Raw genomic sequence first — 113,917 nt, 5'->3', positions numbered from 1 at the left:
TCGGGGTTGCGGTCGGCGACGGTCTCCCAGTTGATCTGGGGCCATTCCTCGTGGGTGTCGTCGAAGACGTTCTCCGCGCCGAGTTCCTCGGTGATGATGCCGGGGGCTCCGCAGCAGCCCGCCAGGTACGGGGCCTCGGCGTCGGCGAACCAGTAGAGCATCGTGGTACCGGAGGCGTCGATGCCCTCGGTCGCCTTGTCGACGCGGTCCCGGAGGCTGGTGACCAGCTCCTCACCCCGCTCCGGGACGCCGAACACCTCGGCCAGGTCGCGTACTTCGCCGTACACGCGGTCCATGGTCAGAGGCTCGGTACGGGAGCCGTCGCTGCTGCCTGTGTGGTCCTTGCCCGCGCAGTCGGTGGGCGAGAGGTACGTCGGTACGCCCAGTTCCTCGAACTGGTCGCGGGATGCCACACCGCCCTTGCCGAGAGTGGATTCGAACGAGGCGCTGACGAAGTCGGGTTCCTCGGCGAGGACCTTCTCGGAGGAGGGCTGGTTCTCGGCGATACGCGGCACGGTGGCTTCGTCCTTCTCCAGCCCCTTCATCACCGGGTCCGTCCACGTCGCGGTGGCGGCGAGCCGGCCGGCGAGGCCCAGGGCGAGCAGGATCTCCGTCGATCCCTGGTTGAGGGAGACGGCGTGACGCGGTGCCGCGTCGACGGTCACCGTGCGACCGCAGTTCTTCAGCGTCACGGGGAAGCCGGCGGCGGCGCCTTCCCGTGCCTCGCCGTCGGACGTGCTCCCGCCCCCGTCGCAGGCGGTCAGCAGGACGAGTCCCGCGACGAGCAGGGCGGTTCGGCGTACGGTGCTGGCTATGGGCGGCACGGAGTCCCTCGGCGTCTCTGGGCTCATGCGCGAAGCCCGCTACGGTGTTCCGCCCCCGGTACGGAAGCGGGTGCCAGCAGGTCTTCGGACTCGGGTTCGTCCGGACGGGACGCCTTCCCGGTGCACCCGAGGGTGTCCCAGTGGCAGTGGCCCCGCCCGTCCCCCTCACCGCTGCGCGTCAGCTCCGGATTCGCACCGGATTCCCTGACTCCACGTGGAGTGTGACTGGCGTCTGCAAGCTATCACGCGGCGCGTCGCGGGTTTCGGGGGCTTGACGGCCGGTACGGCGCGGGCACCCCTCCGTACCGGCCTTCGGGCGGGTCAGCCCTTGGGGTGAACCGATTCGCCGCCTTGCGCCTGCGGCTGTCCGCCCCGGCGGGCGATCATGGACACCGTGCCCCAGTAGGCCAGCAGAACGACGCGCAGGCCCAGGATCTCCAGGCTCTCCCCGAGGCGTCCGCACGCGGCCCGCCCCTTGGCCATGGCGTTCATCGGGCGTTCTCCGGGCCGGCGTTCCAGGGTCCGAGGGGATCGTCGTACGCCTTCGCGTAGCCGGGTCCGGCGATCGGCCAGTCGGCGAGCAGCTTCTCGGGCAGGGCGAAGGATTCGGCCAGTTGCGGGGCGTGCGCGGCGACGGCCGTGATCAGCTGCTCGGCGTTCTCCGCGAGGGCTTCGACCTGACCGGCGCTCAGGAGGCCTGCGGCGAGCAGATCGCCGCTGTTGCGGGCCACCCATTCGACGGCGAACAGCCGTTCCAACTCTCCCAGCCGGTCCCTGGCGCCCCCCTCGGGCAGCGCCGCGCGGGCCTCGGCGTAGGCCGCGGCGGCCTCGCGGTACGCATAGGCCTCGACCCCGCGCAGGGCGGGGCCCGAGGCCGCATTCCACCGCTCGAGGAGGTCGGTGCCGGGCGCCCGCTGCGCGCGGTCTCTCGCCCGGGCGAACCAGATGTCCTGGACCGCGCCGAGGAGTTCGCCGAGAAAACGCGGTTCGGCCAGGTCACCGGGGTGCGGGCCCCGGTCCGGGACGTCCGCCCGGCCGGGCTCGGCGGCGAAGAGCATGTCGGTCGCCGCCTTGGCGTACAAGGCGATGTTGTCGCCCTCCGCGGTGATGGCTCCCTCCACTCCCGTGACGAGCTCGGTCATGCCGTTGTTCTCCAGCAGGGCCTGCGCGCCACAGCGTTCACGGCTCTCGACGATGACGTCACGGGCCCGCCAGGTGATCCATGCCTTGGCGACGTCGACGAGCCTGCCCGCGTCCCTCCGGCCGTCCTTCTCCGTACTGGCTTCCCACCGCTCCTGTGCCCTGCGGTGGAGCAGGCTCATGGCGAAGACCGTGGCCATGGCCGAGGCGAGCGGTCCGTGGTGGGTCCGGTGCGCGTTGACGGGCACCGGGGGCGCGCCCCGGGTCCCGGAGATCAGCCGGTGCCCGCCGTAGCGCACGGCGACGGCGAGGGTCGCGCGGGCCGAGCCCGCCGCGCAGGCGCTCATCGAGATCCGGCCGGGGACGACCCGCCCGATCGAGGTCAGGAAACGCCGCCGCCTGTCGCCCGGTCCGGTCCTGAACTCGCCGGGGGGGTGCCCTTCCTCGTCGGATCCCAGCAGGGCGTCCCGCGCCACGAAGAGCCGGTCGAACGAGGTCAGGCAGTGGTCCACCGGGCTGCCCATCCGGGCGGGGAGGCGCCGCACCCGGATGCCCGGCAGCGGCTGTTCGTCGTCGGTGAGCGGCACCAGGAAGAGGCGTACCCCGTGGTCGGACCCGTCGGCCACCAGGCGTGCGGCGACCAGACCGGACTTGGCTCCGCCCGCCGGGCTGGTGTTGGGCATGAACTTCTGCGCGCCCGCGTTCGGGGTGTGCAGGACGAAGCCGTCCCGCTCACGGTCGTACGTCGCGGTGGTCTCCATGGCCGACGCGTTGTTGCCGTGCGCCACCTCCGTGCAGAGGAAGGTGCCGATGCGCCGCATCGTGAGGTAGTCGGAGAGATCGCGGCGGCCCACGCAGGCGTGGTCGAGGAGGCTGCCGAGGAAGAGGTTGTAGTGAATGCCCGCCACGGTGGTCAGCGCGGGGTCCACCGGGCCGAGCCAGGCGTGCAGGGCGGCCAGTGCGCGCGGGTCGGCGGCGAGGCGTGCTCCGCTGTCGAGGGAGAGGTTGAGGATCCGCAAACGGTCGTAGGCGAGTTCCAGTCGCTCTTCGGACGTTCCGCCGGGGGGACGGCGGAACGGTTCTGTGCTGATCAGCCGCTGCCAGAACCCGTGTTCGCGGCGGAATTCCGGACCGAGGAGGACGCCGGTCAGCTGTTCGGTGGTGGACGGTGGGACGGTGGGGACAAGAGTCATGGTCATAACGAAATCAACGACCGCGGTACGGGCGAGGACACCCTGGACGCTCTAGTGTTCCGGGGCGGGCACGCTGGTCAGAGCCACTGCCAGCTCCTCCTCGTCGGGAGGCAGGGCGCCGGCCCGTGCGACGGTCACGGCGGCCGAGGCCACGGCGTGGCGCAGTACATCGCGCAGTACGGCGGTGTCCAGGGCACGCAGCCGGGCGCGACCCCGCGCTCCGAGCAGGCCGTGGGCGGCGAGGGCGTGCAGGGTGCCGGACATAAAGGCGTCGCCCGCCCCCACCGTGTCCGTGATCGGCACCGGCGGAGCTCCGGTGCTCACCGTCGCGCCCGGCAGGAACGCTGTTGCCCCTCCTGCGCCACGGGTGAGCAGGACGACCGCCGGCCCGGAGCGCAGCCACCGCCCGGCGGCCTCCTCCGGGAGCTCGTCCGGATACAGCCATAGCAGGTCCTCGTCGCTGGCCTTGACGACATCGCTCAGTGCCGCACAGCGCTCCGCCCGGTGTACGGCACGGGCGTGGTCACCCATCAGCGCGGGCCTCACATTGGGGTCGTAACTGATGGTCGCCTCCGTCCGGAGTGACCGGACGAGGTCCAGGACGGTGTCCGCGCCGGGCTCCAAGGCGGTGGCGACGGAGCCGGTGTGAACATGCTGGGGCATCTCCCCGGGCCGCTCCACCGGGCCCAGCGTCCAAGTGATCTCGAAGGTGTACGTGGCCCGGCCCGCGTCGTCGAGGTCGACCGTGGCGGCCGGGGTGGGCGCACCGCTCCCGTCCGTGAGGACCCGCACCCCGGCCGAAGCCAGGTGGTCCCCGATCAGCCGCCCCACCGGGTCCGGGCCGAGCTGGGTGACCAGAGTGGTGCTGCGGCCCAGTCTGGCCAGACCGTACGCGACGTTCGCGGGACTGCCGCCGGGATGGATCCGGTCCGGCACGCCCGGCAGCCGGACGATGTCGGCGACGCATTCTCCAATGACCAGCAGGGCGGGGCTGTCGGGCATGGGGGTGGGTCTCCTGGGAGTACGCGGGCGGGTGCCCCGGGTGGGGCACGGCTGTCACGGGACACGCTGCGCCGATTCTGCCCCGTGTGCGGGGACCCGTGGAGGCCCGGGGCTCAGGGGGCGTCGCCACGCCCTTCGTCGCCGTAGCGCCGCTCGAACTTGGCGACCTGGCCCTCGGTGTCGACCACTCGTGCCTTGCCGGTGAAGAACGGGTGGCTCTCGGCGGAGATCTCCACATCGATGACCGGGTAGCTGTTGCCGTCGTCCCAGTCGATCGTCTGCTCGCTCGACGCGGTGGACCGGGTCAGGAAGGCGTACCCGGCGGAGCGGTCACGGAAGACCACGGGACGGTACGAAGGGTGCTTGTCCTGCTGCATGTCTGCTCCTGGGTGTACGGGATCTCGCGTCCCGGCTCCGGGCCAGCCTCGCCAAGGGCGGGGCCCCGCGCGAACCGGGGCGTCCGTACGGAGCAGAGGGGTGTCAGCCGCCGCCGTTCCCGGTGACGGCGGCGGCCGGCGGGACGGCGGCTTCGCGGCCGGACCACAGCAGGGCTCCCGTCAGCATCACCACGGCGCCGAGCAGCCAGGGGAGGGGCCCGGCCGGCAGCGCGCCGACGGTCAGCCCGCCGGCCGCCCCGACCAGTTGCAGGGAGAGCGACTGCACCGAGAGGGCGGTCGCCCGGCCGGTGGCGTCGACGCGGCGGTGCAGGAGGTCGTTCTCGCTGGGTCCGGCTGCGCCGAGGCCCAGGTAGATCAGGCCGTAACCGGTGGCGGCCACGGTCAGCGCAGGCGCCCCGTCCAAGGACACCGTGGCTCCGAGCGCCAGGAGACCGGCGGTGCTCGCGCCGAGGCTCGTCAGAACCGCGCGTTCGCTGCCTCCGGCGAGCCGGGCGACGAGCGGTGCCAGCCGGCTGCCGAGCGCCGAACAGACGTATCCGGTGGCGGCCAGTCCGGCGAAGAGCACCGCACCGGACTCGGCCGAACCGGTCAGGTCGGCGGCGCGGCCCGGAGTGAGCAGTTCGAGGGCCGCGAACGCCGTGCCCGTTGCTCCGGCGGTCATCAGGATGCGGCGGACCAGCGTGTCCCTGGCGCCGAGCCGCAGCCCCGCGGCGATGGCACCGGGGACGCCCCGCAGGGCGGTTCGCAGGGTGGCCGGGGGGCGGGGTGGTTCGGTCAGGGCGGTCAGGACGTGGAGGACGAAGACGATCTCGACCACCACGCCGAGGAGCACGGGGACGGAGAGCGGAAGGACGAGATCCGAGCTCAGCGTCCGCAGCTCGGCCCCCAGGCCCGGTCCGAGGCCGAGCGTCCAGGGCAGCGCGCCGCCCAGCACCATGCCGAGCGCGAGGGCGGCGGACGACGCGGCACCCGCGCGCGCCAGCCCCGTGCGGATCTCGGCGTCGGGGCCCGCGTGGGCGTGCACGGTGTCGACGTACCAGGCTTCGGCCGGCCCGCTGGACAGGGCACGGCCCGCGCCCATGAGGGCCATCCCGAGGGCGAGCACCCATGGGGTCGTGCCGAGGGCTATGAGCGTGAGGGCGCAGGCGTTGAGCACACCGGCGCAGGCCAGGACGGCGCGGCGGCCGACGACGTCGGAGAGGCCCCCGGTGGGGAGCTCCAGAGCGGCGGCGGTCAGGGCGTGTGCGGCGAAGACCGCGGCGACGGCGGCGAGCGTCAGGCCGCGCTCGGTGAGGAGCAGCACCATGGGCGCGGAGGTCAGGCCCGCGGGCAGCCAGAAGAGGAAGGACACGGTGACGAACCGGCGGCGCGCGGTGCGTTCGTCGGGGCCGGTGACTACGGCGGGGCCGGCCCCGGGCGCTGGGGTCACGAGGAGCTTCCGGCGTCGGGGCCGCCATCGGCGGCGGGTGCGTCGTCCGGTGCCGCGTCGTCGGCGGGTGCGCCCGGCTCGCTCCCGGCCACCGGGAGCCAGGCGGTGAGCAGGACGACCCGCTCGGCCCGGGGGTCGTGCTCGTCGCGTGCGGTCAGCTCCGCGAGCCTGGCCGTGACCGTGTCGCGGAGTTCGCGGAGGGACTCCGGCGTCAGCCGCGGCATCAGGTCGTCGACCCCCGAGGCGTCGTGCCACTCCTCGCCGAGGCGGCCCGCGTCGATGTCCGCCTCGTGCTGCTCCATCGTCTGCTGCAGATGCTCGACCTGGCGGCGCCTGCCCAGCACCAGCATGGCCCGGCCGGCCGGGTCGGCGAGCATGGCCGCGTTGTCCGCAGAGGTGACGGAATGCACGGCCTGCCAGCGGCGCTCACGTCCGTCACGGTGCTCCGCCTCCCCGACGAAGGCGTACTTGGCGAGCACCCGCAGGTGATAACTGGTCGAGGCGGACGACTCCCCCGTCCTGACCGCCAGCTCGCTCGCGGTGGCGGGACCGTGCAGCCGCAGCAGGCCGAGCAGCCTCAGGCGCAGAGGGTGGGTGAGCGCCTTCAGTGCCGCCGGGTCACGCTCGGGATCGAGCACACGGTGCGTCGTGTCGCTGTCCATGGCGGGAGCTTAGAGCGCATCGACACTTTGCCAAATAGTTTTTGCAGAAATATTTTGGGCAACCTGCTCAGTCGCCCGTCACCCCCTCCACCGCGTCCGCGACGAGCCCAAGGAAACGCGCGTGGGCCTGCGGGCTGCACAGGGGTTCCGGATTCCACGGCACGATCCGCGCGCCTCGCCCGGCCGCCTCCCGGGCGGGGGCGGCGATCTCCTCGAACGGGACCGCGTTGGACCGGATGTCCGTCAGGAGGATGCGGGGTTCCAGCGCTGCCACGTCCGCCCAGTCCAGGGTGGCCCAGTTGACGCCGGCCCCCACAGGCGGGGACACGAGGTCGACTCCCAGCTCGGCCAGGACGCGCAGCTCGGGCCACATCTGCGGGCGGCCGGCATACGCCTGCTCCTGGCTCGCGGGGGAGAGCGCCAGCACCCTTGCCCCTTGGAACGCGGCCCTGGCGGCCTCGCGGAGCCGCTCGCGGGCGGCCCGCAGTTCATCCGCGGCAGCCGGGTCCGGAGCGCCGCCGAGCGACCGAGCGAGCTCGGCGAACCGCTCGGCGACCCGGTCGAGGGTGCGCGCCTGGCCGACGTCGATCACGACGACAGGAACACGCTCCTCCAGCTGCTTGGCGATGTCCGGGTCCAGTCCGTAGAGCTGGCCGTGGCCATAGCTGACCGCGACGACCAGCTCGGGCCTGCCGCGTAACAGGGTGTCCACGTCCAGCTGGTCACCCGCGCCCCGGTAGTCCACGGCCTCCAGCGGGAGCGTGCCGGTCTTCGCCCGGTCGGGCTCCGCCCCGTCGTGCCCGGAGCCGAAGATCCCCTCCGGGCGTATCCCGTGGTCCCACAGCGTCGCGCCCGCCTGGACGTACGCGAGTACCCGGGACGGCCTGCGGTCCGCCACCGCCCGTTGGCCGCGGTCGTCCGCGAAACTCCACGTCATGCCTTTCACCCCTTTGAACCTGCGGCCTCGGCCCTCTCCCGGGCTCGCCACCCACTACCTGCCCAGCCCGACGTCTCCACACCCTCCGTGGAACGCCCCAGATAGGTGAGCGGCCCGGGGTCGGGTACGTCGATCACCCGGAACCCGAGCCGGTCGTAGAAAGCCCTGGCCGGGGTGTTCGCCGTCAGCATGGACAGATGCGCGGCCCGGACGCCCTTCCGGTGCAGCGCGTCCAGGAACGCCCCCATCAGCTCCCTGCCGTGGCCCTTGCGCTGCCACGGCGGCAGCAGGTCGATGTGCAGGTGCGCGGGGTGCCCGTCCAGTTCGGGAAGGATCATCCGCTCCGGGCGGTACAGGAGCGCCGTCATCGCCTCGGTGAGCGTCCGGGGTTCACGTTCGGGCTCGGGGAAGCGGCCCGTCACCCGGGGGAGCCAGATCTCGCGGAAGGCGTCCACGAACCGCCGCGTGTCCGAGGTCCCCAGGACGTAGCCGACCGCGCGCCCCGAGCCGTCGTCCAGGACGAAGGTCAGCTCGGGTTCGAGGTGGGCGTACGGCTGGGCGAACAGCGCGGGCATCAGCGCGGGATCGGGATACAGATGCGTGCTGTCACCCCCGTTGTCAGCCGTGCGGATACAGATGTCCGCGAGGGCCTCCTGGTCGGCGGATCGGTAGGGGCGTACGTACGCGGTCCGGGTCATCGCCTCATCCTTCATCCCTGGGAGCGCTCCCACAAGGCCCTGAGGGCGTCAGGGGACCTCGTCCTCCTGAAGGTCTTCCGTGCGGGCCAGTTCGACGTTGAACTGGGCGCCGGTCACGAGTGCCAGGTTGGTGAACCAGATCCAGATCAGGAAGACGACCAGGCCGGCCAGCGAACCGTACAGCCGGCTGTAGCTCCCGATGTGGGTCGCGTAGAGCGCGAAGCCGGCCGAGGCGATCAGCCACAGGAACGCGGCGAGGACTCCGCCCGGCAGCGCCTGCCGCACGCTCCGCGCGGAACGCGGGCCGGTGCTGAAGAGGACCACGATGAGACAGGCGACCAGACAGAGCAGCACAGGCCATTTGAGCCCCTCCCACAGTGTCTCGCCGGCCTGAGCCAGGCCCAGCCGGCGGCCGAGCCAGCGTGCCAGGGGTCCGGTGAGCACGAGGGCGAAGGCACTGGCCATCAGCAGGACGAGCAGCCCGACGGCGGAGGCCACGATGATGTGTGCCTGGCGCAGGGCGGGCCTGGTGTCCTTCACCCGGTGCATGGCGTGCATCGCCCTGCGGAACACGGCCAGATAGCTGGAGGCGGACCACACGGCGCTCACGCTGCCGGTGGCGACGAGCAGCCAGACGGCGGTGCGCTCGTGGGTGGCCGCCTCCAGGGGCCGGCGCAGCGCCGCTCCGGACTCGGCCGGCGCGAAGGCCGTGATGTCGGCGATCAGGGCCGTGGTGGCGCCGGGGTTGGCCAGGCCGATGACGGACACGGTGACGAGGAGTGCGGGGAGCAACGCCAGAATGGCGTAGTAGGTGAGGGCCGCCGCCCAGTCGGAGAGGTCGTCCTTCCACAGCGATACGGGGGTCCTGCGCAGTGCGGTGCGCCAGCGCCTCCGCGCGGTGCGCCCTGCCGGGGGCGTGGTTCGTTCCGCGACGGGGTCGTCGGTCCTGCTGGGCACGCGATTACTCCGGGGGAGGTAGGAAAGGCGGACGGACGGGACGCCGTCACCGGTGTGCCCGGCGTCCCGGCTGTCCCCCTTTCTCTCATGCCTCGGTCCCGCGGGTGTACTCCAGGTGGGTTCAGTCGTTGACGGCGGTGAGCAGCACCACCGCGTCCTCCAGTGCCAGCAGCCCGTGCCGCTCCTGAGGAATGGGGTGCAGCCCGCCCGCCGCGAGGTCCACGTCCCCGGACCCCGCGGTGAGCCGGACCGCGCCGCGCAGCACCTGGAGCGACGCGGCGGGCGGCGCGTTGTGCTCGTCCAGCGCGGATCCGGCGGTGAGCGCGATCACCGTCTGCCGCAGTGGCTCCTGGCGCAGCAGCAGATGTGCGCTGCGCCCGTGCGCGTTGGCGCGGGCCGCGGCCAGGTGCTCGTCGGCGAGAGCGTTGAGATCATCCATACGACCACTGTGCCGCAGCCCCCGCTCCCCCGCTATCGCTTCCCGCGCGGCCAGGCCGCCGTGTCGTCCGGCAGCAGACCGGAGGCGTCCAGCGGTGTGCGCGCAAGAGACAGACTTCTGACTGCAAGACGTTACGCAGGGGCAGGGTGCCTCTGGGGACCGTTCCGGAACCCGGGAAACACCCCGCCGCGCCCCCTTACGGATTCATGTTGATGTCGAAGGTGGACGGGACTGCTGGCTGCCCTCCCAGGCGATTCGTCTGGACCATGATCCCGCTGTACGTCGGGCCGACGATGTCCACGTGCGAGATCCGGATGCCCCTGGAAGACCTTGGAGGCCGAGAGCAGCCGGATGAGCCGCTCGCAAGCGCCTGCTCCACGGCGCGACGACGAGCGGGGCCCGCAGGACGCGGACCCCGCTCCGGTCGGGCTGGCCGGAGGTCAGAGACCGCCGGTGTGGAGGAGCTTGTCGGGAGAGCCGGAGCCCAGACCCGTCAGGACGCCCGGGGTCGCCTCCGCGGCGAGCCAGTCGGAGACCTCCTGCGGCGCCGCGTCGGGGTTCTGCTCCTTGTACAGAGCCGCGGCACCCGCGACGTGCGGACTGGCCATGGACGTGCCGCTCAGCGTCGTGGAACCGCCGCCGAGGTTCGCGGACACGATGTCCACGCCCGGTGCGTACAGCCACACGCAGGTACCCCAGTTGCTGAACGTCGCCTGCCGGTCCTGGTCGTCACTGGCGCCCACGGCGAGCACGCCGTCGGCACGCGCCGGGGACACGTCACAGGCGTCCTGGTTCTCGTTGCCCGCCGCGACCACGGGCAGCGTGCCCTGCGCCGCGAGCGCGTCGAACGCGTCGTCGACGGCCGAGGACGCGGGACCGCCGAGCGAGGCGTTGACCACGGCCGGCTGCTCGGCGTTCTGGGCGATCCAGTCGAGACCGGCGATGATCCCGGCCCAGGTACCCGAGCCCTGGCAGTTGAGCACGCGAACCGGCACGAGAGAGGCGGCGGGGGCCACACCGTACGTCGCACCGGCCACGGTCCCGGCCACGTGCGTGCCGTGGCCGTTGCAGTCCTCACCGTTGCGGCCGTCGCCGATCGCGTCGTACCCGGCGCCCACCCGGCCGCCGAATTCACTGTGCGCGCTTTCGATGCCGGTGTCGAGGATGTACGCGGTCACACCCTGCCCCGTGCCGTCCACGTCGTACGTGCCGTCCAGCGGCAGATTCCGCTGGTCGATGCGGTCCTGCCCCCAACTCCCGGCCACCGCCCGGTTCCCTGCCGCAGTACTGGCGGGCGGGGGCGAGACGGAGGCCTCACTGTTCTCCTCCACGGCCTGGACGCCCACCGCACCGCGCACCTGCTCGAGCTGCGCGGCCGTGAGCGAGGCGGCGAAACCGTGCAGGACCTTGCTGTACGTGAAGAGGGTGGTGACCCCGAGCCGCCCGGCCATGGCGGAAGGCTTCTGCTCGGGGGAGAGAGTGACGATGTACTGACCGGGCACGGCCCGGGCCGACCTCTGCACCGGCACAAGAGTCTCGCCGGTGTCGGCCGTCGCCGTGGTGGTGCCGATCAGGGGCGTGATCAGCAGTAGAGCGGCTGGTGCCCAGCGGGCGCGCAGGCGCATGCGTTCTCCCTTGGGATGGAGGAGCGGTTCGCGGACCCGTCAGGCCCGCGAAGTGTGAACACCTGACCTTTCGTCCATATCCCCGGCGGGCCTGAGCCACGTCAGCCGGACAGCGCAACAATCGGTACCGGGGCAGGCCCATTCGGCCGATCGCGTGAAAGGTTTCAACTTCTCCCGCAAGGGAAGATAGACCCGCCCCGGCGAGAGCGTCAATGCCACATGCAGCAGACTTTCAACCATCAAGCCAGAAATGGCATCATCACGAAAGAATCCTTGACAGGGACTGGTCACAACTCTAGCTTCACACCAACTGAAACGATTCACCCTCTGCATCGTTACGGAGCCGCGTTGTGATCAGCAGAAGACGACTGCTCAGCACCACCGCAGCCACCGCCGCGCTCGCCGCGGTGTCCGCACCCGCCGCCGGTGCGTCCGGTCCGGGGCAGGCGGCCGCCGGCCGGGCCCGGGTCACCGAGCCGACCGTCGAGTACGTACGCCATCCACTGGGCCTGGACACCCCACGTCCACGACTGAGCTGGCCCGTCGCGTCGGACGGTCCGGGCCTGAGCCAGACCGCCTACCAGGTGCGCGTGGCCACCGCCCCCGACCGCCTCGGGAAGCCCGACGTCTGGGACAGCGGCAGGGTCGAGTCCGCGCAGTCCGTACTGGTTCCGTACGCGGGCCCCGAACCGGCGTCCCGCACACGCTACTTCTGGTCCGTACGGGTCTGGGACGCGGACGGCCGGGCGTCCGCGTGGAGCGAACCGTCCTGGTGGGAGACCGGGCTCCTGGAGGCCTCGGACTGGTCCGCCGAGTGGATCGCCGCGTCGGCGGCGCTGACCGGCGCTCCCGCTCTGGACGACGCCTCGTGGATCTGGTTCCCCGAAGGGGACCCCGCTGTCGAGGCACCGGCGGCCACACGGTGGTTCCGCGGCAGGGTGGAGGTTCCGGAAGGTGTCACCCGCGCCCGTCTGGTCATGAGCGCCGATGACGGGTTCACCGCGCGGGTGAACGGCACGGAGGTGGCACACACGGAGGCGGACGGCCCCGCCCAGAACTGGAAGCGTCCCGTCCTCGTGGATGTGACGGCCCGCCTCTCCCCCGGCGTCCAGGTGATCGCCGTGTCGGCGACGAACGCCGCCTCAGGGCCTGCCGGGCTTCTCGGAGCGCTGGAGCTGACCACCGCGGACGGAACGACCACGGTCGCCACCGACGCCGGCTGGCGGGCCACCGACGCGGAGCCGTCCGGAGACTGGCATTCCGTCAGCTACGACGACACCGCCTGGCCGGCCGCCAAGGTCCTCGCCCGCTGGGGCTCCGGCCCCTGGGGACAGGTGCGGGTGGCGTACTCCCCCGCGACCCAGCTGCGCCGGGAGTTCCGGCTGGGCGGCAAACGCGTCGCACGGGCCCGTCTCTACTCGACGGCCCTCGGCCTGTACGAGGTGTCCCTCAACGGCGAGCGCGTCGGTGAGGACCGGCTCGCCCCGGGCTGGACGGACTACAACCAGCGGGTCCAGTACCAGACCTACGACGTGACGGGGCTGCTGGAGCCCGGCGACAACGCGCTCGGAATCACGCTGGCGACGGGGTGGTACGCGGGGAACATCGCCTGGTTCGGGCCGCATCAGTACGGCGAACAGCCCGCCGCCCTGGCCCAGTTGGAGGTGACCTACACCGACGGCTCGACCGACCGCGTGGTGTCCGGGGCCGACTGGCTCACCGCGGCCGGGCCGGTCACCGGGGCGGACCTCGTGGCGGGCGAGGACTACGACGCCCGGCGGGAGACCGAAGGATGGACACGCGCGGGTTTCGACGCGTCCGGCTGGCTCGCGGCCGACCGCGTCGACGGGGTCACGGCTGCGCTCGTGGCGGAAGTGGACGGCGCCTGCCGTGTCGAGCGTGAGCTGACCGTCCGTGAGGTGACCGAGCCGAAGCCCGGTGTGTTCGTGTTCGACCTCGGCCAGAACATGGTGGGCGCCGCACGTCTCACGGTGTCCGGTCCGGCCGGGACGACGGTGCGGCTGCGGCATGCCGAGGTTCTGAACCCGGACGGCACGATCTACACGGCCAACCTGCGCACCGCCCGCGCCACGGACACGTACACGCTCAGGGGGGGTGGCCGGGAGACCTACGAGCCCCGCTTCACGTTCCACGGTTTCCGCTACGTCGAGGTGACGGGATATCCCGGCACGCCGGGACGCGACGCGATCGTGGGCCGTGTCATCCACACCTCGGCACCGTTCACCATGGACTTCACGACCGATGTGCCCATGCTGAACCAGCTCCACAGCAACATCGCCTGGGGGCAGCGCGGGAACTTCCTGTCCATTCCGACGGACACACCGGCACGCGACGAGCGTCTCGGCTGGACCGGTGACATCAATGTCTTCGCGCCCACCGCCACGTACATGATGGAGTCCGCGCGCTTCCTCACCAAATGGCTGCAGGACCTGCGCGACGCGCAGACCCCGGAGGGCGCCTTCACCCATGTCGCCCCTGACCTGCCGGACGTCGGCAACGGCGCGGCGGGCTGGGGTGACGCCGGGGTGACCGTGCCGTGGGCCCTGTACCAGGCGTACGGCGATGTACGGGTCCTGGAGCAGTCCTGGTCCTCGATGCTCGGCTGGCTGAGGTATCTGGAAGCGCACAGCACCGGGCTGCTGCGGCCCGCCGACGGGTTCGGGGACTGGCTGAACGTCGAGGAGGAGACGCCCAAGGACGTCATCGCCACGGCCTACTTCGCGCACAGCGCCGATCTGGTGGCCCGCACCGCCGAGGTCCTGGGCAAGGATCCGGCACCGTACCGGACGCTCTTCGGCCGGGTACGCGACGCGTTCCGCGCCGCGTACGTCACGGCCGGCGGGCGGGTGAAGGGCGATACGCAGACGGCCTACGTGCTGGCCCTGTCCATGGATCTGCTGGCGGAGGGAGACCGCGGGCCGGCGGCGGACCGGCTGGTGGCGCTCATCGAGGCCAAGGGCTGGCATCTGTCGACGGGGTTCCTCGGCACCCCCCGTCTGCTGCCCGTGCTCACGGACACCGGCCACACGGATGTCGCCTACCGGCTGCTCATGCAGAGGACCTTTCCGAGCTGGGGCTACCAGATCGACCGCGGCGCCACCACGATGTGGGAGCGCTGGGACTCGATCCGGCCGGACGGCAGCTTCCAGGACGCCGGGATGAACTCCTTCAACCACTACGCGTACGGCTCGGTCGGCGAGTGGATGTACGCGAACATCGCGGGCATCGCACCCGGCGCCCCCGGCTTCCGGAAGGTCCTCGTGCGGCCGCGGCCGGGGGGCGGGGTGACGCAGGCCGAGGGACGGTTCGACTCACGGTACGGACCGGTCACCACGCGCTGGAAGAAGGACGCGGACGGCTTCGCGCTCCGGGTCGTACTGCCCGCCAACACGACCGCCGAGGTGTGGGTACCGGGCGGCGACAGGCGCAGCGCCGGCCGGGGCTCCGCGTCCTTCCTGCGGCAGGACGACGGGTGCGCGGTCTTCGCCGTACGGTCGGGCACCCATCGGTTCACGGCCTCCGCCTGACGGATCGCCCGCGGGCCCCGGGGGACGTTCCGTCGCCCGGGGCCCGCGGGGTGACAGCCGCTAGCCGACGGCGTGCCCGGGCTGACCGGCGGGGAAGGGCGTGGCCCCGGATGCCAGGCGGAGCACCGCGACTCCCCGCGAAGGAAGGACCAGGCCGCCTTCGGCCGTCGGCGAGGGGCCGGAGAGGATCTCTCCGGCCACCGAGCCGAACGCGACGGGCTCGTCCGTACGGTTGACGAGGAACCAGTACGCGTGGGAGCCGTCGGTCCGTACGGTCAGCTCCACCCGCCCCCGCGCATCGGCGGGCAGTTCGCTCCGCACACCGGCGCCCGACAGCAGGGTCCGCAGCACGTCGGGCAGCCCGTGGGTGCCCAGCCGGGTGGAGACGTAGGAGGCGGAACCGCCGTCCTCCAGGGCGCGCCGGGTGATGGCGGGTCGCCCTGCCAGGTCCCCGGTCCCGTAGCTCGCCAGCACCGTGACCTCGGGATCGGTCAGGTCGATCCGGTCGGTCCACAGGGTGCCGGTCAGGCCGTTGTCGAGTCGTACCTCCACGCCCTCTTCCAGGGGGGCGAACTCCTCGATGCGGATGCCCAGCAGACCGCGCAGCGCACCGGGGTATCCGCCGAGGTGGACGTGGTCGTTCTCGTCGACGACACCTGAGTAGTAGGTGGTCGCGAGGTGGCCGCCACCGCGCACATAAGCGTCCAGCCGGCCGGCGAGCGCCTGGGGCACGACGTGCAGGACGGGGGCCGCGACGAAGTCGTACCCGGTGAGATCGGTGGCCGTGGTGACGACGTCCACCCGGACGCCCAGCGCCAGGAAGGCCGAGTACCAGTCGAGCGCCTCTTGGCGGTAGCGCAGCAGGGAGGACGGCTGGGAGTCGCGTTCGACGGCCCACCAGGATTCCCAGTCGTACACCAGTGCCGCACGAGCCGGCTCCCGTACGGAGCCGGTGACCGGGGTGAGCGTCTCCAGCGTCCGGCCGAGTGCGGTCACCGCGCGGAACACCTCGCTGTCCGGGCCGGCGTGGGGCACCATCGCGGAGTGGTGCTTCTCGGCACCGGCGGCGGACTGGCGCCACTGGAAGAAGCAGACCGCGTCGGCCCCGTGGGCGACGTGGACCAGGGAGTCACGGGCGAGCTCGCCCGGGCTCTTGGCCACGTTGACGGGCTGCCAGTTGACCGCGCTGGTCGAGTGCTCCATCAGGAACCAGGGCCTGCCCTGGGCGATGGAGTGCGTGAGGGCGGCGGAGAACGAGAGTTCGTCCAGGCGCTGTGGGCCGGGGTGGGCGTAGTGATCGTTGGAGACGAAGTCGATCTCCTCCGCCCACTCGGGGTAGTTCATGCCCTTGGTGTCCCCCATCACCATGAAGTTGGTGGTGGCGGGGATCTCGGGGGTGATACGGCGCAGGACGTCGCGTTCGGCCCGGAGGTAGTCCTTCAGCGCGTCGGAGGAGAACCGCTTGAAGTCGAGCTGCTGCGTCGGGTTGGCGTGGCTCGCGGCCAGTCGCGGCGGCTGAATCTGCTCCCAGTCCCCGTAGTACTGCGACCAGAAGGAGGTCGCCCAGGCCCGGTTGAGCTCGTCCAGCGTGACGTAGCGGGCGCGCAGCCAGTCGCGGAAGGCCTGGGCGGCGTCGTCGGAGTAGTCGTAGATGTTGTGGCAGCCGAGCTCGTTGGAGATGTGCCAGGCGACCACGGCGGGATGGTCCGCGTAGCGGGTGGCCATGGCCTCCACCAGCCGCAGGGCATACCTGCGGAAGACGGGTGAGGTGGGCCGCCAGTGCTGCCGCGCTCCTTGGGAGAGGGTCTCACCGGTGCGGGTGACCGGCAGGATCTCCGGGTGCAGGGTGGTGAGCCAGGGCGGCGGCGAGGCGGTGGCGGTGGCGAGGTCCACCGCGATCCCGTTGTCGTGGAGCAGATCGAGAATCTCGTCCAGCCAGGCGAAGTCCCACCGGTCCTCGGCAGGTTGCAGGCGCGCCCAGGAGAAGATGGCGACGGAGACGATGGTGACCCCGGCCTCGCGCATCAGCCGGACGTCTTCCTTCCACACCTCGCGCGGCCACTGCTCCGGGTTGTAGTCGGCGCCGTAGGCGAAGCGTGCCGGGCGGTCGTCGGAGGGGAGGCGCAGCCAGTGGCGCTCGGATGCGGGGGTCATGATGATCCTTTCGGATACGTACGAGGTGCGAGTACGGCACAGGGCGGCCGCCCGTCGGGCGACCGCCCTGTACCTGTTCAGCTGCAGGACGTCACTTGTTGACGTTGAAGCCCTGGTCGTTGCCGTAGGCGACGGAGGCTTTCTGCCATTCCTTCAGCCCGTCGGCGAGCGTGGTGTCGGAGACGTATGCCTTGCCGACGGAGTCGTTGAAGATCGAGTTCGCGTACACCTGGAAGGGCAGGTAGGACCAGTCCTCGGGCACCTGGCTGGCGGACCGGGCGAAGATCTCGTTCGCCTTCTGGCCGCCGAAGTACGGGAAGGTGGTGTCGAGGAACGACGGCGAGGACAGGTCTGCCGTGGTGGCGGGGAAGGCGCCGGCCTCGATGCGGGCCTGGACGCCCTCCGAGTGGTTGGCGTACTCGTTGAACGCGTACGCCAGGTCCTTGTTCTTGCCCGCCTTCATCACCGCGAGGGAGCTGCCGCCGTTCTCGGAGCTGACCTCACCGCCCTTCTCCCACTGCGGGAGCGCGGCCGCGCGCCAGTCGCCCGAGGCCGACTCGACACCGGAGACGAAGTTGGCGGGCATCCAGGCGCCGGTGGCGAGGGTGGCGATGGTGCCGTCCGCCAGGCCCTTGTACCACTCGTCGCTCCAGGAGGTGACGGGCGCCAGGAGCTTCTCGTCGAGGAGCTTCTGCCAGACCTCAGTGAAGGCGACGACGCCCTTGTCGGCGGCGAGGTCGACCGTCACATCGGTGCCGCTGGTCTTGAAGGGGGTTCCGCCGGCCTGCCAGATCATGCTGGTCGCGAACCCGGCGTCACCGGTGTCGTTGGTGATGTAGGCCTTGGGGTCGGCGGCGTGCAGGGCGCGCGCGGCCTCCAGGTACTCGTCCCAGGTGGTGGGCGTGGCGATCTGGTACTTGTCCAGCACCTTCTTGTTGTAGAAGAGCGCCATCGGGCCCGAGTCCATGGGCAGGGCGTACACGGCCTCGTCGACGGCGACCGAGTTCCACGGTCCCGGCGAGTAGTCGTCCTTGAACTCCCCGGCACCGTAACGGCTCAGGTCCTCGAGGGACTCGCCGAGGGCGAACTGGCCGAGGGCGTAGTACTCGACCTGCGCGACGTCCGGCACCCCGGATCCGGCCTGTACGGCGTTCTGCAGGGCGGTGTACTGGTCGTTGCCCGTACCGGCGTTGACCAGCTTCACCTTGACCTTGGGGTACTCCTTCTGGAAGTCGCTGACCACCTGCTTCAGCGTCGGTTCCCACGCCCACACCGTGATGGAGCCGCCCTCCTTGAGGGCTGCGCGGAGGTCACCTCCGGACACGGTCTTGTCCGACGAACCGGCATCCTCGGAAGACCCGCACGCGGTGAGGCTCAGCGCGGCCGCGCACAGCAGGCCGACGCCACGCATCGCGCGTCTGGTCATGGTTCTCATAATTGCTTCACTCCGTTGTGGTCAGGGTGGTGCAGAAACCGTCGAACGTCCGCACGGGGGTGCGGGGCTGGACAGGGGTGGGACGCCGCGCCTGCCGGGGCCCGGGGGGATCCGGTCTCGGAGCACGGAGATTCGGTGGCCGGGGAGGCCGGGGAGCGGGTCACCCCTTGACGCTGCCCGCCGCCAGTCCGGACTGCCAGTAACGCTGGAGCAGCAGGAAGGCGATGATCAGCGGCACGATGGTCAGCAGTGAGCCCGTGATGACCAGGTTGAAGACCGGCTGGCCGCCGGCGGTGGAAGCCTGCTCGTTCCAGGCGTTCAGCCCCAGTGTCAGCGGGTACCAGTCCGGATTCTTGATCATGATGAGGGGCAGGAAGTAGTTGTTCCAGGTCTGCACCATGGTGAACAGCAGAACCGTCACGATGCCCGGGGTGAGCAGCGGGAGGGCGACGCGGAAGAACGTCCGCAGCTCGCCGGAGCCGTCCATCCTGGCGGCTTCCAGCAGCTCGGTGGGGACGGCCTCGGCGGCGAACACCCACATGAGGTAGAGCCCGAACGGTGAGATCAGGGACGGGATGATGACGGCCCACGGCGTATTGGTGAGTCCCATCTTGCTGAACATGAGGAAGGTGGGGACCGCAAGCGCGGTCGCCGGCACCGCCACCGCGCCGATGACGGTGGCGAAGACGGCGCGCTTGCCCGCGAAGTCGAACTTGGCGAGGCCGTAACCGCCGAGGACCGCGAGGAAGGTGGCCCCGCCCGCCCCCACGACGACGTACAGCAGGGTGTTGAGGAACCAGCGGACGAAGATGCCGTCGTTGTAGGTGAGCGTCTGCGAGATGTTGTCCCAGAGCGCGAAGTCGCCGCTGAACCAGAGGCCGAAGGAGCCGAGCAGGCCCCTCTGCGTCTTGGTGGCGTTGATGACGAGCCACGCCAGCGGCATGAGCGCGTAGAGCGCGGTCACGCCCATGAGCACCGTGAGCAGCACGCTGCGGCGCGGCCGGTCGGCCGAATGGGGCCGGCGCGTGGCGTGGCGGATTGCCGGGGCACGGTGGGTGGTTCGCCGGGGCGTCTGCTCGGCGGTGAAGGAAGGGGCGCTCATCGCTCACGCCTCCTTTCGCATGCCGCGCAGCTGGACCGCGTAGGCGATGATCATTGTGACGACGCCCATGACGAGGGAGACCGTGGCCGCGTAGTTCTGCTGCCGGCCCGAGAAGGACAGCGTGAAGGTGTAGAAGTTGGGCGTGAAGTAGGTGGTGATCGCGTTGGGCGCCAGGTCCTGCAGGATACTCGGCTCGTTGAACAGCTGGAAGCTGCCGATCACGGAGAAGATCGTCGCGATCACCAGTGCCCCGCGGATCGCGGGAATCTTGACCGCGGTGATGATCCGCCACTGTCCCGCTCCGTCGATCTCGGCCGCCTCGTAGAGGGACTTGGGGATGACGCGCAGCGCGGAGTAGAAGATCAGCATGTTGTAGCCGATGAACTCCCAGGTGACGATGTTGCCGATGCTGGCCAGTATCAGGGAGGGCGAGAGCGGGTCGGGCAGCGTGACGCCGAAGGCGTCGTTGAAGTTCCCGACCAGTCCGAAGCGGGTGCCGTAGATGAAGCCCCACATCAGCGAGGCGACGACGGCGGGTACGGCGTAGGGCAGGAAGACGGCGATCCGGAAGAAGCTCTTCCCGTAGATCCTGCCGCTGTCGAGCGCCAGGGCTATGAGCAGGGCGAGGCCAAGCATGACGGGCACCTGCACCACGAGGAACAGAGTCACCCGGCCCACTGCCGCCCAGAACTGCTCGTCCTCGAACGCCCGCTGGAAGTTGTCCAGGCCGACGAACGACGTACCGCCCACCAACTGGTCCCGGAAGAAACTCAGATACAGCGAGTAGGCTATGGGGGCGAGGAACACGAGGGTGAACACGGCCATGAACGGCCCTACGAAGAGCCACCCGACCCGTTTCCGACGCGCGCGGGAGCCACCTCCGGCTGGTGGGCGGCGTCCAGTGGTGAGCGGCGTAACGGCCGTCATGGGTACTCCTGTTGGTCCGGCGTTGAGCATGGCCCCGGCCGGATGGAGACACCGGACATCGTGGAGGCGCTGTGCTTGAGGAGGCCGATGCCCACGTGAACACCTGTACTGATGTTTACGTAAACATTTATCGGTGAAGTGATGTCTACACGTCCCACACCTCATGGTCAAGACTCGGTTTCCCCGCTGGGCGGACGAGTTGGTACTCAGTATCCGCACCGCACCTCCGAGCGTCCGCCTCCGTGCGTGCCCGTGTGTCGGCACACCCCGTCCGAAGTGGTAGAAATGCCGGTGGCCCGAGCCCTCGGTCCGCACGCGATACGAGCCACACGCGCAGCAGAGACAGGGTGGGCCCCGATCGGAACACCCTCATAGCGCGCGGTGAGAAGACGGCCCCGCGGCCAGAACGGCGTGCCCTTACGGCGAAAGGCTCACACGACCACGACGGAGGCGGACGAAGTGCACGGACAGGGACAGGCCATGGACCGGCCGCCTCGCAAGGAGGCTTCGATGGCCGACGTCGCGCGCCGGGCGGGAGTCTCCTCCCAGACGGTCTCCCGTGTCTCCAACGGACACACGGTGGTTTCCGAGGAGACACGCGAACGTGTCCTGACGGCCATGAGGGAGCTGAACTATCGCCCCAACAGCGCCGCGCGCGCCCTCAAGAGCGGGAAGTTCCGCACTCTGGGCGTCATCCTGTTCACCCTGGCCACGACGGGCAACGTCCGCACGCTGGAGGCCATTTCCGCCTCCGCGGCGGACGAGGGCTACGCGATCACCCTGCTCCCCGTCGCGACGCCCACCAGCACGGGGGTCAGGGGGGCCGTGACCGTGCTCGGCGAACAGGTCGTGGACGGCATCATCGTGATCATGGAAGTCCGTCTCCTGGACGCCGCCATCTCCCTCCCGCCGCACACGCACGTGGTGGTGGCCGACTCCGACGCCGGCGACCGCTACAGCGTCGTGGACACCGACCAGTCCGGAGGTGCCAGGACGGCGGTGCGGCATCTGCTCGGCCTCGGGCACCACACCGTGGCACATGTGGCTGGTCCGGCGGAGTCGTTCGCCGCCCAGCGTCGCGCTCACGCCTGGCGGCAGACCCTGGAGGAAGCGGGACGCCCCGTCCCGCCGCCGGTGGACGGTGACTGGACGGCTGCCTCAGGGTACGAAGCGGGCCTCGCCCTGGCCGCCGACCCCGCATGCACGGCGGTCTTCGCGGCCAACGACCAGATGGCGCTGGGCGTTCTGCGCGCCCTGCAGGAACGGGGCAGACGCGTGCCGGAGGACGTCAGCGTCGTCGGGTTCGACGACATCGCGGACTCCGCCTCCTTCCTTCCGCCTCTGACCACCGTCCACCAGGACTTCGCCGAGATAGGGCGGCAGTGCGTGGACGGCGTCCTGCGGCAGATCCGCAACGAGACGACCGAGCGGGGGACCACCCTGGTCCCGACCCGGCTGGTCGTCCGGGCCAGTACGGCCCCGCCGCCTCACGGGTGACCGCGCGCCGGTCGGTGCCGCCGACGCCGCGCCGGGTCCGCCGGGTACAGGACAGAACCTGTCCTGTGGACCCCTTAGCGTGGCCGTCAGGACGTCGGCACCGAAGAGGGACGGGCACAGTGATGGCACAGAAACGGGAAGCGAGCGACGGCCGAGCGGATCCGGAGCCGCTGCTCTTCGAACGGGCCGACCTGCTCGAGGCCTGGCTGGAGCGGCGTCACGCGGAGCGGACGGGGCTGTGGCTGAAGATCGCGAAGAAGGGCTCGGGCATCGCCTCGGTCACCGCCGCGGAGGTCATCGACGTCGTCCTCTGCCACGGGTGGATCGACGGCCAGCGCAGGTCCCTGGACGAGGTGTTCTACCTGCAGCGGATTTCGCCCCGCCGCCGTGGCAGCAACTGGTCCCTCGTCAACGTGGGCAAGGTCGAGGCGCTGACCGCAGCCGGCCGGATGCGGGAGTCCGGTCTGGCCGAGGTCCGGGCGGCGCAGGCCGACGGCAGATGGGCGGCGGCGTACCCCTCCCAGAGGGAAGCCACCGTGCCCGACGACCTGGCTGCCGCACTGGCCGCGGACCGCGGAGCCGGCGAGCGCTTCGAGCAGCTCACCCGGGCCAACCGTTACCTCGTACTCCTTCAGCTGATGACGGCGAGGACCCCTGAGGTGAGGGCCGCCCGCCTCGCGCGGATGACGGCGAGACTGGCGGCGGGAGAACCGGTCCGCTGACCGGCCGGGGGTGTCTCCCGGATACCCGGCGGATGTCGGGCAACCGCCCGTCAGCCCGTCCTGACGCCCAGGAGCTCAGGCTTCTCAGCCAGTGACGCGAACCGTCCGGCCGGATCAGCGACCAGCCGGCGGGCCGTCAGGTCGAGGATGCCTCCCACTCCCTGGATCTCCGCGGCCACGGTGCCGTCCTCCTTGAGGATCTGCTGCCGGATCTCGAAGGTCTTCCCCACGCCGAGGAGGAGCTCGCAGCTGACGCGCAGCCTCTCCCCTCCCCGCAGTTCCCGCAGGTACTTCACCGTCACCTCCAGCTGCACCGGCCCGATTCCATGGGCCAGCAGCTTCTCCTGAGCCAGCCCCGCCTCCCGCAGAAGCTCCCACCGGGCGTGTTCCGCGTACTGGAGATAGACGGCCTGGTTGAGGTGGCCCTGGGTGTCGAGCTCGTAGCCGCGCACCGTGACATCGACGAAGTAGGTCATGTGCGCCTGAACACCCCCTCCCGGTCCCGCATTCCTCTCCACGGCCGAGGGCTCACCCTCTTCACGGAGCTGCCGCACCACGGCGCTCATAGCGCCGGGCCAGGGCAACCTGCGGGTGTACGTCCTGCCTGGTGCCGGCACGGGGTGACGACGGTCACCAGAAGCAGTCTGCCGCGCCCGGCGGCAACCGATTAATTCCGCAGGTGTGTGAAGCGCAGTTCGGTGCGGCTGCGCGCGGTGTCGCCGGGGCGAAGCACGGTGCTGGGCAGGTCCGGCCGGTTGGGTGAGTCGGGCAGGTGCTGCGTCTCCAGGCAGACCGAGCCGTGCCGTTCGTGGCGGCGGCCGGTGGCGTCGGTGAAGGAGCCGTCGAGCTGGTTGGCGGTGTAGACCTGGATGCCGGGTTCCGTGGTCCATATTTCCAGGACGCGGGCGGCGCCGGGTGCGGTGAGGCGTCCGGCGCGGCGCAGGCCTCCGCCGGCGTCCCGCAGCACCCAGCAGTGGTCGAACCCGCCCGCGCCACGCAGCTGTTCGTCGTCGTGGCCGAGCCGTTCCCCGAGGACGCGGGAACCGGTGAGGTCGAAGGGGGTGCCCCGGACCTCGGCCGGGGGCCCGAGGGGGATGCCCGCACCGTCCACCGGAAGATAGGTGTCGGCGTCGACCTCCAGGCGGTGGCCGAGGACGTCCTCGTGGCCGGCCAGGTCGAAGTAGGCGTGGTTGGTGAGGTTGACGACTGTGGGCCGGTCGGTGGTACAGGCGTACTCGATGGCCAGCGTGCCGGTGGTGTCGAGGGTGTACGCGACTGTGCTGTCCAGTGCACCGGGGAAGCCCATGTCACCGTCGGGGCTGTGCAGGGTGAGCCGGACGGACGCGCTGTCGTCGGTGCGGTCGGCACTCGCGTCCCACACCTTGGTGTGGAAGCCGTCGGGGCCGCCGTGCAGGGCGTGGCCGCGGTCGTTGGCGGGGATGTGGTGCTCGTCCCCGTCCAGTGTGAAGCGGCCGTGGGCGATGCGGTTGGCGTAACGGCCGACGACGGCGCCGAAGTAGGGATGCTTGGCCGTGTAGTCGTCGAGAGTCGCGAGCGACCGGACGACGGAGGCGGTGGCACCCGTGGTGTCGGGTACGTCGAGGCGGTGCAGGGAGGCCCCGTAGGTGAGTATGTCGGCCTGGACTCCGGTACCGCTGTCGAGGGTCCACCGGTGGACCGGGGTGCCCTGGACGGAGCCGAAGGGGGTGCTGTGCACGGTGGGGCGTGGCATCAGAGGTCCTCTGTGGGGCCGGAGCGGGGCCCGGGCGTGGTGGATTCGCGGACGACGAGGCGGTAGCCGGGGCGTGGCCTGCGCGGTTCGGCGACGGCTTCGCCCGAGAGCCGTTCGACGAGGCTGTCGACGGCGAGGCGGGCGATGGCCTCCTTGTCCGGGGCGATGGTGGTGAGGGTGGTGGAGGTGTAGCGGCACTCCTCGATGTCGTCGAAGCCGACGACGGCGATGTCGTCCGGGACGCGCAGTCCGCGTTCGCCGATGGTCCGCATCGCGCCGATGGCGATGAGGTCGTTGTAGGCGAAGACGGCGTCGGGGCGCTCACCCCGGTCCAGGAGTGCCGCCATTCCGGCGGCGCCGTCCTCGCGGCCGTAGCCGTCGGTGACCACGACGAGGGATTCGTCCGGTGTCAGCCCGGCGGCGGCGAGTTCCTCGCGCCAGCCCCGCAACCGCAGGTGGGCGGGCTGGCGTTCGCGTCCGGTACGCGAGCCGAGGAAGGCGATCCTTCGGTTTCCCTGGCCGATGAGGTGACGGACGGCCGCGCGGGCCGCCGCCACGTTGTCGATGGCGATGTGGTCGTACGGGGCCTCGTACTCGCGTTCTCCCAGCAGGACCAGGGGCGCCGTCTCGGTGCGCGCCATGAGGTCCTCGGTCTCCAGATGGATGGGACTGAGGATGAGACCGTCGATCACATGCGAGCGGAATCCCTGGCTGACCAGGAGTTCCTTCTCCCGGAGGCCGGCGGTGTGATCGACCAGGACGGTGTAGTCGTGCCGGGCGGCGGCGTCGATGACCGCTCCGGCGAGTTCCGCGAAGTACGGGTTGCCGAATTCGGGGACGGCGAGGGCGATGATGCCGGTGCGGCCCTTGCGCAGATGGCGGGCGGTGAGGTTCGGCCGGTAGCCGAGCTCGTCGATCGCCTGTTGCACCTTGGCGCGCATCGCGGGTGTGACGTGCTGATAGTTGTTCACCACGTTCGACACGGTCTTGATGGACACACCCGCCCGTTGCGCAACGTCCTTGAGGCTGACGCCCACGGCACTCCTTGGTTCGGCTCGGCTCGACTTGGTCTGTGGTCCGGCCCTCGACCGGCGGCTTGTCGTCAGGTACGTCTGCGACTGCGCGCCAGATAGCGCTGGGCCACCACCACAACGATAAGGAAGCCGCCGCTGACCACCGACTGGTAGGAGGAGTTGAGCGAGCCGATCTGGTTGATGAGGTTCTGGATGACGGCCAGCAGCAGGACACCCCAGAGGGTGCCGCTGATGGACCCGGCGCCGCCGATGAGCAGGGTGCCGCCGATGACGACGGCGGAGATCGCGTCGAGTTCCATGCCGACCCCGACGATGGTGACGCCGGAGGAGAGCCTGGCGGCGTTGAGGGCGCCGGCGAGTCCGGCGAGCAGGCCGCTGAGTGTGTAGACGAGGATCTTCGTACGAGCGACGGGGAGGCCCATCAGGGTGGCCGCGTCGCTGCTGCCGCCGACGGCGAAGAGCGTCTGCCCGAACGAGGTGCGCTGCAGGACGAGTCCGCCGGCACCGAAGAGCACCAACGCGATGAGGATCGGGTGGCCGAAGCCCCAGACACTGCCCTGGCCGAGCTCGGCGAAGGCGGAGCCCTTGGGCACCAGATAGGTGGTGGCGCCCTCGTCGGTGAGGGCGAGCAGCAGGCCCCGGGCGCCCAGCAGGGTCGCCAGGGTGACGATGAACGGGGCCATGTTGCCCCGGGCGATCAGGAGTCCGTTGAGCAGGCCGATCCCGCCGCACACCACGAGGGGAAGCAGCAGCGCGGCGAGGAATCCGTACTGCGAGGCCCAGGCGGCGAGGACTCCCCCGAGGGCGAAGACGGATCCGACGGACAGGTCGATGCCACCGGTGATGATGACCATCGTCATACCGAGCGCGACCACGGCGAGGAAGGACGCCTGGATGGTCACACCGCGGGCGTTGTCCAGGGACGCGAAGGTCGGGTAGATGAACGAGGCGGCGATCACGACGGCCAGCAGGACCGCGAGGACGCCCTGGCGTTGCAGGAGTTCGGCGGCGCGCTGCCGGCCGGTCTGCTCGGCGCCCGCGGTGGGGCGGGCGGCGGGCGTCTTCGTCGGCACCGGGGCCGGGGAGGCGGTGACGGGCTTGGTTTCGTTCATCGGGACCGACGCTCCCGGGCGACGTAGACGGCGGCGATGATGATGGCCGCCTGGGCGATCTGTGCGGTGGAGTCGGGCAGGTCGTGTTTGACGAGCGTGGCGCGCAGGAGCTGCATGAGCAGGGCGCCCGCCACGGTGCCGAGGACCCGGACGGAGCCTCCGTTGAGGGGGGTGCCGCCGACCACGACCGCCGTGATGGCGGAGAGTTCCATGAGGGTGCCGAGCGAGGACGGGTCGCTCGCGGTGAGCCTGGCCGTGGCGAGGATTCCGGCGAGCGCGGCGAGCACTCCGCAGAGGACGTACACGCCGATGAGGACCCGCTTGACGGGCAGCCCGGCGAGTGCGGCGGCGGAGCGGTTGCCGCCGATGGCGACGACCTGCCGGCCGAAGGTGGTGCGCTGCACCAGGAAGGCGACGGCGACGGCCAGCACCGCGGCGATCAGGACGACCAGCGGAACACCGAGGAAGGAACCGGTGCCCAGCGACAGCAGCTCGGGGTTGACGATCTGCTTGAGCTGTCCGTCGGCCATGACCAGGGCCAGGCCGCGGCCTCCGACGAAGAGGGCGAGCGTGGCCACGATGGGCTGGAGCCCGACGAGGGAGACCAGGGCGCCGTTGACCGCTCCGACGACGGCGCCGGCCAGCAGGGCGACGACCAGTGCGGGGACGAGCCCGTATCCGAGGTAGAGCGGCAGGAACGCGGCGGCGAGCGCCATCGTCGAGCCGACGGACAGGTCGACGCCCTCGGTGCCGATGACCAGGGCCATGCCCAGGGCGACGATGACGATGGGGGCGACCTGGACGAGCTGGGTGCGGAAGTTGTCGGCGGTCATGAAGTGTTCGGTGAACAGGGCGTTGAAGAGCAGTACCACCGCCACGGCCACGTAGACGCCGTATTTCTGGTACCAGGCGGGATCTCGCAGCCTGGCCAGGGGGTTCTCGGACTTCCGGGGGGTGTCGCCCTTCGTGGGCGGGGCGACGGCTGTCTGGGTCATCGGGGGTCCTCCTGGGCGGCCGGGGCCCTGTCCGCCGGCTGTGGCGCGTGGTCGGCGAGTACTTCGAGCAGCCGGTCCTCGGCCACGTCGTCGCCCGACAGTTCACCGGCGACGGCTCCGCCGCGCAGGACGACGATCCGGTCGGCGCCCTCGATGAGCTCCTCGATGTCCGAGGAGATGAGCAGGACGGCGAGGCCCTCGCGGGCGAGGTCGTCGATGAGGCTCTGGACCTCGGCCTTGGCTCCGACGTCGATGCCGCGGGTGGGTTCGTCAAGCAGCAGGACCTTGGGTTCCAGACAGAGCCAGCGGGCCAGCAGGACCTTCTGCTGGTTGCCGCCGGAGAGTTCCCCGACCTTCTGCTCGGGGCTCGACGCCTTGATACGCAGACGCTTCATGAAGATCTCGACGATCCGGTCCTGCTTGGCGCGGGAGACGACACCGGCCCGGGAGAGGCGCGGCATGGCGGCCAGCACGATGTTCTCGCGGACGGAGAGACCGGGCACGATGCCTTCGGCCTTGCGGTCCTCGGGCAGCAGGCTGATGCCGGCCCGGATGGCGGCGGCCGGAGTGAGGCGCTTCAAGACGGTGCCGTCGACGGTGAGTTCGCCCGCGTCCAGGGGCAGCGCACCGGACAGGGCCTTCGCCGTCTCGCTGCGGCCCGAGCCCAGGAGCCCGCCGAGGCCGAGCACTTCGCCCGCGTACAGGGACACGGATATGTCGTGGAGCTGGAGACGGCTGGTGAGCCCGGTCGCGGTGAGGACGGGCGTACGGGCCGCCTCGTGCCCTTCCGCGGCGAAACTGGTGACGCCGGAGCGGCGCACCTCGGACAGGTCGCGGCCGAGCATCATCGACACGAGCTGCATCCGGTCGAGGTCCGCGAGATCGCCGGTGTGGATGTGGCGGCCGTCGCGCAGGACGGTGACACGGTCGCAGATCCGGTAGAGCTCGTCCATGCGGTGGCTGACGTAGAGAACGGCGATGCCCTGGTCCCGCAGGTTCCCGATGACCCGGAAGAGGGTTTCCACCTCACGCGGTTCGAGCGAGGAGGTGGGCTCGTCCATGATGACGACCTGGGCGTTGACGGACACCGCACGGGCGAGGGCGACCATCTGCTGCGTGCCGATGCCGAGGGTGTGCAGGGGACGGCGCGGATCGACGCGTACGCCGAATCCGTCGAGCAGTTCGCTCGTCTCCCGGTGCATGCGGGCGAAATCGATGAGCCCGAAGCGGTTCCTGGGTTCGCGGCCCAGGAAGATGTTGCGCGCCACGCTCATCAGCGGGACGAGGTTGACTTCCTGGTAGATCGTGGAGATTCCGGCTTGCTGGGCTTCGAACGGCCGGGTGAACCTGACCGGTTCACCGGCCATCCGCAGTTCGCCCCCGTCGGGCCGGTACACGCCGGTCAGCACCTTGATGAGGGTGGACTTACCGGCGCCGTTCTCCCCGACGAGCGCGTGGGTCTCCCCCGCGCGCAGGGAGAACGAGACGTCGTCGAGTGCGACGACGCCGGGGAACCGTTTGCTCACCGAGCGGGCTTCGAGCACGGCGGAGGCCGTGGGCGCGGCCGCTTCCGGTGCCTGAGGTAGTGCTTCGGGTGGTGCCATGGGTGTTCTCGGCCTTCCGCTGTCCAAGAGGGAGGGGCCCGGAGGCCGCCGTGGCCCGGTGCGGGCACCACGGCGGCCGGGGCCGCTGGTGTCAGGAGCGGATCAGTACGCCCCGCCGAGCGATTCCTTGGCGTTGGTCTCGTCGTAGGCGCGGTCGGTGATGATGACGTTCTCGGGGATCTCCTCGCCGCCGTAGAACTTCTGGGCGGTCGCGAAGGCCAGCGGCCCGAAGCGCGGGTTGGACTCGATGACGGCGTTGTACTCGCCGTTGACCAGGGCCTGCACGGCGTTGCGGGTGCCGTCGACCGAGACGATCTTGACGTCCTTGCCGGGCTTCTTGCCGGCCGCCTTCAGCGCGGTGACGGCGCCGAGGCCCATCTCGTCGTTCTCCGCGTAGACGGCGGTGATGTCGGGCTTGGACTGGATGAGCTGTTCCATCACCTGCTGGCCCTTGTCACGGGCGAACTCGCCGGTCTGCTGGGCGACGATCTCGATCCCGGGCGCCTCGGCCTTGATCTGGTCGACGAAGCCCTTGGTCCGGTCGGTGGTCACGTTGTTGCCGGAGGCACCGAGGAGGATCGCCACCTTGCCCTTGCCGTCGGTCGCCTTGATCATCGCGTCGGCGGCCCGCTTGCCCTGCTCGACGAAGTCGGAGCCCAGGAAGGCCACATAGTCCTTGCAGGCCGTGGAGTTGACCTTGCGGTCGATGGTGAGGACGGGCACCTTCTTCGCCGCCGCGGCCTTGAGCGCGGGCTCCAGACCGTCGGAGTTCAGCGGCGCGATGATGAGGAACTGCGCGCCCTGGGAGAGCATGTCCTGGATGTCGCTGATCTGCTTGGACAGCTGCGACTGCGCGTTGGTGGTGAGCAGCTTCTTGACGCCGATCTTTGCGGCCTCGTCCTTGATGGACTGGGTCTCGGCGATGCGGAACGGGTTGGCCTCCTTCTCCGACTGGGAGAAGCCGACCACCGCGTCCTTGAGGTCGATCTTGGGCGCGCCGTACCTCTGCAGCGAACAGCCGGGACCAGAAGCGGCCTCCGGGGACTTGGCCGCCTGGGCTCCCTGGCCGCTGTCACCGCCCGCGCTGTCCGAGGTCTCCGACTTGGAGCAGCCGGAAACGGCCAGCGTGGCGGTGGCGGCGATCAGGCAGGCCGCGGCGAGGGTACGGGATCGACGCTGGGTCATCATGCGCGGGACGCTCCTTGGCGAGGTGACGGCACACCCTTCGGCATGCGGTCGGGCATGGCGGGACGGTGCATCGGCCGCTCGGCGGCAGATGACGCGGTATCCCTCACGATCCCGCTGCGAGCTGCGGAAACGGGGGGCGTGAGGGCTTGTTCGGCCTCTCGGCGGCTCGGTTTACAACGTTATATAGGCGAGGCGCCGCAGGCGGCAAGAGAGTTGTCGACGCGTTTCCAAAATGTGTCGCCGTGGGGCACGGTCTTGCTCGTCGTCGCCTTCGGCGGGCTTCCGCACCAGGTGCTGCGCCACCCCTGGACACGCGCTTGATCGCGTGCTGTCATACCGCCGACAGCAATTTTCCGGCGGTGCGGACACGTTGTCGTGCCGCCAGGTCCGGACGCGACGGCCACCTTCGCCATGTGCCGGCCCGGCCCGGGCCGGATGCCCGACGAAGTTGGCCTGGCTCCAGTGGACCGTCTTCTGCCAGGAGTACATATGAGGCTTCTGCCACCGTCGCACGGAGGCCGCGTCCAGCGGGCAGTGGAAAACCGCTCGCCGGATCCATCAGGGGCGGGGCGCCGGCCCGCCCACTCCCCTGACACCGTGGGTTCGAAGGCGGCGTAGAGCGAGAGGGCGGCAGGAGGGGCGCCGCGGCAGCAGCTGGCCGTTCGGGAGGCCCGCGGTCGGTGCCCTGGCGGGCACCTGCCGCAGCCATGTCCACCCATCCGGGATCCCAGCGTTGACCGGGTCGGCTCGGGTCGGGTCGGGTCGGGTCGGCAGACCCCACGCACCTCTCGGGGCGTGCTCACGGGCCTGACCGCCACCCCGGAACTACCGCCCCAGCCCCCGGCCGGCGGAACCACTTACGGACACGCCCGGCGGCGACCGTCTGTTCCGCCACCCCTGGGCCGCGCACATCCCGCCCCGTCAGGCGTCGCCCATGACCAGGCCCTCGATGGTGTGCTTCTGAACGATGGGGGCCAGTTTCTCCACGACCGGGCACTGCAGGTGTGCCCGCACCCGGCCGGGCAGGGACGCCCAGTACTCCCGGGTGACCGTCATGTCGTGCCGCGCGTCGTTGCCCGCGCCCGGGGCGTCGACGCCCAGCACCAGGACGGGGCGTGGGTCGGGCGACCGGTTGGCCGTGCCCCGGTGGATCGTCAGGGCGGAGCGGACCGAGACGTCGCCTCGCCGCGGGTACTTCCGTTCGGCGAGCGTGGCGTAGCGCGGGTGGTCCTCGCGGGGCGGGAACATCCCGTGGCCGAAGCGCGCGTCGTCGTCCCACTGGGTGCCGGGCGCGATCTCGAACGGGCCCATGTCGTCGCGCGTGTCCACGGCCGTGAGGTTGAAGGCGAGAGACGTCAGCCGGCGCCGGTGCCTGGTGGCCTCCGGCATGGGGAAGTCCCGGTGCCAGGGCTGATTCACCGCTCCGGCGAGCGGTATGTCGAACCCCAGCTCGACGATGCGGTAGTCGGGCCCCAGGACGGCCTCGGACACCGCCCGTACCCACGGATGGTCGACCAGGTCCACGAAACCCCGCAGCTGCTCGGGGTGGATCTCCACGTAGAAGCGGTTCGGTCCCCGGCCCACCGCTCCACCCTCCCGGCCGCGCGCCTCGGCGAAGGCCGTCTCGATGTCCTCGCGCATCGCGTCGGCCCACTGCGGGGTGAAGGCGCCCCGGTGCCCGGTGATACCGGCCGTGTACAGGTCCTGGACTGCCGCGTCGGGGTGCGGGTGCGGAGCGGCGGCGGACGTCGCGGACTCTTGCATGGCGGTGGTCCTCTCATCGGTGGAAGGGGGCGCAACAGGCATGTTCCAAGGGGACCCTGGCCTGGATCCACCGTGCGCCGCCCCCATGCTGCAACGTTGCAAATAACGTGGCAAGAGGGTGGGACCCTCGTGTGCGGCGTGACCTGTTACGGTGCACAGCTCAGAGGGCGCGGTCCGCCGCCCCCCGCACGCAGAGGGGCAGGAACACCGGCCGTGGCAGCGAGACTCAAGGACGTCGCCTCGCTCGCGGGCGTGTCCGTCCGGACCGTCTCCAACGTCGTGAGCAATGCGGCGGCCGTCGCCCCGGACACGCGTGCGCGGGTCATGGCGGCGGTGGAGGAACTGGGCTACCGCCCCAACCTCGCCGCCCGTAACCTCCGGCAGGGACGCACCGGGCTCATCGGGGTCGTCGTCCCCGAGATCCACTCCCCTTACTTCGGGGCGCTGACCGGTCATCTCATCGACGCCGCGCAGGCGCGCGGTTGGACGGTGCTCCTGGAGCGGACCGGCGGGCGGGCGGACCTGGAGCGGCGGCTCCTCGACGGATCGGAGGGCCACCAGGTCGACGGAATGATCATCAGTCCGTGGTCGACGCCGCCGGCCGAACTCGCCTCGCTCGCGGGCGGTCTGCCTCTGGTCGTCCTCGGGGAACTGGATCCGCTCGGATCGATCGACCACGTCGCCCTGGACAACGTTGCGGCCGCTCGGGCAGCAGCGGCCCACCTGGCCGCGCTGGGCCGTCGGCGTGTCGCCGCGATCGGCCTGCAGTCCAGGCTGGGCCACGGCACGGCCGAGCTGCGCGCCGAGGGTTTCCGGCAGGGGCTGCGGGAGGCCGGTATGAGTCCGGTGGCCGAGGTGGAGGTGGCCGATCTGCACCGGGCGGAAGGGGCGCGGGCTCTGCGTGAGCTGCTGAGGGCGCCCGGCTCCGTCGACGCCGTCTTCTGCTTCAGCGACGAACTCGCCCTCGGTGCCCTGCGTGCCGCCGCCGAACAGGGCGTGCGGGTGCCGGAGGACCTGGCGCTGATGGGCTTCGACGACATCGAGGACGGCCGGTTCGCCGTCCCTTCTCTCACCACGATCGCCCCGGACCGCGAGCAGATCGCCGAACGCGCGGTGCAGTGTCTGGCCGAGCGCGTCCTCGGCCGGCTGGAGGCGCTGCCCGCCCGCCGGATCGTGGTCCCGCACCGCGTGCTGGCCCGGGAGAGCACGGGAGCCGCGGTCGCCCCGGTGTGAGGCCGGAACTCCTGTGCATCAGGAGCGACGTCCCGGCTGCGCCTGCTCGGGACGCGGCCGTGTCTCACTTCCAGTCGCCTGGCACTAGTGTGTCGTGCTCGCACTGAACGGCCGTCAGCGTCGGCAACCGACAGCGAAGTGGTAGGCGCCATGAGTGATATGTGGGCTGGTGAGAAGGTACGTCTTCGGGGCGTCGAGCCCGAGGACTGGGAGGGCTTTCGCGACCTCGCCCGGAACAGCCTCGATGTCCGCGACGCCGACCTGGTCGACCCTCCGCGCTCCGCGACGAGTTTCCGTTCATGGACGGATGAGCGGGCCGGGCGTACGCCGGGGGGCGAAGCGTTTCGCCTGGTGATCGAGGTGCTGGCCGACCACGCGTTCGCCGGGTCCGTGACGGTCGGAGAGACCGACAGCCGTGCAGGACGGTTCAGGACGGGTGTCGCGATCCACCGCGATCACCGCCGCATGGGATACGCGGCCGAGGCGACCGAACTCGTCCTCACCTACATGTTCGCCGAACAGCGCCACAACAAGTGCGAGGTGGAGGTCTACGCCTTCAACGACGCCTCCCTCGCCCTCTACCGCAGGCTGGGCTTCGTCGAGGAGGGGCGGCTTCGCCAGCATGAGTTCTTCGCCGGCAGCCATCACGACGTCGTGCTGCTCGGCATCACCGCCGCCGAATACTGGGCCACGCACCGGCGCCCGTCGGTGCGGTGATCTTCGCGTCATCACGCGCGGCTCCCGGCGGCGCGGGCTCGTGCGCGCGCCGCCGGGAGCGGTCCTGCGGGTGCGGACCTACGGCTGTTCGCCGTCGTGGAGTGCGGTCACCTCCTGGTCGGTGAGCGCCTTGTCGTACACCTTCACCTGGTCGACGGAGCCGTTCCAGAAGTCGGTGTTACCGCCCGACCACTTGGCGCGGCCCACGGCCAGCGCGCCGGTGCTGACATCGGCGGCCCCCGCCGCCGCGGTGGAGGCGAGCTCGCCGTCGACGTACAGCTTGATCTCGTCACCGCTGCGTACGCCGACGAGGTGGTACCACTGGCCGAGCTCGGGCTCGATCTCCAGCCGGGCCCGGTGGGCGCCCGGGGTGGAGAAGGCGAACCCGCCCTGCCCGTACTGGAGGTAGAACGGGTTCTCCTGGCGGCGGCCGTCCTGGCTGAGGACGGTCGCGTAGTTGCCCGGGAGCGCGTCGAGCGATGCCCAGGCCGACACGGTGTAGTCACCGGTGGTGTCGACGACCGGGCCGACGGTCTGCGCGTACTGGCCCTCGCCGTTGAACTTCAGGGCAGAGCCCTGCACTCCGGAGGTCCAGGACGTGCCCTCGGTGAGGGCGAGGTCCTTGTGGTTCGGGCCGCTGTCGGCCGCCTTGGTGCCCTCGTTCTCGTCGAGCGACCAGGCGCCGCCGCCCTTGACCTCGTCCCGCTCGCCCGCGGCCGCGCCGGCGGCGATGACCTCCTCGTTGATCTTCCGCACCTTGGCGGCGTCGACCTTGATCTCGCGGCGGTCGTACGTCCAGAGCCCGTTGAGCTCGTTCTCCAGGTCGGTCACCTGGGTGTAGATGGAGCCGGAGAGTTCGGCGCCGGCCGCCTCCAGGTAGTACGTGCGGGTGTTGTCGACGTACTTGGCGGTCAGGGCGTCCTTGTCCGCGACACCGCTGTAGATCGCGGTGGGCGCGCCAGGCCACATACGGCCGGGGATCCGCAGGGTGAAGCCACCGTGCTCGCCGTCGATCGCGGCACGCGTCTCGTCGGGGAAGGCCGGGTCGGTGTTGTTGTAGTCGTGGTGGTCGATGATGTCGCCCTTGCCGGAGTCACCCTTGGAGTTGCAGCAGTTGACACCGCTGTGGGCGCTGACGACGCGCGAGGGGTCCGCGGCCTGGACCTTCTCGGTGATCTTTCCGGTCTCGGTGCGGTCCCACTCGCCCCAGCCCTCGTTGAAGACGATCCAGGCTCCGATGGAGGGGTAGTTGTGCAGCTGTTCCATCATCTCGGCGCCCTGGTCGAGGAAGGCCTTCTGGCCCTTCTCGCCGGTGAGGTTGCCGGAGACGAAGTCCTGCCACACCAGGAGACCGAGCTGGTCCGCATGGTAGTACCAGCGGGCGGGCTCGACCTTGATGTGCTTGCGAACGGAGTTGAAGCCGAGGTCCTTCTGCGCCTTCAGGTCGAAGACCAGGGCATCGTCGCTGGGCGCGGTGTTCAGGCCGTCGGGGTAGAAGCCCTGGTCGAGCTGGGCGAGGGAGAAGAACGGCTTCCCGTTGAGCACCAGCTTCTGATAGCCGCCGACCTCGGCGACACCGAAGGAACGCATACCGAAGTAACTGTCGACGGTGTCCTTGGAGCGGCCGTCCTTGAGGGTGACCTCGAGGTCGTACAGGTACGGGTCGTCCGGTGTCCACAGGTGCTGCTTGGCGACGGGCAGGCTGAGCTCGCTGTTGGCGGGGCCGGTGACGGTGCCGACGACCTTGCCCTTCGTGTCGCGGGCGACTGCGGTGACACGGGCGGACTTCGAGGCGTCCTCGGAGTTGACCGTCAGGGCGAGGCGGCCCTTGTCGATGTCGGGCGTCGTCTTCAGGGAGTCGACGGCTGCGGGCGCGACGGGCTCCATCCAGACGGTCTGCCAGATGCCGGAGGAGGCGGTGTAGAAGATGCCGCTGGGGTTGGGGGACTGCTTGCCCGTGGGCTGGTCGGCTCCCGTGGTGTCGGTGACCGCGACCACGATCTCCTGGGGGCCGCTTCCCTTGAGGGCGTCCGTGATGTCGGCGCTGAAGGCGGTGTAGCCGCCGGTGTGCTCGGCGACCTGCTTGCCGTTGACCCAGACCCGCGCCTGGTAGTCGACGGCGCCGAAGTTGAGCTTCAGCCGGTCGTCACTGCTCCGCTTGCCGACCGACCAGCTCTTGGGCACCGTGACGAGCTTGCGGTAGAACATGTGGTCTTCGTGGCGCTCGAGTCCGGAGAGCTGTGACTCGACCGGGTACGGCACCGTGATGCGCTCGTCGAGCTTCTTGCCGAAGACGGGCTGCTCGCCCGCCTCGGCCCCGGCGAACTCCCACGGTCCGTTGAGGTTCTTCCAGTCGTCGCGCACCTGCTGCGGGCGAGGGTACTCGGGCAGCGGGTTCTTGCGGTCGACCTTCTCGCCCCACGGGGTGAGCAGCCGGTGCGTGGAGAGGTTCTTCGCCCTGCGGTTGATCTCCGGGACGGTCTCGTCGCCGGCCTTCAGGCCGCCCTCACCGTCGTACGCGAACTTGACCTGCTGGCCCTTCTGGACGGCCGCGTCCAGGGTGACGACGAGCGCCTTGCGGTTGCCCGGGACCCTGGCGACCGACTTGACGGGCATCGGCGTGGTGTCCGCCTCGAGGTCGAGGTGGTCCTTCACGCCCTCGATGCCACTGATGTCGTGGTCGAAGGCGGCCTGCAGTTCCAGACCGTTCTCGGCGACGCTCAGCCCGACCGGGTAGACCTCGAAGTCGGCGGGCGGGGTGAAGGCGGACTCGGGAACGAGCTGTTTGGCGAGCGTCGCGCTCGACCAGCGCAGGAACATGTTCGCTCCGCCGGTGTCCTGGAACATCTCCAGCCGGAACGTGTGCGGTTCACCGGCCTTCAGCGCGACCGGCGCGCTGGTCTGCTCCTTGTCCCAGTCCGGCTCCCAGTGGTCGATGACGGCCTTGTCGTCGATGAAGAGCCGGAAGCCGTTGTCACCGATGGCGGCGAAGGTGTAGTCGCCGGTCTCCGGGGCCTCGATGTGCCCCGTCCAGCGGGCGGTGGTGTGCTCGGTCCTGCCGGTGGCCGACTCGAAGGCACCGGTCAGTCCGGGGAAGTTGATCTCCGGGTCGAGTGCCACGGCGCCGAGCTTCGCGAAGTCGCGGGCGCCCGGGGCGGACATGGCGAAGTACTCACCCTTGAGGCCGTGCACCTCGGTGGAGGGAACCTCCGCCGAGGCGGAGGCGGTGCCTGCGGCGGGGGCTGCGGCAGCGGCCGGGACCAGGGTGGCTCCCACGGGGAGCAGCAGCGCCGCCGTACAGGCGAGTGATCTGAAAAGCGTGCGGGGGCGGGCTAGTTGTCGTATCAAGGCGTCGTCCTCGTCGAAGAAGCCGGAGTGCCCCGGACCGCGGAGCACTGCACATAGTCGAACATTGAGCCACAGCCTCAAACACCTGACAACGGTCGTGCACACAGAATTTTCAACGATAGAAAATTGAGGCCCTCCCGCCCTCCCCGCCGGGCGTGCGAGACCCGATGGGCGGCATCGCGCCGCCCACCGGGTTCCGGAACAGGGCCGACCGGTGAGCTACTGCGGAAGGCCCGCAGGTCCCGTGGCCCAGGAGGTGTTCGGCCGGTCGGCGAGGCGGTAGGTGAGCGACCCGCCCCGGGTGACCAGCCGGGCGTCCGTCCAGGACCTGTCACTCGCCCGTCCGTTGACGCTCACCGCGTCGATGTACGGATGTGTGGCATCGGCCTGTGGGGCACTGATGCGGATGTCCCCGCCCTGCGGCCGGTCCAGCACCGCCGACGGGAAGAGCGGCGCTCCGAGCAGCATGGTGGCGCTACCCGGCGTCTGCGGGTAGATGCCGAGCGCCGAGAAGACGTACCAGGCCGACATCGTGCCGAGGTCGTCGTTGCCGGGCAGGCCGCGCGGGCCGGTCCCGTAGACCGTGTTCACGATCTCGCGTACCGTCTCCTGGGTCTTCCAGGGCTGACCCAGCGCGTTGTAGAGCCACGGGGCATGGATTCCCGGCTCGTTGGTCGGGTCGTAGCGCAGCGCGTCACCGCCCTTGACCGACCAGGAGCCGTCCGCCTTGTGGAAGAAGTCGTCCAGCCGCTTCGCCGCGATGCCGCGTCCGCCCATGGCCTCGGCCAGACCCTGCACGTCCTGCGGGACCATCCAGGTGTAGGTGGCGCTGGTGCCCTGGGCGAAGCCGCGGTCGCTGCCGGGGCTGAAGGGGGTCACCCAGGAGCCGTCGAGGTTGCGCGCCTGGATGTAGCCGGTGGTCCCGGCTCCGTCGCCGGCCTCGGGGTTGAACACGTTGCGCCACCAGGTGCCGCGCTCCTCGAAGGCGTCGGCCTCCTCATCACGTCCGAGCAGCCGGGCCCATCGGCCGAGCGCCGCGTCGGCGACCGCGTCCTCCAGGGTCTCGGCCGCGCCGCCCCAGCAGTGGCAGACGTCCTGGGCCGCGTAACGGGATTCCAGGTACTGGGCGAGGTTGGGCCGCTGGCCGGTGCACTGGCCGGGGCACCCCGCGTCGGAGAGCCCGTCCGGGTGGGGCACCGTGGCCTGGCGGGCCAGGGACTCGAACGCGCCTTCGTAGTCGAAGTTGCGTACGCCCATCGCGTAGAACGTGGCGAGGGTGGCGGCCGTGGGGTCGCCGGTCATCACATGCGTGGCGCCGTTGACATGCACCCAGCGATCCCAGACGCCGCCGTTCTGGCGGGCGAAGTTGTACAGCGACTGGGCGAAGTCACCCGCGATCTTCGGCTTCAGGAGGGCGAGGAGCTGGATCTGGGCGCGGTACTGGTCCCAGCCGGAGAAGTTGCTGTACTGCGCCTTCTGACCGCGCGTGACGCGGTGCGGCTTCCCGTCCATGCCGGGGTAGCGGCCGTCGGTGTCGCTGATCAGGTTCGGCTGCATCAGCGAGTGGTACAGCGCGGTGTAGAACGCGGTGCGCTGCGCATCGCTGCCGCCACCGGTACGCACGGAGGCGAGTTCGCGGTCCCAGGCGGCGGACCCCGCCCGGGCCACGTCGTCGACGCTCGCCCTCGGCGCGATCTCCTTGCGGAGGTTGGCCTCGGCGCCGGCCTGGCTGACGTAGGAGATCCCGATCCGCATCCGTACGTCGTCATCCTCCGCGGTGTCGAAACCGACCCAGCCGCCGGATCCGCGCCCGGCGCGGTCCGCTCCGGTGGCGTATCCCTCGCCACCGCTTCCGCTGGTCGCGCCCGGCGTGAGGGCACCGTCGCGCCAGGTACCCGTGGAGGCGAAGTCACGGTCGAAGGAGGCGCTGAAGTAGAGCCGGTAGTAGCTCTTGCGGTTGTTGGTACCGCCGTTGGCGCGCCGCCCGCAGAACGCCCCGGTGAGCACCGAGCCGGTCACCTTGCGGTGCGCGGTGTCGATGTCGACCTCGGCGTCCTCGCTGCCGTTGAGGGAGTTCGACACCCGGAAGAGCAGGTTGGCGGGCTTGTCCGCCGGGAAGCTGAAGTCGGCCACACCCGCGCGTTCGCTGACCGCCAGGTCAGCTGTCGCGCCGGAGTCCAGCCCGACGGTGTAACGACCGGGTACGGCACGCTCGTTGTCGTGCGAGAAGCCGGACGCGTAGACGGCGTCCTTGGTGTCGGCGGACGGGGACGAGGTGACGTCGCCGACGAACGGCATGATGGGCACGTCACCCGCGGCGCCGGGGTTGCACCCCGCTCCGTTGACGTGGGTGAGGCTCAGTCCGCGCATCCGGGTCACCCCGTACTCGTAACCGTTGGCCGCCCCGGTGCTCGTCTGGTCTCCCGTGGTGCTGGTCGGCGACCAGGCGATCATGCCGTAGGGGCGGACCGCGCCGGGGTAGGTGTTGCCGCCGTTCGCCGTGCCGATCATCGGGTCCACATAGGCGGTGGGACGCGTGACGAGCACCTCGGCCTGGGCGGCCGGCGGCGTGACGGCACCGGCGAGCGCGCCGGTGAGGACGATCGCGGCGGCCCGTGCGGCGAGACGCCGGGCCGCGGACGGTCTGGAGGGCATGTTCTCGGATACCTCCGGTAAAGGCGGACAACGTTATCGAAACCGCCGGACCACGGCACGGACGGCGTTGATCGATTCGCGCCGAGCGTAGGTCCCCGTGACGTGCGAGGGAATGCCACGGACGGATCCCACCGGTGAACGGGTGATGAACGGGCCTCCGGAAACCGCGCCCCTGGCACGATGAAGGCTTCCGGGGGGACGCGCCGGACCCACAGCAGAGGAACTAGCTGACGTGCTTCGCTCCCCCCGCCGGCCAGTCGTTCTGCGTCGCGCCTTGGCGTGGCCGGACACGACGGCCCCGGTCCTGACCGATCCCGGAGGCACCACGAGCCGGCTGGACCAGATCTGCCTCGACGTGTCACCGGCGGTATTCGACGCATAGGTCGCGTTCTGGGCGGCACTGACCGGCGGCTGGGACGCGCGCCCGGGCGACCACCGGGAGTTCCATGTGCTCCGCCCGCCCCTGGATCTGCCGGTCCGTCTGCTCATCCAGCGCCTGGACGTGCCTCGTGCCGCCTCCGCACATCTCGATCTGGCCTGTTCCGACCCGGCCGCCGGACGGATCCGGCACGAGGAGCACGGCGCCCGGTTCGTGCGCGACGGCGACGGATGGACGGTGATGCGGGACCCGGCGGGGGGCGTCTACTGCCTCACGGGGCGCGACCCTCTGACCGGCGAGTAGGCCGGCTCAGGAACCACGACGCCGGGCCGGCCGTGCCCCGGATGAAGGGGCACGGCCCGCAGGCGCGCTACGGCGTGGTGATGCTCGGCCGGGGCGCGGTCGCCATCCCGCTGCCGATGGCGAAGCTGGGATGCGGCGGCTGGTTGTACGCGGTGTTCTGCCAGGCCAGCGCCGTCCGGTACATGGTGTCGTGCAGCAAGGTGGTGATCTTCGTGCCGGTCTCGTGCGGCGTCGAGTAGATCCGCAGGGCCGTGTTGTTGGTGGTCGGCCAGACGACTTCCTCTCGCCAGTCGCCGAACAGGTCTCCGGAAATCGCGGGCGTGGCCTTGGTGCCGTTGCCCGAGTGGACCGAGGACCCCGTCAGCAGCCGGGTGTCGGCCGACGTGCCGTACTTGTCGATGTGGGTGCCGTCGAGGAGTTCACGGGTGGTGTCGCCGTCCCACCAGGACAGGAAGTTGGAGCTGGACGGCTTGCGGCTGGTGACCACGGCGCCCTTCGGGTCGCGCACCCCCGAGACGGCGGAGGACCAGGACTCGGCGCCGGCGCTGCCGGACCAGATGTCCCCGGAGACGCCACGTCCGTTGTCCCCGCTCGCCGGGGTGGACCAGAGGATCTGGCCGGTCCTGGCGTCCGCCATCCAGGAGGACGGCTTCGAGCTGTCCTCGTCGACCTTGAACTCCTCGAGACCCGCGCGGGAGGGGTCGAGATCCCCTACGTGCATGGCGTCGCCGTGGCCGTTCTTCGTCGTCCACAGTCCGCTGCCGTTGTCGTCCACCGCCATGGCGCCGTACATGATCTCGTCCTTGCCGTCACCGTCGGCGTCCGCGACGGACAGCTGGTGGTTGCCCTGGCCGTCGTATCCCTTGCCGGAGTTGGTCGAGCTGTTCGTGTCGAAGGTCCAGCGCCGGGTGAAGGCGCCGCCCCTCCAGTCCCAGGCGGCGATGACGCTGCGCGTGTAGTAGCCGCGCGCCATGATCAGGGACGGCCTCGCGCCGTCCAGGTAGGCGGTCCCGGCGAGGAAGCGGTCGACGCGGTTGCCGTAGGAGTCGCCCCAGGACGAGACAGTGCCGCGCGCGGGGACGTAGTCGACGGTGCCCATCGCCGCGCCGCTCTTCCCGTTGAACATCGTCAGGAACTCGGGGCCGGACAGGATGTAGCCGGAGGAGTTGCGGTGGTCGGCGGAGGAACTGCCGATCACCTTCCCGGCACCGTCGACGCTGCCGTCGGCGGTCTTCATCGCCACCTCGGCCTGGCCGTCACCGTCGTAGTCGTACACCTGGAACTGGGTGTAGTGCGCGCCGGAGCGGATGTTGCGCCCGAGGTCGATCCGCCAGAGGCGGGTGCCGTCGAGGCGGATCCCGTCGACGATCGTGTTGCCCGTGTAGCCGGACTGGGAGTTGTCCTTGGCGTTGGTGGGCTGCCACTTCAGTACGAAGTCGAGAGCGCCGTCGCCGTCCAGGTCGCCGACGGACGCGTCGTTGGCCTCGTAGGTGTAGGCGACTCCGTCGGGTGTCGTCCCGCCTGCGGGCGGGCTGATGGGCACGTCCTTGTATCCGGCGCGGAACTGGATCGCGTGCACGGAGTCGCCCTGTTCCACGCCGTCGACGACCGCGCGCACCGTGTAGTCGGCGGTGGCGGGCGCCCCGGAGTGGAAGTAGTTCGTGGACGCGGTGACCGGCGAGGCGTTGACCTTGGTGCCGGCCCGGTAGACGTTGAAGGAGACGTTGTCCGGGTCGGTACCCAGCCAGCGCCAGCTGACGAGGTTCCCGCTGTCGGTGTGCACGCTCACGACGCCGCGGTCGAGCGCCTCGGCCTGCCGCGCGGTGGCGGCCTGCGAGGTCGGGCCGAGCGCTACGAGCCCGCCGGCGGCGAGCAGCCCGGCCGCCAGGGCGCCGATCAGCGCGCGGGTGCGGGTGATACGGCGTCTGCGACGGGGGCGGGAATCGGGGTGGGGAAGCAGAGGCTCCACGAGAGGCACCTTCTGGCAGGGGACGGCTTACGCCCCCTCAGTTGCTGCCGGACGCCGAAAGGTTGCCGCCGGATTCCGTTGGTGTCGCGGCCGGCTGCTTTCCACCCGGGCGTGTCACGCACCCCCGCCCCGCGCGGGCCGCGTGCGCCGCAGCATGCAGAGAGCGCAGGGCGAGCAGCAGGAAGCCGATGTCGTCGAGGTAGACGGGATCCGGCAAGAGGTCGACCGGCGACACGGTGTAGATCACCGCCGCCCACACGAGTGCCTTGTTACGCAGGGGAACGCCGGCGTCGGCGAGCAGCCTCCTGGCCCGGATCACGCGCACCAGGAGGACGCCGGCTGCACCCGCCATGAGCAGGAGTACCAGCACGCCGATGGGGAGCCAGACCGAGATGTCCATGCCTCATCGTCTCCCGGCGGGGCGGCAGGGGACCAGAGGTGTCACCCGTGGCTCCTGGCCTGCTGCCGGGCGCGCCGGCGCTTCAGGGCGCGGCGGTCGTTCTCGTCCATGCCTCCCCATACGCCCGCGTCCTGTCCGTTCTCCAGGGCCCATTCCAGGCACCGTTCCCGCACGGGACAGGTCCCGCAGACGGCCTTGGCCTCCTCGGCCTGTACGAGCGCGGGGCCGCTGCTGCCGATGGGGAAGAACAGGTCCGGGTCCTCCTCGCGGCATGCCGCGTGCGTGCGCCAGTTGTCCATGTCTCTCACTCCTTCTCGCAGGGAACGGCCCGTTGAGCTTCGCCGGGTTCCGTTTCGTTCCGGATCCGCACTGTGCGCGTGACCGTCATCCGGCGTTCGAAACCACAACTGGCCCGGGCTTCAGGGGTTTCCGGCGCTCCGGCCGCCCTCCGGCAGGGGTGAACCCGGGTGCGGGGCGGCCGCGCCGGCGCCGTCCAGCCGGATGCGGTAGTCCATGACAGCGGCAGGTCCGTCGATGACGTCCACCCGGGCCCCGGGGATCTCCAGGATCACGCGGTCGCCGATCTCCGCGACCGGGACGCGGAGCAGGTGCAGCGCCGGGACGCCGGTCAGGGGGTGCGGAGCTGAGTCGAGCGGCACCACCTGCACCGTGAGGTGCTGCTGGTGGGCGGCCTCCTCCAGCGCCGCCCGCTGTTCGGCCATCACGGCGGGGCCGCCGACGTCCGTGTGGAAGGCGGCGGCCGGGATCAGGGCCCACAAGGTGGCGCCGCGCTCCGCCAGCCGGCGCTGCCGCTCCGCCAGCAGTTCGAGGTGCCGATCCCGCCGCAGCGCGGAATCGCCGGTCAGGGCCCGGCACAGGACCGCCTCGTAGGCAGGGGTGCGCAGGAGCTCGGGGACGAGAGCGGGGTGCCAGGTCCGGATGAGTGCGGCGGAGGACTCGATGCCGACCCCCGTGGCCAGGCATCGCGTGCAGGAAGCCATGCGAGGCTGGGGTGAGCCCGGCGAGCGCGCCGAGACGGCGGCCCTGGTCATGACCGAACTGGTCACCAACGCGGTGGAGCACACCGCGGGCCGGCGGATCCGGTGCCGCGTGCTGCGAACCCCCGGCAGGGTGCGCGTCTGCGTGTGGAACCGCGGCCGGCGCCACGCACCCGACCTGCCCGGCCCACGGAAGCCTCAGCTGTACGGAGCTCCGGCGGACGGGTCGCACGGCACGGAGGGCCCCGGCCCGGGGGCCTTCGGCGCGCCGGACGGCGCGGACGACGGCTTCAGCCTCGTGTCGGTGGCCGAGGACGGCCGTGGTCTGCTGCTCGTGGACGCGCTGGCGACGCGATGGGGCACACGCACCAGCGTGTCCGGCCGGCTGGTCTGGGCCGATATCTGAAAGCCCCGTGACGGCTCAGGCGAGCGCCGCCCGGCACTCCGGGTGACCCCAGCCGTTCGGATTCTTGGCGATCATGTCCTTGGCCGCGTACGGCTTTCCGCAGTGGCACCGGCCCGCGAACTTCGCCCGGATCGTGCCGGAGCGCGGCCGCCCTGTGGCCCCATCCGCAGACCCGCTCTTGGCGGCTCCCCCACCTGCCGCCCGGCTCTTCGTCGAGCGGGCGGGTGCCGGCACCGGCATGTCCGCGGTGCCGTACGCGGTACCCGCCGCCTGCTGCGAGACGGCCACCTCACTCGCCGCCTGGTCGGCCACCGCGTTGAGCGGGTCGCCGTCCACCTGGTGCGCCGGAACGTAGCGGAAGGTCACGCTGCGGCTGCTCAGCAGCTCGTCGATGCCGACCACCAGCTCCCGGTTGGCCACCGGCTTGCCCGCCGACGTCTTCCAGCCGTTGCGCTTCCACCCCGGCAGCCACTTGGTCACCGCGTTCATCGCGTACTGCGAGTCCATGCGCACCTCGACGGGCACGGCGGGATCGGTCGACTTCAGCAGTTCCAGCAGGGCGGTGAGTTCGGCGACGTTGTTCGTGGCGGTACCCAGCGGACCCGCCTCCCACCGCTGGGGGTTCCCCAGGCCATCGGCCACGACCCACGCCCAGGCGGCAGGTCCCGGATTGCCCTTCGATGCCCCGTCACACGCGGCGATGATGCGCTCGTTCATGCCCCGATCATGCCAGCCCGGAAGGTCAGGGCACGATCGAGTCGATGTACCCGCCGTCCACCCGCACGGCGGCGCCCGTCGTGGCCGACGCCTGCGGGGAGCTGAGGTAGACGACGAGGTTCGCGATCTCCTCGGGTTCGATCAGGCGCTGGAGCAGGGACTGCGGGCGGTGCAGGCGCATGAACGTGCGCTGGGCCTCGTCCCACGGAAGGTCCCCGCCCACCATCTCGTGGACGAAGTTCTCGACGCCGCCGGTGTGTGTGGGCCCGGCGAGCACCGAGTTCACGGTCACCCCGGTGCCCGCGGCCTCCTTGGCGAAGCCACGGGAGACGGCGAGCAGCGCGGTCTTCGACATGCCGTAGTGGATCATCTCGGCGGGGATGACGATCGCGGAGTCGCTCGCGATGTTCTGCACCCGGCCCCACCCCCGCTCGGTCATGCCGGGCAGATAGCGGCGGATCAGGCGCACCGCGCTGAGGACGTTGGTGTCGAAGTAGGCACGCCACTCCTCGTCGGTGATCTCGAGCGGCGGCCGAGGGCCGAAGATGCCCAGGTTGTTGACGAGGATGTCCGCGGCGGGCACGGCTTCCTGGAGCTCTGCGGCACCCTGTTCCGTTCCGAGGTCACAGGCGACCGTCAGGACGTCGGCGTCGGGCTCGGCGCCCCGCAGCGCGTCCGCCGCCGAGTCGAGGCGGTCCTGGCCGCGCCCGGTCAGCACGACACGTGCTCCCGCACCGGCCAGCCCGGTGGCGATGGCGAGCCCGATACCTTGCGAGGATCCGGTCACGATCGCGGTCCTGCCGGAAACATCGATACGCACGTGTGCAATCCCTTCGTCCCATGCCCACGGTGTGCGGGGTCTCCACCCTGGCACTCCGCGGCCCGGGACGCCTACCGACTGCCCGAAGTCACGTTGCCCAGCGGCCCTTGGAGCACATTGGACCGGCAGGTCGGCCAGGTCGTCGGCAGCGTGCTGGTCGCCCTCTCCGCAGCCGGTGCGTCACCGGGCGGGTGGTGCGGTCCGTGATCCCTGTCGTCAGCGACGACACCGTCGGGCCGGTCTGAACCCGGATCCGGCAGCTGGACCTGACTGCCTCGCCCACCGGGTGGCCGGGCGGACGGGCAGGTGTCGGACGCGGCTCGGGGCTCCCGGCCCGTGAAACCAGCCGGGAGCCCCGTCGAGTGCGTCAGAGAACGCCGGACCCGGAGACGGCGATCTTCGCCTTGGTCTTGCCGTTCGAAGAGCCGTACGACTCGATCTTACGGACGAGCTCCATGCCGGACTCGTCGGCGACCTCGCCGAAGACCACGTGCTTGCCGTCCAGCCACGGGGTGACGACGGTGGTGATGAAGAACTGCGAGCCGTTGCTGTTCGGGCCGGCGTTGGCCATCGAGAGCAGGCCGGGCTTGTTGTGCTTCAGGGTGAAGTTCTCGTCGGCGAACTTCTCGCCGTAGATGCTCTTGCCGCCGGTGCCGTTGCCGTTGGTGAAGTCACCGCCCTGGAGCATGAAGTCCGGGATGACCCGGTGGAACGGCGAGCCCGCGTAGCCGAAGCCCTGCTCGCCGGTGGCCAGCGCACGGAAGTTCTCCGCGGTCTTGGGGGCAACGTCGTCGAAAAGGTTGAACACGATCCGCCCTGCGGGCTGGTCGTCGATGGTGATGTCGAAATACGCCTTGATGGTCATGAGCCCATCCTGACATCACTCACCGCCTCCCGATGCACAGACCCCACCCACGGAGCTGCGAACCGCACGGGCAACGGCGTACCACGGGGGTTGATCCGTGGTATGCCGTTTCGGTCAGTCGGCCAGGCGGAAGTCGGTCAGGGAGAAACGTCGCTTCCCTCTGCCGGCGCGGTTCAGCGGTTGCCGCGGTGACCGCCGTCGCGGTGCCCCGGCCCCAGGACTCGGAGTCGACCCTGTGCCCGCGGTTGTCGGGGAGCGTGGCGGTGTCCCGGCTGTCCCACCCGTAGTGGCGGCGGTCCTGGTACACGTCGTGCCGGGTGTCACGGCCGACACCGGTGTGGACGCGGACGGAGGAGCGGCCGGGCAGCCGCAGGTCGAAGGTGTACGAGCGGCGGCTCTCGTCGGTGAGCGTCCACCCCCGAAGGTTGACGGCGTGACGACCGGTGCTGGTGACGGTCACCCACTCGGCGTTCAGGCTGCGGTTGGAGCCGCTGTCGCGACCGGGGCTGTTGTGCTGGATCTCGCCCAGGGACGACTGCCGAGCGCTGCGCCGGCCGGTGGTGACCGTGGTCCCGGCCCATCAGCCGTGGCCGGCAGGGCCGCTGCGGCGAGCAGGGCACCTGAGGCGAGAACGGTGGCGGTGATCCGTCGTGCGGAACGGGATGTGGAAACCCCTGATCATGCGGGCCCGGATGGAGCGCCGGGCGTTCTTCCGACCCGGCGTCGTGCCGGGAACACAAACATTGTCCCGCTTTCGAGGTGGCCGAAAGGTGCCCTGATCCGCGCGACGAAATGCGGACATTTCCGTCATGCACGACTGCATCCGGCACGGATCCCCACAGTCGTAGACCTGTCAACCGTTGATCGTTGCACCGACCCTTCCGGGGGGCGGCACGCATGGCCATGCCCCCTCGCCCACCCGGGTCCGGCTCCCGGTCGCGCACGGATCCAGGTGACAAAAGCGACAGCACTTACCTGGACAGCGGTTCCATTACCGCCGGGAAAGGAGCTCCTGTGTTCGAGCTTTCAGCATCCATCGCGAAGGGGCGAGACGGACACGCTGGCCGCCGCTGGTGACCATCGCGTTCACGGGTGCCATCGGATCCAGTGCCATCGTCCTGGCCATCAGGACGCCCACGGCCAGCGGGAGCAGGGTGACGGCCAGCGCCGTTCCGGCGGTGGTCAGGTTCTGGATGCGGGGGCGCGTCGGCGCGTCGGGGACCATGGTCCCCATTCGATCAGCGGGTACCCGTGGCGCCATCGGGTCACGTACTCAGGAGAACCGCTCCCCCGTACTCAGTCCGGGCCCCGTCCCCGGTTGGTGTCCGCTCCGGGCGGAGCGCGAGTCAGCCGTCCGGCTCCCCGCGGCCTACGGCGTCGGCCCGGCCGCCGGCCCCCAGCAGCCCTGTGGCCTCGAACGGGGCCCTCCGCTCCAGTTCGGGCAGCTCGCGCTTCGAGATCGCCGTGACGACCGGCGGCATCGCGGCGCGCACCGCCTGCGTGGCGCGGAGCCACGTGGGCACGTACGCGGCGGCGCTGCGCCGCTCGACCGCCCGCCCCATGCGGCGCGCCACGGTCTCCACCGGGTAGACCTTGCGCGCGGGCCGGGGCATGTGTCCCCGTAGCTCACGGAGCACGGCGTGCTGGTCGGCGTCGCGGATCATGTCGGTGTCGGTCCAGTTCAGGTAGCCGATACCGACCCCGACGTGCTCATGGGCGAGCTCGGCGCGCAGCGCGTGCGCGAAGGACTCCACACCGGCCTTGGAGGCGCAGTAGGCGCTCATCATGGGCGCCGCGCCGATGGAGGCCAGCGAGGCGATCTGCAGGTAGTAACCACGCGTGGCGCGCAGGTGGGGCAGGAAGACCCGGGCGGTGATCGCGCTGCCGATCAGGTTCACCTCGATCACGCGCCGCCAGGTCGCCGGGTCGGATTCGGCGAAGGGGCCGCCCTCGGCCAGTCCCGCGTTGGCGACCACGACAGAGACGGGCCCGAGCTGCTTCCGGACGTCGTCAGCCGTCTCCGCCATGGCGGCGTCGTCGGTGACATCGGCCTCCCAGCACTGCGCCCGGCCGGGCAGCGAATCCCGTACGGCTGCGAGGCCCGCTTCCTCCCGGCCGATCAGTGCGACCGTGGCGCCACGTCTCCCCAGATCCCGTGCGATCGCCGCACCGACGCCCCGCGCCGCGCCGGTCACGACGGCGACACGGCCGTGCAGAGGGCCGGCTGTGCCCGTCATCCGCGCCTCCTCGGGGCCGGCCGCCACGGTGCTCCGTTCCGTCGGCTCGCACCCGGACGGCGTCTCCACCCCAGCATTCCTCGTGGGCGGCCGTCCCGCGAGGTGAACAGGCGCGGACGGCGCCCCGGCAGGCCCTACGTCGGAGGGGAGGGCGGGCCCCAGTGGGAGAAGCGGGGCAGCCACTTCACCCGGTAGCCCGGATGCCCCGCGTGTTCCGCGGCCATCTGCCGGACGACGAACCCCAGCCCGACGGCGCGTCCCGAGGTGAAGTCCTGGGCCGGGCGGTCGGTGTCCAGGACCGCGATCTCCTCGTACTCGTCCAGGAGAACCCTGGTGGTCTCGATGCGGCGCAGCGTGCGCGCCGGGTCCTGGAAGGCGATGTGCCGGTCGTAGCCACGCGACCGTACGACGAACGCGATACCGCTGGTGCGGTCGTGCACCTCACCGGGTGCCTCGGCCGGCGTCCGCCAGCCGTCGCCGCCCGCTTCCCGCGCGATGCTCTCCTCCTCGGCGAGGCGTGCCCGCACGAAGGCCAACAGGTCCGAGTTGTCTGCCATCTGGTTCCGAATCCTTCTCGCTCACAGACCGCGGCGGAAGATCCACCCACCGCCACGGACCCGTTCTGCCCGACCAGCAGAGAATGCCTCACCCGCGCGCCACGAGCGCAGTCCGCACCGCGCGCGTTCCGTATGACGGACACCGCGTCCGGCTGTGACCGGCGGGAATCAGCGGGGCGGTGCCCGGCGGGCGGCCATGAGGAGCGCGATGTCGTCGGGCCGGTCCTCGTCCTGCCGGGCCTGCCCGATGACGCGGTCCGCGGTCTCGGCGAGCGGCATGCGGCCCACGGCGGCCAGGGTGGCGCGCAGTCGCTCGATGCCCTCGTCGATGTCCGTGCCCGCCTTCTCCACGAGCCCGTCCGTGAACAGGGCCAGGACGGCCCCCGGGCCGAGCCGCAGTTCCGTGACGGGGTACGAGGCATCCGGGTCGACGCCGAGCACCACACCCCCGGGGAGGTCCAGGACCTCGGTCCTGCCGTCGGGATGCCGCAGGACGGGCTGTGGGTGCCCGGCGCGCACGGCCCGGGTGGCTCCGGTCGCGGGGTCGAGCAGCACGTAGCAGCAGCTTGCGAACTGTCCGGGGTCGAGGCCGATGAGCAGCCGGTTGGTGGCACTCATGATCTCCTGCGGTTCATGCCCGATGAGCGCGAAGGCCCTTACGGCGCTGCGCAGTTGACCCATGGTGGCGGCTGCGGCGACACCGTGCCCCTGGACGTCCCCGATGACCAGGGCGAGTCCGCTGCCGGTCTCGATGACGTCGTACCAGTCGCCTCCGATCTCGATGTCCTGGGTGCCCGAGAGATAACGTCCGACGGTCTCGACGTCGTCGAGGACGGGCAGCCGGTGGGGCAACAGGGCGCCCTGGAGCCCCCGGGCGAGCGCGGCCTCGGTGTCGTAGCGCTGGGCCCGCTGGAGTGCCTGGGCGATGAGCCCGGCCAGTGCCGTGAGCACGGTGCGCTCCTCGGGGCTGAAACCGCGGGGCTGGTCGAAGCCGAGGATGCACGAACCGACCGGGCGGCCCGAGGCGATGAGCGGCAGGAAGGCGCGGGCGCCCACACTGGCGTCCATGGGGAGGCCCGGGTAGGCGTCGCTGAGTTGTTCCATGGATTCGAAGAACAGCGGCCGGCCGGTCGTCAGCGTCTGCACACCGGGGATCTGCTCATCGAGACCGACCCCTTCGAACGGGTCCAGGAACCCCTTGGGGAAGCCTGTCTCCCAGGCCAGGTAGAGGCGCCGCTCGTTCTGCAGGTAGATGGCCAGTTGTCTGCCTCCGAAGGCGGGCAGCAGTTCCTCCGTGACCACCGCCGAGACCTGACGCGCCGTGACGGCCTCCGTCAGCGCGATGGCCAGGGCGACCGGCCGGTAGAGGACTGCGGAGCGGCCGGCGGATGCGACGAGCTCACCGGCCGGGGTGACGCCGGAGTCCGGTGCGCGGGCGGGCCGCCCGGAGGGGCTGAAGGCGATCGTGACCCCGTCGCGGCCGGGGAACATCGCCACGGAGAGCCACTGGGCAGGGGTACGCCGGGCGAGGAAGTGGACGGGGTCGTCGGAGAACAGGGCTGCCCGGTGGTGGTCCTCGTAGGCGGGATTCGCGAGCCAGGGCAGCGCCTCCCCCAGAACCCGGCTCGACAGCTCGGCCCGGGTGTGGCCGAGGATCTTCTCCGCGGCGTGGTTGACGTAGGTGATCCGGCCGAGCCGGTCGTGGGAGAGCAGCCCGCGCGGGATCCGTTCGGCCGCGTCCGGGACGGCCGCGCCGTCGCCGGGGTCGAACAGGACACCGGTCAGGCGGCTCGCGTGGCCGTCGCGCTCCCCGTGACGGGAGAGCTCGACCAGGAGCGGGCGGCCGTCGGGACCCCAGAGCGGCATCCGGCGCACACGGTGTTCCTCCGACCGTGCGGCTCCGCTCCCCAGCGTCCACAGTCCGTACACGTCCTCGGGGAGGAGCCCGGCGGTGAGCGCCTCCATCGAGCGCACCGGCGCGTCCGTGGGTTCGTGGCCCAGCATCTCGTGCGTGCGGTCGTCCGCGGTGACGGTCCCGCTGCCCACGTCCCACTCGAAGTGCCCGACGCGTATCTGCCGCACGGTGTCCGAAGGCAGCCGTACGGGCAGGGGCTCACCGTCCCACTGGGCCGGCACGTCCTGCGCGGTGAGGTCCGCGCCGAGCGTCCGGGCGACGGCCTCCATCCGGCGGCGGTCGGCTCCGGAGACCGGCACCCCCCGGGTCGCGTAGCGCAGGACGAGGAGCACGCCCACAGGTGTGGTCCCGATCGTCACGGGCGCGTATAGCGATCCGAAGGGGAAGGGCAGGCCCGCCATCAGCTGCGGGAACCGCCGCATGGCGTCCTCCGCGTCGCACAGGTACACCGGCCTGTTCGAGCGGTAGGCCTCGGCCACCGGGAAGGGCCGGTTCACATGCATCCGCCACCAGGGGCGCAGCAACGGGCCGGGGAGCCCCGCGACCACTGCCATCAGCAGCAGGCCCGGGGTCGGTGAGCGCAGGTAGACGCCGCCCGCGTACCCGCCGACGGCGTCGACGGCGCTCACCACGGCCTGGGCGAGCACCAGCGACAATCCGTCAGGCTTTCGGCTGCCCTCGGGGCTCCAGGTCACACAGCCAGGATGCGCACCCCCGCGCGGGTGCGCATGTCCTGAGCCGTCGCGGTCGGCCCCGGGGCTGCGGTTGCCGGAGGACGGACCGGTGCCGTGGCGATGAGGGGCGCGGCCCCCGAGGCCGCCTCGGCGTCTGAGACCGGCCTCAGACGGGTACGGAGGGCTCGGTACCCGTCCGCGCGCACACCGAGGCGGCCGCCTCGGAGGCGAACGACAGCATGTCCCTGACCTCCTCCGGATACGGATTCGCCGTGAAGGAGCCGAGGGCCCCCATCCGGCTCAGCAGACCCGCGGTGAACGCGTCCCCCGCGCCGATCGTGTTGACGACCTCGACCGGTGTGGCCGCGACGGACACGGGCGGCGCGGTCGCCGTGTACGCCGTACTGCCTCGCGCCCCCCTGGTGAGGATCACCAGCCGTCCCGCGGCGGCCAGCTTCCGGCAGGTCTCCTCCGGATCGGTTCCCGGCCACAGCCTTTCCAGGTCCTCGTCGCTGGCCTTCACCACATGGGCGAGGCCGCACAGCTCGCGCAGCGTCGCCGAGCCGTGGTCCGCGCCCAGAGTGCGGTCCTGGCGGACGTTGGGGTCCACGACGAGGAGGGAGTGCTCGGCAGCGGCGAGAGCCGTCGCCCGCACGGCCGACGCCGCCGGCTCGACGAGGGCCGCGAGGCCGCCCACGTACACGGCCCCGAACCCTGCGGCCCGCGTGGACAGGTCCGGCAGCCGGAACGTAGCCGTGTCCTGGAGGTGGAAGTGGTACCCCGTTCCCGCGGCGCCCGGTTCGGCGACGGCCAGCGCGGTGGGCAGGCCGGAGCGTTCGCAGAGGGTGAGGTCGACCCCGGCCGCCGCCAGCCGTTCCTCGATCATCCGGGCGAAGCCGTCGCCGCCCAGGCCCCCGGCGAACGAGGCCGGGGTGCCGAGCCTGGCCAGGCCGACGGCGACGTTGGCCGGGGCCCCGCCGAACTGGGCGGACCGCACACCGCCGTCCCCGGCCACGGGTACGAGGTCGACGAGGGCCTCGCCGAGCACCAGGACGGCGCCGGGGCCGCCCGTCACGGCTCGACCACGATCTTGCGCCCGATGCCCGCCTTGAAGCGGTCGATGGCCTGGGGGTACTGGTCGAGCGGCAGCCGGTCGCTGATGAAGACGGCGGGGTCGAGGACTCCGGCGGCGAAGAGCGCGGCGGCTCGCTCGTAGCTGTGCAGGACCGCCATCGACCCGGTGATGGTGATCTCCTGGTTGTAGATCCGGTACGGCTCGATGACCGCCCTCGCCGCGTAGTCGGCGACCCCGAACTGAAGGAAGGTGCCGCCCTTGGCCACGCGGCCCAGGCCGTCCTGGATTGCGGCCGCGTTGCCGGTCGCGTCGATGACGACGTCCCAGCCGCCGGGGCGGTCCAGCTCGTCGGCCGCGGCCGCGGACCGGGAGCAGCCGAGGAGCGAGGCGGTGGCGAGGCGGTCGGGGTTGACGTCCAGGACGTCCACGCCGGCGGCACCGGTGCGCTTGGCCAGCTCCAGCATCATCAGGCCCATGGTCCCGGAGCCGTAGATGAGGACCTCGGCGCCGAGGGTGCTGTTCAGTACGTCGTAGCCGCGGACCGCGCAGGACAGCGGCTCGATCAGGGCCGCGTCCTTCACGTCGATGTGCTCGGGCAGCTTGACGCAGTTGGCCACGGGTGCGACGGCGTACTCGGCCGCGCCGCCGGCCACGGTGACGCCGATCGCGGCCCACCGCTCGCAGAGGTTGCCGCGTCCGACGCGGCAATAGCGGCACTCGTGGCAGTGCAGGGAGGGGTCGACGGCGACCCGGTCGCCGATGGCCAGCTCCGTGACGTCCCGGCCGATGCCCACGATCTCCCCGGCGAACTCATGGCCGGGGACGATCGGCAGGGTGGGCGCGAACTCGCCCTGCAGGATGTGGAGATCGGTCCCGCACAGCCCGCACGACGCGACGGACACGACGACGTCACGGGGGCCGGGCGTCGGGTCGGGGACGGTGGTGACGGAGACCTTGCCGGGGGCTTCGACGATCGCTGCCCGCATTATTTCACTGCTCCAAGAGAGAGGCCCTGGACGAGTTTGTCCTGGGCGGCGTAGCCGGCGGCGAGCACCGGCAGGGATACGACGACGGACGCGGCGCACAGCTGGGCGAGGAAGAGGCCCTGGCTGGTGACGAATCCGGTGAGGAAGACGGGTGCCGTCTGGGCGACGACGCCGGTGAGCACCCGTGCGAAGAGCAGTTCGTTCCAGCTGAAGATGAAGCAGATCAGCGCGGTGGCCGCGATGCCCGGCGCAGCCATGGGTGCGACCACCCGGGCGAGGATGGTCGGCAGCCTCGCGCCGTCGACCTGAGCGGCCTCGATGACGGACACCGGCACGTCCGCGAGGAACGACTGCATCATCCAGACCGCGATCGGCAGGTTCATCGAGGTGTAGAGCAGGACGAGGAGCCAGATGTTGTCCAGCATCCCGGCGTTCTTGGCGAACAGGTAGATGGGGAGGAGCCCCGCGACGACCGGCAGCATCTTCGTGGAGAGGAAGAAGAACATCACGTCCGTCCACTTGGGGACGCGCCGGATGGAGAGGGCGTACGCCGCCGGGAGCGCCAGCAGCAGCACCAGGACCGTCGAGAAGAAGGAGGCGCCCAGCGAGTTGAGCAGGGGCGGCCACGGGGTGACACCCGTGTCGGCGCCGAAGAAGGCCCGGTAGCCGTCGAGGGTGAGCGGCGCGAAGACGGACGGCGGGTTGGTGGCGGCGTCGGACTCCGCGTGCAGCGAGGTCAGCAGCATCCACAGCGCGGGCAGGCAGAAGACGAGTCCTGCGGCCCAGGCCAGCAGGCCCAGCACGGTGGAGCGGCGTTTGGCCCGCCGCAGGAGCCGTTGCGGGGACGGAGCGGGCGCGGGGACGGTGGCAGTGGTCATGCGCGGTTCGCCTCCTCACTGAAGAGGGACGAGACGGTCCGGAGCGCGAAGGTCGCGATGATGATCGTGCCGATCACCACGACGACTCCCGCGGCGGACGCAAGTCCGTATTCGTGGGCCTGGTAGAAGGTCTGGTAGATCGTGTAGGGAAGGTTGGCGGTACCGAGTCCGCCTGCGGTGATCGTGAACACCGCGTCGAAGTTCTGCACGATGTAGACGGCGCCGAGCAGGATGCCGAGTTCGAGGTACCTGCGCAGGTGCGGCAGGGTCAGGTAGCGGAAGGTCTGCCAGGCGCTCGCACCGTCGAGGCGCGCGGCCTCGACGACTTCGGCGGGGCGGCTCTGGAGTCCCGCGAGCAGGATCAGCATCATGAACGGCGTCCACTGCCAGACCAGCGCGGCGATGACCGCGAGCAGCGGCATGTCCGCGATCCAGTCGGGCTGGCTCGGGTTCGTGTCGCCGAAGAGGTCGCCCAGCCAGCTGAGCGCGCCGTTGAGGAGGCCGTACTCGGGGTTGTAGAGCGCGTGCTTCCACAGGAGGGCGGCGGAGACGGGCACGAGCAGGAACGGCGTGATGAGCAGGGTACGGACCATGCCCCGGCCGAAGAACGTACGGTCCAGGAGCAGCGCGAGGGCGAGTCCGACGACCACGGTGGCGATGACGACGCCCGCGGTCAGCAGGATCGTGGTGAGGACCGAGTCGCGGAGCGCCGCGTCGGTGAAGACGGAGGCGTAGTTGCCGAGCCCGTTGAAGGCGCGTTTGTCCGGGTTGAGCGAGTTCCAGTCGAAGAGGGAGATCACCAGGGTCGCCACGAACGGCAGCTGGGTGACGACTATCAGGAAGACCAGCGCCGGCAGCAGCGGAGCCCTGGTGGCCCAGGCCCGGGGGCCGGTTTTCTTACGGGCGGGGGCGGCGGCTGGCCGGGGTGGCGACTGGGGGGTGGTGCCGACTGCTGTGGTCATCGGTACTCCTTGGCGACCTGTTCGGCCAGCTTCTGGGAAGTGGCCAGCGCCTTGTCGACGGACTGGCGGCCGGCGATGGCCGCGCTGATCTCCTGCGCGACCCTGGTGCCGAGATCGGTGAACTCGGGGATGCCTACGAACTGGATCCCGGGCACGGGGCGCGGCTGGGTGCCCGGGTTCTTCGGGTCGGCGCCGGAGATGGCCTGCTCGGTGACGTCCGCGAAGGCGCCCGCCGCCTTGCGGTATTCGGGGTTGTCGTAGGTGGAGGCCCGCTTGCCGGCCGGTGCGTTGGACCAGCCGCTGGTCTCACCGACGAGCGACTCGTACTCCTTGCTGGAGGCCCAGGAGACGAACTTCCATGCGTCGTCGGTCTTCTTGGAGGCCTTCTGGATGCCCCACGCCCAGGTGTAGAGCCATCCCGAGCTCTTCGTCTCCTCGACCGGCGCGGGTACGTAGCCGATCTTCCCCTTGATCGGGGAGCCTGCCGCTTCCAGGGAGCCGGCGCCGGCCGTGGCGTCGTACCACATGGCGGTCTTGCCCTGGGTCATGTTGTTGAGGCACTCGGCGTAACCGGCCTGGGAGGCGCCGCGTTCCCCGTGCTTGCGCACGAGGTCGACGTAGAACTGGGTGGCCTTCTTGAACTCGGGTGAGGTGAGCTGGGGTTTCCAGTCCTCGGTGAACCAGGTGCCGCCCATGGTGTTGACGACGGTGGTGAGCGGTGCGATGAGCTCGCCCCAGCCGGGCAGTCCGCGCAGGCAGATGCCCTTCATGCCGGGTTCGGCGCCGTCCGCCCGCGCCGCGAGCCCGGCCACCTCTTCCCAGGTGGGGCGCTCGGGCATCGTCAGCCCCTTCGCCTCGAAGACGTCCTTGCGGTACATGAGGAAGGAGGACTCGCCGTAGAAGGGTTCGGCGTAGAGCTTGCCCTCGGCGGTGAGCGAATCCCTCAGGGGTTCGAGGATGTCGTCCTGGTCGAAGGCGGTGTCCTTCGCCGCGTAGGAGTCGAGCGGGTGCAGCCAGTCGTTCTTCGCGAAGAAGGGCACTTCGAAGTTGCTGATGGTGCCGACGTCGTACTGTCCGGCCTGGTTGGAGAAGTCCTGACTGATCTTGTCGCGGACGTCGTTCTCCGGGAGCACCGTGAAGTGGACCTTGATGCCGGTCTCCTCGGTGAAGTGCTCGGCGGTGAGCTTCTGAAGCTCGACCATCTGCGGGTTGTTCACCATGAGTACGTTCAGTGCGTCACCGCCTCCGAACGCGGTGCCGCCTGCTCCGGCGCACCCGGCGGCGAGGAAGGCCATCACCGCCGTGCCCGCGACCGCACGCACGCGGGTCCCACGGCGTCGTTGCTGGTGGGGCATAAGTAATTCTCCTGATCGGTCGTAGCGGCTCGCGGATCTCTGCCCGCGCCCTCCGGTTCTCCTGACGGTTTCCGGGCATGGCGGGCCTGTCCTCCGGCCTCCTGACGGGAACGGGGAGGCGGGCGGGGGACGAGTCTGTGGGGGGGGTGGGGACGGTGGTCCGGGGACCGCCGTCGGGTCGGTTCAGACGCGGATGACGTTCGGGCCGAGCAGGGAGTAGCGCTGGGCCTCAGCCGACGGCAGTCCGGTGTCGGTGACGACGGCCTCGAAGTCTCCGACGTCGGCGAAACGGCAGAAGCTCACCGCGCCGAACTTCGAGTGGACTCCGGCGAAGACGCGGCGGCGGGCGCTGCGCATGGCCTGCGCCTTGACCTCGCCGACCGCCGGGTCCGGGGTGGTCAGCCCGTACTGGCGGGAGATTCCGTTCGCACCGACGTAGGCCAGGTCGATGACGAAGTCGGCGAGCATGCGCGTGGCCCAGTGGTCGACGGTCGCCATGGTGTTGCCGCGCAGGCGCCCGCCGAGCAGGAGCACGGCGGTCTTCTCCACGTCCGCGAGGACCGTCGCGACGGCCAGGGAGGCGGTGACCACGGTCAGCGGCCGGTCCTGGGGAAGGGCTTCGGCGATGAGCTGCGGGGTGAAGCCCTCGTCCACGAAGACCGTTTCGGCGTCACCGAGCAGGTCGGCGGCAGCCGTCGCGATCCGTGACTTCTGCGGCACGTGGTGCGTGGTGCGCATCGCCAGGGTGGTTTCGAACCCGGCGCTCTCGACCGGGTACGCACCACCGTGCGTGCGCCGCACGAGACCGTGTTCCTCAAGCGTGTGCAGATCGCGCCTGATGGTCTCCTTGGCCACCTCGAACCGTTCGGCCAGCCGGTTCACATCGACCGAACCGTCCCGGCGAGCCGTCTCGAGTATTCCTCGTCGGCGTTCCTCGGTGCCCACGACACCATCCCTGCGCTAGTGCGAATCTTCCCTGGCCCCGGCGTCCGTTCGGGCCACGCATTGTTTGTACAAGCAGAAACGGCTGTTCGGCCAGCTTCTTCGCGCCATGGGCTGTGCCCGTTGACGCCCGTTTCCCCACAGGTCTCCTCGCTGGTGGGCGGCGTTCTCCTGACAGTACGGCGCACGCACGGTGCCTTCTTCGCCGGATATCGCGCCCGTTTCACGCCCGCCATCGGTCACGCAGACATCGGAGGCCGGTGCCGCATTCCCGGATCGCGGCGGAAACGGCCCGAAAATGCCCGATTGGGCGCCCCAACGCCTGATTTCAGCCAACAACTCATGCCTCAGGGGTCTCAGTGCTTAAAGGCGGCGGGAAGCTCCACACACTCACCTGGCAGTCGCCCTGCGAGCCAACGACGGCCGTTCACCTGCAAGTTGCTGTGGCAGACTTCGCAGGTGGAGCGGTTCACCTCATCTGCAACGGAGCTCGTCATGACGCCTGGGACGCCTCAGCCCCCGATCGACACCAGCAGGCCCCACTCGGCGCGGGTCTACGACGCACTGCTCGGCGGCAAGGACAACTACCCGGTGGACGAGGCGGTGGCCCGGCAGTTGCCGGCCGAGGCGAAGGCGGGCGCGTTCCAGAACCGTGCCTTCATGAACCGCGCGACGGCCTGGCTGGCCGGCGAGGGGGTCAGCCAGTTCCTGGACATCGGCACGGGCATCCCGACCGCGCCGAATCTCCACCAGATCGCCCAGGAGATCAATCCGCGCTCACGGGTCGTCTACTGCGACAACGACCCGATCGTGCTGCGGCACGCGGAGGCCCTCCTGGTCAGTACTCCGGAGGGGGCCACGGACTACGTGCACGCGGATGTGCTCGAGCCCGTCACCATCCTCGACGCGGCGCGCAAGGTCCTGGACTTCGACCGCCCCGTCGCTCTCTCGCTCCTGGGGCTCCTCCACTTCCTCCCCGACGACCTGGACCCGCGGGCCATCGTGCGCACCCTGGCGGACGCCCTGCGGCCGGGCAGCTACGTCGTGCTGTCCCAGGGCGCCTCGGACGTGAACCCCGAGCGCGGCGAACAGGGTGCGGCCGAGTACGGCAAGGGCGGCATCCGGCTCGCGCTGCGCACCCGCGCCGAGTTCGCCGGCTTCTTCGAGGGCCTGGACATCGTCGAGCCGGGTCTGGTGACGGCCCCCGAGTGGTTCCGCGGCACGCCGGCCCCTCAGCCGGAGATGAGCGGCGTCTACGTCGCGGTCGCCCGGATCCCGTAGCACCGGTCCGGAAGGGGACGTGACCATGGCCGAAGGCCACCCGCACGCGGCAGCCGAGGCGTTCGACGCCATCGGGGCCGACTACGAGACGGCCTTCGCCGGCTCGGCCGCGCACCACGCCTCGCTGGACCGGCTGCTGGAGCGGTTGCCACCGCGCGGCAGGGTTCTGGACGTCGGAAGCGGCACGGGCCGGCCGACCGCCCGCACCCTGGCGGCCGCCGGGCACGAGGTGCTGGGGATCGACGTCTCGCCCGTCATGGTGGAACTGGCGTCCGCCCGTGTTCCTGAGGCATCCTTCCGCTGTGCCGACATCCGTGAGGTCCCGTTGGAGGGGGAGAGCTTCGACGCGGTCTGTGTCTACTTCTCGCTCCTGCAGATGTCGCGCGACGAGCAGCGCTCCCTCGTGCGCCGCCTGACGGCGGCCCTCAGGCCGGGCGGTCATCTGGTGCTGGCGACGGTTCCGCTGGACGTGGAGGGGGTGAGCACCGTCTTCATGGGCCAGGAGGTACGGGTGAACAGCTTCGGCCCGGAGGCGTTCAGGGCGCTCGCGACCGGTGCCGGGCTCACCGTCGTACACGAGGACGGCACGGTGTTCACGCCGTCCCATCCGGGGGCGGTGCCCGAACCCCACCTCTTCCTGGACTGCCGTCGGTGACCTGACGGCGTTCCGTCACACCGGACCGTGCGCCTCCGGCTGCAGCAGTTGTTCCGTCCAGATGACCTTCCCGCCGTCGTCGGTGTAGCGGGTGCCCCAGCGTTCGGCCAGCTGGGCGACGAGGAACAGTCCCCTGCCGCCCTCGTCCGTGCTGGCCGCCTGGCGCAGGTGGGGCGAGGTGCTGCTGCGGTCGGACACCTCGCAGATCAGCGTCCGGTCACGGATCAGCCGTACGCGGATGGGCCCGTTGGCGTAGCGGATGGAGTTGGTGACCAATTCGCTGAGGATCAGCTCGGTCGTGAACGCCTCTTCGACCAGATTCCAGTCGGTCAGCTTGCGGGACACGTCGGAGCGGACCCTGGCGACCGCCGAGGGGTCGGAGGGCACGTCCCACTCGGCCACGTTCTCTGCGGCGAGACGGCGGGTGCGGCCGACGAGCAGCGCGACGTCGTCGCGCGCCCTGGCGGGTACCAGGACGCGGATGACGGCCTCGCACGTCTCCTCCGGTGTCCGGCCGGGGTGTCCGGACAGGGTGTCGCGCAGTAGTTCCAGCCCCTCGTCGATGTCGCGGCGCCGGTCCTCGACGAGCCCGTCCGTGTAGAGCACCAGTCGGCTGTCCTGCGGAAGTTGTACGTCCAGGGTCTCGAAGGGCATGCCGCCCAGCCCGAGGGGCGGACCTCCGGGCACATCCGCGAACACGGCGTCGCCGTCGGGGCTGACGATCACCGGCTGGAGGTGGCCCGCCCGTGCCATGGTGCAGCGGCCGGACGCCGGGTCGTAGATCGCGTAGAGGCAGGTGGCCCCGGTGACGCCGCCTCCCTCCGAGCCCTCGGCCGACTCGTCCAGGTCGATACGCGCCACCAGCTCGTTCAGGTGCCACAGCAGCTCGTCGGGGGGCAGGTCCAGGGTGGAGAAGTTGTGGACCGCCGTGCGCAGGCGCCCCATGGTGGCGGCGGCGTGGAGCCCGTGGCCGACCACGTCGCCGACCACGAGTGCGACGCGGGCCCCGGGCAGCGGGATGATGTCGAACCAGTCGCCGCCGACGCCGCCCAGCCCTCCGAGCCCTGCCTGCGCGGGGAGGTACCGGTAGGCGGCCTCGATGGCGCTCTGGTCGGGAAGCCCCTGCGGCAGCAGGCTGCGCTGCAGGGTGACCGCCACGTTGTGCTCGCGCGTGTAGCGGCGCGCGTTGTCGACGCTCACCGCGGCGCGGGCGACGAGTTCCTCCGCGACGGACAGGTCCTCGTCCTCGAAATGCTCGGGTTTCTGTGCCCGCCAGAACGTGGCCACGCCCAGGATGACGCCCCTGGCCCGCATCGGGACGGCGATCATCGAGTGGAATCCGGACCGAACGATGCGCTCGGCGCGGTCCGGGTTCTGCTGCTGCCAGCCGGAGCGCTGTGCCAGATCGTTGTCGAGGACGGCTTCGCCCCTGAGCAGACCGGCGCCGACGACCGTGGTCGGCATGAAGCGGATCACCGAGTCCAGGGGATAGAGCCCCGTGTCGTCGCGGGGGCCGCTGAAGGCCGAGCGGCGCAGGCCCTCAGCAGTGGCGCGGGCGGCCGTGGGTTCCTCGCCGCGCAGCACGCCCGCGGCGATATCGACGGTGGCGTAGTCGGCGAACCTGGCCGTGGCGAAGTCCGCCAGTTCCTCACACGTCCGTACGACATCCAGGGCGGTGCCGATCTCCGTGCCCGCGTCGTAGAGGAGTTTCAGCCTGCCGCGCGCCACGGCGGCCTTGCCCATGAGGGCCTGCAGCTCCGTGGTGTCGCGCAGGGTCGTCACGCTGCCGGGCGGCCCGCCGTTCCTGTCGGTGGCCCGCTGGCTGACGGCCAGGAGCCGCGCGCCCACGGAGTGCACCTCGTCCGTCGCGCTGCGCCCCGATTCCAGGAGCCCGGTGATCACGGGGTCGAGGCCGAGGCCGGTCACGGGTGACCCCTCGATGTCCGCCGGAAGCCCGAGGAGTCTTCGCGCCTCGTCGTTGGCCAGCAGGAGCCGCCTGTCGCCGCTGACGATGACCACACCTTCGCGTACGGCGTGCAGAACGGCGTCGTGGTGCTCGTACATCCGCGTCATCTCGGTCGGGCCGAGACCGCGTGTCTGGCGTCTCAGCCGCCTGGTGACGAGTGCGGTACCTCCCATGGTGAGCAGCAGGATGCCCGCGGCCGAGCCGAACAGGAGGGGGAACTGGCCCTCGGCGACCCCGCTGACCTTCTTGATGGTGATTCCCGCGGACACCAGGCCCACGACGTCGCCGTTGGCTGCGGTCACGGGCACCACGGCCTGGACCAGCGGGCCGATCGTTCCCTCGATCTTCTCGGTGACGACTCGGCCGTCCAGGGCGGGGGCCACATTGCCGACGAACTTCCTGCCGATCCTGTCGGGCAGTGGATGGGTGTAGCGGACGGACTCCAGGTTCATGACGACGACGAAGTCGACCCCGGAGCCCTTCCGTGCCGCCTCGGCCTTCGGCTGGAGCACGGTGCTCGGGTCGGGGCTCCGCAGAGCCTCTTCCATGCCGGGGCCGTTCGCGAAGGTCTCGGCGACTGCGACCGACCGATTACGGGCTTCGCGTTCGCTGCCGGCCCGGGACTGCAGCACGAGCGCGACCACGGATGCAGCGACGAGCAGCACCACGATCGCCACTTGCAGGAGGAAGACCTGACCAGCGAGGGTTCTCATTCGGAGAATCGAACGCGGGCGGCCGTAGCGTCCGGCCATGTTCCCCTTTCTACACGGCTTCCCGCTTGCTCGCCGCCCCGCCGTCCTCAAGGGCCGACCGGTCGGCCGAAGCGCACCTGGACGCCGGGTGAGTCCATCACGCTCAGCGGCTCCCCGACGGGCGCGGGCAGTCCCGCCGCCGTCACCAGGCTCTCGTCACACTCGAGCAGCCCGGCACGGCGCAGGGGTCGTCCGACGCGGTGCGTCCGCAAGGGGACGAGTCCGACGTGGGTGACGCCGTCCACGGCCGCCCGGTGCGGGAGCGTCAGGTCCAGCCAGGACTGAGTCATCAGCGGGTTCATCGCCGGGTGCGGCGGGTCGGGAGTGACGGGCTGCGGCGTACGGAGTCTGGGCGGCACCCGGACAGAATGACAGACGGGGCGGCAACTCCGGTATGAGGTACGGCATACGGCTATTGCAGGGCGCGTACCGCGGCACTGAACAACGGGGGCAGCCGGTGTGCGGCAGGCACGATCAGGCCGGCGGTCAGCCGATGCCCCGCCGCGCCCAGCAGTGCCCTGGTGAGCAGCCGGTGGCGTCGCGTCAGCCGTGCCCATCTGGCGGGGTAGTCCTCGGGCCGTCCCGCGGCGAGGCAGTCGACCGCCGCCGACGCGGTCGCCGCTGCCATGGCGACGCCCTCACCGGTGAGGGCGTCGACGTAGCCCGCCGCGTCACCGGCCAGCAGGACCCGCCCGGCTCCCGGTGTGACCGCGGTCCGGCGCAGGGGGCCCGCGCCGCGTACGGGTCCGGCCTCCAGGCCCTGGAGCGTGCGGGCCAGCGCGGGGAAGGCGGAGAGGTGCTGCTCGTGGGAGCCGCGGAGACGGCTGAGTACGGCGACACCCACCAGCCCCTCCCCCACCGGTGTCACGTACGCCTCACCTCGGCGCGACCAGTGGACTTCGACGAAGTCCGTCCAGGGCGCGATCCGGTAGTGACGGCGCAGTCCGTACCGGCGCGGTGCGGAGCAAGGACGTTCCAGACCGAGCGCGCGGCGCACCGGTGAGTGCAGGCCGTCGGCGGCGATGAGCCAGCGAGCGGTCAGCCCCGCCGCCGTGACGCTGTCGGAGCCCTGGCGCACCTCCCCCACCCGCCCCTCGACGACGCGTACTCCGAGCTCCTGTGCCCGCCGGTGCAGGGCCGTGTGCAGCGCGGTCCGCCGGGCGCCGAGTCCGGGGTGGCCCTGGAAGGCCGCCTCCGCCTGCCGGGCGCCCTCGATGTACCGGATCCCCCGGAGTTCGATGCCGGACGGGGTGACACCCAGCGTGCGCAGGGCCGCCACTCCGCTGGGCATGATTCCCTCGCCGCAGGCCTTGTCCACGGGCGTGGGGCGGGGTTCGACCACGACGGCCTCCAGGCCGGTCATGGCGGCCCGGATCGCCGCCGCCAGGCCGGCCGGTCCGCCGCCCGCCACCAGGATGTCGATCACGCGTGTGCGTCCGCTCCGGCGAGGCGGGTCAGCGCGACGTCCTCACACCGGATGCGTACGGCCATGAGCGCGGCGTTGAGCACGGTGAACAGGACGGCGGTCACCCAGGCCCCGTGGACCAGCGGCAGGGCTGCCCCTTCGGCCGCGACCGCGAGGTAGTTGGGGTGGCGCAGCCACCGGTAGGGCCCGCCGGTCACCAGGGGCAGACCGGGGACGACGATGACCCGGGTGTTCCAGCGGCGCCCCAGTGTGCGGACGCACCACCAGCGCAGCGCCTGCGCGGCGGCCACCACCGCCACCATGGCCCAGCCGAGCCAGGGCACGAACGGGCGGCCGGCCAGCCATGTCTCGGCGAGACACGCGGCGAGCAGGGCGGTGTGCAGGGCCACCATCACCGGGTGGTGCCCGCGACCGGCTTCGGTGCCGCCCCGGGCCAGGCTCCAGCGGGCGTTGCGCAGGGCCACCGCGAGCTCGGCCAGGCGTTCGGCGGCGACGGCCAGGACGAGGGCCGTGTACCAGGTCATGAGTTCCTCCGGGCTACCAGCGCAGCAACACCAGTTCGCAGCAGAAGCCGGGACCCATGGCCATCATGAGACCGGGCGTGCCGGGTTCGGGCCGCCGCTGTTCCATCGTGTCCCGCAGGACGTGCAGGACCGAGGCCGACGACAGGTTGCCGACCTCGGCCAGCGAACGCCAGGTGACGTCGAGAGCGCCCCCGGGCAGGGACAGGACGTCGGTGACGGCCTCCAGGACCTTGGGTCCGCCGGGGTGGCACACCCAGCGGGCGATGTCCTTCGGTTTCAGTCCGTGCTGTTCCAGGAAGCCGCTGACGTCCTCGGCGAGGTACCGGCGTACGACGTCGGGGACGGCCGGGTCGAGCACCACGGTGAAGCCGGAGCTCCGGATGTCCCAGCCCATGACGTGGCCGGTGTCCGGGTACAGGCGGCTGCGGGTGTCCACCACCTCGGGGCCGTCCGCCGGCGTCCCGCGCCCGCCACCGCCGACGAGGACCACGGCCGCGGCGCCGTCGCCGAACAGCGCGGTGGCGACCAGGTTGGCGGGGCTGGCGTCGTCCCGCTGGAAGGTCAGGGAGCAGAGTTCGACCGAGAGCAGCACGGCCACCTGTCCGGGCCGGCCGAGCAGGTGGTCGTGCAGCCGTGCCACCCCGGCGGCTCCTGCGACGCAGCCCAGGCCGAAGACGGGGAGCCGCTTCACATCAGGGCGCAGCCCGAGACGTCCGACGAGCCGCGCGTCGATGGAGGGCGCAGCGATCCCCGTGACCGAGGTGAACATCAACAGGTCCACGTCGGCGGGGCGCAGCCCGGCCTTGCGCAGGGCGCCGCGAACGGCTTCGGCCCCGAGGTCGACGGCCGCGCGGATGAACTCGTCGTTCGCGGCGCCGAAGCCGTCCAGTTCGCCGTAGCGCTCCAGGGGCAGCACCATGTTCCGGGTGCGCACGCCCGCGTTCGCGTGGATCCTGTCCAGCACCCGGCGGTCCGCGCCTGCGGGCAGGCAGGTGCGCGCCACCATGTCGGTGACGGCGCGCTGGGGGTGGCGGCGCGGTGGCAGGACTCCGTGCACAGCCGCGATCCGGGTCACCCTGGCCACCGCTTCGGAAAGGTCATGACCCACATCCTGCCCACACAACCGGGCAATTCCGTGCACATGCGACGCGCGGCTGCCGTGTTCGCACACGCCGGTGTCCCTACGATCGCCCCGTGGACACCACGGAACGGCCACGGACACACGCCCGCGCCCCGCGCCTGCCGCGCCGGACGGCGGGGCTGGCGCTGTCCTGCCATCCGGGGCCCGTCGCGGCCGTGACCGTGCTCGTCACCGCACTGGCCGTCACCTCGGGTCCGGGGGGCGGCCGTCGGGTGCTGGTCGCAGGGGCCGTGCTGACCGGGCAGCTCTCGGTGGGCTGGTGCAACGACGCGTTCGACGCCCGCCGCGACGCCGAGGCCGCGCGCCCGGGGAAACCGGTGGCGCGGGGCGCGGTGGGCCCGGGCGTGGTGTGGGGGGCGGCGTTCACCGCGCTGTCCCTGTGCGCGGTGCTGTCCCTCGCGTGCGGTGCCGTGGCGGGTGCGGCGCATCTGACCGGGGTCGTGGCGGCGTGGGCGTACAACCTGAGGCTCAAGGAGACGGTGCTGTCCTGGCTGCCGTACGCGATCGGATTCGGCAGCCTTCCGTGCCTGGTCACCCTGAGCCTGCCCGGGAGCCCGTGGCCCGCGTGGTGGGCGGTGGCGGCGGGCGCGCTGCTCGGCGTGGCGGCGCATCTCGGCGACGTGCTGCCTGACATCGAGGCGGATCTGCGGGCGGGCATCCGCGGTCTGCCCCAGCGGCTGGGTCCGGTCCGCACCCGGCTCCTGCTGCCCGTCCCGCTGGTGGCGGGCACCGCCGTACTGGTCCTGGGGCCTGCGGGGGTGCCCGGCGGGCGGGGTGTCGTCGTCCTCTCCGGGGTCGCTCTCTGCGCCGTGGTTGCGACGACGGCATGCGCCTGTCCACGGCCGGTGGGGACCTGGCGCAAGGCGGCGCTCGCGGGGACGGTGGCGGTGGCGGCGGCCGATGTGGGGCTGCTGCTGGCGCGGGGCACGGAGATCGCCTGACGGCCCGTACGGATACCGTGCCATCCGTACAGGCCTCAGGTGTGGCGGTGCCGCTACTGGCCGGCGAGACCGGTGTGCGCGATACCGCGCACGATCTGCCGCTGGAAGAACGCGAAGACGATCAGGAGCGGCATCCCGGCGATCACGAGCGAGGCCATGATCTGGGCGTACCGCACCCCGAAGGTCGACTGGACGTTGACGAGGCCGACGGGCAGGGTCATGCCGCCCGGGTCGGTGGTCACGAGGAACGGCCACAGGAAGTTGTTCCAGGTGGAGATGAAGGTGAAGATCGCGACGGCCGCCAGCACGGGCCGGGACAGCGGGATGACGATCGTCCAGAAGACCCGCCAGCGGCCGGCGCCGTCGACGAAGGCCGCCTCCTCCAGTTCCCGTGGCACGCCTTCGAAGAATTTCACCAGGATGAACACCATGGCGGGCACGGCGACCTGGGGCAGGATCACGCCCCAGTAGGTGTCGACGAGACCGAGCGTGACCATCTCGCGGAAGAGGGGGGCGATGAGCACCTGCGGGGGCACCATGATGCCGGCGAGCACCAGCCCGTAGAGCGGCCTCCGGCCGCGGAAGTCGGTGCGGGTGAATCCGTACGCTGCCATCGCGCACGTCACGACGGTCAGCAGGGTGGTCATGACGGAGATGTACACCGAGTTCATGAGCCAGACCATCAAGTCGCCCGACTCCCAGACCTTGCCGTACGCGTCGAAGGTGACGCGCGAGCCGATCCAGGAGAGCGGCGTCCTCGTCGTGTCGCCCTCCGGTTTCAGGGAGGTGGCGACGGCCCAGGCGAGCGGCAGGAGCCAGGCCGCGGTGATGAGCAGGGCGACGACGAGCAGGACGATCCTGCCGCGCGTCCAGCGCGGGCGGCGGCCCCCTGCATCGGCGGACCGCTCCGCCCGTGAGGTGGGGCGGCTGGTGACGGTGGTGGAACCGCTCACTTCGCGGCCTCCTCAGCTCGGCGCCGGGACAGCAGCGGCTGCACCAGGGAGACGGTCAGGATCAGGGCGAAGAAGATGTACGAGACGGCCGAGGCGTAGCCGACGCGGTAGCCCGTGAAACCCTGCTGGTAGACGTACTGGAGGATCGGCCGGGTGGAGCCGTCGGGGCCGCCGCCGGTCATGATGTAGACCTGGTCGAAGATCTTCAGCGAGGCCAGCACCTGGAGGACCCCGACCACTCCCGTGGTGCGACGGAGCATCGGCAGGGTGATGTGCAGGAGACGCTTCCCGGCGCCGGCACCGTCCAGCTCGGCGGCCTCGTACAGATGCGCCGGGATGGCCTGGAGGGCGGCGAGGTACAGCAGGAAGTTGAAGCCGACGGTCCACCAGACGGTGGTCGCCACGACGCTGAGCATGGCGTACCGCTCGTCGGTCAGCCAGCCGATCTCCGGCGTCAGTCCGACGGCGGCGAGCATCTGGTCGGCGAGACCGAAGTCGGACGGCAGGATCATGTGCAGGAACAGCAGGCAGACGACGCCGGACGGCAGCAGGAAGGGCGCGAACCAGCTGAGCCGCCACAGCCACTGCACCACCTGGAGCTGGTGGGCGAGCAGGGCCAGCACGAGACCGACGACGACGAGGGGCACGGTGGACAGGACCGTGAACCACACGGTGTTCCACAGCGAGGACCAGACCTCGGGGTCGCGCACCGCCTCTGCGTAGTTTTCCAGGCCTACGAACTCACCTCCGGTGCCGGTGATGTTGTCGCTGGTCAGGCTCATGCCAAGGCCGGATATCAGCGGCCAGATCAGGAAGGCGGCGTACACGAGGAAGAAGGGTGCGATGAACACCAGCCCGTGTTCGGCCCACTTCCTGCGCACACCGCGGGGCTGCCGCCCGTTCGCGTCCCCGTTGGGCTTCGCCAAGGGCGCCGGCGCCGCCGCGGTGGTGGAGGTCATGAGGCGGCTCCCGGAAGGGGGTTGCGGGTGTCGAGGAGTGTCCGCAGCCGGGACTTCGCCTCGGTCAGGGCGTTGCGCGGGCTCCTGGACCCGGTGAAGACCCCGGAGAAGACGGCGCCGAGCTCGATCCACATCCGGGAGGCGGAGCCGGCGAACCACGCGGGTTCGTCGAGCGCCACGTCGTCGATGACGGAGCGGTACTCGGACTGCGGCTTGAGTGCGAGGTAGGCAGGATCGTCGAGCACCGGCAGATAGGCGGGCACGTGTCCGCCCTGGGCCCAGGCCACGGAGTTCTTCAGCATCCACGCGGCGAGAGTGTGCGCCGCCTCGTTCGGGGCGCCGCCGCGGTCGCTCTGGTGCGGCAGGACGAAGGCGTGGCAGTCGGCCTGGGTGGCCGCGGTCCCGAACAGCGCGGGGATGCGGGTCATGGAGAACGGGAGTCCGGTGGCCCTGAACGTGGAGATCTCCCATTCGCCGTTGAGGTGGAAGGCGGTCTTCCCGCCGCTGAAGACACCGACGGATCCGGTGTAGTCGACGCGGCGCACCATCAGCCCCTCCTCGATGAGCCGGGCCAGGTACTCCAGCACCCGCAGCGCCTTGGCGTCGTCGAGCGCGAGGCGCTTGCCGTCGGCGGAGAGCACCGCGCCGCCGGCCTGCGCGTAGAAGCTGGAGAAGAGGCGCCAGGGAGTGATGCAGTCGGGTCCGAGCGTCTCGGTCACCAGTCCCGGCTGTCCGGTCGCCTTCTTCGCGGCGCGCAGCGCGTCGGCGAACTCCTCCGCACCGCTGATCGGCTTGAGCCGGCCGCCGGACAGGAGTCCGGCCTTCTCGCAGATCTCGGTCTGGTAGTAGAGGACAAAGGGGTGGGTGTCGAGCGGGACGGCGTACTGCTTGCCTCCCACCTGGCCACGGCGCCAGATCTCCGGGGGGAAGTCCTGCTCCCGCACCCCGCGTTCGGCCAGCAGACCGAGGTCGAACGGGTCGAGGAGCCTGCCGGGGGCGAAGCCCGCCAGCCGGGCGAGGTGCAGGGCGGCGACCTCGGGGGCCCTGCCGCCGGCGCCGGCCATGCCCAGCTTGGTGTAGTACGGGGCACCCCATTGCAGGGTCGAGGACTCCAGAGCGATGTCCGGGTGCGCGGCCCGGAAGTCGTCCAGCATGCCCTGCATGTTGACACCGTCACCGCCGCCGAACAGATGCCAGTACCGCAGCAGGGTCTGCCCCGGACCCGCGGCGGTCGCGGGCGCGGCGCATCCGGACAGGGAGCCCAGGGCTCCGGCGACGGCCAGGGCTCCGGCACCACCCGCGAGGGCTCGGCGCCGACTGAGGAGAGGTGGTTGCATGGCGGCTCGTCTCGGCTCGTCTCTGGGGTGCGGGGACGCGTGAAGAGGAGGCGACGCGTTCGATATCTCGACGCGTGCCCGCCACTTCGGACGGGACCGTAGGCGCGGGAAAACGCGGCGTCAATGACTCGCGCTGAAATTGCGAACAATGTTCGATATCACGAACATTCATTCCCTCTTCGCGCCATGGACCGGCGGCGGGAACGCACACGCATGGACACGCGCGAGGAGATATCGCGGGGATGCGCTCACATTTCTTACTGGGGGGTAGGCCCACCCCGCACCCTTGCTATACCTTCCGTCTAACAAGCGGACGGAAGGCCGCCCTCACGGGCCGGCGCCGGTCCTCTGCTCGACGCTGCCGCCATGTCCGTACGCCCGCACGGCATATGACGCATCGTCATCTGCATCATCCATGTGAATCGCCAAGGACACCGCTGACCGACCAAGGAGCCGCACCATGGCAAGCAGCACTGTTCGACCGGATGCCGAGGACCGTCCGTCCGAGGACCACCTCACTCGCCGCCTGCTCGAATCGGCCGCCACGCTGGCGTACGACCCCGCCACGGAGGTCGACTGGGACACGCCGCTGGACAAGGAGTTCCACGGTGCGAGCCCGGAGTGGAGCACCCTCTACGGCACAGCGTACTGGGGCGAGCTGACCGAGGAGCAGCGCAAGGAGCTCACGCGCCAGGAAGCCGCTTCGGTGGCCAGCACCGGTATCTGGTTCGAGATGATCCTGCAGCAGATGGTCCTGCGTGACGTCTACGCGAAGGACCCCACGAGTGCGGACGTCCAATGGGCGCTGACCGAGATAGCCGAGGAGTGCCGGCACTCGATCATGTTCGCTCGTGGCGCGCAGAAGCTGGGCGCCCCGGCCTACCGGCCGCACCGGCTCGCGGTGGAACTGGGGCGGGCCTTCAAGACACTCGCGTTCGGCGAGGCGGCGTACGCGGCGATCCTCGTCGCCGAGGAGGTCCTCGACGTCATGCAGCGCGACTGGATGCGGGACGAGCGGGTCGTGCCCTTCGTCCGCACCATCAACAACATCCATGTCGTCGAGGAGTCCCGGCACATGAAGTTCGCCCGGTCGGAGACGCGCAAGCACCTCAGCGGCGCGGGCCCGGTGCGGCGGCGGATCAACGCGCTCGTCATCGCGATCGCCTCGTACGTCATCGTCACCAGCATGGTGAACAAGGGCGTCTACGCCAACGCCGGCCTCGACGAGAAGCGAGCACTCGGCGAGGCGAAGGCCAATGAGCACCACAAGTCGATGATGCGCTCGAGCTGTTCGGGCCTCATGGACTTCCTGGCCTCGGCCCGCCTGCTCACCAAGCCTGCCCTGGTGTTCTACAAGCGTGCCCATCTGATCTGAGCGGACGACATGACCTACGCCATCACCCAGACATGCTGCAGCGACGCCACCTGTGTCTCGGTGTGCCCCGTCAACTGCATTCATCCGACGCCGGAGGAACCGGACTTCGGCCGGACGGAGATGCTGTACATCGATCCGAAGTCCTGTATCGACTGCGGTGCCTGCGCCGACGCCTGCCCGGTGGAGGCCGTCTTCCCGCTGGACCGCCTCCCTGCCGCACAGCAGGAGTACGGTCCGCTCAACGCGGCGTACTTCGCGGACAAGGAGCTCGGGCAGGACGCCGCCGGGGGGCCGAACTTCCATGTGTGGGGAGAGCCGGTCTTCAAGCGCAGCCTGCCGTCGGACTTCGCACCACTCCGGGTCGCGGTGGTGGGCACCGGACCGGCGGGGATGTACGCAGCCGAGGACCTGCTGCTGCACACGAGCGCCGAGGTGACGCTGATCGACCGGCTGCCCGTCGCGGGCGGGCTGATCCGCTACGGCGTGGCGCCCGATCACCTGTCGACGAAGAAGGCCGGCGACACGTTCGCCAGGTTCCACACCCACCCGAGGGTGCGTATGCACCTCGGTCTGGAGGTGGGCCGGGACATCACACCGGAGGAGCTCGCCGCGCATCACGACGCGGTGATCTACGCCGTCGGTGCGTCGGCCGGCCGCCAGCTGGGGATTCCCGGCGAGGACCTTCCCGGGAGCATCTGCGCGACGACGTTCGTCTCCTGGTACAACGCCCACCCCGAGGTCGCCCAGGACGCCGTGGACCTGTCCTCGGAGCGCGTCGTCGTGGTCGGCAACGGCAACGTCGCCCTCGACGCGGCGCGGATCCTGGTCTCGGACCCCGATGCGCTGGCCGCCGGCGACATCGCCGGCCACGCGCTGGAGGCACTGCGCGCCGGCTCGGTACGCGAGGTGGTGCTCCTGGGGCGGCGCGGGCCCGAGGACGCGTCGTACACCAGGTCCGAGCTGCTCGCGCTCAAGCATCTGGCGGGTGTGGAGCTGGTCGTCGACGACCACGACCCGCGGACCGGTGCCGCGATCGACGCCGCGGATCCGGGCGACAGGGCCGCGCTGCTGCAGGGCGTGGCCCGGGAGACGGTCGACTGGTCGTGCCCGCCGCCACCGGCGGGACGCCGCATCGTGTTCCGCTTCCACTCGGCACCGGTGGAGGCACTCGGTGAAGACGCTCTCGGCGCCGTACGGGTCACGGACGGCGCGGGGAGCGCGGACGGCCCGGAGATCCCCGCCGGGCTGCTGCTACGGGCCGTCGGACAGCGCGGAGTGCCGGTCCCCGGGCTGCCGTTCGACGAGGCGACGGCGACCGTTCCGCACGAGGGCGGCCGGGTGGCGGGGCTGCGGGGGACGTACGTCGTGGGATGGATCAAGCGCGGCCCCTCGGGTGGTATCGGGGCCAACCGGACCTGCGCCGCCGAGACCGTGGGCACACTGCTGGACGACGCCGTGGGCGGCACGCTGCCGGCGCCGGAGCACGGGGCGAAGGCGTTCCAGCGGCTCGTGCGGCGCCGGAACCCGCGGACCGTGGACGCCCGCGGCCTGGCGGAGATCGAGCGCGCCGAACTGGCCCTCGGGCGCCGCGACGGCCGCCCCCGGATCAAGCTGGCGACGCTTCCCGAGCTGGTGGCGGCGGCCAGGGGCCGGCGGCGGATTCCCGGCTGACCCGGAGCCGGGCACCCCGGCCCGCTGACGGTGTCAGCGGGCCGGGGTGCCCGCCTCAGAGGGATGTACTGACCTCACCGACGGCGTCGTGAGCGGGTCCGGACGCGTCCTTCGGCCCGCGCTCCACGATCGAGTCGAGGATCTCACCGACCCTGATCGCGGTGTTCGACAGCAGGGACGACGTGATGCCGTGGGTGTGTTCCGTGCCGCCTTGCAGATAGACGCCGCACCGCAGTCCGGGATCGGTCGCCACGCGGTAGTCGCGCTCGACGCGGACGCGCCCCTGCTCGTCGAGCCGGCAGTGCTCCCCGATCTCGCCGAGGAGGCCGAGGGCGTCGGGGGGCCGGTAGCCGGTGGCGTAGACGACCACATCGGCGTCGAGCACGGTCCGTTCCCCGGTGACCAGCGACTCGACCGTGGTGCGCACCGTGTCCGGCGTCTCGAGGGCGTCGACCACCCGGGAGACGTTGAGGAACCGCAGCCGCTCCTTCCCGAGCACCTTCTCCTGGTACGCCGTGCGGTAGAGGTCGTCGATCAGATCGATGTCCACCACGGCGTAGTTGGTGTTGCCGTGGTAGCCCATCAGCTTGCGCTTGGTCTCGTCCGGAGCCGTGAAGTACTCGTCGACCGCGTCCGGGTCGAAGATCCGGTTGGCGAAACCGCTGTCATCGGCGGGGCTGTAGCCGTAGCGGGAGAAGACGGCGCAGACCTCTGCCTCCGGGAAGCGGCGGTGCAGGTACGCCACGTTCTCGGCAGCGCTCTGACCGGCCCCGACCACGACGAAGCGGGACGGGGACTCGGCCTCGTCCAGGCCTTCCACCCGTGCCAGCAGGTCGGAGGTGTGCCAGATCCGGTCCGTTCGCTTGACACCCTCGGGCATCTGGGGCCGCAGGCCCGTACCGATCACGAGGTTGCGCGCCCGGTGGACCACGACCTCCGATCCGGATCGTGAGGTCACGTCCACGTACTCCACGACACCGTCACACACGACGGGCCGGACGGCGATGACCTCGTGGCCGTAGGACACCATGTCGTCCACCTTGGCGGCGGCCCATTCGAAGTAGTCGTGGAACTCGACCCGCAGAGGGAAGAGGCTCTTGCCGTTGACGAAGTCGATCAGGCGCCCCTGGCTCTGCAGGTAGCAGAGGAAGCTGTACTCGCTCGACGGGTTCCGCAGCGTCACCAGGTCCTTGAGGAAGGACACCTGCATCGTGGCGTCGTCGATCAGCATCCCCCGGTGCCAGCCGAATCGCGGCTGCTTCTCGAAGAAGTGGGCGGTGACGGCCTGCTGCCTGCCGACGTGCGAGTTGCGCTCGGTGAGCGCGATCGCCATGGCCACATTGGACGGCCCGAAGCCGATTCCTATGAGGTCGTGGACCAGTGGTGCATCGTCGGGTGAAGGCTGTGACATGGGACTCCCATCGTGCGGGGGGCAGCCGCTGGGCGGACGTGGGGACAACGAACAGGCACACCGACGGAGCGGCAGCCGAGTAGCAACTTAGGTAAAGCTAACCTCATCCAGGCGCGCTGTCGACAGGGCAAATCGGACGGACTCCAGCTGACGCCCCATCAACTCGCACCGAAGCAACAGGTATTGCATGCTTAGGTTAGGCTTGCTTTACTAAGCATCATCGATCGTCGTTCCGAGGAGAAATTCATGCGGGTTGTCATGTTCGGCTATCAGACGTGGGGGCACCGGACCCTGCGGGCTCTCCTGGACGCCGGCCATGACGTGGTGACGGTGGTGACGCATCCCCGGAGCGAGCACGCGTACGAGAAGATCTGGAGCGACTCGGTCGCCGACCTCGCCGAGGCGAACGGCCTGCCCGTCCTCATCCGCAGCAGGCCCGACGACGAGGAACTGCTCGCCCACCTCAAGGAGGCGGATCCGGACATCATCGTGGCCAACAACTGGCGTACGTGGATTCCCCCGCACATCTACGGACTCCCCCGGCACGGCACGCTGAACGTGCACGATTCACTGCTCCCGAAGTACGCGGGCTTCTCCCCCCTGATCTGGGCGCTGATCAACGGGGAACGTGAAGTGGGCGTGACCGCGCACCTGATGGACGCCGAACTCGACGCGGGCGACATCGTGACGCAGCGCGCGGTGGAGGTCGGGCCCGCCGACACGGCCACCGATCTGTTCCACAGGACCGTCGACCTCATCGCCCCCGTCGTCACGGACGCCCTCGCCCTCATCGCCTCGGGACGTACGGACTTCACCAAGCAGGACCGGTCCCTGGCCACCTTCTTCCACAAGCGGTCGGACGAGGACATCCGCGTCGACTGGAACTGGCCGGCCGAGGACCTCGGACGTCTGGTGCGCGCCCAGTCCGCCCCGTACCCCAGCGCGTACACCCACCACAGGGGCAAGCGCCTGGAGATCGTGACGGCGGTCGTGTCGGAGGGGCGCTACGGCGGCACCCCCGGCCGGATCTTCTACCGCGAGGGCGAGGGCGTGGTGATCGTCGCCGGGGCGGACGCCAGGACCGGCCGCAACCGCGGTCTGGCCATCACCCGGGTACGTACGGAGGAGGGCGAGGAGATGCCCGCGGCCGAGTACTTCACCTCGATGGGCGGCTACCTCACCAGCCGGCCCTGACCTTCGGTCTCCCGGCCGTCGCCACGTAAGGAAGAACCATGCAACAGCCGAGCACCCCGGCCACGGTTCACGCCCCCCGGGCCGGGGGCGCGACCCCCTCGCGCGTGCTGGGTCTCAACGCCTATCTCATGTACGCGACGGGCAAGGCCGCGCGCCGTAGGCTCACGGACACGCTGACGGCGCACGGACTGCGGCTGTGGCACTTGACCATCCTGGCCATGCTGGACGAGGCCGGCCCGCTGTCCAAGGGGGACCTCGCCGCGCGACTGGACATGAACCAGAGTGATCTGACCAGGACCGTCACCGACCTGGACACGGCCGGCTACGTGGAATGTGCCCGCGACCCCTCGGACCGCCGCCGCATCGAGGTCACCCTCACACCTGCGGGCGGGCGTGCCCTGGCGCGGCTCGACTCCGATGTGTCCGCCACCGAGGCCGGCCTCCTCACTCCGCTGACCCACGAGGAGCGCGACCGGTTCGCCTCCCTCCTGCGCCGGGTTCACGCCCACCTCGAACGGGAGCGGGCGGGCGACGGTTCCGCCGTCACCGAACCGGACGGAACGGGGGAGGATGGCGGGCATGACACGCATCCGGGCGCCCTTCGGCGCGTGGGAGCCGGCTCCTCCCGGTGAAGTGGCCGCTCGGTTCGCCGTCCTGCTATGCCCCTGGTGGGTGGCCGGTGGCACCGCCGTCGAGCTGGCGGTGGGCCGCCCGATCCGTGACCACGGTGACATCGACGTCCTGCTGCTGCGGCGCGACCAGCTCGGTGCGCAGCACGCCCTGCCGGACTGGCAGTGGTGGGCCGCGGATCCGCCCGGGTGCCTGCGACCGTGGGCACCGGGCGAGGTGCTGCCCCTGGGGGTCCACGACGTCTGGTGCCGGCCCGGTCCGGATGCTCCATGGCGGATCCAGATCATGCTGGACGAGTCGCGGGGCGACGACTGGGTGTCGCGGCGCGACTCCCGGGTACGCCGGCCGGTCGGCGAGCTGGGGGCGGTCACGGACGAGGGAATTCCGTTTCTGGCCCCGGAGATCCAGCTCTACTACAAGGCCGAGGCGCCTCGGCCGAAGGACGAACTGGACTTCGAAGCGGTGCTGCCCCTGCTCACGGGGCGACAGCGGCGGTGGCTCGCCGGCGCGCTCACCGGGACGTACGGACCTCACCCCTGGGTGCCGCGCCTCGCGGACCCCGGCCGCGACGGCTTTCCGGCGCGGTGAGCGCGGCGAGACCTGCGCGGCTGGACTGCGACGCACTCACCGGTGGCGGGCGGCGACCTGCCTGAGAGCCGGACGGCTCACCGGCTCCGGGCCGGTGTCGTCGGCGGGGGTGACCGTCGTCCATGAGCGGTCGTCTGCTCCCGCTTGACGGAGAAGGCCCTGGCCACGGTGGACACGGCGTTCGCCGAGCACCCGGACGACGAGGGCCGGACGCTCGGAGGGCTGTCCCCTCCGAGCGCCGGCAGCTCGCGCGGCTGCCGCGCGAGCTGGAGCTCTCCATCCTCGACGCCGACGAGGAGCGGGCCGGAGCGACACGGCAGCCCGGCCATCACAAAGGGCCTTCAGCCCTTCAGCCGCTCGCCCAGCTCATCCGCATCGGCGACGAACCACGTCTGACTCCCCCGATTGCATTCGCGGACGAAGTCCCGGAGCGAGGAACTGTCCGCGGTATGGCGGGAGACATCGCCGAGCACCACCAGTCCCAGGCCGTACTGGACGAACTTCTGGACGATGTCACCCGCGACACGGGTCCCCAGTTGGAAGAAGCCCTCGTCGAAACGCTCGACGGGAACGACGACCCAGCGGGCACCCTGGTAGCCGGCGTTGCCAATGAGATCCAGGGCCTCGCGCTCCCCCTTGATGACCTCACCCTCGGTGGGGCACAACAGGACGGGCACGTCATGAATGGTCTGCAGGGTGCTCATGGGCGACCATGCTAGCCGTGGCGCTTTCCACACGTCGACCGTCCTGCGAACCGGCTGCTGACGCCGCGTTGGACGACCCGGCTCCGGCAGGGGACCTCGGCCGGGCCCCCTGACCCGTGCCGTTGCGGGCCGGGCATCGGGCGCGCCCTCACCGAGGGGAGTCGGACGGCGGATTCTCCGGCGTTTCAGCGGCCGGGGCCATGCCCCGGGTTCACGGGCACGGAACCGATGGCGTGGTCAAAAGCGGGTGCGGTTAACATATGAGCACCGCCTAGCTCGAAAGATGGACTTGTGACTGCCACCGAGGACTCGTTCACCAATTGGAAGACCCGCGAGGAGATCGCGGAGTCGATGATCCCGCTCATCGGGAAGCTGCACCGGGAGCGGGACGTCACGATCCTGCTCCACAGCCGCTCCCTGGTGAACAAGTCGGTGGTCAGCATCCTCAAGACCCACCGGTTCGCCCGCCAGATAGCCGGCGAGGAGCTCTCGGTCACCGAGACGCTGCCGTTCCTGCGCGCTCTCACCGCGCTCGACCTCGGTCCGTCGCAGATCGACCTCGGCATGCTGGCCGCGACGTACCGGACAGACGACCGCGGCCTGTCGGTGGACGACTTCACCGCCGAGGCCGTGGCGGGTGCGACGGGCGACAACAAGACGGAGCGCCGCGAGGCGCGCGACGTGGTCCTCTACGGATTCGGCCGCATCGGCCGCCTCCTGGCCCGTCTGCTCATCGAGAAGACCGGCTCCGGCAACGGTCTGCGGCTGCGCGCCATCGTCGTACGCCAGGGCGCCGGCCAGGACCTCGTGAAGCGCGCCTCGCTGCTGCGCCGTGACTCGATCCACGGCCAGTTCCAGGGCACGATCACCGTCGACGAGGCGAACAGCAGGATCATCGCCAACGGCAACGAGATCCAGGTGATCTACTCCGACGACCCGACATCGGTGGACTACACGGCGCACGGCATCAAGGACGCCATCCTCATCGACAACACGGGCCGCTGGCGGGACCGCGAGGGCCTGTCCAAGCACCTTCAGCCCGGCATCGCGAAGGTCGTCCTGACCGCACCCGGCAAGGGCGATGTCCCCAACATCGTGCACGGCGTCAACCACGACATGATCAAGCCGGACGAGCAGATCATCTCCTGTGCCTCCTGCACCACCAACGCGATCGTCCCGCCGCTGAAGGCGATGGCGGACGAGTACGGCGTGCTGCGCGGCCACGTGGAGACCGTCCACTCGTTCACCAACGACCAGAATCTGCTGGACAATTACCACAACTCGGACCGTCGCGGCCGCTCGGCTCCGCTCAACATGGTCATCACCGAGACGGGCGCCGCTTCCGCCGTCACCAAGGCGTTGCCCGACCTCCAGGCGAAGATCACCGGCAGCTCGATCCGCGTCCCGGTGCCGGACGTCTCGATCGCGATCCTCAACCTGCAGCTCGCACGCGGCACCAGCCGGGAGGAAGTCCTCGACTACCTCCGTGGCGTGTCGCTGACCTCGCCGCTCAGGCGCCAGATCGACTTCATCACCGCTCCCGACGCGGTCTCGAGCGACTTCATCGGGTCGCGCCACGCCTCGATCGTCGACGCGGGCGCCACCAAGGTCGAGGGCGACAACGCCATCCTCTACCTCTGGTACGACAACGAGTTCGGCTACTCCTCCCAGGTCGTCCGGGTCGTCCAGCACGTCTCCGGCGTCGAGTACCCGACCTACCCGGCACCGGCGGCCTGATCCGTCCGGCCGACGGCTCCCTGTACCGGGAGCCGTCGGCCACGGACCGTCCGGGTGTCACCGGCGCAGGGCTGCCGTCAGCATCGGCAGCGCGTGGCGCAGTTCCTGCGCCCGTACGTACTGGTGGCACGGTCGTCGAAGATCGTCCAGCCGTCCACTCCGACGAACTTCGCCCCCGAGAGCCGCATCTCCGGCTTCAGGCCAGGTTCACCTCGTCCACGCCCGACAACCTCTGTTCGGCCCAGATGGTCTTGCCCGTGGCGGTGTAGCGGGTGCCCCAGCGATCGGTGAGACTCGCGACGAGCAGCAGGCCGCGTCCGCCTTCGTCGTAGATCCGGGCACGGCGCAGATGGGGCGCGGTGCTGCTGCCGTCGATTACCTCACAGATGAGCGCGGCGTCCCGGATGAGGCGGAGCCGGATCGGATCGCCGCCGTAGCGGATGGCGTTGGTGACGAGTTCACTGACGACCAGTTCGGTGGTGAACACGGCGTCGCCCAGGCCCCACTCCAGCAGTTGCGCGGCGGCGCGTTTACGGGCGGTCGCCACGACGGCCGGATCCGCGGCCAGGTCCCACGAGGCGTAGTGGTTCGCGTCCAGACGCCGGGCACGGGCCAACAGCAGGGCGACGTCGTCGTCCGGGTGCTCGGGAACCAGTGTGTCCATGACCGTGTCGCAGATCTCGTCGAGCGAGTGGGCGGGGCGGCCGAGCAGCTCGCGCAGCTCGGCCAGGGCGATATCGATGTCCCTGCCCGCCGTCTCGATCAGCCCGTCCGTGTAGAGGGCCAGCCGGCTGTCCTCAGGCAGCTGGTACTCGACTGCTTCGAAGGTCAGGCCCCCCACTCCGAGCGGCGGCCCGGCGGGCAGTGCCAGCTGCTCGACGGTGCCGTCGGGGCGGATCAGCATCGGCTCGGGGTGACCGGCCCTGGCCATCGTGCAGCACCCGGCCGTCGGGTCGTACACGGCGTAGAGGCAGGTCGCGCCGGCGACCGTCGCGCCGACGGCACTGTCCGCCGGCTCTTCGCGGTCGAGAGTCAGCACGAGTTCGTCGAGCTGTGTGAGCAGTTCCTCCGGGGCGAGGTCGACGTCGGCGAGGGTCCGCACGGCGGTACGCAGCCTGCCCATGGTCGCCGAGGCGTGGAGGCCGTGGCCGACGACGTCTCCTACGACCAGGGCGACCCGGGCGCCGGACAGCGGGATGACGTCGAACCAGTCCCCTCCGATGCCGGCACCGTTGGTGTTCGGGAGGTAGCGCGCGGTGACCTCGACGGCCTTCTGGCGGGCGGCCCGGCGGGGCAGCAGGCTGCGCTGCAGGGCGAGAGCCGTGGCCCGTTCACGCGTGTAGCGCCGGGCGTTGTCGACGCAGACGGCGCCGCGCGAGACCAGTTCGGTGGCGAGTTGCAGATCGGCGCTGCCGAAGGCCTTGGGGGTGCGGTGGCGTGAGTAGATCACGATGCCAAGGGTGATGCCGCGCGCCCGCAGCGGGACGACCAGTACCGAATGGACCTTGTTGGCACGCATGCGCAGCCCCCGTTCCGGCTTCTCCGCCGTCCATCGCCGCAGCGCCTCTTCGTCCACCGTGTGGAGCGACGGCTCTCCGGCGACCAGGGCGCGGCCCACCACGGAGTCCCGGTCGTAGTCATGGATCTCGCCGAGCGGGACCACCGATTCGGGGCATCCTTCGAGTACCGACCGCTGGGCCACCCGGTGGAAGGAGAACGTGTCCCGGTGCAGCACGGAGCGCGCCTCGTCACCCGCCAGTACCTCGGAGAGCAGGTCGACGGTCACGAAGTCGGCGAAACCCTCGATGCCGAGTTCCGCCAGTTCCTCGGCGGTGCGGCCCACATCAAGGGTGCTGCCGATGCGCATGCTGGCCTTGTTCAGCATGGCCAGGCGTTGCCGCGCCCAGAACTGGTCCGTCGTGTCGAGTGTCACGACGGACACTCCCTGGACCTCGCCGGCGGCGTCGAGTACGGGCGACATCGCCGCCTGCCAGATGTGCTCGCCGCCCTCCAGCATGAGGTGCGTCTCGTACGGCTCGCCCTCACCTGTCCTCAGCACCCGTCGGATGGCTTCGGCCAGCCCTTTTCCGCCCTCCAGGAACAGCCCGGGCTCGATCTCCCCGGGCCGCAGTCCGATCAGCGCCGCCTCGGTCCTGCTGACCGAGGCGGCCGCTGCTCGGTTGACCATGGCGAGCAACTGCTCCCGGCCGAAGTACGCCACCGGCACCGGCAGCTGTTCCAGGATCTGACGGCGCACCTCGTCGGGCACGCGGGCGGAACGCCTGTCACCCTCGGCCGACGGAGTGGGCTCGCCCGCAGGCGGGTCTGAGCGGCCCGTCTCGTCCATGCTCATGGGCCCATCACTCGTCCTTACCGCCTAGGCAGGTCGCCCACGAACACGTATACGCGACCTTTGTTCAAGAATGCCCTCGTGTGTCCCGGCTCTCAACCGCCCCCGCCCCATCACCGCCGTTTGGCTCAGCCGCGCGCGTGGTCAGACGTCCGTGACGGCGAGCGGGCCACCCGCGTGGAAGGCCAGTTCCGCGAAGCGTTCACCGATGCGGCGGTGCGTGGCGGCGTCGGGGTGCAGTGCGTCGGGGAGCGGCAGCTCGGCGGCGTCCTCCTCGCCGTAGAGTCCGCGGCCGTCGAGGTAGTGCAGATTCGGGTCCTCGGCCGCCCGCTGCTCGACGATGCGGGCGAGCTCGTCCCTGATGACGCTCAGGGTGAGTTTCCCGGCAGCCGTCTCCGCCGGGTCTCCCTGGGCACGGAAGTTCAGTCTCCCCTCGCTCAGGGCGCTGTGGTCCGGTGCGCTGGGGCCAGGTGTGGTCTCGTGGATGGGACACAGGATGGGCGAGACGACCATCAGCGGTGTGGCGGGGTGGCCTTCTCGGATCGTGTCCAGGAAGCCGTGGACGGCCGGAGTGAAGGCGCGCATCCGCATCAGGTCGGTGTTGACCAGATTGATGCCGATCTTGACGCTGATCCGGTCGGCGGGGGTGTCGCGCAGGGCGCGTGCGGTGAACGGGTCGAGCAGGGCGCTGCCGGAGAATCCCAGGTTGACCAGTTCCACACCGCCGAGGGCGGCGGCCAGTGCGGGCCAGGTGGTGACGGGGCTCGCGGCGTCGGAGCCGTGGCTGATCGAACTGCCGTGGTGCAGCCACACCTTGCGGCCCCGGTCCGGCACCGGCTCGACGGGGGCATCGGTGCGCAGGGCGACCAGTTCGGTGGTCTCGTTGTGCGGCAGCCAGATCTCGACGTCCTTCGGATCGGCGGACAGACCGCTGAATCGGAGGGTATCCGCCGGTCCTGGCCGGACCTCCGAGGATCCGGTGGCCAGGTCGATGGTCAGGGTGTTGCCACCGGTCGCACAGGCCTGGCCCGCGAGGCGGCCGTCGACCAGCAGGTCGTAGACCCCGTCGGGCCTGGGCGGGGCACCCACGTACACCCGCTTGGTGGGCAGGGTGTCCAGCTCCAGGACGGTCGCCCGCGTACGCAGGACGAGCCGTACGCCGGAAGGCTGAACCTCCGCCATGGCCAGCTGACCGTCGGTGTTCTGGGCGCGGGCACGGGCGGGCAGCCGGTGCGGCAGCAGACCGCGCTCCGTGCGCTCCAGCTCCAGAGCGCCGCGCAGGAGGTCTTCGGTGAGGGGGGTCGTTATCAGCGGGGGCCGGGTGCTCATCGTCCACTGCCTTCCGGGTGTGCGTGTCTGGTCGGATCGGGAGGGGCCGGCCGGATCAGGGCGCGGGCCAGTTACGCAGGAGGGCGTCGAGGGCGTCCAGGACCCGCGACCAGGTCTCCTGAGTGCCGGGGGCACTGTGGCTGAAGCTTCCGCCCGACTCCAGGCTGATGTAGCCGTGGAAGACGCTGCCGAGCAGTCTGACCGCGTGCGTCTGGTCCGGCTCCGTCAGGTCGTAGCCGCGCAGGATCGCCCGCGTCATCTGGGAGTGCCTGACTCCGGCACTGGCGGCGGCCGCCTCCGGGTCGAGTCTGAGCTGCGCCGCGGCGTAGCGTCCCGGGTGCTCCCGGGCGTAGTCGCGGTAGGCGTTCGCGAACGCCTCCAGCGCGTCCTTGCCGGCTCGCCCTGCCAGAGCCGCGGCGACGCGGTCGGCGAGTTCGGCGAGGGCCAGCAGGGCGATCCTCGTCTTGAGGTCCTGGGAGTTCTTCAGATGCGAGTAGAGGCTCGCGTCCTTGACGCCGAACTGCCGGGCGAGTGCCGCGACGGTCACCTTGTCGAAGCCGACCTCGTCGGCCAGCTCGGCCCCGGCCTGCGTGAGGCGTTCCGCCGTCAGTCCTGCTCTTACCATGACCAGCCTCCTGTTCGGTGGGTTTGATTATGTAATTACCTAGGAGGCTTAGGCAAGTCGCTTGTACCCTAAGGATGGGCAGAGCGAACGGCCCGGAGAGACGACCGTGGTGTCCGGCGTCCGTGGCGAGCCGGGACAGGGCATAGCCGGGAATCCGGGAGAGGCCGTACGCCTCCTGGTATCGCTGCCGGTTCGACATTTGACACGGACGAGAGCCCGCCCAGAATTCCGCCGTCTCCGCGTACGGACCGCGTCAAGGATTCAGCAGCGCTCGTATGGAGCCCGTCAAAGGCGCTCAACACACGACTGATCCTGAGGTCTGCTTCTGGTCGGCCGCACCGGCTGATTCCACTCGTTCACTTCATACAGGAGCTCACGATGGCCGACTCGGCCTTCGTCGTCACCACGATCGCGGTCTTCGCACTGGTGGCTCTCATCGCGAGGGGGGTGACGAAGCTGTGACCGCCGAGAACATCGCCGGCCTGGTCGTGGCCGTCTCCCTGCTGGTCCACCTCGTCCTTGCGCTTGTGTACCCGGAGAGGTTCTGAAGCTCGATATGAGCCCCGTAACAGCTGGTGTGCTCCAGTTGCTCGCGCTGATTGCCGCGCTTGCCCTGGCATACCGTCCGCTCGGTGACTACATGGCGCGGGTCTACTCCTCGGAAAAGCATTACCGGCCGGAGAAGTGGATCTACCGCGCCATCGGAGCCAATCCGTCGGCCTCGATGCACTGGCCCGCCTATGTGCGCGGCGTACTCGCTTTCTCCGCGGTGAGCGTCCTCTTCCTCTATGCGCTCCAGCGCCTGCAGGGGGTCCTGCCCGGTTCGCTCGGCTTCGTGTCGATCGACCCGGACCAGGCGTTCAACACCGCGGCGTCCTTCGTGGCGAACACCAACTGGCAGTCGTACTACGGCGAACAGGCCATGGGTCACGTCGTGCAGACCGGCGGCCTCGCGGTACAGAACTTCGTCTCGGCCGCCGTCGGCATGGCGGTGGCCGTGGCCCTCGTACGCGGGTTCTCGCGTTCCCGCACCGGAGAGCTCGGCAACTTCTGGACGGACCTGGTACGCGGCACCCTGCGCATCCTGCTGCCGCTCTCGGTGATCGGCGCGCTCGTGCTGGTGGCGTGCGGCGTCATCCAGAACTTCTCCGGCATCCACACGGTCGGGCAGTTCACGGGCGGCAGCCGGCAGTGGAACGGCGGCGCGGTCGCCTCGCAGGAGGTCATCAAGGAGCTGGGGACGAACGGCGGCGGCTACTTCAACGCCAACTCCGCCCACCCCTTCGAGAATCCCACGCCCCTCTCCAACCTGTTCGAGATCTTCCTGATCCTCCTGATCCCGTTCGCGCTGACCCGCACGTTCGGCCGCATGGTCGGCGACCTGCGGCAGGGTTACGCGATCCTCGCGACGATGGCCACCGTCTGGATCGGCTTCACGGCCCTGATGATGTGGACCGAGTTCGCCCACCACGGTACGGCTCTCGAGATCGCCGGCGGAGCGATGGAGGGCAAGGAGACCCGCTTCGGCATAGCCGGATCATCGCTCTTCGCCGTGGCGACCACCCTCACGTCGACCGGTGCGGTCAACTCCTTCCACTCCTCGTACACGGGGCTGGGCGGCGGCATCACCATGCTGGGCATGCAGCTGGGCGAGATCGCCCCCGGGGGTGTCGGATCCGGCCTCTACGGCATGCTGATCATGGCGATCATCGCGGTGTTCATCGCCGGCCTCATGGTCGGCCGCACACCCGAGTACCTCGGCAAGAAGATCGGCACCCATCAGATCAAGCTCGCGGCGTGCTACATCCTGATCACCCCGGCGCTGGTCCTCGGCTTCACCGCCGTCGCGATGGCGCTGCCCACTCCGGCCGACTCGATGACCAACAGCGGCGCCCACGGGTTCTCCGAGATCCTTTACGCCTATACCTCCGGCGCCAACAACAACGGCTCCGCGTTCGCCGGGCTCAACGCCGACACGCAGTGGTTCAACACCACCATCGGCATCGCGATGCTGCTCGGCCGCTTCCTGCCGATCGTGTTCGTCCTGGCACTGGCCGGCTCTCTCGCCGAGCAGCGACCCGTCCCGGCCACCACAGGCACCCTGCGGACCGACAAGCCCCTCTACGCGGGCCTGCTCGTCGGCACCATCCTCGTCATCGCCGGCCTGACCTACTTCCCGGCCCTGGCGCTGGGTCCGCTCGCTGAAGGACTCGCCTCATGAGCACCGTCACCCCCACTCGCGCCCCGCACGAAGACCTGCCCGGCGACGGTGCCGCCGCGTCAGGCCGTGTCGGCGGGGGCTTCTTCGACCCGAAGCAACTGCTCACCTCCTTCCCCGAGGCGGTGAGAAAGCTCGATCCGCGCGTCATGGTCAAGTCCCCGGTCATGTTCGTGGTGTTCGTCGGCTCGGTGCTCACCACCCTGCTGGCACTCCGGGACCCGGGTGACTGGTTCGGCTGGGCCATCGCGGCCTGGCTGTGGCTGACCACGGTCTTCGCCAACCTCGCCGAGGCGGTCGCCGAGGGACGCGGCAAGGCCCAGGCCGACACCCTGCGCAGGGCCAAGAGCGACACGGTCGCCCGCCGGCTGAACGGCCGCGACGAAGTGGAGGTGCCCGGCGCGCAGCTGCGCGTCGGCGACCTGGTCGTCTGCGAGGCCGGCGACATCATCCCCGGCGACGGTGACGTCGTCGAGGGGGTCGCGTCCGTCGACGAGTCCGCCATCACCGGCGAATCCGCCCCGGTGATCCGGGAGTCCGGTGGCGACCGCAGCGCCGTCACCGGAGGTACGAAGGTGCTCTCCGACCGGATCGTCGTCGAGATCACCACCGAGCCGGGCGATACCTTCATCGACCGGATGATCGCCTTGGTGGAGGGCGCCGCCAGGCAGAAGACCCCCAACGAGATCGCGCTCAACATCCTGCTCGCTTCGCTGACCATCGTCTTCCTGATCGCCGTCGTGACGCTCCAGCCTTTCGCGGTCCACGCCGGCGCCAGGCAGTCGATGACCGTGCTCACCGCACTCCTGGTCTGCCTGATCCCGACGACCATCGGCGCGCTGCTCTCCGCTATCGGTATCGCGGGCATGGACCGCCTCGTCCAGCGCAACGTCCTGGCCATGTCGGGGCGCGCGGTGGAGGCGGCGGGTGACGTCTCGACGCTGTTGCTCGACAAGACCGGCACGATCACGCTCGGGAACCGGCAGGCCGCAGAATTCCTGCCGTCGAAGGGTGTGGCCGAGGCGGAACTGGCCGAGGCCGCACAGTTGTCGTCGCTGGCCGACGAGACCCCCGAGGGGCGCTCGATCGTGGTGCTCGCGAAGGAGAAGTACGGTCTGCGTGATCGCGGTCGAGACGAGCTCGCCCACGCCACATGGGTCGCCTTCACGGCTCAGACCCGTATGTCGGGTGTGGACGTGAACGGCGTCAAGGCACGCAAGGGAGCGGCTGGTTCGGTCGTCGCCTGGGTGCGGGAGCGGGGCGGTCACGTCACCGATGACGCCGGCCGGCTCGCCGACCGGATCTCGGAGGCCGGCGGTACGCCGCTGCTGGTCGCCGTCGAGGATGCGAAGGGCGCCCGGATCCTGGGCGTCATCCACCTGAAGGACGTCGTCAAGGACGGGATGCGGGAACGGTTCGACGAGCTGCGCCGGATGGGCATCAGGACCGTCATGATCACGGGTGACAACCCGCTGACCGCCAAGGCGATCGCCGAGGAGGCGGGAGTCGACGACTACCTCGCCGAGGCCACCCCCGAGGACAAGATGGCCCTCATCAAGCGGGAGCAGGCGGGCGGCAAGCTCGTCGCGATGACGGGGGACGGCACCAACGACGCCCCCGCGCTCGCCCAGGCCGATGTCGGCGTGGCGATGAACACCGGCACCTCGGCCGCCAAGGAGGCCGGGAACATGGTGGACCTGGACTCCGACCCCACCAAGCTCATCGAGATCGTCGAGATCGGCAAGCAGCTCCTGATCACCCGGGGCGCCCTGACCACCTTCTCGATCGCCAACGACGTGGCGAAGTACTTCGCGATCATCCCGGCCATGTTCGCCGGGGTCCATCCGGGCCTGGACAAGCTCAACGTGATGGGTCTCGCGTCACCGGAATCCGCGATCCTGTCCGCTGTCGTCTTCAACGCGCTGATCATCATCGCCCTCGTACCGCTCGCCCTCAAGGGGGTCCGGTACCGGCCGGCCGGTGCCGACAGGATGCTCCGCCGCAACCTCGGGATCTACGGACTCGGCGGCCTGATCGCCCCTTTCATCGGCATCAAGATCATCGACCTGCTCATCTCGCTCGTTCCCGGGCTCTCCTGAACCAGAAACGGCTGATCAGCCATGAACACCTCTCTCAAGAACACCGCCCGGCTCCTCGGGGCGGGGCTACGCGCCCTGCTCGTCCTGAGCGTCGTCTGCGGCGTCCTCTACCCCCTCGCCGTCACCGGCGCCGCCCAGGCGCTCTTCAGCGAAAAGGCCGACGGCTCCGAGATCGGTGACGGGAGTGGCCGCACGGTCGGATCGTCCCTCATCGGGCAGACGTACGACCTGCCGAAGCGGAACCCGGACGACCCGGAGGAGGTGGCGAAGCCGGACCTGAAGTGGTTCCAGCCCCGCCCCTCGAACGGTCTGGGCAGCAACAGCGTCAACCTCCGGTACTCGCTGATCCTCTCCGGTGCCACCAACCGCTCCGCGGACAACGCCGAGCTGATCACATGGGTCACCGAGGCGAAGGCGGCGGTCGTCGCGGACAACTCGACCCGGTCCTGGACGGTGCGTCCCGAGGACGTACCGGCCGAGGCGGTCACGTCCTCCGGTTCGGGTCTCGACCCGCACATCTCCCCGGCGTACGCGAAGCTCCAGGTCCACCGGGTCGCCGAGCGGAACGGCCTCCCCGTCCAGCGGGTCGCGAAGCTCGTGACCGAGCACACCGAGGACCGCGTCCTCGGGTTCATGGGCGAGCCCCGGGTCAACGTCCTGGAGCTCAACATCGCGCTCAGGGAGGCGAGCGAGGGCTGACACGGAGCGGCGGCCGGTTGCAGGCGGTGGTGGTTCCCCTCCGGAACCACCACCGCCTGTTCTCATCACTCGCATCTCGCGAGACATTCCGAAAGTTGTCGAAACTTTCGAAATGGATGGCTGTCCAATTTTGATCAGATCTTCCCTGTCCACGACTTACACACCACTCCGATTCACCCAGGACACCTACTGACCAGGCCACGCATCCCCTTTGAACGCCACCCTCCCAGTTCGACGGTTTCGTAATTCCTGCCGAAACCATTGACACCCACTGGAGCCAGATCAACACTGTTCGCCGTCGACAGACCCCGGCCCCGGCCGGGGCGCTCACTCAGCCGTCTCCCCCACATCCACCAGGACGAGAAGGGCTCACCCGCATGCGCATCACGCCACGCCTGTCCCTACGGCCCGTGATCACGGCACTGGCCGTGGCCGCGACGGCGGCGACCGCCACCGTCGCCGTCGACGCCGCGCCCTCCCACGCGGCCTCCGCTGCCGCCTGCAACGGATACGTCGGGCTCACGTTCGACGACGGCCCGTCGAGCAGCACCCCCGGCCTGCTCAACGCCCTGAAACAGAACGGGCTTCGGGCCACGATGTTCAACCAAGGCCAGTACGCGGCATCCCACCCGGCCCAGGTCCGGGCGCAGGTCGACGCCGACATGTGGGTCGGCAACCACAGCTACACCCACCCGCACCTGACCCAGCAGAGTCAGGCGCAGGTCGACTCGGAGCTCTCCCGGACCCAGCAGGCCATCGCCGGCGCCGGTGGGGGCACGCCGAAGCTGTTCCGCCCTCCGTACGGCGAGTCCAACGCGACCGTGCAGGCTGCCGCGGCCAAGTACGGTCTGACCCAGATCATCTGGGACGTGGACTCACAGGACTGGAACGGCGCGAGCACCGACGCGATCGTGCAGGCCAACGCCCGGCTCACCGACGGCCAGATCATCCTCATGCACGACTGGTCGGCCAACACGCTCGCCGCCGTTCCGCGCATCGCGCAGGGCCTGGCGAGCCGAGGGCTGTGCGCGGGCATGATCTCCCCGCAGACCGGCCGCGCGGTGGCCCCTGACAGCGGCGGCGGCACGGGCGGGGGCGGCAACGGTGGCTGCACGGCCACGGTCACCGCGGGCGGCAAGTGGAGCGACCGCTACAACCTCGACGTCTCCGTCTCCGTCTCCGGCTCCAGCAACTGGACCGTCACCATGAACGTCCCCTCCCCCGCGAAGGTCCTCTCCACCTGGAACACCACCGCCTCCTACCCCGGCGCACAGGTACTGACCGCCAGATCCAACGGCAGTGGAAACAACTGGGGCACCACCATCCAGGCCAACGGCAACTGGACCTGGCCGACCGTCTCCTGCAGCACCGGCTGACGCCGGGCACATCACCCGGCCGTGGGGGCGGCGGCCCTACCCGCTGCCCCTCCGGCTCCAACAGGCCGCACATATACGCCATTTCAGCGGACGAGTTGAGCTCCGGCCGGCATCTTCGGCACTCCTGTTCCCTATTCTGTTCGCAAGCTGATCATTCGCTGCCGCGCCCACCCAGGAGTTCGTCATGTCCCGACCCGAGAACGATGCCCCCGCCCTGCCCATCGACACGAGCAGACCCCATCCCGCCAGGATGTACGACTGGTTCCTCGGCGGGAAGGACAACTACCCGGTCGACGAGGCAATGGGCCGGCAGATGCTCGCCGTCGAGCCCGGGGTTCCGGTCATGGCGAAGGTGAACCGGGCCTTCATGCACCGCGCCACTCGATGGCTGACCGCCCAGGGGATCCGGCAATTCCTCGACATCGGCACGGGGATACCCACCGAGCCGAATCTTCATCAGGTGGCCCAGCAGGCGGCACCGTCCACGCGGGTCGTCTACTGCGACAACGATCCGATCGTCCTGGCGCACGCCGAGGCCCTGCTGAAGGGCAGCGAGGAGGGCGCCATCGACTACGTACAGGCGGACGCCCGCGACGTGGACGCCATACTCCGGCAGGCCGGCAAGACCCTGGACTTCAGCCGTCCGGTCGCCCTCTCGATGATCGCGTTGCTGCACTTCGTGAGCGACGAGGACGGTGCCTACGAACTGGTGGACCGGCTGACCGCGGTGCTCGCGCCGGGCAGTCATGTGGTGATCTCACACCTCACCGCCGACTTCCACCCGGCGGCGGCCCGTAAGGTCGACGAGATGTACAAGGCCAACACGCTCACCCTGGCGCCCCGTACCCATGACCAGTTCGCCCGCTTCTTCGACGGACTCGACATCATCGAGCCCGGCGTCGTGGCGGCCGAGGCATGGCACCCCGAGCTCGGTGAGCCGGTCCCCGGCCAGGACGACGTCATCAGCGCCGGCTATGTGGCGGTGGGCCGCAAGCCGTAACCGGTGCCCGGGCCGGCAGGGCCGTCGCTCCGATCGAGGGCGACGGCCCCAGGATGGCCGACAAGGCGCTGTTGACCCGGTCGGCGGCGCCACCTGACTCTTGGATCATCCGCCGAGAAGCAGGGAGTCCACGATGACGGCCGCAGCCGGACAGATACCCGTCCCCTATCCCTTCAACGAGCCGGACGGGCTGGGGCTGGCAGACGCCTACCGGGAAGCTCTGGAAAGGCCGGGGCTCGTGCGGGTGCGCATGACGTACGGAGAGCCCGCGTGGCTGGCCACCCGCTACGCCGACGCGCGCCTGGTCCTCGGCGACCGCCGCTTCAGCCGGGCGGAGGCCCTCCGCCACGACGAGCCGCGCCAGTCGGAGGGGCAGCGGGACAGCGGCATCCTGAGCATGGACCCGCCGGAGCACACCCGGCTGCGCACCTTGGTGGCGAAGGCGTTCACCGTGCACCAGGTGGAGAAGTTACGCCCGTGGGTACGCGAGCTGGCCCACGGCCTGCTCGACGAGCTGGAGGCCCAGGGGCAGCCTGCCGACCTGGTGGAGAACTACGCGCTGCCGATCCCCGTCGCGGTGATCTGCCGCATGCTCGGCGTGCCGGAGGAGGACCGTCCGAAGTTCCGGGTCTGGAGCGACGCCGCTCTCTCCACCAGCTCCCTGACGTCCGAGGAGTTCCTGCGCAGTCGTGATGAACTGCGCGCGTACATGGGTGCGCTGATCGAGGAGCACCGGCGCAGTCCCCGGCCGGATCTGATGACGGGCCTGATCGAGGCCCGGGACACCGGGGACCGGCTCAGCGAACTGGAACTGATCGACCTCTGTGTCGGCATCCTCGTCGCCGGTCACGAGACCACCGCGACCCAGATCCCGAACTTCGTCCACGCGCTGCTCGACCACCCTGATCAGCTGAAGCTGCTGCGGGAGCGCCCCGAACTGATCCGCGGGGCGGTCGAGGAGCTGATGCGGTTCGTGCCACTCGGCAGCGGCGCCGGCTTCCCCCGGTACGCGACCGAGGACGTGGAGGTCGGTGGCACCCTCGTCCGGGCCGGTGAGCCCGTGCTCGTCGCCGTCGGCGCCGCCAACCGCGACGCCATGAGGTTCGAGGCGCCGGGCCGGCTCGACGTCACCCGGACCGGTGTCCAGCATCTGGGTTTCGGCCACGGGGTCCACCACTGCCTCGGCGCACCGCTCGCCAGGCTGGAACTGCAGGAGGCGCTGGAGGCGCTACTCGTCCGCTTCCCCGCCCTGCACGTGGCTGGGGACGTGGAATGGAAGAACCAGATGCTCGTACGGGGTCCTCGCGACATGCCGGTGGGGTGGTGACGCCCGTGTCGTGGACGACGGAGGTGGACCGCGACCTGTGCATGGGGTCGGGTATGTGCGCGGGGATGGCATCCGATCTGTACGCACTGGACGACGAGGACCGGGCCAGGCCCGTGCGCGCGCACATCGCCCCGGACGAGCGTGCGCTGGACGCCGCGGACTCCTGTCCGGCGTCGGCCATCGTGGTACGCGACGGGGACATGCCGATCGGACCGCGCCCCTGAGCGAGGGGCACAGGGTCTGCCCGCCTGCCGGTGGGCAGACCCTGCACACCGGTGCCTCAGGCCGGCCGGCCTGTGCTCCGGACGCAGGACAGGACCACGACGAGCGGCCAGAACGACTGAGCGAACGTGAGGACGCGCTCGGCTGCTCCCGCGGTGTCCAGTACGAACAGGGCCAGCAGGAACCAGGCACCTCCGAGCCACATCAGCGCGGCCGCCGTCACGGACGGCCCGGGCCGCAGCCCCCACGGGGGGACCGCCGCACCCGGGCCGTCGTCCGCTCGCTGTCCGGACGTGGCCCGCGGGGCCGGGGTGCCGCGTCGCGCGGCCATGACCGGCCAGATCGCGAGCAGCGCGAACGCCATGGCCACGACCACACCGTGGGCGAACGAGCCACCGCTGCTCGGCGCGGGGAACAGGGCCAGCAGTATCGCCGAGAGTCCGCCTCCGGCCAGCGCCACCCGTCCGGGCGGCGCGGCGGGTCGCAGCCCGCAGGCGGTGATCACATGGCAGGCTCCCAGGGCGAGCAGGGCCGACGTCATCACCCAGTACCCGCCGGCGCCGTCGGAGGCGAGGATGCTGATCGTCCCCCGCGCGGGATCGTAGCCGGGCCCCTGGAGCTCCCCGGAGACCGCCCAGCCGCCGACCAGAAGGACCGGCGCGGACACCGAGGAGAACAGGACCCACAACGGCACAGATCGCATCGGTGAACGGTAGAACGCCCGGACCCGCACGGACCGGTGTACACGCAGGCGAACTGCCGCGTACTCCGCCCGGGAGCGGGTAGACGCGTGACATCCGGTCACATGACGGTGCGTGAACCGCACCGCCCGGCGGCCCGGCCACGGCCCCGTGTCCCGGCGCGCCGTATCGGACGTGTATCGAACATGGAGGAGAACCTGCTGTGCTGACACCCGGTCCTCAGGACCTGAGAGTGGCTCTGTCCCGCTACGCCGACGCACGGATCGAGGACGCGCGCCGTTCCACGGACGCGACCGTCCGAGCCGTGGAGGATGCCACCTACACCCTGTGCGTGATGACCGGCACGCGGCCCGTCACGCGGGCCCTCCACGTCGCCGACACCATGCTCGGCATGCGGGCCACGGTCTCCCCAGCACTTCGCCGGCCCGCCGGCAGGCAGCCGGACGACGGCCTCCTGACGGCCTGAGAGGCCGTCAGTACGCCTGTGCGTACCGTCAGACGAACTGCTGCACCACCAGCACCGACGCACCCGCGACCGCCAGCGCCGTGGCGGCCGTGCGGGTGCGTCGCGCGTTCAGCCTGCGGGTCAGCGGCCGGGCGAGCAGCACTCCGGCCGCGGCGGCGGGGGTGAGCAGCAGGGCACCCTGCAGGGCATGTGCTCCGACCGTACCGGCCGCGGTCAGCGCGGCGAGGCTCATGAGTGAGCCCACGAGAAAGAACGCGCTCATCGTGGCGCGCAGTTCGGGTCCGCGCAGCCGCTGCCACACCATCGCCATGGGCGGGCCGCCGATGGACGTCGCCGTACCCATCACGCCCGAGGCCATGCCGGCCAGGACCACCGCGGACCGCCGCTGCCGGGGAACGTAGCCGGCTGTGCTCACCGCGACGCCGACGATGACCACGCCGGCGATGAGCAGGGCGAGGTACCGGGTGGGGAGGGCGACGACGAGCAGTGTGCCCGCCAGCACTCCCGGTACCCGTCCGACCAGCGCCCATCCGCAGCCGTTCAGGTCCGCCCGGCCGCGTTCGCGCACCAGCACCGTCGCCGTCACCCCGCCCGCGAGGAGCAGGACCGCGACCGGGGCCAGCGCCGGATCCACGAGCGAGAAGACCGGTGCGGCGATCATGCCGAGGCCGAAGCCGATGGAGACCTGGAGCAGGGCGCCGATTCCCACCGTGACACAGAGGAGGGCGAACTCCGGGCCGGTCACGCCCACGCGGCCCCCGCCTCCAGGGGGAAGTGGCACAGGGCTGTGTGTGGTTCGGCCACGCCCTCCGTGTCCCTGCTGACGACCGGCGGTGTCCGGGTCGCGCACAGGTCCTCGGCACGCCAGCAGCGAGTGCGGAAGCGGCACCCGGAGGGGATGTCGAAGGGTGAGGGGATCTCCCCCTGGAGGTGGATCTCCTGGTGGCGGGCGTCGCGGGTGGGCTTCAGGACGGGAGCCGCCGACATCAGCGCGGCGGTGTAAGGGTGTTGGGGGCGTTCGAAGACGTCCTCCGTATCTCCCTGTTCGATGACCTTGCCCAGGTACATCACGGTGACCCGGTCGGAGAGGTAGCGCACCACGGACAGGTCGTGGGAGATGAAGACGTAGGTGACACCGAGGCGGGTGCGCAGCTCCGACAGGACGTTCAGGACCTGCGCCTGCACCGACAGGTCGAGGGCGGAGACCGGCTCGTCGCACACGATGAGGTCGGGGTCCAGGGCCAACGCGCGTGCGATACCGATGCGCTGGCGCTGCCCGCCGGAGAACTCGTTGGGGTAGCGGTGGGCGTCGCTCTCCCTCAGTCCCACCAGGGACAGCAGCTCACGGATCCGCTTCTCGCGGGCCTTGGCGCCCGGCACGACGTCCCGGTGGGTGGCCCAGGGCTCGCTGATCAGCTCGGCGGCCGACATACGTGCGTTGAGCGAGGCGAAGGGGTCCTGGAAGACCATCTGTACCCGGCGGCGCCATGCCAGCAGTTCCTTGCCGCGCAGGGCGAAGGGATCGGTTCCCTCGAAGCGCACGGTGCCCGCGTCCGGACGCTCCAGCCCGAGCAGCACCCGGGCCAGGGTGGATTTGCCGCAGCCCGACTCTCCGACGAGCCCGAGGGTCTGGCCGCGGCCGATCTGCACGTCCACCTCGTCCAGGGCGGTCAGCCGGCGCCGGCCGCTGCCGAAGGTCTTGGTGACCCCTCGGACCTCCAGCAGCGGAGGGTTCTCCTGCGGACCGTCCGCGCCGGGTCCGGACGTGGCGGTGGTGGCACGGGACTCAGACACGTGCGAGCTCCTCGGAGAAGTGACAGGCGGCCGAGCGGCCGTCGCCCGCGGTCCGCAGAGACGGCCGTTCCTGGACGCAGCGTTCCTGCACCAGCGGGCAACGGGCCTGGAAGACGCAGCCGGACGGCACCGCGCTCAGTTCGGGTGGGCTGCCGGGAACGGCGGGCAGCGGGCGTCCGCGCACGCTGTCCTCCGGAACCGAATCGAGCAGTCCACGGGTGTAGGGGTGGCGGGGTGCGGAGAAGACGTCGTGCACCGGTCCGTTCTCCACGACCGTGCCCGCGTACATCACGACCACGTCGTCGGCACGTTGGGCGACCACGGCCAGGTCGTGGGTGATCAGGACGAGGGCCATGTCCCCCTCGTCCTGGAGGTCCCGCAGCAACCGCATGATCTGCGCCTGCACGGTCACGTCGAGCGCGGTGGTGGGTTCGTCGGCGATGAGCACGTCGGGAGCGAGCGCGACGGCCATCGCGATCAGCAGGCGCTGCCGCATCCCGCCGGAGAACTGGTGGGGATAGGAGCGGGCCCGCTGCCTCGGTTCGGGGATACCCACCCGCGTCATCAACTCGACGGCCTTCTCATGGGCCTGGCGCCGGGAGAGTCCTCGGTGGATGCGGAAGGGTTCGCCGAGTTGTCTGCCGACCGGCTGCACCGGGTTGAGGGCGGTCAGGGCGTCCTGGAAGACGATCGACAGAACGGGGCCTGCCAGTTCTCGGCGTTGCGCCGGGCTCATGCGGAGGATGTCGTCGCCCCTGACCCGGACGGCGCCGCCGGTCACCGCGGCCGCGGGGTCCAGCAGCCCGACCACGGACAGAGCGGTCATCGACTTGCCGCACCCGGACTCGCCCAGGAGGGCCAGGGTGCGTCCGCGACGGACGCTGAAGCTGACGCCGTCGACGGCGCGTACCGTCCCGGACGGCGTGGTCAGGTCCACGCACAGTCCTTCGACGGCGAGGGCCGGGGTGTCGGTGCCGGACGGGGAAGGGCTGGTGGTGGTCGTCACGGGATCATCTCCGGAGGGACGGCGGCCGAGGGGGCCCGGCGCTTCTTCGGCAGCGTCAGGCGCCAGCGCTGGGCGGGGTCGGTGGCGATGCGGGCCCAGGCTGCGAGCACCGTGGCGGACACCGTCGTGAGCACGATGGCCAGCCCTGGCAGCACGGTGATCCACCACGCTGTCTGGAGGTACTGCCGCCCCTGAGCGACCATCAGGCCCCAGCTCACGTCCGGCGGCTGGATCCCGATGCCCAGGAAGCTCAGCGACGACTCGGTGAGCATCACGAAGCAGAAGTCGAGGGTGGCGACGGTCAGCAGGGTCGGCAGGGCGATCGGCAGAATGTGCCGGTAGATGATCATCCGGTCGGCTGTGCCGAAGGTCCGGGCCGCGTCGACGAAGAGCCGGCTCCGCAGCTCCGCCGCCTCCGCCCGCGCGGTGCGCAGGTACACCGGGATACGGGTCACGGCCAGGATCAGCACGAGGTTCAGCGCACTGGGTGAGAAGACGTACAGCACCACCACGGCGATCAGCAGCGAGGGAAAGCTGAGGATCACGTCGGCTATCCGCATGGCCACGCTCTCGCGGCGTCCCCCGTGGTAGCCGGCCCACAGACCCACGGCCGAGCCGATCACCAGTGAGCACAGCACGGCCGGGACGGCCACGGACAGCGTCGTGGCGGACGCCTCGATCAGCCGGGCCACCATGCTGCGCCCCAGCACGTCGGTGCCGAGCAGCCCGTACACCCCGTCGCCCAGGGACGGTGGCCGCAGGGAGGCGTCCAGGTCCTGCCGCTGCGCGCGGTCGCCGATGAACAGCCGGCCGAAGAGGGCCACGAGGGCGACCACGGTGAGGACTACGGCGCCCACGGCCGCGGCTCGGTCCCGGCCCAGCATCCGCCACCGGCTCGGCTGTGCCCTGCGGGCGGGGGCGGCGGTGTCCCCGGTGGAGGACTCTTCTCGGGTCATGGTGCTTCCTTCGCTCACGCCGGCACCGCCTGACGCACTCGGGGGTCGGTCAGCGCGTGGCAGACGTCGACGAGGATGTTGAGGGCGAAGATCGTCACGGCGGTCAGGAGAACGGCCGCCTGGAGGACCGCGAAGTCACGCTGGAGGATGGAGTCGATCATGAGTTTGCCGATGCCGGGCCAGCCGAAGATCGTCTCGACGATCACCGCGCCGTTGACCAGGCCCACCGCCAGGTCGCCCGCCACGGTCAGCACCGGTGTGACGGCGTTGCGCAGGGCGTGGCCGAAGACCACCCGCGCGGGCGTGGCGCCCTTGCTCCGGGCGATCTTGACGTAGGGCGCGGAGAGCGCGGTGACCATGCTGCCGCGGACCACCTGCACCAGTACGCCGAACGGGCGGATCAGCAGGGTCGCGATGGGCAGTACCCAGATCTCGGGGCCGCCGATCGTGCCCGAGGTCGGCAGCAGTCCGAGGCTCACACCGAAGACCAGCACGCCCATGATGGCGAACCAGAAGTCGGGGATGCTGGCGGCCGTCATCGACAGCAGACTGGCGATCCTGTCGATCAGGGAGTTGGGACGGTAGGCGGCCAGGCTGCCGACCAGCAGCGCTCCGGTGATCGCGAGCACCATGGTCACGCCGGCGAGCTGCAGGGTGACGGGAAAGGCGTCGATCACCATCGAGCTCGCCGACTGTCCGGTCCGCAGCGAGGCGCCGAAGTCGAAACGCGCGGCATCGACGAGATAGTTCCACAACTGTGCCGGGATCGAGAGGTCGAAGCCCTGCGCGGCGGAGAACTCCGCACGTTGCTCGGGGGTGGCGCTCAGGGGGAGGTAGAGGTCGACGGGATTGCCGGTCATCCGGGCCAGGAGGAACACGCCGAGGACGACGCAGACCAGGGGGACGGCACTGGAGAGTATGCGCTTGCGCAGGAAGGGGATCATCAGTGCTTCGCCCCTTCGGCCGGGCTGACCCCGGCCAGCCGCAGTTCGTCCCCGGTGGCGGAGTTGGGCCGGTACCGGATCGACGGCGACAGGCCGAGCAGTCCGGTCATGTGGGCGATGTGTGTGTACTGGACGACGGTTTCGTTCTGCTCCGCCAGGAGGCCGGCAAAGGCCTTCTGCCGCTCCTTGCCGGAAAGCACGGCCGCTTCGGCGACGCGCCGGTCGAGAGCCTTCGTGCCGAACGCGGACTGGGGGCCGTCGCTGAGCAGGTACTGGCTGGTGGTGAAGGCCGCGTCACCGGCCTGGTTGCCGTGCATGATCAGCAGGGCGATCGGTCCGACGTCCTCGGGCAGTGGGCGGAGCTGGTACTGGAGCTGGGTGGCGGTGTCGGCCATACGGACCTTCACGTCGAGCCCGATCCGCCCCATCTGGTACTGAAGTGCCTCCGCCGTTTCCGACACCCCGGAGAACATGCCGTTGCGGGCGACCAGGGTGATCTGCCGGCCGGTGGGCACTCCGTCGGCAGCCGCTTCCTTCACCAGGGCGCGGGCCTTGGTGATGTCCTGCCGTGGCGGTTCGATCTCGTCGCTGTGTCCCACCACCCCGGGCGGGACCAGTTGGCCGGCCGGTTCGGCGAGGCCGCCCAGCAGTGCGCCGATGATGCCCTGGCGGTCCACGGCCAGGTCGATCGCCCGCCGCACCCGCAGATCGTCGAGCGGAGCCTCGCGGCCGTCCAGCCGCAGGGCTGTCGTCTCGTTGTTGGGGTAGGCGACCGTCGTGTCCTTCTCCGCCTCCATCGGGTCCAGCGCCACGGCGATCTCCGCCTCACCCTTGTCGATCATGGCAGCGCGGACACTGGCATCGCTGCGCCAGACGTACCGGGCCTGTGCGAAGGGAGGGGCCTCGCCCCAGTAGTCGCCGAAGCGGTTGAGGGAGATCGCCGCTCCGGGCTGCCAGGAGCGGACCGCGTAGGGGCCGGTTCCGACCGGTATGCGCACCTTGGCGTCGGTGTCGGTCGTGCGGGGCACGATCTCCACGAAGCTCAGGCGCAGCGGCAGGATGGGGTCCGGCTTCTCGGTGGTGACGGTCAGCCGTTCGTCGTTCGCCGCTTCCACCTGGAGATCCTCGTTGCCGAAGACGTAGCCCTCGACGTTGCAGGCGAGGTCGGAGTTGACCGCCCGGTCGATGGAGAAGGCGGCGTCCTCGGCAGTGAAGGGCGCACCGTTCTGAAAGGTCACCCCTGAGCGGATGTCGAAGGTCCAGGTACGGGGCGCGGTCTGCTTCCAGCCGGTCGCCAGCAGGGGGTTCAGCTCACCGGACGCGGGATCTCGTTCGACCAGGGGTTCCGTGATGTTGGACCGGACGACGACGCCGGTGCCGGTCAGCGACGCCTCACAGGGTTCCAGGGTGGGCGGCTCCTGAGTGAGCACCACCCGCAGGGTGCGGCCGTCGGCGCGGCCGGCCCCGCCGGCCGCGCTGTTGGCCACGGCGCACCCGCTGGACGTGAGCACGGCGCCCGCCAGCAGGGTCGCCATGAGCTTGCGGGGCCGCCTTGGTGCGGCCCGCTGGGTGGATGAAACGGAGGACTTCATCGTCACATGTCTCCGGGAATTCGCTGATGTGTCGCGTTCCGAGCACTGGGTATGGGTCCGACCACCACCAGCTGTCTACAATTGCGTACTCAGTCTGTATCTGTGAACGCGAAGCTAGACCGGCGCTTCGACAGCGTCAAGACATGCGGAAGATCGAACTTTCCCGCCAGGTCTCGCGCGGATGCCACCGAGCGCCGCACACCCCCGAAACCACCGATCAGAACCGGAGTGCCACCTTGTCGAACTCACCCCTCCCCACCAGCACCCCGGACACCGTCCTCCAGGTGTCCACCCTGCTGCCCGCTCTGGAAGGGACGCTGGCAGAGCACTTCCACACGGTTCGCCTGCCGGAACTGCCCGACCCCGCCGCCTACCTGCGCGACCACGGGAAGGACGTGGTCGCCGCGGTGACCAGTGCGCGGGTCGGCGTCAGTGACGCCCTGATGGACGCGCTGCCGCGGCTGGGGGCGATCGTCCACTTCGGCGTCGGCTACGAGACGACGGACGTGGTCCGGGCCCGGGCGCGGGGCGTCGACGTCAGCAACACCCCCGACGTGCTCACCGACTGCGTGGCCGACCTCGCGGTCGGCTCCCTGATCGACGTCATGCGCCGCTTGTCGGCCGCCGACCGGTACGTGCGCGCCGGGAGCTGGGGCACCGCACCCTTTCCGCTCGCTTCCCGGATGAGCGGGAAGCGGGTGGGCATCCTGGGGCTGGGCCGCATAGGCCGGGCCGTCGCGCAGCGGCTCGACGGCTTCGGCGTGCAGGTCGCGTACTGCACGCGCACACCGGTCCCCGGCGTCGGCTACCGCTACCTGCCGACCGCGGAGGCCCTGGCCGAAGCGTGTGACGCGCTCGTCGTCACCGTCGCGGGAGGGAGGGGCACCGAGGGGCTGGTCTCGGCGGCGGTGCTGGACGCGCTCGGCCCCCGGGGTTACCTGGTCAATGTCGCACGGGGCAGCGTCGTGGACGAGCCGGCCCTGGTCACGGCGGTGGAGGAGGAGCGGATCGCGGGTGCGGCGCTCGATGTGTTCGCCGACGAACCGAACGTGCCGCGGGCCCTGCTGGAGTCGGACCGGGTGGTCCTGCTCCCGCACATCGCCAGCGCCACCCATGAGACCCGCGCGGCCATGGGCGACCTGGCCCTGCGCAACCTGCGGCAGTTCATGGCCGAGGGGGTTCTGCTCACCCCGGTACCGGAAGCCTCCCCCTCGACCCATTGACGCCGACGCTTGTCCACACATAGAAATGATGTCCACACATGAGAACGCCGATCTTATGAGGACGGTCTGCATGGCGCGCACCTCCGAACGTATCGCCGATGTCACCGTGACCCCCGTGGCCTTCCGCGACTACCCCCTGCTCAACACGGTCGGCGTGCACGAGCCGTACGCGCTGCGCACCATCGTGGAGATCACCACGGAGGGCGGGGTCAGCGGCATCGGCGAGACCTACGGCGGCACGGTGCACCTGGAACGGCTGCGCCGCGCCGCCACCGAGCTGACCGGCATGGACGTCTGGAGCCTCAACGACCTGATCGCCCGCACCACACGTGCGCTGGGATCCGACACCACCGGTGGCGACGGCATGTCCGGGATGGTCACCGGCAGCAGCACCGTGGACCGGATCATGGCGCCGTTCGACGTCGCGTGCCTGGACATCCAGGGCAAGCTCGTCGGCCGGCCGGTCTGCGACCTGCTGGGGGGAGCCGTGCGCCCCACGGTCCCCTACAGCGCCTATCTCTTCTACAAGTGGGCCGGGCACCCCTCTCAGGGCGACGACGACTGGGGCGCGGCACTCGACCCGGCGGGCCTGGTCGACCAGGCCCGCCGCATGATCGGGACGTACGGCTTCTCCTCCATCAAGCTCAAGGGGGGCGTCTTCCCGCCGGAGGAGGAGATCGCGGCGATCAGGGCGCTGCGGAAGGCCTTCCCGGACCTGCCCCTGCGCCTCGATCCCAACGCCGCCTGGAGCACGGAGACGTCGCTGCACGTCGCCCGCGAACTGGACGGCGTCCTGCAGTATCTGGAGGACCCGACCGAGGGCATCGAGGGCATGGCCTCCGTGGCCGGGCGGACGACGACCCCGCTGGCGACCAACATGTGCGTGGTCTCCTTCGACGACCTGGCCCCTGCCGTGGCCCAGGGAGCGGTGGGCATCGTCCTGTCCGACCACCACTTCTGGGGCGGACTGCGACGTTGCGGCCAGCTCTCCGCGATCTGCGAGACCTTCGGGCTGGGCATGTCGATGCACTCCAACTCGCACCTGGGTATCAGCCTCGCGGCGATGACGCACCTGGCAGCGGCCACCCCGCGCCTGAATTACGCCTGCGACACGCACTGGCCCTGGAAGCAGCCGGACGAGGACGTGGTGGATCCCGGGCCGCTGCGGTTCAGCGAAGGCAGCGTCACCGTACCGACGGCTCCCGGGCTGGGCGTGGAACTGGACCGGGACGCACTCGCACGGCTCCACCGCCAGTACCTCGACTGCGGGCTGCGCGACCGCGACGACACCGGCTACATGCGCCGTTTCGACCCCTCGTTCTCGACCAAGACCCCCCGGTGGTGACCCGACCGTGCGCATCATGCTCAACCACCGCATCCTCAGCCGGTTCCACGAACCGCTCAAGGCGCGTGCGGAGGGCCGGCATGTCTGGCTGGACGCCCGCGACTGGGACGCCGACCGGATCTCCGACGCCCTCACCGATGTCGAGGTGTACGTCGGAACGAAGCTCCGGGCCGAGGACGCCCGGCGGGCCGCCCGGCTGCGGCTCGTGCACGTCGTCGGCGCGGGCTACGACGGCATCCCGCTCGACGCGCTGAACCCCGGGGTGACGGTCGCCACCACCCACCACCACGGCGGCTCCATCGCGGAGCACGTGCTGATGTCCGTGCTGATGCTCTCCCGCGACGTGCTGACGGCCGACCGCGCGCTGCGCGCCGGGCACTGGCGCAACGTGGCCGTCGATCCCGGGCTCCCCTTCGGGTCGACGCTGCGCGGCCGGCGGGTCGGGATCATCGGCTTCGGTGAGACCGGAACCGAGGTCGCCCGGCTGTGCCAGGCGGTCGGACTCGGGGTGCGCGCCGTGCGGCGCGACCCCACCGCACCGGTCCCCACCGACCTGCGGCCCGACTGGATCGGTGGCAACGACCGGCTGAACGCACTCCTCACCGAGTCCGACATCGTGGTGGTCACGGTCCCCCTGAGCCCCGCCACCCGCGGGCTGATCGGTCCGGCCGAACTGAAGACCATGGGGCCCGGGTCCCTGCTGGTCAACGTGGCCCGGGGACCCGTGGTGCAGGAGGAGGCGCTCTACGAGGCTCTCCGGTCCGGTGTCATCGGCGGCGCCGCCCTGGACGTGTGGTGGTCCGGCCCGCCGGAACCGCCGAGCCGGCTGCCCTTCCACGACCTGCCCAACGTGCTCATGACCCCCCACCACTCGGGCCACACCACCGACACCTTCGCCGCCCGTGCGGCGGAGATCGCCGACAACATCGGCCGGTTGGGGCGCGGCGAGCCACTGGTGAACGTGGTGCGCGCCGGTGGGCCGGACCGGTCGGCCCACCGCTGACCTCCCTCATGGACAGGTCCGGGGCGCGCCCGGGCTACGAGCCCATCTCGTACGCCCCGGACAGCGCCTCGACCCGGTCCCAGACCCGTGCCGAGCGAGCCTCGTCCACGACGGGGCGCCGAACCGCGGCGAGGGCCCAGCGCTGCTGTTCCCCGGTCGCGGAGTCCTTGCCGTGCAGCTCGACGGCGTTCGCGGAGAAGTCGCGGACGAGTACGGAGAACAGTTCGTCGAGCACGTCCTCGTCCAGACCGGTCAGCCGGGCCTGCTCCAGGATCAGCTGTCCGTGGACCACCAGGGCGAAGAGCTGGCCGACGGACAGCAGGAAGTCGAGGTCGCGGCTCTGCTGCTCGTCGGGCGCGGAGTGGGCAACGAAGTCGCACAGTGCGTCCGCCTGCTCGCGGAACCGCGCGACGTTGGGGACTGCGGCGTACCCGTCGTAGGCCGGGCGCCAGTCGTGGAAGCGGACGGAGCCGAGGCCGCGGGCCGGTCCCTGCCGGAAGAGGAACGCGTCGTCCGCGGCGTCCAGCCGGGTCGTCACCGGTTCGTACCCGGCCGGGTCCAGCAGGTGATTGCGCATGAACTTCAGGATGAGGGCGAGGTTGACGTGGACCGTGCCCTCGAGCTTGGGCAGGCTGCGGATCTCCACGGCCGCCTGGGCGAAGTACGTGTCCTTCTCGAAGCCCTTCGCGGCGATGACGTCCCACATCAGGTCGATGACCTTCTCGCCCTCCGTGGTCACCTTCATCTTCGTCATCGGGTTGAACAGCAGATACCGGCGGTCGTCGGGCCCTGCCGAGCGGAAGTAGTCGACGGCGCGGTCGCTGAACAGCTTCATGCCGACGAGGCGGACGTAGGCGTCGGCCAGCTCACGGCGGACGTGCGGGAAGGCGGTCACGGGGCGGCCGTAGAGGATGCGGTTGTGCGCGTGGGTGACGGCCTCGTACATCGCGTGCTCGCAGATGCCGATCGAGGCGGTGCACAGGTTGAACTTGCCCACGTTGACCGTGTTCAGGGCGGCGTCGAAGGCGGCCCGGCCGGTGTGCAGGACGTCGTCGGGGCCGACCGGGTAGCCGTCGAGGCGGAACTCGCTGACGTACTTGGAGGAGTCGACGACGTTCTTCACCAGGTGGTAGGCGGGGTGGCGGCTGTCGGCCGCGAAGAAGACGTAGCCGTCCGGGCCTTCGACGTCGGTGCGCCGGCCGAAGACCGAGACGAGACCGGCGGCGTTGCCGTTGCCGATGTAGTACTTGGAGCCGGTGGCCAGGAATCCGCCGTCGCCGTCCGGTTCCAGCAGCATGTCGGTGGAGTAGATGTCGGCGCCGTGCGCCTTTTCCGACAGGCCGAAGGCGAACACCTCGCCCTCGGAGAGGAGGTGTGCCGCGCGGCTGCGGGCGGCGGCGTTGTCGCTCTGCCAGACCGGGCCGAGGCCGAGGATGGTCACCTGCCAGGCGTACCAGTAGTCGAGCCCGTAGAACCCGAAGATCTCGTTGAGCGCGGCGATCCGGGCGGTGTCCCAGCGCTGGTCCTCCCGCTCGGCGGCGGAGGACGGGGTGAGGAAGGTGGCGAACAGGCCTTCCTTCGCGGCGAATCCGAGGAAGTCCCCCAGCCAGGCGCGGGACCGGTAGTCCTCGACGATCCGCCGCTTGCCACGGTTCTCGAACCATTCGATGGTGGCGCGCAGCAGCCTGCGGGTCTCCGGGTCGAAGTGCGAGGGGTCGTAGGTACGCGGGTTGAACAGCAGCGGGCCGGCCATGGTGATACGCCTTCCGAGGGGTTGTGGGCGGGAGGAAACGGGGCGGTTCAGCTACGCGGGTCGGTCGCGCCGAGCCGGTGGAGGGTGACGAGTACGTCGTCGAGCCAGGCGACCGTCATGCGCTCGTACGCGATGCCGCCGCGCAGCACGACGTGCTGCAGCTCCTGTCCCGCGTCGAGCGGGGCGGGGGCGCCGGGGCCGGTGAAGTCGCGGAGTTCCCCGGCGAGGTAGTGCGCGAGCCGGTCGCTGTGGGCCCGGTGGTGCCGCTCGACCTCGTCGAGCAGCGCTGCCGGGTCGTCGAAGGCCGCACCGCGGATCTTCACGGCGAGATCGTGGCGGAGGCTCTCGGGTTCGATCGGTTCGTGCAGCCAGTCGGAGAGGGCGGCACGGCCGGGGCCTGCGACGGAGTACTCCTTCTTGTCCGGCCGGCGCTCCTGCGGGACGTCGCGGACGTCGAGCAGGCCCTCGCTCTCCATGCGCTTGAGGACGCGGTAGATCTGCTGGTGCGTGGCGGTCCAGAAATACCCGATGGACCGCTCGAACCTCCGGGCGAGCTCATAGCCCGAGCCCGGCTGTTCCAGCAGGGAGACGAGGATCGCGTGTTCGAGCGCCATGCCCCGATCGTTCTATGCAACTGGTTGCATAGCAAGCGGCGGCGGCAGGGTGAGACGCGCCTCACCCTGCCGCCGCCGCAGGCCGCCTCGGTGCTCACCCCACGGCGCGGGACCTCCTCCGGTCTCGCCGAGCGCCGTGGGCAGGGCGGCCGCGTACGGCGTGGGCAGCGCGCCGGCGCTGGAGCTCCGAGATGAAGAGCAGGTCGGCGAGCTCGGACTGCGCGTGGGCACGCCACTTGTCGTGGCTTCGCCCGGCGTTGAGATTGTCGACGTCGATACGCCCGATGCGGTGCCCCAGGGACGACACGGTCACGACCCGCGACAGAGGTCGGGCACGCCATCGAACGTCCACGAGTGCATACGTCACGCCTCCCCACGGAGCAGGTCAGCCCGGGGAGACAGCCTGTGCGGGTTCGTGCCCCGCAGGCGCGCGGTACAGGGCCAGCATGGCCTGGTCGTCCTGGGGCCGGCCACCGGCGTGGCGCCGGACGTCCTGGATCAGCATGTCCAGGATCTGCCCCGGCTCGAGGCGAGCGCCGGAGCGCGCCCGCCTGGCGAGCACGAGCGGCAGACGGGCGACAGGGTCGTAGAAGCACCCGGTCGCGTTACGGGCCTCGGTGACGCCGTCGGTGTAGCAGAGCAGGGTGGAGCCGACCGGGAACGGGAAACTGTCGACCGGGGCGGACCACACGCCCAGGTCGCTCATGCCCAGCGGGGGCGCCTCCTCGGACGCCTCGAGAAGCGTGGCGCGGCCGTGCGCGTCGAGGAGTACCGGGGGCGGATGGCCTCGGTTGACCAGGCGTACGGTCTCCAGGTCCGAGGAGAACTCCGCGATGAGAGCTGTCGTGAAACCCTCCTCCTGCTGCTGGCCGCCGCGCCTGCCGCCCTCGCGCAGGAGGGCCCGTTCCAGCCAGGTCACCAGCTGCGGAAGCCCCTCGGCCTCGTCGGCCGCGTACCGGAAGGCGCCGAGGTCGGCGCTGACGGCACTGACCGCGCCGAGTCCTTTCCCCCGCACGTCACCGACCATGACCCGGATTCCGTACGGGGTGCTCTGCGCCACGTACAGGTCTCCGCCGATCAGGGCCTCGCTCTCGGCGGGCACGTACCGCGCGTCGATGTGCAGATCCCCCAGCCGTGACGGGGGCTTGGGCAGCACGGCCCGCTGGGCGACTGCCGCGACGTGCTGCGCGCGCCGGGCGCGGGCGTGCTGTGTGCGCAGCGTGCGGTGGATCAGGACGGCGAGCGCGGTGACGGCCGCCAGGGTGATCTGGTTGGCGACACCCGCGCGCCAGCCGAAGGCGCCGTCGAACCACGCGAGAACCGCGTGGACGGCCATCGCGGCGAGACCTGCGCCGATGATGCCCCGGACGCCGAGCAGCGGCGCGGCGGCGACGGGCACCGCCATGAGAAGCGGCGCGGACGTCACCTCGTGCGGGGTGACCAGGTCGACCACCACGGCCAGCACGATGAGGCCTACGGGGATCCACTGGTTTCTCAGCAGCTGCGGCACTCCCCCACGCTCCCCGCAAGCGCGACCGTCCGCATCCCCGGACGGCCGCCTCCGACGTACATGACGGCGCTCACGTGGGCACGAACCTCTCGTGGTTGCGGGGTGGGCCCGTGTCCCTCACCCCGTGATGTTCTTCGGCCCGGTGCGCGACCCGTGGCGGGGCCCTCGCGTGCGTCACCCCTCCATGTGCTCGTACGGAGCAGCCGGTACCTCTGTGACGGCGACACCGGCGCGGCGTCGGGATCGGCACCTTCCGGCTCCGGCGGCACCGACGGCTCGGGGGTCACGTTCACTTCGGCGGTCGTGACACCGCCGAACGAGACCCCCGCGCTCAGCATGTCCCTGTCCCTCGACGTCCTCGCGGACTCAGGCTCCGCTCCCCGCGTGGCGGTGGCCCCGGTCGGCTCGGGCACGTAGGGCTGACGACGTCTCGGACCGCTTTTCCGGAACGGCGGAACGCCGGCTGCTAAGGTCGTCCCGGACATCGATATCTCGGTGAGGAGACCGGACATGGTGGGAGACGACGACATCTCCGGGTGACACCCGGATGTGAGCGGCCGTCGGCCGGTGCGCGACAGCACCGTGGCCGCGAGCCCCGTGTCGTTCCCGTTCGCCCTGTCCGCCCCGGGCAGAAGTCTGTCCGCACGCATGCCCCACGAGGTCGTTCCCATGTCCGAAGCCTCCGCACCCCTGCTCGCACGCGACATCGTCCGTTCCTTCGGCACCGGGCGGGTGGTCGACGGTTTCTCCCTCACCGCACCCCCCGGCCACCGCATCGGCCTGATCGGGGAGAACGGCGTCGGTAAGTCGACGTTGCTCCGCCTGCTCGCCGGGGCCGACGAACCGGACGCGGGCACCGTCACCCGTCCTGCCGATCTGGGCTTCCTGCACCAGGAGATGCCTTTCGACGCCGCCGCCACGATCGCCGATGTACTGGACGAGGCCCTGCGCGACGTCCGCGACGATCTCGCCGAACTCGAATGTCTGTCCGAGCAACTCGCCCGCGCCCAGGAAGACTCCCCCGGTTACGCCGCGCTGCTCGACGCCTACGGCCGAGGGCTCGAGCGCGCCCAGGAGCAGGAGGCCTGGGACGCCGACCGGCGCGCCAAAATCGTGCTCGATGGCCTCGGTCTCGGCGGAATCCGGCAGGACCGTGTGCTCGGCTCCCTGTCCGGCGGGCAGCGCGGGCGCCTGGCCCTGGCCTCCCTGCTGGTCCGGAGGCCGTCCGCGCTCCTGCTGGACGAGCCGACCAACCATCTGGACGACGGTGCGGCCGAGTTCCTGGAGGAACAGGTACGCGGCCTGCCCGGTGCCGTCGTCGTCGCGAGCCATGACCGGGCTTTCCTCGACGCGGTGTGCACGGACCTGATCGACCTCGACCCGGCCAGGGAGGGACCGGTGCGGTACGGCGGCAACTACACCGCCTACCAGGCCGAGAAGCGCGCCGAGCGGGAGCGCTGGGAACGTCGTTACGCCGAGGAGCAGGAGGAGCAGGACGCCCTGCGCCGGGCCATCGGCACGACCACGCATCGTGTCGCCCCGGACCGCGGACCGCGGGACAACGAGAAGATGGGCTACGACCTCCGCGCCGGACGGGTGCAGAGCCAGATTTCGCGACGGGTGCGCAACGCCGCTCGCAGGCTGGACGAACTGGAACGGCACCGGATCGCCGAGCCGCCGCAGCCGCTGCGTTTCCGCCGCACCGCACTCGCCGGTCCGTCGGCGGACGGGATCCTCGTCTCCCTGCGCGACGTGCGGGTGCGGGGCCGTCTCACCGTCGACCGTCTCGATGTGTCGGCGACCGAGCGCCTGCTCGTGACGGGTGACAACGGGGCGGGCAAGTCGACGCTTCTCGCCGTGCTCGCCGGTCGTCTCGCGGCCGACGGCGATGTACGGCGGAAGGGCGGGCTCTCGGTGGGACTGCTGGCCCAGGACACCGTGTTCGACCTGCCCGACCGCACCGTGCGGGACACCTACGCGCAGTCGTTGGGCGGCGAGCGCGCGGAGGCCGTACCGCTGAGTTCGCTGGGGCTGATGAGCGAGGCGGATCTGGGCAAGCCTGTCGGACGTCTGTCGGTCGGTCAGCGCCGCCGGCTGGCGCTGGCCCTTCTGGTCGCACACCCACCCGAGTTGCTGCTGCTCGACGAGCCCACGAACCATCTCTCCCCGCGGCTCTGTGACGAGCTCGAGGCGGCGATGGGAGCGGGTCCGGGAGCGATCGTCCTGGCCGGCCACGACCGCTGGCTGCGGAGGCGCTGGCAAGGGCGCGAGCTGCGCCTTTGACCCTGGCGGGCGGAGACTCCGAGGCCGGACACATCCTGGACATCGCGTCCGCATGGCGAGACACGCTTGCGGAGGCCCACGCCTGCGGCGTTGCATCGCGCCTGTGCAAACCGAACAGATACCCCCTGATCAACCGGCCTCCGACGGCAAGGCGGCGAGGCGCGCGGTCACCGTGTTCCCCGTCCTCGTGCTCGTGGCGGGCGTAGCCGGTCTCGTCACCCCTGGAACGTTCGACGGCTGGACGGAGTCGGTCCCGTACCTGCTGGGCATCGTCATGTTCTGCATGGGGCTGACGATGACTCCGCTCGACTTCAAGGGCGTGGCGAAGCGCCCGTGGGCCGTGGCGATCGGCCTGGTCGCTCACTACGTGATCATGCCGGGGCTCGGCTGGGCGATCGCCCATCTGCTCGGACTCCCGCCGCAACTGGCGGCCGGACTCATCCTGGTCGGCTGCGCGCCGAGCGGCACGGCGTCGAACGTGGTGACCTTCCTGGCGCGCGGTGACGTGGCACTGTCGGTCTCCGTCGCCACCGTCTCCACCCTGGTCGCCCCCCTGGTCACGCCGCCGCTCACACTGCTGCTGGCGGGAGCGTACCTGCCGGTGGACGCCGGTTCGATGATCACGGACATCCTCAAGACGGTCCTGCTTCCGGTCATCGGCGGCCTGGTGGTGCGGCTCGTCGCGGGCAGACTGGTCGACCGGGTACTGGGCCTCATGCCCTGGCTTTCCTCCCTGGCCGTCGCCGCGATCGTCTGCGCCGTCGTGGCAGGCAGCGCCGGCGCGATCAAGTCGGCCGCCATGACCGTGCTGATCGCCGTCGTGCTGCACAACGGCCTCGGACTCGCGCTCGGCTACGGTGCGGGCAAGATCGCGGGACTCGGCCGGCCTGCCAGCCGCGCCATGGCCTTCGAGGTCGGCATGCAGAACTCCGGGCTCGCAGCTTCACTGGCCACGGCCCACTTCAGCCCGCTGGCCGCCCTGCCGGCCGCGGTGTTCTCCGTGTGGCACAACATTTCGGGCGCCCTGGTCGCCGCCTGGATGTCCCACCAGTCACGGCGCGACGAGCCCGCACCGGCGATCGCCGGTCCGGCACCGAAGCACGCGACGGCCGAGGAATCCTGACCGGACACCGCCCCGGCGGTTCCCTGCCCGAAGGCGTTCGTCCGTATTCCGGACGAACGCCTCGCGCGTTCCGTGAGCGGGTTCCGGCGCGGGCTCACGCGGAATCGACAGCCATGCTCCGCGTCAGACTCCTGGGCCGCAGGTCGGTCCAGTTCTGCTCCACGTAGTCGAGGCAGGCCTGCCGGGTGTCCTCCTGGTGGGCCACGGTCCATCCGCCGGGCACCTCCGCGAAGGCGGGCCACAGCGAGTGCTGTCCCTCGTCATTGACGAGCACCAGATAGGTGCCGTTCTCGTCCTCGAAGGGGTTGGTCACCGATACTCCTCGAACTTAGGTAAGGCTACCTTCACTTATCCGTCCGTACCTTACCCATCTCGATCCCGGTTGTCGCATCAGATGTCTCACATGCGCTGCCCCGAGCACACGGCCCGGCCGAGCAATGTCCATCCCACTGACTAGTCCAGGTCACTCCCGTGGCACTCAGGTATGACCCACGACCAACACGGAGGGGGATTCATGGAACCCCCTCTCGCTCATACCGTCTTGATCAGGGACGGCGGCCGACCACCGCCGTGGACAACGGTTTCCAGGACAAGCGAGACAGTGAGCAGGTGGCACGGGTGACTCAGCAGGATCGGCCGAAGAACAAGGCGTTCGCTCCCGAGTATCAGGGGGCGCTCGGTTCGATGTCGGTGAATTCCTCCCTCACCGAGGTGCTGGCGAAGGGCATCGAGGAACTACGGGCGGCTGAACAGGCCGGCAAGCCGGGGGATATGGCACGCTGCGGACTCGCCGTGGCGGAGGCGTACCGGCGGCTGGGGCGGGTGACGGACGCCGATGCCGCCTGGAAGTCGAGTTATCGCGCGGCGCGTTCGGCGGGGGACGTCGGGGCGATGGCCTGGGCCCTGTGGAGCGGTGGCACACTCGCCCGCCAGCGGGGCTCGCTGGCGCTGGCGTACCGGCTGCTCGGGCTCGCGGCCGACCTGGGCAAACGAGGGGGCGACGTGGTGGTACGCGGCTACTCGCTCGCCGGCCTCGCGGAGACCGGGCGTATCCAGGGCGACTACCAGGCCGTCGGCGAGCTGCACGAACAGCTGCTCGCCGAAGCCCGCAGGCGGGGTGAGGCCCGGCACACGGTGTGGGCCCTGGAAGGCATAGCCCAGATGCACCGGAACACCGGTTCGTACGACAGGGCGCTCGCCCTCTTCGAGGAGGCGGCCGAAACCGCCGGCCGGGCCGATGACTGGCGAGGCCGGGCATGGGCGCTGCGCGGCATCGCCGACGTGGTGTCCGTACGCGACGGTGATGTGGAACGTGCGCTGGCATTGCTCGCCGAGGCCGAATCCGCCTGCCGCGAGATGAAGTTGTCCAGCGCGCTGGCGTACAACCACAAGATGCGTGGCAATGTGCACTACCGGGCCGGGCAGTACGCGCAGGCCCGTGACACCTACGCGCAGGCACTCGCGGAGTTCCAGGAGATGAACGAGCCACGGGGGACCGCGCTGTCCCGGCTGGGGCTCGCCAAGTCACTGGCCCGGCTCGGGCGGAACCCGGCGGAGACAGTCGTGGAACTCGCCGAACTGCGCCGGACCCTGGACCGGATCGGCCTCAAGCACGCCCGGGACATGGTCGACAAGGCGACCGTCGAGCTGGGGGTGGGCCCCCTGCCCGACGCGGACCACCGCGTCGAGGAGGCGGCGACGCGATGATCGTCATCCCCACGGCTGTTTCCGCCGGCACCGTGCGCACCGCGGCATCCTCCGGGAAGGCCGCACCCCCGGAGACCGCGCCACAGGCCGCAGTCTCCGCTCCCCGCGTACTCGCCCGCTGCCGCGACCTCGTGCGCCCCTCCTTGTCCGCCGCGATAGGCCGGCTCCATCCCTGGCCGGGCGAGATGGCCGCCTTCTCACTCGGCTGGTGCGAGGTCGGCGGTGCGCCCGCCGACGGGTCCTTCGAGGGCAAGGGCGTCCGCCAGACCCTCGCCGTACTGTGCGCCGAGGCCGCGGGGGCCCCCGGGGAAAGCGCCGTGGCCGGGGCGGTGGCCGTCGAGCTGATCCACACCTTCTCGCTGCTGCACGACGACATCATGGACGGGGACGGGACCCGGCGGCAGCGGGAGACCGTGTGGAAGGCGTACGGCACCGGGCCAGCCGTACTCGCGGGCGACGCGCTCTTCGCTCTCGCGGTGCAGACCCTCGCCGAGACTCCGGGACCGTACACCGCTGCGGCCGTGGGCCGCCTGTCCGAGACACTGAGCGGTCTCGTACGCGGTCAGGCGGAGGACCTGCTCTTCGCCGCCCGCCCGTGGACGGGGCCCGAGGCCGTCCGGACCGACGAGTACCGTGCGATGGCGGAACTCAAGACCGGCACGCTGCTGGGCTGTGCCGCAGCCCTCGGCGGCCTGCTGGGCGGGGCGCCGGCCCGCACCGTCGCCGCGCTGGACCGGGCCGGGCGCCACCTGGGGGTGGCGTTCCAGGCCGTCGACGACCTGCTCGGCATCTGGGGCGACCCGGCGGTGACGGGCAAACCCGTGCACAGCGATCTGCGGCAGCAGAAGAAGACCTACCCCGTGCTGGCCGCCCTCGCCGGTGACGGTCCCCCCACCAG

The 113,917-nt window shown here is 70.6% G+C and carries 99 protein-coding genes, 3 pseudogenes and 1 riboswitch (2 of these 103 only partly in view); of the genes and pseudogenes, 32 read left to right on the top strand and 70 right to left on the bottom strand.

Going from position 1 to position 113,917, the window contains the following annotated elements; all coding sequences use genetic code 11:
* From ACFYQ5_RS15330 to ACFYQ5_RS15275, 12 genes are all read right to left on the bottom strand, one after another.
* On the bottom strand, positions 1–851 hold the 5' portion of the coding sequence (locus ACFYQ5_RS15330) for an ABC transporter substrate-binding protein (RefSeq protein WP_389197768.1). 223 nt of this gene lie to the left of the window's left edge; only the first 851 of its 1,074 coding nucleotides appear in the window; the start codon lies at positions 849–851; its stop codon lies off the left edge, out of view.
* Positions 852–881: 30 nt separating this feature from the next.
* A riboswitch (cobalamin riboswitch) is annotated at positions 882–1,069 on the bottom strand.
* 76 nt (positions 1,070–1,145) lie between these two features.
* The gene (locus tag ACFYQ5_RS15325) at positions 1,146–1,316 is read right to left on the bottom strand and encodes a hypothetical protein (protein ID WP_389197766.1); all 171 of its coding nucleotides are present in this window, start codon (positions 1,314–1,316) and stop codon (positions 1,146–1,148) included.
* Complete coding sequence (locus ACFYQ5_RS15320) at positions 1,313–3,157, bottom strand: acyl-CoA dehydrogenase (RefSeq protein WP_389197764.1); 1,845 nt, start codon at positions 3,155–3,157, stop codon at positions 1,313–1,315. Before ACFYQ5_RS15320 ends, ACFYQ5_RS15325 begins: the two co-directional genes overlap by 4 nt.
* A 51-nt stretch (positions 3,158–3,208) precedes the next feature.
* Complete coding sequence (locus ACFYQ5_RS15315; protein ID WP_389197762.1) at positions 3,209–4,159, bottom strand: carbohydrate kinase; 951 nt, start codon at positions 4,157–4,159, stop codon at positions 3,209–3,211.
* A gap of 113 nt (positions 4,160–4,272) precedes the next feature.
* Positions 4,273–4,536: a type B 50S ribosomal protein L31 gene (locus ACFYQ5_RS15310; protein WP_389197760.1), complete on the bottom strand. Its 264-nt coding sequence runs from the start codon at positions 4,534–4,536 to the stop codon at positions 4,273–4,275.
* Positions 4,537–4,639: 103 nt separating this feature from the next.
* The gene (locus ACFYQ5_RS15305; RefSeq protein WP_389197758.1) at positions 4,640–5,986 is read right to left on the bottom strand and encodes an MFS transporter; all 1,347 of its coding nucleotides are present in this window, start codon (positions 5,984–5,986) and stop codon (positions 4,640–4,642) included.
* On the bottom strand, positions 5,983–6,648 hold the full coding sequence (locus ACFYQ5_RS15300) for a helix-turn-helix domain-containing protein (protein WP_389197756.1): 666 nt from the start codon (positions 6,646–6,648) through the stop codon (positions 5,983–5,985). The genes ACFYQ5_RS15305 and ACFYQ5_RS15300 overlap by 4 nt, the downstream gene beginning before the upstream one ends.
* Before the next feature lie 67 nt (positions 6,649–6,715).
* Positions 6,716–7,585: an ABC transporter substrate-binding protein gene (locus ACFYQ5_RS15295; protein WP_389197754.1), complete on the bottom strand. Its 870-nt coding sequence runs from the start codon at positions 7,583–7,585 to the stop codon at positions 6,716–6,718.
* A gap of 5 nt (positions 7,586–7,590) precedes the next feature.
* The gene (locus tag ACFYQ5_RS15290; protein WP_389197753.1) at positions 7,591–8,283 is read right to left on the bottom strand and encodes a GNAT family N-acetyltransferase; all 693 of its coding nucleotides are present in this window, start codon (positions 8,281–8,283) and stop codon (positions 7,591–7,593) included.
* A 48-nt stretch (positions 8,284–8,331) separates the two neighbouring features.
* Complete coding sequence (locus tag ACFYQ5_RS15285; RefSeq protein ID WP_389197751.1) at positions 8,332–9,240, bottom strand: YihY/virulence factor BrkB family protein; 909 nt, start codon at positions 9,238–9,240, stop codon at positions 8,332–8,334.
* Positions 9,241–9,361: 121 nt separating this feature from the next.
* Positions 9,362–9,679 carry a cupin gene (locus ACFYQ5_RS15280; protein ID WP_389197749.1) on the bottom strand — a complete coding sequence of 106 codons (318 nt, stop codon included), beginning with the start codon at positions 9,677–9,679 and terminating at the stop codon, positions 9,362–9,364.
* A 440-nt stretch (positions 9,680–10,119) separates the two neighbouring features.
* Positions 10,120–11,304 carry a S8 family serine peptidase gene (locus ACFYQ5_RS15275; protein ID WP_389197747.1) on the bottom strand — a complete coding sequence of 395 codons (1,185 nt, stop codon included), beginning with the start codon at positions 11,302–11,304 and terminating at the stop codon, positions 10,120–10,122.
* Positions 11,305–11,654: 350 nt separating this feature from the next.
* On the opposite strand from ACFYQ5_RS15275, the gene ACFYQ5_RS15270 reads away from it, so the two are divergent.
* The gene (locus tag ACFYQ5_RS15270; RefSeq protein WP_389197745.1) at positions 11,655–14,852 is read left to right on the top strand and encodes an alpha-L-rhamnosidase; all 3,198 of its coding nucleotides are present in this window, start codon (positions 11,655–11,657) and stop codon (positions 14,850–14,852) included.
* Between the two features lie 60 nt (positions 14,853–14,912).
* Here ACFYQ5_RS15270 and ACFYQ5_RS15265 read toward each other — a convergent pair whose 3' ends face one another.
* The 4 genes from ACFYQ5_RS15265 to ACFYQ5_RS15250 all read right to left on the bottom strand — a co-directional run bounded on the left by ACFYQ5_RS15265 (position 14,913) and on the right by ACFYQ5_RS15250 (position 20,470).
* Positions 14,913–17,006 carry a beta-galactosidase gene (locus ACFYQ5_RS15265; RefSeq protein WP_389197743.1) on the bottom strand — a complete coding sequence of 698 codons (2,094 nt, stop codon included), beginning with the start codon at positions 17,004–17,006 and terminating at the stop codon, positions 14,913–14,915.
* 91 nt (positions 17,007–17,097) lie between these two features.
* On the bottom strand, positions 17,098–18,441 hold the full coding sequence (locus ACFYQ5_RS15260) for an ABC transporter substrate-binding protein (RefSeq protein ID WP_389197741.1): 1,344 nt from the start codon (positions 18,439–18,441) through the stop codon (positions 17,098–17,100).
* A gap of 160 nt (positions 18,442–18,601) precedes the next feature.
* Positions 18,602–19,543: a carbohydrate ABC transporter permease gene (locus ACFYQ5_RS15255; protein ID WP_389197739.1), complete on the bottom strand. Its 942-nt coding sequence runs from the start codon at positions 19,541–19,543 to the stop codon at positions 18,602–18,604.
* Positions 19,544–19,546: 3 nt separating this feature from the next.
* A complete protein-coding gene (locus tag ACFYQ5_RS15250) occupies positions 19,547–20,470 on the bottom strand; it encodes a carbohydrate ABC transporter permease (RefSeq protein WP_389197737.1) in 924 nt (307 codons plus the stop codon).
* 510 nt (positions 20,471–20,980) lie between these two features.
* Here ACFYQ5_RS15250 and ACFYQ5_RS15245 point away from each other — a divergent pair.
* Both ACFYQ5_RS15245 and ACFYQ5_RS15240 read left to right on the top strand, forming a co-directional pair.
* Positions 20,981–21,967: a LacI family DNA-binding transcriptional regulator gene (locus ACFYQ5_RS15245; RefSeq protein ID WP_389197735.1), complete on the top strand. Its 987-nt coding sequence runs from the start codon at positions 20,981–20,983 to the stop codon at positions 21,965–21,967.
* 122 nt (positions 21,968–22,089) lie between these two features.
* Positions 22,090–22,689, top strand: a complete 600-nt coding sequence (locus ACFYQ5_RS15240; protein WP_389197733.1) for a YdeI family protein — start codon at positions 22,090–22,092, stop codon at positions 22,687–22,689.
* A gap of 50 nt (positions 22,690–22,739) precedes the next feature.
* Here the strand turns inward: ACFYQ5_RS15240 and ACFYQ5_RS15235 are convergent, their stop codons facing one another.
* The 8 genes from ACFYQ5_RS15235 to ACFYQ5_RS15200 form a co-directional block, all read right to left on the bottom strand.
* The gene (locus ACFYQ5_RS15235; protein WP_389197732.1) at positions 22,740–23,165 is read right to left on the bottom strand and encodes an acyl-CoA thioesterase; all 426 of its coding nucleotides are present in this window, start codon (positions 23,163–23,165) and stop codon (positions 22,740–22,742) included.
* A gap of 191 nt (positions 23,166–23,356) precedes the next feature.
* Positions 23,357–24,421 (bottom strand): aldose epimerase family protein, encoded by a 1,065-nt coding sequence (locus tag ACFYQ5_RS15230; RefSeq protein ID WP_389197730.1) that lies wholly within the window; start codon positions 24,419–24,421, stop codon positions 23,357–23,359.
* On the bottom strand, positions 24,421–25,458 hold the full coding sequence (locus ACFYQ5_RS15225; protein ID WP_389197728.1) for a LacI family DNA-binding transcriptional regulator: 1,038 nt from the start codon (positions 25,456–25,458) through the stop codon (positions 24,421–24,423). The genes ACFYQ5_RS15230 and ACFYQ5_RS15225 overlap by 1 nt, the downstream gene beginning before the upstream one ends.
* Before the next feature lie 65 nt (positions 25,459–25,523).
* Entirely contained in the window at positions 25,524–26,567 is a 1,044-nt protein-coding gene (locus ACFYQ5_RS15220; protein WP_389197726.1) for an ABC transporter permease, read from the bottom strand.
* Positions 26,564–27,562, bottom strand: a complete 999-nt coding sequence (locus ACFYQ5_RS15215; protein ID WP_389197724.1) for an ABC transporter permease — start codon at positions 27,560–27,562, stop codon at positions 26,564–26,566. The genes ACFYQ5_RS15220 and ACFYQ5_RS15215 overlap by 4 nt, the downstream gene beginning before the upstream one ends.
* Positions 27,559–29,166 (bottom strand): sugar ABC transporter ATP-binding protein, encoded by a 1,608-nt coding sequence (locus ACFYQ5_RS15210; protein ID WP_389197722.1) that lies wholly within the window; start codon positions 29,164–29,166, stop codon positions 27,559–27,561. Before ACFYQ5_RS15210 ends, ACFYQ5_RS15215 begins: the two co-directional genes overlap by 4 nt.
* A 102-nt stretch (positions 29,167–29,268) precedes the next feature.
* Positions 29,269–30,354 carry an ABC transporter substrate-binding protein gene (locus tag ACFYQ5_RS15205; protein WP_389197720.1) on the bottom strand — a complete coding sequence of 362 codons (1,086 nt, stop codon included), beginning with the start codon at positions 30,352–30,354 and terminating at the stop codon, positions 29,269–29,271.
* Positions 30,355–31,275: 921 nt separating this feature from the next.
* On the bottom strand, positions 31,276–32,118 hold the full coding sequence (locus ACFYQ5_RS15200; protein ID WP_389197718.1) for a phytanoyl-CoA dioxygenase family protein: 843 nt from the start codon (positions 32,116–32,118) through the stop codon (positions 31,276–31,278).
* Between the two features lie 213 nt (positions 32,119–32,331).
* Between ACFYQ5_RS15200 and ACFYQ5_RS15195 the strand changes: the two genes are divergently transcribed.
* Positions 32,332–33,351 carry a LacI family DNA-binding transcriptional regulator gene (locus tag ACFYQ5_RS15195; RefSeq protein ID WP_389197716.1) on the top strand — a complete coding sequence of 340 codons (1,020 nt, stop codon included), beginning with the start codon at positions 32,332–32,334 and terminating at the stop codon, positions 33,349–33,351.
* Between the two features lie 150 nt (positions 33,352–33,501).
* Complete coding sequence (locus tag ACFYQ5_RS15190) at positions 33,502–34,068, top strand: GNAT family N-acetyltransferase (RefSeq protein WP_389197714.1); 567 nt, start codon at positions 33,502–33,504, stop codon at positions 34,066–34,068.
* 78 nt (positions 34,069–34,146) lie between these two features.
* Here ACFYQ5_RS15190 and ACFYQ5_RS15185 read toward each other — a convergent pair whose 3' ends face one another.
* Together ACFYQ5_RS15185 and ACFYQ5_RS15180 are read right to left on the bottom strand one after the other, a co-directional pair.
* On the bottom strand, positions 34,147–37,464 hold the full coding sequence (locus ACFYQ5_RS15185; protein ID WP_389197712.1) for a LamG-like jellyroll fold domain-containing protein: 3,318 nt from the start codon (positions 37,462–37,464) through the stop codon (positions 34,147–34,149).
* Between the two features lie 171 nt (positions 37,465–37,635).
* The gene (locus tag ACFYQ5_RS15180) at positions 37,636–40,071 is read right to left on the bottom strand and encodes a GH92 family glycosyl hydrolase (RefSeq protein ID WP_389197711.1); all 2,436 of its coding nucleotides are present in this window, start codon (positions 40,069–40,071) and stop codon (positions 37,636–37,638) included.
* A 227-nt stretch (positions 40,072–40,298) separates the two neighbouring features.
* Between ACFYQ5_RS15180 and ACFYQ5_RS15175 the strand changes: the two are divergent.
* Positions 40,299–40,753 (top strand): annotated as a pseudogene (locus tag ACFYQ5_RS15175) (VOC family protein); the annotation flags it as partial.
* Positions 40,754–40,820: 67 nt separating this feature from the next.
* On the opposite strand, the gene ACFYQ5_RS15170 reads toward ACFYQ5_RS15175, so the two are convergent.
* The 4 genes and pseudogenes from ACFYQ5_RS15170 to ACFYQ5_RS15155 form a co-directional block, all read right to left on the bottom strand.
* A complete protein-coding gene (locus tag ACFYQ5_RS15170) occupies positions 40,821–42,722 on the bottom strand; it encodes a rhamnogalacturonan lyase (RefSeq protein ID WP_389197709.1) in 1,902 nt (633 codons plus the stop codon).
* Positions 42,723–42,759: 37 nt separating this feature from the next.
* Positions 42,760–43,122, bottom strand: a complete 363-nt coding sequence (locus ACFYQ5_RS15165) for a YkvA family protein (protein WP_389197708.1) — start codon at positions 43,120–43,122, stop codon at positions 42,760–42,762.
* A gap of 41 nt (positions 43,123–43,163) precedes the next feature.
* Positions 43,164–43,421, bottom strand: coding sequence for a WhiB family transcriptional regulator (locus ACFYQ5_RS15160; protein WP_389197706.1), 258 nt, complete (start codon positions 43,419–43,421; stop codon positions 43,164–43,166).
* Between the two features lie 120 nt (positions 43,422–43,541).
* Positions 43,542–44,090, bottom strand: a pseudogene (locus ACFYQ5_RS15155) (DUF5753 domain-containing protein); the annotation flags it as partial.
* A gap of 31 nt (positions 44,091–44,121) precedes the next feature.
* On the opposite strand from ACFYQ5_RS15155, the gene ACFYQ5_RS15150 reads away from it, so the two are divergent.
* Entirely contained in the window at positions 44,122–44,526 is a 405-nt protein-coding gene (locus ACFYQ5_RS15150; protein WP_389197704.1) for an ATP-binding protein, read from the top strand.
* 15 nt (positions 44,527–44,541) lie between these two features.
* On the opposite strand, the gene ACFYQ5_RS15145 is transcribed toward ACFYQ5_RS15150, so the two are convergent.
* From ACFYQ5_RS15145 to ACFYQ5_RS15080, 14 genes are all read right to left on the bottom strand, one after another.
* Positions 44,542–45,243, bottom strand: coding sequence for a ribonuclease H (locus ACFYQ5_RS15145; protein ID WP_389197702.1), 702 nt, complete (start codon positions 45,241–45,243; stop codon positions 44,542–44,544).
* Between the two features lie 25 nt (positions 45,244–45,268).
* A complete protein-coding gene (locus ACFYQ5_RS15140; protein WP_389197700.1) occupies positions 45,269–46,063 on the bottom strand; it encodes an SDR family NAD(P)-dependent oxidoreductase in 795 nt (264 codons plus the stop codon).
* Between the two features lie 367 nt (positions 46,064–46,430).
* Entirely contained in the window at positions 46,431–46,928 is a 498-nt protein-coding gene (locus ACFYQ5_RS15135) for a peptidylprolyl isomerase (RefSeq protein WP_389197698.1), read from the bottom strand.
* Between the two features lie 19 nt (positions 46,929–46,947).
* The gene (locus ACFYQ5_RS15130; protein WP_389197915.1) at positions 46,948–47,403 is read right to left on the bottom strand and encodes a lamin tail domain-containing protein; all 456 of its coding nucleotides are present in this window, start codon (positions 47,401–47,403) and stop codon (positions 46,948–46,950) included.
* Positions 47,404–47,919: 516 nt separating this feature from the next.
* Positions 47,920–48,153 (bottom strand): hypothetical protein, encoded by a 234-nt coding sequence (locus ACFYQ5_RS15125; RefSeq protein WP_389197696.1) that lies wholly within the window; start codon positions 48,151–48,153, stop codon positions 47,920–47,922.
* 121 nt (positions 48,154–48,274) lie between these two features.
* Positions 48,275–49,165 (bottom strand): SDR family oxidoreductase, encoded by an 891-nt coding sequence (locus tag ACFYQ5_RS15120; protein WP_389197694.1) that lies wholly within the window; start codon positions 49,163–49,165, stop codon positions 48,275–48,277.
* 134 nt (positions 49,166–49,299) lie between these two features.
* On the bottom strand, positions 49,300–49,722 hold the full coding sequence (locus ACFYQ5_RS15115; protein WP_389197692.1) for a DUF6221 family protein: 423 nt from the start codon (positions 49,720–49,722) through the stop codon (positions 49,300–49,302).
* Positions 49,723–49,890: 168 nt separating this feature from the next.
* Positions 49,891–52,332, bottom strand: a complete 2,442-nt coding sequence (locus tag ACFYQ5_RS15110; RefSeq protein WP_389197690.1) for a SpoIIE family protein phosphatase — start codon at positions 52,330–52,332, stop codon at positions 49,891–49,893.
* A gap of 145 nt (positions 52,333–52,477) precedes the next feature.
* Positions 52,478–53,386 carry a PfkB family carbohydrate kinase gene (locus ACFYQ5_RS15105; RefSeq protein WP_389197688.1) on the bottom strand — a complete coding sequence of 303 codons (909 nt, stop codon included), beginning with the start codon at positions 53,384–53,386 and terminating at the stop codon, positions 52,478–52,480.
* The gene (locus ACFYQ5_RS15100; protein ID WP_389197686.1) at positions 53,383–54,372 is read right to left on the bottom strand and encodes a zinc-dependent alcohol dehydrogenase family protein; all 990 of its coding nucleotides are present in this window, start codon (positions 54,370–54,372) and stop codon (positions 53,383–53,385) included. The genes ACFYQ5_RS15105 and ACFYQ5_RS15100 overlap by 4 nt, the downstream gene beginning before the upstream one ends.
* Positions 54,372–55,250: a carbohydrate ABC transporter permease gene (locus ACFYQ5_RS15095; protein WP_389197684.1), complete on the bottom strand. Its 879-nt coding sequence runs from the start codon at positions 55,248–55,250 to the stop codon at positions 54,372–54,374. The genes ACFYQ5_RS15100 and ACFYQ5_RS15095 overlap by 1 nt, the downstream gene beginning before the upstream one ends.
* On the bottom strand, positions 55,247–56,212 hold the full coding sequence (locus ACFYQ5_RS15090) for a carbohydrate ABC transporter permease (RefSeq protein ID WP_389197682.1): 966 nt from the start codon (positions 56,210–56,212) through the stop codon (positions 55,247–55,249). Before ACFYQ5_RS15090 ends, ACFYQ5_RS15095 begins: the two co-directional genes overlap by 4 nt.
* Positions 56,209–57,567, bottom strand: coding sequence for an ABC transporter substrate-binding protein (locus ACFYQ5_RS15085; protein ID WP_389197680.1), 1,359 nt, complete (start codon positions 57,565–57,567; stop codon positions 56,209–56,211). The genes ACFYQ5_RS15090 and ACFYQ5_RS15085 overlap by 4 nt, the downstream gene beginning before the upstream one ends.
* Positions 57,568–57,750: 183 nt before the next feature.
* Positions 57,751–58,512: a DeoR/GlpR family DNA-binding transcription regulator gene (locus ACFYQ5_RS15080; RefSeq protein WP_389197679.1), complete on the bottom strand. Its 762-nt coding sequence runs from the start codon at positions 58,510–58,512 to the stop codon at positions 57,751–57,753.
* 492 nt (positions 58,513–59,004) lie between these two features.
* Between ACFYQ5_RS15080 and ACFYQ5_RS15075 the strand changes: the two genes are divergently transcribed.
* Together ACFYQ5_RS15075 and ACFYQ5_RS15070 are read left to right on the top strand one after the other, a co-directional pair.
* The gene (locus ACFYQ5_RS15075; RefSeq protein WP_389197677.1) at positions 59,005–59,790 is read left to right on the top strand and encodes an SAM-dependent methyltransferase; all 786 of its coding nucleotides are present in this window, start codon (positions 59,005–59,007) and stop codon (positions 59,788–59,790) included.
* 25 nt (positions 59,791–59,815) lie between these two features.
* A complete protein-coding gene (locus ACFYQ5_RS15070; RefSeq protein ID WP_389197675.1) occupies positions 59,816–60,445 on the top strand; it encodes a class I SAM-dependent methyltransferase in 630 nt (209 codons plus the stop codon).
* Positions 60,446–60,460: 15 nt separating this feature from the next.
* Here the strand turns inward: ACFYQ5_RS15070 and ACFYQ5_RS15065 are convergent, their stop codons facing one another.
* Genes ACFYQ5_RS15065 through ACFYQ5_RS15045 form a run of 5 tightly spaced genes read right to left on the bottom strand, consistent with a single transcriptional unit; the run spans position 60,461 to position 66,188 of the window.
* Positions 60,461–63,163, bottom strand: coding sequence for a SpoIIE family protein phosphatase (locus ACFYQ5_RS15065; RefSeq protein WP_389197673.1), 2,703 nt, complete (start codon positions 63,161–63,163; stop codon positions 60,461–60,463).
* A gap of 47 nt (positions 63,164–63,210) precedes the next feature.
* Positions 63,211–63,522 carry a hypothetical protein gene (locus tag ACFYQ5_RS15060; RefSeq protein ID WP_389197671.1) on the bottom strand — a complete coding sequence of 104 codons (312 nt, stop codon included), beginning with the start codon at positions 63,520–63,522 and terminating at the stop codon, positions 63,211–63,213.
* A gap of 53 nt (positions 63,523–63,575) precedes the next feature.
* Positions 63,576–64,589: an NAD(P)/FAD-dependent oxidoreductase gene (locus ACFYQ5_RS15055; RefSeq protein WP_389197669.1), complete on the bottom strand. Its 1,014-nt coding sequence runs from the start codon at positions 64,587–64,589 to the stop codon at positions 63,576–63,578.
* On the bottom strand, positions 64,586–65,113 hold the full coding sequence (locus ACFYQ5_RS15050) for an isoprenylcysteine carboxyl methyltransferase family protein (RefSeq protein ID WP_389197668.1): 528 nt from the start codon (positions 65,111–65,113) through the stop codon (positions 64,586–64,588). Before ACFYQ5_RS15050 ends, ACFYQ5_RS15055 begins: the two co-directional genes overlap by 4 nt.
* 13 nt (positions 65,114–65,126) lie before the next feature.
* Entirely contained in the window at positions 65,127–66,188 is a 1,062-nt protein-coding gene (locus ACFYQ5_RS15045) for a type III polyketide synthase (RefSeq protein ID WP_389197666.1), read from the bottom strand.
* A 119-nt stretch (positions 66,189–66,307) separates the two neighbouring features.
* Here ACFYQ5_RS15045 and ACFYQ5_RS15040 point away from each other — a divergent pair, with 119 nt between their 5' ends.
* Positions 66,308–67,195 (top strand): UbiA family prenyltransferase, encoded by an 888-nt coding sequence (locus tag ACFYQ5_RS15040; RefSeq protein WP_389197664.1) that lies wholly within the window; start codon positions 66,308–66,310, stop codon positions 67,193–67,195.
* Positions 67,196–67,248: 53 nt separating this feature from the next.
* Here ACFYQ5_RS15040 and ACFYQ5_RS15035 read toward each other — a convergent pair whose 3' ends face one another.
* From ACFYQ5_RS15035 to ACFYQ5_RS15025, 3 genes are read right to left on the bottom strand one after another with little or no spacing between them, the layout of a single operon-like run.
* Positions 67,249–68,148: a carbohydrate ABC transporter permease gene (locus ACFYQ5_RS15035; RefSeq protein ID WP_389197662.1), complete on the bottom strand. Its 900-nt coding sequence runs from the start codon at positions 68,146–68,148 to the stop codon at positions 67,249–67,251.
* Positions 68,145–69,107 carry a carbohydrate ABC transporter permease gene (locus tag ACFYQ5_RS15030; RefSeq protein WP_389197660.1) on the bottom strand — a complete coding sequence of 321 codons (963 nt, stop codon included), beginning with the start codon at positions 69,105–69,107 and terminating at the stop codon, positions 68,145–68,147. The genes ACFYQ5_RS15035 and ACFYQ5_RS15030 overlap by 4 nt, the downstream gene beginning before the upstream one ends.
* Positions 69,104–70,444, bottom strand: a complete 1,341-nt coding sequence (locus tag ACFYQ5_RS15025; RefSeq protein WP_389197658.1) for an extracellular solute-binding protein — start codon at positions 70,442–70,444, stop codon at positions 69,104–69,106. The genes ACFYQ5_RS15030 and ACFYQ5_RS15025 overlap by 4 nt, the downstream gene beginning before the upstream one ends.
* Before the next feature lie 460 nt (positions 70,445–70,904).
* Here ACFYQ5_RS15025 and ACFYQ5_RS15020 point away from each other — a divergent pair, with 460 nt between their 5' ends.
* Together ACFYQ5_RS15020 and ACFYQ5_RS15015 are read left to right on the top strand one after the other, a co-directional pair.
* On the top strand, positions 70,905–71,819 hold the full coding sequence (locus ACFYQ5_RS15020) for a diiron oxygenase (RefSeq protein ID WP_389197656.1): 915 nt from the start codon (positions 70,905–70,907) through the stop codon (positions 71,817–71,819).
* Between the two features lie 9 nt (positions 71,820–71,828).
* Positions 71,829–73,490 carry an FAD-dependent oxidoreductase gene (locus tag ACFYQ5_RS15015; protein ID WP_389197654.1) on the top strand — a complete coding sequence of 554 codons (1,662 nt, stop codon included), beginning with the start codon at positions 71,829–71,831 and terminating at the stop codon, positions 73,488–73,490.
* A gap of 55 nt (positions 73,491–73,545) precedes the next feature.
* Here the strand turns inward: ACFYQ5_RS15015 and ACFYQ5_RS15010 are convergent, their stop codons facing one another.
* Positions 73,546–74,901, bottom strand: coding sequence for a lysine N(6)-hydroxylase/L-ornithine N(5)-oxygenase family protein (locus ACFYQ5_RS15010; protein WP_389197652.1), 1,356 nt, complete (start codon positions 74,899–74,901; stop codon positions 73,546–73,548).
* 246 nt (positions 74,902–75,147) lie between these two features.
* On the opposite strand from ACFYQ5_RS15010, the gene ACFYQ5_RS15005 reads away from it, so the two are divergent.
* From ACFYQ5_RS15005 to ACFYQ5_RS14995, 3 genes are read left to right on the top strand one after another with little or no spacing between them, the layout of a single operon-like run.
* Positions 75,148–76,095: a methionyl-tRNA formyltransferase gene (locus ACFYQ5_RS15005; protein ID WP_389197650.1), complete on the top strand. Its 948-nt coding sequence runs from the start codon at positions 75,148–75,150 to the stop codon at positions 76,093–76,095.
* A gap of 38 nt (positions 76,096–76,133) precedes the next feature.
* Positions 76,134–76,727 carry a MarR family winged helix-turn-helix transcriptional regulator gene (locus tag ACFYQ5_RS15000; protein ID WP_389197648.1) on the top strand — a complete coding sequence of 198 codons (594 nt, stop codon included), beginning with the start codon at positions 76,134–76,136 and terminating at the stop codon, positions 76,725–76,727.
* Positions 76,675–77,313 carry a nucleotidyltransferase domain-containing protein gene (locus tag ACFYQ5_RS14995; protein ID WP_389197646.1) on the top strand — a complete coding sequence of 213 codons (639 nt, stop codon included), beginning with the start codon at positions 76,675–76,677 and terminating at the stop codon, positions 77,311–77,313. The genes ACFYQ5_RS15000 and ACFYQ5_RS14995 overlap by 53 nt, the downstream gene beginning before the upstream one ends.
* A 341-nt stretch (positions 77,314–77,654) precedes the next feature.
* On the opposite strand, the gene ACFYQ5_RS14990 is transcribed toward ACFYQ5_RS14995, so the two are convergent.
* Positions 77,655–78,017 carry a DUF4180 domain-containing protein gene (locus tag ACFYQ5_RS14990; RefSeq protein ID WP_389197645.1) on the bottom strand — a complete coding sequence of 121 codons (363 nt, stop codon included), beginning with the start codon at positions 78,015–78,017 and terminating at the stop codon, positions 77,655–77,657.
* A 291-nt stretch (positions 78,018–78,308) separates the two neighbouring features.
* Here ACFYQ5_RS14990 and ACFYQ5_RS14985 point away from each other — a divergent pair, with 291 nt between their 5' ends.
* Positions 78,309–79,754, top strand: coding sequence for a glyceraldehyde-3-phosphate dehydrogenase (locus ACFYQ5_RS14985; RefSeq protein ID WP_389197643.1), 1,446 nt, complete (start codon positions 78,309–78,311; stop codon positions 79,752–79,754).
* Between the two features lie 196 nt (positions 79,755–79,950).
* On the opposite strand, the gene ACFYQ5_RS14980 is transcribed toward ACFYQ5_RS14985, so the two are convergent.
* From ACFYQ5_RS14980 to ACFYQ5_RS14965, 4 genes are all read right to left on the bottom strand, one after another.
* Positions 79,951–82,107, bottom strand: a complete 2,157-nt coding sequence (locus ACFYQ5_RS14980) for a SpoIIE family protein phosphatase (RefSeq protein WP_389197641.1) — start codon at positions 82,105–82,107, stop codon at positions 79,951–79,953.
* Between the two features lie 141 nt (positions 82,108–82,248).
* A complete protein-coding gene (locus tag ACFYQ5_RS14975) occupies positions 82,249–83,433 on the bottom strand; it encodes a GDSL-type esterase/lipase family protein (protein WP_389197639.1) in 1,185 nt (394 codons plus the stop codon).
* Between the two features lie 55 nt (positions 83,434–83,488).
* Complete coding sequence (locus ACFYQ5_RS14970; protein WP_389197637.1) at positions 83,489–84,058, bottom strand: TetR/AcrR family transcriptional regulator; 570 nt, start codon at positions 84,056–84,058, stop codon at positions 83,489–83,491.
* Positions 84,059–84,414: 356 nt separating this feature from the next.
* Entirely contained in the window at positions 84,415–84,570 is a 156-nt protein-coding gene (locus ACFYQ5_RS14965; RefSeq protein WP_389197919.1) for a hypothetical protein, read from the bottom strand.
* On the opposite strand from ACFYQ5_RS14965, the gene ACFYQ5_RS14960 reads away from it, so the two are divergent.
* The 8 genes from ACFYQ5_RS14960 to ACFYQ5_RS14925 all read left to right on the top strand — a co-directional run bounded on the left by ACFYQ5_RS14960 (position 84,547) and on the right by ACFYQ5_RS14925 (position 93,001).
* Entirely contained in the window at positions 84,547–84,606 is a 60-nt protein-coding gene (locus ACFYQ5_RS14960; protein ID WP_389197914.1) for a potassium-transporting ATPase subunit F, read from the top strand. The two genes, ACFYQ5_RS14965 and ACFYQ5_RS14960, sit on opposite strands and share 24 nt — an antisense overlap.
* An 8-nt stretch (positions 84,607–84,614) precedes the next feature.
* A complete protein-coding gene (gene kdpA, locus ACFYQ5_RS14955; RefSeq protein WP_389197635.1) occupies positions 84,615–86,279 on the top strand; it encodes a potassium-transporting ATPase subunit KdpA in 1,665 nt (554 codons plus the stop codon).
* The gene (gene kdpB / locus ACFYQ5_RS14950) at positions 86,276–88,375 is read left to right on the top strand and encodes a potassium-transporting ATPase subunit KdpB (protein ID WP_389197633.1); all 2,100 of its coding nucleotides are present in this window, start codon (positions 86,276–86,278) and stop codon (positions 88,373–88,375) included. Before kdpA ends, kdpB begins: the two co-directional genes overlap by 4 nt.
* 21 nt (positions 88,376–88,396) lie before the next feature.
* Complete coding sequence (locus ACFYQ5_RS14945) at positions 88,397–89,074, top strand: potassium-transporting ATPase subunit C (RefSeq protein ID WP_389197631.1); 678 nt, start codon at positions 88,397–88,399, stop codon at positions 89,072–89,074.
* Between the two features lie 377 nt (positions 89,075–89,451).
* Entirely contained in the window at positions 89,452–90,450 is a 999-nt protein-coding gene (locus tag ACFYQ5_RS14940; protein WP_389197629.1) for a polysaccharide deacetylase family protein, read from the top strand.
* Positions 90,451–90,634: 184 nt separating this feature from the next.
* Complete coding sequence (locus ACFYQ5_RS14935) at positions 90,635–91,450, top strand: SAM-dependent methyltransferase (protein ID WP_389197627.1); 816 nt, start codon at positions 90,635–90,637, stop codon at positions 91,448–91,450.
* 133 nt (positions 91,451–91,583) lie between these two features.
* Complete coding sequence (locus ACFYQ5_RS14930; protein WP_389197625.1) at positions 91,584–92,777, top strand: cytochrome P450; 1,194 nt, start codon at positions 91,584–91,586, stop codon at positions 92,775–92,777.
* A complete protein-coding gene (locus tag ACFYQ5_RS14925) occupies positions 92,774–93,001 on the top strand; it encodes a ferredoxin (RefSeq protein ID WP_389197913.1) in 228 nt (75 codons plus the stop codon). The genes ACFYQ5_RS14930 and ACFYQ5_RS14925 overlap by 4 nt, the downstream gene beginning before the upstream one ends.
* Before the next feature lie 56 nt (positions 93,002–93,057).
* On the opposite strand, the gene ACFYQ5_RS14920 is transcribed toward ACFYQ5_RS14925, so the two are convergent.
* Positions 93,058–93,702, bottom strand: coding sequence for a DUF998 domain-containing protein (locus ACFYQ5_RS14920; protein WP_389197623.1), 645 nt, complete (start codon positions 93,700–93,702; stop codon positions 93,058–93,060).
* Positions 93,703–93,902: 200 nt separating this feature from the next.
* Between ACFYQ5_RS14920 and ACFYQ5_RS14915 the strand changes: the two genes are divergently transcribed.
* Positions 93,903–94,166 (top strand): DUF5133 domain-containing protein, encoded by a 264-nt coding sequence (locus tag ACFYQ5_RS14915; RefSeq protein ID WP_389197621.1) that lies wholly within the window; start codon positions 93,903–93,905, stop codon positions 94,164–94,166.
* 28 nt (positions 94,167–94,194) lie between these two features.
* On the opposite strand, the gene ACFYQ5_RS14910 is transcribed toward ACFYQ5_RS14915, so the two are convergent.
* From ACFYQ5_RS14910 to ACFYQ5_RS14885, 6 genes are read right to left on the bottom strand one after another with little or no spacing between them, the layout of a single operon-like run.
* The gene (locus tag ACFYQ5_RS14910) at positions 94,195–94,917 is read right to left on the bottom strand and encodes a TSUP family transporter (RefSeq protein WP_389197619.1); all 723 of its coding nucleotides are present in this window, start codon (positions 94,915–94,917) and stop codon (positions 94,195–94,197) included.
* Complete coding sequence (locus tag ACFYQ5_RS14905; protein WP_389197617.1) at positions 94,908–95,960, bottom strand: ABC transporter ATP-binding protein; 1,053 nt, start codon at positions 95,958–95,960, stop codon at positions 94,908–94,910. The genes ACFYQ5_RS14910 and ACFYQ5_RS14905 overlap by 10 nt, the downstream gene beginning before the upstream one ends.
* Positions 95,953–96,966, bottom strand: coding sequence for an ABC transporter ATP-binding protein (locus ACFYQ5_RS14900; protein WP_389197615.1), 1,014 nt, complete (start codon positions 96,964–96,966; stop codon positions 95,953–95,955). Before ACFYQ5_RS14900 ends, ACFYQ5_RS14905 begins: the two co-directional genes overlap by 8 nt.
* Positions 96,963–97,922, bottom strand: a complete 960-nt coding sequence (locus tag ACFYQ5_RS14895; RefSeq protein WP_389197613.1) for an ABC transporter permease — start codon at positions 97,920–97,922, stop codon at positions 96,963–96,965. The genes ACFYQ5_RS14900 and ACFYQ5_RS14895 overlap by 4 nt, the downstream gene beginning before the upstream one ends.
* 14 nt (positions 97,923–97,936) lie before the next feature.
* On the bottom strand, positions 97,937–98,866 hold the full coding sequence (locus tag ACFYQ5_RS14890; protein WP_389197611.1) for an ABC transporter permease: 930 nt from the start codon (positions 98,864–98,866) through the stop codon (positions 97,937–97,939).
* Positions 98,866–100,401, bottom strand: a complete 1,536-nt coding sequence (locus tag ACFYQ5_RS14885; RefSeq protein WP_389197609.1) for an ABC transporter substrate-binding protein — start codon at positions 100,399–100,401, stop codon at positions 98,866–98,868. The genes ACFYQ5_RS14890 and ACFYQ5_RS14885 overlap by 1 nt, the downstream gene beginning before the upstream one ends.
* Before the next feature lie 293 nt (positions 100,402–100,694).
* Between ACFYQ5_RS14885 and ACFYQ5_RS14880 the strand changes: the two genes are divergently transcribed.
* From ACFYQ5_RS14880 to ACFYQ5_RS14870, 3 genes are all read left to right on the top strand, one after another.
* On the top strand, positions 100,695–101,681 hold the full coding sequence (locus ACFYQ5_RS14880) for a 2-hydroxyacid dehydrogenase (protein WP_389197607.1): 987 nt from the start codon (positions 100,695–100,697) through the stop codon (positions 101,679–101,681).
* Between the two features lie 70 nt (positions 101,682–101,751).
* The gene (locus ACFYQ5_RS14875) at positions 101,752–103,026 is read left to right on the top strand and encodes a glucarate dehydratase family protein (protein WP_389197605.1); all 1,275 of its coding nucleotides are present in this window, start codon (positions 101,752–101,754) and stop codon (positions 103,024–103,026) included.
* A gap of 16 nt (positions 103,027–103,042) precedes the next feature.
* On the top strand, positions 103,043–104,029 hold the full coding sequence (locus tag ACFYQ5_RS14870) for a 2-hydroxyacid dehydrogenase (RefSeq protein ID WP_389197603.1): 987 nt from the start codon (positions 103,043–103,045) through the stop codon (positions 104,027–104,029).
* A gap of 34 nt (positions 104,030–104,063) precedes the next feature.
* Here ACFYQ5_RS14870 and ACFYQ5_RS14865 read toward each other — a convergent pair whose 3' ends face one another.
* From ACFYQ5_RS14865 to ACFYQ5_RS14850, 4 genes and pseudogenes are all read right to left on the bottom strand, one after another.
* Positions 104,064–105,782 (bottom strand): acyl-CoA dehydrogenase family protein, encoded by a 1,719-nt coding sequence (locus ACFYQ5_RS14865; RefSeq protein WP_389197601.1) that lies wholly within the window; start codon positions 105,780–105,782, stop codon positions 104,064–104,066.
* Between the two features lie 47 nt (positions 105,783–105,829).
* On the bottom strand, positions 105,830–106,396 hold the full coding sequence (locus ACFYQ5_RS14860; protein ID WP_389197599.1) for a PadR family transcriptional regulator: 567 nt from the start codon (positions 106,394–106,396) through the stop codon (positions 105,830–105,832).
* Between the two features lie 163 nt (positions 106,397–106,559).
* Positions 106,560–106,718: pseudogene (locus tag ACFYQ5_RS14855) on the bottom strand (short-chain dehydrogenase); the annotation flags it as partial.
* Positions 106,719–106,781: 63 nt separating this feature from the next.
* Positions 106,782–107,906 carry a PP2C family protein-serine/threonine phosphatase gene (locus ACFYQ5_RS14850; RefSeq protein ID WP_389197597.1) on the bottom strand — a complete coding sequence of 375 codons (1,125 nt, stop codon included), beginning with the start codon at positions 107,904–107,906 and terminating at the stop codon, positions 106,782–106,784.
* 669 nt (positions 107,907–108,575) lie between these two features.
* On the opposite strand from ACFYQ5_RS14850, the gene ACFYQ5_RS14845 reads away from it, so the two are divergent.
* Both ACFYQ5_RS14845 and ACFYQ5_RS14840 read left to right on the top strand, forming a co-directional pair.
* The gene (locus ACFYQ5_RS14845) at positions 108,576–110,189 is read left to right on the top strand and encodes an ABC-F family ATP-binding cassette domain-containing protein (RefSeq protein WP_389197596.1); all 1,614 of its coding nucleotides are present in this window, start codon (positions 108,576–108,578) and stop codon (positions 110,187–110,189) included.
* Positions 110,190–110,241: 52 nt separating this feature from the next.
* The gene (locus ACFYQ5_RS14840) at positions 110,242–111,312 is read left to right on the top strand and encodes a bile acid:sodium symporter family protein (protein WP_389197594.1); all 1,071 of its coding nucleotides are present in this window, start codon (positions 110,242–110,244) and stop codon (positions 111,310–111,312) included.
* A gap of 94 nt (positions 111,313–111,406) precedes the next feature.
* Here the strand turns inward: ACFYQ5_RS14840 and ACFYQ5_RS14835 are convergent, their stop codons facing one another.
* Positions 111,407–111,625: an MbtH family protein gene (locus ACFYQ5_RS14835; protein WP_389197592.1), complete on the bottom strand. Its 219-nt coding sequence runs from the start codon at positions 111,623–111,625 to the stop codon at positions 111,407–111,409.
* Positions 111,626–111,996: 371 nt separating this feature from the next.
* On the opposite strand from ACFYQ5_RS14835, the gene ACFYQ5_RS14830 reads away from it, so the two are divergent.
* A complete protein-coding gene (locus ACFYQ5_RS14830; RefSeq protein WP_389197912.1) occupies positions 111,997–113,019 on the top strand; it encodes a tetratricopeptide repeat protein in 1,023 nt (340 codons plus the stop codon).
* Positions 113,016–113,917, top strand: the 5' portion of a protein-coding gene (locus tag ACFYQ5_RS14825) for a polyprenyl synthetase family protein (RefSeq protein ID WP_389197590.1). It continues 223 nt past the right edge of the window; only the first 902 of its 1,125 coding nucleotides appear in the window; its start codon is at positions 113,016–113,018; its stop codon lies beyond the right edge, outside the window. Before ACFYQ5_RS14830 ends, ACFYQ5_RS14825 begins: the two co-directional genes overlap by 4 nt.

Source organism: Streptomyces sp. NPDC005794, from assembly GCF_042871445.1.
GTDB lineage: Bacteria > Actinomycetota > Actinomycetes > Streptomycetales > Streptomycetaceae > Streptomyces.
The sequence above is the reverse complement of the archived record's forward strand: the minus strand, read 5'-3'. Positions and strand labels throughout refer to the sequence as shown.

Bases quoted from the DNA above. Each gene is read 5' to 3' on its own strand.
- ACFYQ5_RS15180 (WP_389197711.1), bottom strand. From the start codon at position 40,071: ATGCCCTCCAGACCGTCCGCGGCCCGGCGTCTCGCCGCACGGGCCGCC.
- ACFYQ5_RS15120 (WP_389197694.1), bottom strand. From the start codon at position 49,165: ATGACGGGCACAGCCGGCCCTCTGCACGGCCGTGTCGCCGTCGTGACC.
- kdpB (WP_389197633.1), top strand. From the start codon at position 86,276: ATGAGCACCGTCACCCCCACTCGCGCCCCGCACGAAGACCTGCCCGGC.
- ACFYQ5_RS14840 (WP_389197594.1), top strand. From the start codon at position 110,242: ATGGCGAGACACGCTTGCGGAGGCCCACGCCTGCGGCGTTGCATCGCG.
- ACFYQ5_RS15090 (WP_389197682.1), bottom strand. From the start codon at position 56,212: ATGACCACAGCAGTCGGCACCACCCCCCAGTCGCCACCCCGGCCAGCC.
- ACFYQ5_RS15065 (WP_389197673.1), bottom strand. From the start codon at position 63,163: ATGGCCGGACGCTACGGCCGCCCGCGTTCGATTCTCCGAATGAGAACC.
- ACFYQ5_RS15265 (WP_389197743.1), bottom strand. From the start codon at position 17,006: ATGACCCCCGCATCCGAGCGCCACTGGCTGCGCCTCCCCTCCGACGAC.
- ACFYQ5_RS15295 (WP_389197754.1), bottom strand. From the start codon at position 7,585: ATGACGTGGAGTTTCGCGGACGACCGCGGCCAACGGGCGGTGGCGGAC.
- ACFYQ5_RS15300 (WP_389197756.1), bottom strand. From the start codon at position 6,648: ATGGACAGCGACACGACGCACCGTGTGCTCGATCCCGAGCGTGACCCG.
- ACFYQ5_RS15320 (WP_389197764.1), bottom strand. From the start codon at position 3,157: ATGACTCTTGTCCCCACCGTCCCACCGTCCACCACCGAACAGCTGACC.
- ACFYQ5_RS15015 (WP_389197654.1), top strand. From the start codon at position 71,829: ATGACCTACGCCATCACCCAGACATGCTGCAGCGACGCCACCTGTGTC.
- ACFYQ5_RS15075 (WP_389197677.1), top strand. From the start codon at position 59,005: ATGACGCCTGGGACGCCTCAGCCCCCGATCGACACCAGCAGGCCCCAC.
- ACFYQ5_RS15050 (WP_389197668.1), bottom strand. From the start codon at position 65,113: ATGACCTGGTACACGGCCCTCGTCCTGGCCGTCGCCGCCGAACGCCTG.
- ACFYQ5_RS15245 (WP_389197735.1), top strand. From the start codon at position 20,981: ATGGCCGACGTCGCGCGCCGGGCGGGAGTCTCCTCCCAGACGGTCTCC.
- kdpA (WP_389197635.1), top strand. From the start codon at position 84,615: ATGAGCCCCGTAACAGCTGGTGTGCTCCAGTTGCTCGCGCTGATTGCC.
- ACFYQ5_RS15210 (WP_389197722.1), bottom strand. From the start codon at position 29,166: ATGGCACCACCCGAAGCACTACCTCAGGCACCGGAAGCGGCCGCGCCC.
- ACFYQ5_RS15070 (WP_389197675.1), top strand. From the start codon at position 59,816: ATGGCCGAAGGCCACCCGCACGCGGCAGCCGAGGCGTTCGACGCCATC.
- ACFYQ5_RS15250 (WP_389197737.1), bottom strand. From the start codon at position 20,470: ATGACGGCCGTTACGCCGCTCACCACTGGACGCCGCCCACCAGCCGGA.
- ACFYQ5_RS15005 (WP_389197650.1), top strand. From the start codon at position 75,148: ATGCGGGTTGTCATGTTCGGCTATCAGACGTGGGGGCACCGGACCCTG.
- ACFYQ5_RS15240 (WP_389197733.1), top strand. From the start codon at position 22,090: ATGGCACAGAAACGGGAAGCGAGCGACGGCCGAGCGGATCCGGAGCCG.
- ACFYQ5_RS15310 (WP_389197760.1), bottom strand. From the start codon at position 4,536: ATGCAGCAGGACAAGCACCCTTCGTACCGTCCCGTGGTCTTCCGTGAC.
- ACFYQ5_RS15100 (WP_389197686.1), bottom strand. From the start codon at position 54,372: ATGCGGGCAGCGATCGTCGAAGCCCCCGGCAAGGTCTCCGTCACCACC.
- ACFYQ5_RS15125 (WP_389197696.1), bottom strand. From the start codon at position 48,153: ATGGTCCCCGACGCGCCGACGCGCCCCCGCATCCAGAACCTGACCACC.
- ACFYQ5_RS14830 (WP_389197912.1), top strand. From the start codon at position 111,997: ATGTCGGTGAATTCCTCCCTCACCGAGGTGCTGGCGAAGGGCATCGAG.
- ACFYQ5_RS14945 (WP_389197631.1), top strand. From the start codon at position 88,397: ATGAACACCTCTCTCAAGAACACCGCCCGGCTCCTCGGGGCGGGGCTA.
- ACFYQ5_RS15200 (WP_389197718.1), bottom strand. From the start codon at position 32,118: ATGCAAGAGTCCGCGACGTCCGCCGCCGCTCCGCACCCGCACCCCGAC.
- ACFYQ5_RS15235 (WP_389197732.1), bottom strand. From the start codon at position 23,165: ATGACCTACTTCGTCGATGTCACGGTGCGCGGCTACGAGCTCGACACC.
- ACFYQ5_RS15315 (WP_389197762.1), bottom strand. From the start codon at position 4,159: ATGCCCGACAGCCCCGCCCTGCTGGTCATTGGAGAATGCGTCGCCGAC.
- ACFYQ5_RS15190 (WP_389197714.1), top strand. From the start codon at position 33,502: ATGAGTGATATGTGGGCTGGTGAGAAGGTACGTCTTCGGGGCGTCGAG.
- ACFYQ5_RS15230 (WP_389197730.1), bottom strand. From the start codon at position 24,421: ATGCCACGCCCCACCGTGCACAGCACCCCCTTCGGCTCCGTCCAGGGC.
- ACFYQ5_RS15160 (WP_389197706.1), bottom strand. From the start codon at position 43,421: ATGGACAACTGGCGCACGCACGCGGCATGCCGCGAGGAGGACCCGGAC.
- ACFYQ5_RS15280 (WP_389197749.1), bottom strand. From the start codon at position 9,679: ATGGATGATCTCAACGCTCTCGCCGACGAGCACCTGGCCGCGGCCCGC.
- ACFYQ5_RS14870 (WP_389197603.1), top strand. From the start codon at position 103,043: ATGCTCAACCACCGCATCCTCAGCCGGTTCCACGAACCGCTCAAGGCG.
- ACFYQ5_RS14895 (WP_389197613.1), bottom strand. From the start codon at position 97,922: ATGACCCGAGAAGAGTCCTCCACCGGGGACACCGCCGCCCCCGCCCGC.
- ACFYQ5_RS15085 (WP_389197680.1), bottom strand. From the start codon at position 57,567: ATGCCCCACCAGCAACGACGCCGTGGGACCCGCGTGCGTGCGGTCGCG.
- ACFYQ5_RS15260 (WP_389197741.1), bottom strand. From the start codon at position 18,441: ATGAGAACCATGACCAGACGCGCGATGCGTGGCGTCGGCCTGCTGTGC.
- ACFYQ5_RS15325 (WP_389197766.1), bottom strand. From the start codon at position 1,316: ATGAACGCCATGGCCAAGGGGCGGGCCGCGTGCGGACGCCTCGGGGAG.
- ACFYQ5_RS15030 (WP_389197660.1), bottom strand. From the start codon at position 69,107: ATGACCTCCACCACCGCGGCGGCGCCGGCGCCCTTGGCGAAGCCCAAC.
- ACFYQ5_RS15025 (WP_389197658.1), bottom strand. From the start codon at position 70,444: ATGCAACCACCTCTCCTCAGTCGGCGCCGAGCCCTCGCGGGTGGTGCC.
- ACFYQ5_RS14890 (WP_389197611.1), bottom strand. From the start codon at position 98,866: ATGATCCCCTTCCTGCGCAAGCGCATACTCTCCAGTGCCGTCCCCCTG.
- ACFYQ5_RS15020 (WP_389197656.1), top strand. From the start codon at position 70,905: ATGGCAAGCAGCACTGTTCGACCGGATGCCGAGGACCGTCCGTCCGAG.
- ACFYQ5_RS14860 (WP_389197599.1), bottom strand. From the start codon at position 106,396: ATGGCGCTCGAACACGCGATCCTCGTCTCCCTGCTGGAACAGCCGGGC.
- ACFYQ5_RS14980 (WP_389197641.1), bottom strand. From the start codon at position 82,107: ATGAGCATGGACGAGACGGGCCGCTCAGACCCGCCTGCGGGCGAGCCC.
- ACFYQ5_RS14920 (WP_389197623.1), bottom strand. From the start codon at position 93,702: ATGCGATCTGTGCCGTTGTGGGTCCTGTTCTCCTCGGTGTCCGCGCCG.
- ACFYQ5_RS14930 (WP_389197625.1), top strand. From the start codon at position 91,584: ATGACGGCCGCAGCCGGACAGATACCCGTCCCCTATCCCTTCAACGAG.
- ACFYQ5_RS15115 (WP_389197692.1), bottom strand. From the start codon at position 49,722: ATGGCAGACAACTCGGACCTGTTGGCCTTCGTGCGGGCACGCCTCGCC.
- ACFYQ5_RS14940 (WP_389197629.1), top strand. From the start codon at position 89,452: ATGCGCATCACGCCACGCCTGTCCCTACGGCCCGTGATCACGGCACTG.
- ACFYQ5_RS15290 (WP_389197753.1), bottom strand. From the start codon at position 8,283: ATGACCCGGACCGCGTACGTACGCCCCTACCGATCCGCCGACCAGGAG.
- ACFYQ5_RS14995 (WP_389197646.1), top strand. From the start codon at position 76,675: ATGACACGCATCCGGGCGCCCTTCGGCGCGTGGGAGCCGGCTCCTCCC.
- ACFYQ5_RS15215 (WP_389197724.1), bottom strand. From the start codon at position 27,562: ATGACCCAGACAGCCGTCGCCCCGCCCACGAAGGGCGACACCCCCCGG.
- ACFYQ5_RS15135 (WP_389197698.1), bottom strand. From the start codon at position 46,928: ATGACCATCAAGGCGTATTTCGACATCACCATCGACGACCAGCCCGCA.
- ACFYQ5_RS15205 (WP_389197720.1), bottom strand. From the start codon at position 30,354: ATGATGACCCAGCGTCGATCCCGTACCCTCGCCGCGGCCTGCCTGATC.
- ACFYQ5_RS15220 (WP_389197726.1), bottom strand. From the start codon at position 26,567: ATGAACGAAACCAAGCCCGTCACCGCCTCCCCGGCCCCGGTGCCGACG.
- ACFYQ5_RS15095 (WP_389197684.1), bottom strand. From the start codon at position 55,250: ATGACCACTGCCACCGTCCCCGCGCCCGCTCCGTCCCCGCAACGGCTC.
- ACFYQ5_RS14975 (WP_389197639.1), bottom strand. From the start codon at position 83,433: ATGAGCACCCGGCCCCCGCTGATAACGACCCCCCTCACCGAAGACCTC.
- ACFYQ5_RS15275 (WP_389197747.1), bottom strand. From the start codon at position 11,304: ATGCGCCTGCGCGCCCGCTGGGCACCAGCCGCTCTACTGCTGATCACG.
- ACFYQ5_RS15255 (WP_389197739.1), bottom strand. From the start codon at position 19,543: ATGAGCGCCCCTTCCTTCACCGCCGAGCAGACGCCCCGGCGAACCACC.
- ACFYQ5_RS15145 (WP_389197702.1), bottom strand. From the start codon at position 45,243: ATGAACGAGCGCATCATCGCCGCGTGTGACGGGGCATCGAAGGGCAAT.
- ACFYQ5_RS14885 (WP_389197609.1), bottom strand. From the start codon at position 100,401: ATGGCGACCCTGCTGGCGGGCGCCGTGCTCACGTCCAGCGGGTGCGCC.
- ACFYQ5_RS14865 (WP_389197601.1), bottom strand. From the start codon at position 105,782: ATGGCCGGCCCGCTGCTGTTCAACCCGCGTACCTACGACCCCTCGCAC.
- ACFYQ5_RS15010 (WP_389197652.1), bottom strand. From the start codon at position 74,901: ATGTCACAGCCTTCACCCGACGATGCACCACTGGTCCACGACCTCATA.
- ACFYQ5_RS15150 (WP_389197704.1), top strand. From the start codon at position 44,122: ATGCGAGGCTGGGGTGAGCCCGGCGAGCGCGCCGAGACGGCGGCCCTG.
- ACFYQ5_RS14935 (WP_389197627.1), top strand. From the start codon at position 90,635: ATGTCCCGACCCGAGAACGATGCCCCCGCCCTGCCCATCGACACGAGC.
- ACFYQ5_RS15165 (WP_389197708.1), bottom strand. From the start codon at position 43,122: ATGGACATCTCGGTCTGGCTCCCCATCGGCGTGCTGGTACTCCTGCTC.
- ACFYQ5_RS14970 (WP_389197637.1), bottom strand. From the start codon at position 84,058: ATGGTAAGAGCAGGACTGACGGCGGAACGCCTCACGCAGGCCGGGGCC.
- ACFYQ5_RS14990 (WP_389197645.1), bottom strand. From the start codon at position 78,017: ATGAGCACCCTGCAGACCATTCATGACGTGCCCGTCCTGTTGTGCCCC.
- ACFYQ5_RS14845 (WP_389197596.1), top strand. From the start codon at position 108,576: ATGTCCGAAGCCTCCGCACCCCTGCTCGCACGCGACATCGTCCGTTCC.
- ACFYQ5_RS15000 (WP_389197648.1), top strand. From the start codon at position 76,134: ATGCAACAGCCGAGCACCCCGGCCACGGTTCACGCCCCCCGGGCCGGG.
- ACFYQ5_RS14875 (WP_389197605.1), top strand. From the start codon at position 101,752: ATGGCGCGCACCTCCGAACGTATCGCCGATGTCACCGTGACCCCCGTG.